A 115,343-nucleotide genomic window follows, 5' to 3' on the forward strand; every position below is an offset into this window, starting at 1 on the left:
GCTGACCAGGTTGCACCAGAATCTTACTGTTATGAGCATAGCGAGTCAAGCTACCATCAGGATGGCGGATATCTACAACGTTGCCATAACCACCGCTGTTCCAACCAGCTTTTTCCACAACACCCTGAGCTGAAGAAGCCACTGGTGTGCCTGTGGAGTTAGCAATATCAATTCCTTTGTGAGGTCTTCCCCAGCGCATACCAAAGCCAGAGGTAAGAGTCCCTTTCGTCGGCCATGCATAAGCTAAGGATGAGCTAGATGGAGGAGGTGTAAGTTGGTCAATCGTTCTGGGTAGATATTGATCCACTGCTGCCAAAGGTGGTACTGTTTGTGGAGAAATTGTGTTTCTGTGGATCTTTCCTAAGGAGTTGGAGGGATTTACTCTTCCAGAAGGCGTTGCAATCTTTGTGGCAGATGAGGTGCTAGAGGGAGTCCATTGACTAGCAGATCCTAGATTAGGCAAGAATTCTGGGTTTACTGCCTCGTTAGGGCTTACAGTAGCACGGAATTGGGACTTAATTGGTTGAGTACTATAGTTAGCTCTAATAGGTGTAGGAACTGCAATTGGTATCGCTACATTATTGGGTCGAACTACAGCACTGGGTACAGCGAAGTTATTGGGACTAGAAACAGGAGTGAGCATCGCAGCATTATTAGTTTCACTAGCTGCGACTGGTACAGCTAAGTTCCCAGACTGTTGAGCGCGATATTTCTGCTGTAATCTCTGTATTTCTGCTTGTAAGCCACGCAAACGGTCGTTATTGTTATTATTTACCTTTGCTAGTGTACTTGTTGGTGTTTTAGGCTCTTCCATTTGGCCAAAAGGTTGTGGCACTGGAATTTCACCACCGACCCCATAATATTTTGCAGTGGAAGGTGCTGTTTGCAAGTTGCTTGCACTATTTTTTGCTGGAATCTGAGCAGTTACTGGTGCAGGGACGGTAATGCTACTGTTGTCAGCAATAGTTGAGGATTGTGAATTAGGTAGATAAGAGTTAGCACTACCAATGCTTACAGGCGAAGTCGATACTTTTGGAGTATTGCCCGACTCTACAAAACTGGGGTTAGTGGGTACAGTTACCCCAACTTGAGCAGTAGGAATAATCAGTTTTTGACTGATTTGGAGTTGATTAGGATTATTGAGGTTATTTGCCTTAACTAATTCTGATACTGATGTTTTGTATCTGGTAGCGATCGCTGCTAATGTATCTCCCGGCTTAACTTCGTAAGCTGTTCGAGTCGAGGAGGCGATCAAGGTTGGTGTAGCTGGTACAACTTCACTTGCCTGTGTCTTCTGTTTTAACTTCGATATGAGATTGGCTTTGCTTGCATCGCCAGAAATCTCTGACTGAGCTAATACAGTTTTCTCAACTACAGTCGTTGGCTGCGCCAATTCACTACTACCAGTTTGTGATAAATCTTTGGTATCCCCAGACCGCAACTGTGCCAGACTTTTTCTTAAACGGTTAGATTTTTCTTGTAAGCGATTAAGTGCAAACTCTTGTTGCGCCTTAAGTTGTGCATTTATTTCGCTGCTGGCTGTCCCAGATGTTGCGACTGTTTGTGGTAGAACATTTTGTGATGCATTTGCACTACCGTAACCATTAGTACCAGAGTTAGATAGCTTGTTTACCGTCGGAAAAGTAGTCTCACCAGAGGTATTGTTCAATTCCTCTGCTACTTGGGGCTTCAAAGTTGGATTTTGATTAACTGGTGTTGCTTGGGAAAAGGTTTGTGATGCAGGAACTTGCAAAGACATTCCACTTGCCGCAACTTGCCATTTAGCTTCAAGCCCAGGCACTTGTGAAACTGCTGTTGGTTCCACGATAACAGGATTCTCAGGCACACTCGCTAATGAGACTGCTTGGGACTCCAGCTTGGTGGAGGCGAATTTCACCTCAGTGTCACGAACAGCAGGAATCGTTGAGGTTGCCTTTTGGCTGCCTACTGGCACCGCTGCTTGGGCTTGATCGCTTTGTCGAGTCACCAAAAGACTGGTTGCTCCCATAGAGATTGCCAAGCCAATCATTGCGGCTTTAGTCCGCACCCGGCGGTTCACTTTTGGGTTAATCAAATTTAGTTGTTCTACCGGGGCATCATCGCTGCTAGGGTTATTGTTCAACACAGCTTTTACTCTCTTTTTCAATGCTCGTTTCAAAGACGACCTCCTATGATCACTAGCGCTTAACTGATCTCGATCTTTTCAATTGCATACTAGTCAATGATTTAGATCGCAACGGACGATAGATCGAGATCGCATTCACCAGAGATGCTTACGCAAGATTAACCTGCTTCTCTGATTTAGACAAGTTCACATGTATTAGCAAAACTTTAAGCTTGCTCTGTTTACTTGTCCGAACCACTCCTTACACCAACCATTTAGGACGTTTTTTCTTTGCCGTTATCCGCGTCTGTCTTGCGTCAATCGCGGGGACTAGACAAACTATTTGTCAAGTCCGTCATCGCTGCGAAAATTAAATTGCTGCGACTACTGGAAAAGTTATGCCCCCTTTTGTAGATATATTCAAGATATTTCTACATCATCAGTCTTCCTCAACACGAGACTTTACGTTGATTATTCCCTAAAAAACAACCGTATGATCTATTTGCTAGTTTTGGGCTGCTTTCTGGAATTATTCGAGTAAAAATGGCTCAAATGTCTTTTATTAGTGACTTTCAGCCTTTTTCTAACTCAAGATGTGATGCTTCAAATTCATCAAAATCTATCATTCAAATTTGGCATTATCCCGAATTTTATATACAAATTTCTTATAACAATCTTCCCATAGTTGTAAGTATCTTCCACTACAATTGAGCAAAAAATAAAATTTACGGTGTATTTTTTTACATTTATTTTGCAGTAACAAGGAAAGTTTTCAGCCTCAAAAATCCTCCTTGTCAATTGATTGATCGAAATTACCTAAGTGTATATATTTAGGTAATTTAAGTAAACAGCTATTTTAAATAGCCTAATTGACGACGAGTTTCAAACAAGCCAATTGCCACACTAACTGACAGATTCAAGCTACGAACCCCAGGTTGGCTCATAGGAATATACAACGTAGCATCACAATCTGACAAAACTGTTGGTGGTAAGCCAGTAGTTTCACTACCAAACAGCAGCCAATCATCAGCTTGAAATTGAAAGCTGACATAATTAAAATTTCCACCTACGGTATAACCTAACCATCTGCCTCCACGGTCATGATGTACGATTTTAAAGGCTTCTAACGATTCGTGATAGTGGAGTTTGACGTAAGGCCAGTAATCTAAGCCAGCTCTTTTGAGGTAGCGATCGCTAATTTCAAATCCCAAAGGACCCACCAAATGTAACTCCGTACCCGTAGCTGCACAAGTACGGGCAATATTACCTGTGTTAGGAGGAATTTGGGGGTTAACTAAAACTACCTGAGGCATTATCCGTATAATTTACGTGTTGTATAAAACAATTTGTTGTCAATGTAAAATCTACCAAAAGGCAGAGGCTATTCATAGGTTTTGTTAATAATAATCAAGCATTCCCCATCGATTAGATTTTTAAAACGAAGCTTAAACCCTCTCCGAACAGTGCCTGAGAGGGTTTCTGGCTAAAATCAACAAATATTAAGTTTTATGTAGATTTATTTGGGAATGGGGCATTGGGTGGGATGAAATTCTCTCCCCATACTTCGGCTACTTTGGCTTTGCGGTAGTTGAGCGTAGTGGAAACTCTGTACAAGTCTCCCCATCTCCCCTAGGCCAGGAGAGAGGAACACAATTTGTTTTCGAGTTCGATTTCGCGTTCTTGGGTGGCGATGATCGCTTGGGTGATAACGCGCTGGCTGTCAACACCGACTGCGTGTAACTGTAACCATTGTTGAGCTTCATTGCCTTCGCGGAGGATTTTGTGCAAAGGTGAAAGGAAACAGCTAAAGCCTTGTTGCTTAGCGATCGCCCAAACATCTTGGTAAATCTCGTGAATCCAATCTCTGGCTGTGATGCTTCTGCCATCTTGCCAATGTCTCAGTTGAGCATCAAGACTAGAAGTCGCCGCCGCAGTTTCGTTGTCAGCAGTCAGCGTGACAAGTTCTTCAGGAGAAAAGGTACTTTGAGTTAATGGATCGATGCTGGGATTTTCGATTATTTGCAACAAGCGCGCTTCTAATAAGGCACTAATTGCTAGCAAGGCAATGGGATCTGTGACTAAATCGCAAATTCGCAGTTCTAGCCGATTGAGATCGTAGGGACGGCGATCGCCATTTGGTCGCACTGATGCCCATAAATGCCGCACATTTTGCATTGTTCCAGCAGCAAGCTGATCTTCCACCCATTGAATATGATGGGCGTGGCTGGTAAATAACGGCACATGGCTAGGGGTTTGCGGGAAGAGACCCCAACGGGTGGAGTGATAGCCAGTAGCTTTGCCATCCAAAAACGGAGATGAGGCGCTCAGAGCAAGGAATAAAGGCGCTTCTAAGCGAATTACCCGACACGCCCGCATTAATATTTCTGGGTCGCTAATGCCTACATTTATGTGTACGCTAGCGGTGACTACTTTTGTGCCGTAGGTTTGTTCAATGTAGTCATGATAGGGGTTAGCTGGATCGGAACGCAAAAAGCGATCGCTCCCACCTAAAGACATAGTACTCCCCGGTATTAGGGTGTAATTGCCCAAGCGATCGAGGTAGTTTCGCAACTTGCGCCGGGGACGTAGCAAGGCACATAATAAATTCTCGTAATTAGCGAGTGGCTCGGTGATGTATTCGACGTTGCGGCTATCTGGTTCTCGTACAAATCCATCCAAAGCGGCAACAATTTTGTCGGAGAGACCAATTATTTCACCTTGAGGCGTGCCGGTGTACATCTCAATCTCAAAGCCTTTTAATAAGACCACCTTCGTTCTCCTTGGCTCTCTCTGCTTATAAATTGTATCGAATTAGACGAATTCCTGGATCTATCTTTAAGTCAATCAAAGGTTAAGAATCATTGAATCGCCAGCTCATTCCAAATAGGGAGGACAGATTTCTCAGTTGTCGTTCATAAATTATTATTATTTCTATGTAACGATTGATTCATATTCAAGAGAATGGTAGATTCCGAACCGTCTCTGAACAGAAGAGCTTATAATGATGCTCAATTATGGCTTCTGAATCTTGTTTCAAAAATACAAAGCCCGTGACGAGGATTGAACTCGTGACCTCACCCTTACCAAGGGTGTGCTCTACCACTGAGCCACACGGGCAAAATTTTACTTTTTTTTAAGCTATAAAGATGGGGAGTTTTATTATCACCCAGCCATTATAACTTAATTAGTTCGTAAGAAGTGGGCCGGGCTGGATTTGAACCAGCGTAGGCGCTAGCCAACGGATTTACAGTCCGTCTCCATTAACCACTCGGACACCGACCCATTTGTCTCACGATTTTACATCCTACCATTAGCTTTTATACTTGGCAAGTAGTTAGCAAAAATAACTGCGGCTCCGTTACTGATGACTGTTAACTGTTAACCGTCAACCGTCAACCGTCAACCGTTAACGTGAAATCCCGTCCCCTTTTAGGGGTGGGATTAGCTTAACTCCAGCATTCGTTGCATTGGTCGGAGTGCAGCTAGGCGGATATCTTCTGACATAGTGATTTCGGGAGTGCGATTTTTCATTGCCCAGTAGAGCTTTTCTAGGGTGTTTAAACGCATAAATGGACATTCGTTACAAGCACAGTTATTTATCGGTGGGGCGGGAATAAAACGCTTGTCAGGAGCGAGTTTTTGCATTTGGTGAATGATTCCAGGCTCCGTTGCCACGATAAATTCTTTAGTAGGGCTGCTTTGACAATACTTGAGTAAAGCGGCTGTGGAGCCAATAAAGCTGGCGTGGCGCAATACACTAGCTTCACATTCTGGATGGGCGATCGCCTCTGCTTCTGGGTGGGCAATTTTTAACTCGACAATTTTCTTTTCGGAAAAGGTTTCATGAACAACACAGCTACCTTGCCACAGCAACAAATCTCGTCTGGTCTGTTCCATAACGTAGCGCCCCAAATTCCGATCTGGAGCAAAAATAATCGGTTGATCTGTTGGTATTTGCTGTACAATTTTGACAGCGTTAGAACTAGTGCAAATAATGTCGCTCATTGCTTTAATCTCAGCAGAGCAATTGATGTAAGACACCACCAAATGGTTTGGATGCGCTGCTTTAAAAGCTGCAAACGCCTCTGGTGGACAACTATCCGCTAAAGAACAACCAGCGTTCAAATCTGGTAAAAGTACTAATTTATCGGGATTAAGTATCTTTGCTGTTTCTGCCATGAAGTGAACACCAGCAAAGACGATCGCATCAGCATTAGTCTTTTCTGCCGCTTTCGCTAGTTGTAATGAATCGCCAATAAAATCTGCAATATCCTGAATATCTGGTTCTTGATAATAATGCGCCAGGATCACTGCGTTGAGTTCTTTTTTCAAACTTTCAATAGCGGCAAATAAATCTATTGGTAGTTCGCCCGGTTGGGTTTTGTCTCGTTGAGCTAGTGCAGTCGTAAACACAGTTAGGGGTTGCTCTAAGTTACAAATTGTTATCTCGTTGATTAATTATAGTAGTTTTTACCAAAAATAGTGGACGGTTGATCGCTTGAAATTATGTCCAAATCCGGCTGAGTTTCATATCCTGGAGATAGACGGCAAGGAAAGTGGCATGACCAGTCAGAAAACTCATTCGATAACCCTAAAAATTGCTGTAGTTGGAGATGTTCACGACCAATGGGAAGTAGAAGATGGCATTGCACTCAAGCATCTGGGTGTTGATTTAGTGCTGTTTGTTGGGGATTTTGGCAACGAGTCGGTGGAAGTGGTCAGAGCGATCGCCTCTCTCGATATTCCCAAAGCAGCCGTAATGGGCAACCACGACGCCTGGTACACCGCCACGGAGTGGGGACGTAAAAAGGCTCCCTACGACCGCTCCAAGGAAGATTGGGTACAGGAACAACTCGATTTATTAGGCGTGTCCCATGTCGGTTTCGGGAAATTGGATTTTCCGGCTTGGGAATTAACTGTTGTGGGGGGTCGTCCCTTTACTTGGGGTGGCCCGGAATGGAAATTTGCGGAAATCTGTAAAGAACGTTACGGTGTCACAGATTTGGAAGAATCAGCCGATCGCATCGTCAAAGCGGTGAAAAGCGCTGCTTACCAGACGATTATTTTTCTGGGTCATAACGGACCTAGTGGTTTAGGCGATCGCCCCGAAGATCCCTGCGGCAAAGACTGGCACCCAATTGGCGGCGACTTTGGCGATCCAGATTTTGGCGAGGCGATTTCTCAAGCCTTGACTGCTGGTAAAATCATTCCTCTGGTGACATTTGGTCATATGCACCGAACTCTCCGCCATACCAAGAAGGTGCTGCGAAAGCCCGTTTTTAGAAGTCCAGAGGGAACAATTTACTTGAATGCAGCCACCGTGCCGAGGATTGTGGAAAATGGCAGCGAAAAGTTGCGTAATTTTTCCATTGTCTCCCTAGAGGCAGGTGTGGTTTCGCAAGTTTCTCTAGTTTGGGTGGGGAATGATTTCCAGGTGGCAGAGGAGGAAATTTTGTATGAGCGATCGCGGATTGTGTCGTAGACATTCGCATCCGGTAGTGCAATCTGCGTAGATCATAGGATATAGTATTATCTGTCAGCTTTAGTGCTAACCAACAAAAGCGCCGAATAACGTCTGAAAGTAGGGTATGCATAAGTTTGACAGATTTACTGGAGAGGTGGCAGAGTGGTCGATTGCGTCCGACTTGAAATCGGATGAGGCTAAAACCTCCGGGAGTTCGAATCTCCCCCTCTCCGTTTTTAGGGTGAAAGTTTTATTTATATCATCCAATTTCGATTGAGGGTTTCCACACTCAAGAGCTATGACAGGTAATTTACCCTGTCTGGCAACATGCTCTTGGGCGTTATTTTATCCTGTTTTCCAAGGACTTCCGATACAGAATTGGCGATCGCTTTATTCAGCCCAGATATTTAATTAAATGAAAAGTGCTGAGTTTCGAATTCCTCGGCTTAGAATTAAAAGATCGCCCACGTTCGCGCAGCGTATGGCAGAGAGGGGTGAGGCTTTTACAATAGAGCGAAAGTACTGAGTATTCAACTTCAAAACTCAGCACGGGCTAAACCTTAGCTATCGGCTAACAGCACTGAGTATGGTAAATACTTGCGATCCTCATCTTGTTTCGGTTTACAGCGTGATGTTATCCCCTGAATGTTGACATTTTCAAACATAATAATCAGCTTGAATTGCTTAACTAAGTGATGAGCTATTTTGCATTGATAATCTTTATCTTTGATTATTACGAGTTAAACAAAAAGCGGTATTTTAACTATTAGTTAACCAGATGACAAGCACAACAGCTTAAGATAATCGAAATTACATACAATTCAGTCATAAGACTGATACCGAGTTCATTCCGTGTAGGATTAAGTCTTCATTTGCGGATATAAAGTCCGATAGTGTTCCTGACAAGGAAAAACCTTCATCTCGGTATGAGATTGTCTTGCACAGATCGGGCAAAAATTTTGGCTATTTTGCTATTTATGTCAAAAGGAAGAATTACTAATGACCAATTGTGTGCAGATGCCGTCACGGATCGTAAATGCAGCCCTATTCGGTATAGCAAAGGCGACTGACCACAACGATGGACTGGAAGATAGTCGAGACATGCAGCTAGAGTCCATTGAAGCTGGGTTGTTAAAATTCCGAACACGGAACTTGTGGATGAGTTCCTCTCCTGGAACCGTCGAATTGGTGGAGTTCCAATTTCTAAGAGGTTTCATCTATCAGATTTCGCTCAACATTGTAAGCGTTGTCCAGCAAAATAACCATTACTCGATATCGGCATCGTTCTTAAGTTCCGAGAGTGAACAGAAGTTCTGGAGTGTGTTTTTCACAAATATGCGACCGCTCGACAAACCCAAGGAAGTCAAAGAATGGCCAAGGCTGCCCGGTCGTGGACAATATACCGAGAGCGCCCGTCAGCGTCGTCTAAGCTTCATCGAAGAACATACTGGAGTCGAGATGAAGCATATTGGGAACACAGATATTCAACCCGAAACTCTTAAGCGCGTTACAGAGTCATTCATTGGCACTGTTGAGATTCCTGTTGGTGCTGCCGGTCCGCTGATGTTTTACGGTCAGCACGTGAAGGGACACATATTCGCTGCGATGGCGACAACAGAAGGGTCGTTAATTGCCTCGGCGACACGCGGTGCGACAGCAATTACATGCAGTGGTGGAGTCACCACTGCTGTTCTCGATCGACGGATCGCGCGCGTGCCGCTATTTCAGATGGCAGATTTGCATGATGCGTTGTTCCTGGCTCAGTGGGTAAAATCTCGCTTTCTGGATATCCGTAAGCAGACGCAGCTGATGTCGAAACACGCCGACTTGAAACGTATCGAGCCGCAGATCCTCGGTCGCGATCTACATATGCACTTTGTCTATGACTCTGGGGATGCAGCTGGTCAAAATATGACAACTGGCTGTACTTGGAAGGCATGTCACTGGATCATGGATCAAATTTCCGATACTTTCGGAATCAAGGTCAACCGCTTTATTATCGAGTCGAATTTATCCAATGATAAAAAAGTCACGTACAACAATTTCATGTTCGGTCGTGGTACAAGATCGGTAGCGGAGTGCAAGCTAACCGCCAAAGCTACCAAGCGGATCTTGAATGTGACGCCAGATCAACTTGTTAGTGGCTATCACTCTCTCACTGCGGGAGCAATAGCATCCGGAATGATCGGTGTAAACATCAACATCGCAAATATGGTAGCAGCGATTTTCACAGCCACTGGACAGGATATTGCAAGCGTACACGAGTCCAGCGTCGGACACTTGACGATGGATCTGGTGGACAACGGCGAGGCTGTTTACGCGAGCTTAGTACTGCCTAGTTTGCTAATTGGTACGGTAGGCGGGGGGACGCGTCTACCGCATCAAAACGAAGCTCTACGGATGATCGGCTGTGATGGCACTGGGAAGTCCCCTCGTCTTGCCGAAATTATCTGCGGGTTCGCCTTGGCGCTGGACATATCAACGTTGTCGGCACTTGTTGCCGATGAGTTCGCAGCAGCCCATCACCCGCTTGTCGCAAAGTGATTGGTTATAGGGTTCTTTTTTGACTATAAAAACGGAATCTTTTTCAAGGGTTTCGTTTTTTGTATTTTTTAGCAAGAGACGCAAGAGGCAAATAGCGCAGCGTTAGCGAGTCAATGCGGAGTATAGGGAAAATGATGAAAGTCTTACTACACAATACATCTCACACACTGCACTCGGTTTGTTTTTCCAGATGACATGAAAAGTCAGAAGAACCTACCAGCACAGTTGATAGCGATCGCTCTTGTCTGCCTATTAAAAATTTGGTGGCTCTTATTCAGAAGGGGTCTGAATCTCCTTCTGAATAAAACCTTCTGCCTTCTGCTTCCTTCAATTACACATACTGTTGACTTATATGCAAAAATAAAAACTTTCACTAAATCGTAATTCAATTCTCAAAAATGTCTTTTACTTATAATCGCACGGTTCGCTTTCAAGATACCGATGCTGCTAGAGTAGTTTATTTTGCTAATGTTTTGGGTATTTGTCATGAAGCTTATGAAGAATCTCTAGAAGCATCAAATATTAATCTCAAAGATTTTTTTATTAATCCATCTGTAGCTTTCCCCATTGTTCATGCTAGTGTGGATTTTTTGCGCCCTATATTTGTAGGAGATAAGTTGCTAATTAGCTTAATTTGCCAAAAAATAGGTGTTGAAAAGTTTGAAATTAATTATGAAATTACTGTCGGTGAAATCCTCGTTGCTAAGGCTATTACTAGACATGTTTGTATTGATGTAAGTAGTAGGATGAAACAGGAATTACCTGATAAGATAATTCAGTGGTTGGAAACGAACCGCTGAAAATTCACTGTATTGATACCATTTCAGGAAATTATTGATATAAATCACTATTCTTGCTCCCCCTGCAAGAATCTATATCAATACTGCTCGGGTAAAGCATTTTTAACTCGGAATTGGGTTTGGGGAAAAGGTTAAAGGGTAAAGGTTAAAGGTTTTTTCTTTCCCCTTTCCCTTTCCCCTTTTCCCCTTAACCGACAAGTATTGGAATCTATATCAATCTTAAAGTGAAACGATATGAGATAGTTCCCCTCTTGAAGCAACTGGCGCGGCTTAGAAAGAAGAAAGTCTAGAAAAATTATGTGATTGAATTTTGTAAGAATTCTGTAGCTATTTGCTGTAGCTGTTGGCGATTAATTTTACCTTGGGAGTTGCGGGGTAAGTTTGCTTGGGGAATCCAATATTTAGGGATTTTAAATTTGCTGAGTTTGTCTTTGAGTAGGGTTTGCATGTTTAAGACAGAGGTATCTGATTTTTTGGGAATATAGATTGCTGTTAAGACTTGTCCCCAGTGTTTATCAGGGATACCAATGATACAAATATCGGCAACCATTTGAGTTTCTAGGATAGCTGATTCAATCTCTACTGGGTAAATATTTTCGCCACCTGTAATAATTTTATCGCTATTACGTCCGATTATATTTAAGTAACCTTGCTCGTCTAAAAAACCTATATCATCTACTTGGAAATTATCTTGATTTTCTCTAGTTATCGGATAGTAACCAAGGGCTAAAGATTGAGTATAAATAGTGATATTTCCGATTTGATGGGGCTTTAAAATTTCGCCTTGTTGATTACGAATAGTTACCTTGGCATGGGGAAGAATTTGTCCACTACTAATTTTACCACTAAGAAAATCATCTGGTTTGAGGGTAGCAATTTGAGAAGCAGTTTCTGTCATGCCATAGGTTGGTGCTAAGCGGATGCGATGAAATCTGGCTTTTTCTAATAGTTCATTCCATGCTGGCGCACCTCCCAAAAGTACAGTATAAAATTGGGCTAACCATTCAGTTAATTCGGGATTTGGCAGGAGTCTTTGTAACTGTGTTGGAACTAAAGATATGAAAAATATTGATTGTTTAATATTTAAGATTTTACCAGATTCTACGTCTTTAAATGCTTGAATAGCTAATTTACCTCCAGTGGCAAAAGAACGCATAAATTGCATCAAGCCGCTGACATGATATAGCGGTAACATACAAAAGGAATTTACTTGTTTTAGTTGAAAATATTCTGTAAATCCTTGTACAGATGCTGTGAGTGTTTCCCAAGTGTGGATGGCAAATTTAATCTGCCCTGATGAACCACCTGTAGGAATCATAATCAGTGCTGTTAGCGGTAGCGGGGCGTTTAGCCTGTGCTGAGTGCTGTTAGCGGGGCGTTTAGCCCGTTCTGAGTGGTAGAGTGTGGGAGTGTGAGAGTGAGGGATTTCTCCCAAAATAATATCTGGTTTTACTAAATCAAAGACTTGTTGCCATTCTTGTGTTCCCCAATCGGGGTTACAAAGAAAAACTGGGCATTTAGCTGCACAAGCAGCAATAAAACTTGCTAGAAATCTTAATGGTTCGCGTTCAGCTAAGATGATTTTTGGTAGTGTTTTAGATGCTGATAAATTTGTTAATTCTAAATATAAATCTTGAGCTATTTGATGAAATTCATGGCTGTTATAACCGATAAGCCAATCATCGTTAGCTAGGTTATTAAGACACTCTAAAGGTTGTTCCATAACTTTTGAAACGAGGTTTCATGTTGTTCAAAAAAATGGTCGATGCCAAAACCAACTGCCCGATTATTTCGGGATAATTCTGCTGCTAGTTGGAGTCCTGCAAGTCTAGCGATCGCTGTTTCAAATACTGATGAAAATACCGCATCAATTTTATGCTGTTGGCAAAACTTTCTCAGACGAGATGGCGATCCGACTATCCCAGGCTTGATGACAAAAATTCCTCGCCAACCTTGTTGATAACAGGCGGCGAGTTGCCCAAGGGTGGCAACAGATTCATCTAAAGCGATCGCAGTTTCATAATTCATACTCAATTCCAACATCTGCTGAAATTGCTCAACACCTAGCGGTTGTTCGATAAATTCAATTTCTAGGGTTGATTCTCGATTTGCTTTGAGATTATCGCCAGTCCACAGCCATAAGTTTGCTTCTTCATAGCTGAGTCCACCGTTGGCATCTAATCGCAGTTTGGTAGAACTTGGTAAGGTGTGTATCAATGACTCAAAAATTTTTAATTCATGAGCGATCGCATACACCCCAATTTTCCATTTAAATGTGCGATATCCCTGCTCCCATAGGGTTTCCCATTGATTTAAAGCCGCTTCTCCGGCTGGTAGTAAGGCGCTGTATGTGAGGTAAGAGGATGCGGGGAATTGGTGAATTTCATTCTCCGCGTCTTCTTTGCCCATCTCTAGCGCTGACTCAAAACCAAATTGACAAGCAGGTAACTCATCTGGGATGGAGAGAATTATCTCGTCTGTGATTTTTTCTGGGAGTTGACAACAAAAATCTAAGGCTTGTTCTAGGGTTTCGGAACCAAACCAACTAATGGGGACGATTTCTCCCCAGCCGACTTTACCTGATTCATCGATGAGACGAACGATAATACCTTCACGAATATCCCAATTTCCGTGATTGGTAGTCAGCGATCGCACAAATCTTCGCCGATAAGGACGAAATTCAAATCTGTATGTCACTACGGGAAAGTCAAGCTTTATCAGAATTGTTATTAGTCATCAGTCATTTGTCCTTTCTCAAAAGTCATTAGTTATTTTGCGTCTGTTTCCAATGCCCTATGCCCAAACCCTTAAAGCACAAATCCCAAACCCAACAACAAGCAACTCCAAAAATGCACGGCTACGGCGATGAATTTACAATTACTAACTTTGTCAGGCCGATTGTGATTTTCTTGGACGTGGCGGCATAATTTGATGGCAAAGGGTAAACTCAACCAACTCAGTAGCGTCCAGGCTGGAAAAACTCCCGACAGTACAAACAACAAGGTAAGGGGATAAATGCTGCTAGTGAACCAGACTAAGAGTTGAGCAGCTTTTTCGGTTCCGAGACGGACGACAGGCGATCGCTTACCTGCGGCTATGTCATCCTTAACTTGGTGAAAGTGTGAGCAAAATAAAATTAAAGTTGTGGCAATCCCAACAATTACTGAGGCTGCTAAACTCGTCATCGACCAAGTTGAGGTTTGGCTGTAATAGGCTGCCTCCACTGCTAAGGGACCAAAGGCAAAAAAGCAAATAATTTCGCCTAAACCCTGATATCCTAAGCGAAAGGGAGGCCCTTGGTACATATAGCCCAAACCACAGCACAAGAGTATTATGCCGATTACAGTTAGGTCTTGTTGCCAAAAGGCGATCGCTGCTATCCCCAATAACCCCAAACCTAAACACAAATTTCCTAACCAAAATATTAATATCTTATTGCCAGTTAAATTAACTAGAGAATGGTGCTTATTTTGATCGATACCTGTTTCGGAATCAAAGACATCATTACTGATATTTTCCCAGGCGAGAATTAAAATTGCCGCTGCGACAAAAGTAGAAAATACTGCAACATTGAAAATTTTTGTTTCGGCAAATGCTACTGCTGTTCCTACCCAAATGGGGATAATGGCAACGCTGTACATCGGCGGTTTAATCGCTGCCATCCATAACTTCGTGTTGGGATATAAAATCTGCTTGGTAGTCATCAGTCGTAATTAATTAAATTCCCAGAATATTACTAAGACAAAAGACTTTTGTCGTGAGATTCGACTCAAGACTCTGATACTAAAGTTGTGGCCGAGGCCGAAACTGGCTTCTCAGGGTCTAATAACACCACCAACAAGGCAAACCTTACGCTGGTGAAATGGCAACTTAATATGTTACCTGTAGAAATACGACCACGATTAATTACACTTTAGGAAGTTAACTTAAAAAAAATTTACTATCGTTAGATCCATGACAGTTTCACCATGTCGTAGCAACTTGTTTGTACAGCACAAAGATTTATATCAATTTCTCTTAGCAGTGCAAAAAAAGTGCCTTAAAAATAATTGTAGTCAAATTGTCAGTATCTCCCAAGAGATAGATTTAGTTGACCCTTTACTTGTATTGGAACAACTTACACAAGCAAATGAAATAAATTTTTACTTTGAGAACAGAGGTAAAGGAGAGGCGATCGCGGCAATTGATGCTGTCACAAAATTACAAATTGATGGTATAGATCGTTTTATTAAAGCTGAGTATTTTATCAAATCTTGTCTAAAAAATATAATTAATTTTGGTAATGCAAACGAACCTTTTTCTGGTCCTCATTTTTTTTGTTATTTCAGCTTTTTTGATAAAAATATCCAAGTAGATTATCCATTTCCATCTGCTACTATTTTTCTGCCACGTTGGCAAATATCTGTGAAAAATGACCGTTGCATATTAGTTACAAATATAATTATTAATGCTGATGTCAAGATTGAAAATTTGTTACAAATAATACAAACAAAAATTGAATTTCTCCAATCTTTAGAATATTATTCTCCAGATATTGATGCTGCAACAAAATTTTACAAAAAATCTATTACAAACGCTGCTCAATTTAAATATTCAGTAGCTTCTGTATTGGAAAAAATCCGGTCTAGTCATTTAAGTAAGATTGTCCTAGCAGATATATTAGATGTGAAGTCAAGCAATGACTTTGACTTAGTTAAGTCATTACATAATCTCAGAGAAATACATCCTAATTGTTATATTTTTTCTACCAGTAATGGCAAAGGACAAAACTTTATCGGTGCTAGTCCAGAACGATTAATTAGTATTAATAATCAGCAGTTAATCACCGATGCTTTAGCGGGTTCTGCACCACGAGGTAAAACTCCTGCGGAAGATGCAGCTAATGCCAATCGCTTACTCAATAGTGAAAAAGAAAAGCACGAACATTCATTGGTGCTTAATTTCATCACTCAACGTCTATCCCAGCTAGGTTTATTACCCCAAATATTAGCACCCCGGTTGCGACAATTATCTAATATTCAGCATTTATGGACACCAATCAGCGCTGTAGTTCCTCCTAACATACACCCATTAAAGATTGTCGCTCAATTGCATCCGACGCCAGCCGTTGCTGGTGCAGCACGAGATGTCGCTTGTGCCGAAATTCGTCGTTATGAAAGCTTTGAAAGGGGTTTATATGCGGCGCCTCTGGGTTGGATAGATTCTCAGGGAAATTGTGAGTTTATTGTGGGAATTCGTTCAGCATTAATTGATGGCGATCGCGCGAGGTTGTATGCTGGTGCTGGTATCGTTGCTGGCTCCGATCCTGACAAGGAGTTTGCAGAGGTGCAGCTTAAACTTCAAGCGTTATTGAAAGCGTTAGTTTAAAGTTAATTACTAATCTTGTATGCCAGCTAAAGATATTTATCACAATCCTGTACTAAAATATTAAGTAATTATTACCTTAATAGTAAGTCAATACTGCTCGGTTAAGCATTTTTAACTCGGAATTGGGTTTGGGGAAAAGGTTAAAGGTTTTTTCTTTCCCCCTTTCCCTTTCCCCTTTTCCCCTTAACCGACAAGTATTGAATAGTAAGTAACTTTAACATTCATGTTAATTATAATTTAATTAACAGTAATAGTTGCAGCATTTCCAGGAGCAATATTTCTTTTTGTTACTATATGGCGTTTAGACTCAATTGAATATGGATTATTAACGTTCTTGCGGTCATTTATTGTTGCTTTACTTGGTGCTATTGCTGGTTTTTGTCTGTGGTGTTTATGGTATAAATGGAAACTTAAAAATCATCCAAGTTATTCAAATCCTGACCTGAGTGGCCTAAGTCTAGCAACGCTGTAAGCCTCATGAGGCAATCAATATAAGCTATTCTATTAGAAAAAAATAGGTCTTGTATTTGTTATTAGAAAACAATCGCGCGATCACTTGCTATACAAAAGCTCTAGACTTTAGAAAAGGCAAATAGTTTCGGATAGTGACAGAAGAGGGATATGTGAGAATACTTTACACTAAATCCTGATGAGTAAAAGCTTTAGCATTCGCCCCGGTGTAAGTAGCGACAATATGTCCATCGCCAGTCATTTGATATTTGTATGTCACTAATCCTTCTAAACCAACGGGGCCGCGGGGAGGCATTTGTTGCGTACTAATCCCTACTTCTGCACCGAAACCATAACGGAAACCATCAGCAAATCGGGTAGAACAATTATGGAATATATTAGCTGAATTTACCAGTCCAAAGAAAGTTTCAACAGACGCTGAATCTTCAGTAATAATCGCATCGGTATGACGAGAACCATATTCGTTAATATGAGCGATCGCATCTTCTATTGTGTCTACAATCTTAACCGATAAAATAAAATCGCTATATTCTGTTTCCCAGTCGATTTCTGTTGCCGTTTTGATGTTGGGTAAAATTTCTAAAGTGCGTTTATCGCCTCTTAACTCCACATGCCGTTCTTCTAAAGCTTCAGCAACTTTTGGTAAAAATTCTCTAGCAATTGATGAGTGAACTAGCAAAGTTTCAATAGCATTACAAACAGCAGGATATTGGGCTTTGGCATCGACTGTAATTGGAACTGCAACAGAAATATCAGCCGCTTTATCTATATACAAATGACAAATTCCATCGGCGTGACCTAGTACAGGAATACGTGTATTTTCCTGTACAAATCTGACAAAAGAATTAGAACCTCTGGGAATAATTAAATCTACATATTTATCTAATTTCAAAAGTTCGAGAGTTTCTTCTCTAGTTGTCAGCAATTGTACTGCATCAGGATTAACAGCAGTATGAGATAATCCTTGCTTGATTGCCTTAACGATCGCCTCGCAAGAACGCACCGCTTCCTTCCCACCTTTGAGGATTACACCGTTTCCAGATTTGATCGCTAAAGAGACAATTTGAATCGCCGCCTCTGGACGGGCTTCAAAAATAATCCCCAAAACGCCCAAAGGACAAGTAATTCGTTTAAGAATTAAACCAGTGTCGAGTTCGCGGTGAATCTGCACTTTACCGACTGGATCGGCTAGCTTACCAACATCTCGTACCCCAGCGATCGCATCTCTTAATTTATGTTCATCCAGCTGTAAGCGCTTATAAAGTGGTTTGGGAATTCCTTCGGAAGTAGCAGCTTCACAATCAGCAATATTTGCTTGTAAAATTTCATCTTTAGCTGATTCTAAAGCTTGAGCGATCGCCACAAGTGCTTGATTTTTGGCCTCCGTCGAGAGTATCGCCAGTTTACTTGCAGCTTGGCGGGTTTGTCCGGCGATCGCTATTAAGGGAGAACCAACTTGGAAAATAGTCATATTACAAAAAAACCTTCAACTTACTCATCCTATCAACAATGGGCGTTAGGAGTGCTGTTAGCGGATAGCTAAGGTTTAGCCCGTGCTGAGTTGTTTTCTTTGTCCCATTGTCCCCTTCCCTGCTTATCCCCCTAAACGTTAACCGCAGTTCCAGTGAGAATTTCGCGCACTTGGCTAGCAGTTAAGTTGCCATTGGCACTGAGCATTAAGGCTGCTACACCTGCTACATGAGGAGCAGCCATAGAAGTGCCATTATAAAAGCCGTAGGTTCCATTCGGTAGCGTAGAGTACACACTTACTCCTGGTGCAGTCACATAAGCGATGCTGGAATCAGTGCCAGCTCGATTAGAGAAATCAGCTAGATTATTATTGCTGTCAACGGCTCCAGTGGTTAAACCCCACTTAGTAGCATAGTTACCAGGGTATAGGGGAGTTGAACCTCCTGAGTTACCTGCTGCCATAACGACAATTACACCTTGACTGGTAGCGTATTGAATGGCTGTTTCTAACCCTGCGTCACCAACGGTTCCAGATATACTCATGTTGATGACTTTTGCCCCGTTTTTGACGGCGTAATAAACTCCTTGGGTAATCGCTGGGTAAGTGCCTTGATTATCATCACCCAAAACTTTCACAGGCATGATTTTGGCATTATAAGCAATGCCTGTAACTCCAAAATCATTCTTAACTCCTGCGATCGTACCGGCCACATGAGTGCCGTGGCCATAAACATCTAAAGTATTATTGTTGTTATTAATAAAGTTCCAGCCATAGACATCATCAATATATCCATTGGCATCATCATCAATACCGTTATCGGGGATTTCTCGGCTATTTGTCCAGATGTTTGCATTTAAATCTGAGTGGTTATGGTCAACGCCACTATCCAATACAGCAACAACCACTCCTTGACCTGTATAGCCTTGCGTCCACACTTCTGGAGCTTTGATCGAATCTGCCCCCCAGTTAGTGCCACCTAAATTGGGAATATCTAAAAAGGTGGGTTGACCAATAGCTTTAGCAACAGCAGCAGCAGCATTTACTAAACCATAGCCATTGATAGAGCTATAATTTCCCGCACTATTGGCAAAATGAACATCAATACTGGCTTGATTTGCATCATTGAAGACATTGGCTAAATCATCTTGCCCATCGCCATTGAAGTCACCAGCTAGCCATTTTTGGTCATTCCCAAATCCACCTTGTTGAGTTGCCCAGCGCTGATTGGTAAAGCTGCTACTGATGGAGAGATAAACATCAATACTGGCTTTACCTTGGTCATTGAAGACATTGGCTAAATCTGCTCGTTTATCGCCATTGAAGTCACCAACTAGCCATTTTTGCTCATTGCTAAATCCACCTTGTTGAGTTGCCCACCGTTTAATTGTAAAGTTGCTACCGTTGGAAAGATGGACATCAATACTAGCTCGATCTCCCTCATTGAAGACCTTAGTCAAATCATCTCGCCCGTCACCATTGAAGTCACCAACTAGCCATTTTTGCTGATTCCAAAATCCACCTTGTTGAGTTGCCCAGCGCTGATTGGTAAAGCTGCTACTGGTGGAGAGATAAACATCAATACTGGCTTTACCTTGGTCATTGAAGACATTGGCTAAATCTGCTCGTTTATCGCCATTGAAGTCACCAACTAGCCATTTTTGGTCATTGCTAAATCCACCTTGTTGAGTTGCCCACCGTTTAATTGTAAATTTGCTGCCGTTAGAGAGATGAACGTCAATACTGGCTTGATTTGCATCATTGAAAACCTTAGCTAAATCATCTCGCCCATCACCATTGAAGTCACCAACTACCCATTTTTGCTGATTCCAAAATCCACCTTGTTGAGTTGCCCAGCGCTGATTGGTAAAGCTACTACCGTTGGAGAGATGAACATCAATACTGGCTTGACCGCCATCGTTGAAGACATTGGCTAAATCTTCTTTTCCATCGCCATTGAAGTCACCAGCGAGCCATTTTTGCTCATTTCCAAATCCACCTTGTTGACTTGCCCATCGCCCATTTGTAAAGCTGGTGGCAGCAGAACCACTAATTTCTGAATAAATGGATGTAGAAACAGAATCTGTACTCAAACTACTAATACTTGAAGAGCTAACATAGTCTTCTGGAAGTCCAGTTAAGTAATCAATTCCTGCTATTCCTTGCTCTATTTTAACAGAGGAATCTTCAGACCTCAAAGCTGTTAGACCTTGGTTAATCGCATCGATATCAATCCCGTAATTTAGAGAAAGTTGAGGTTTTGCTGTTATCGAAGTAGATAACAAACTTAAATCTAAAGTTTCGCTGGTAATAAAAGTATGAGAATTGAGAAAAGGTTCCGTAGGCAACAGGCTTAAGGAGTTGGCATTGAATAAGGTAGGATCGGACATCTAGCGTATTCCCCCAACAAATTTTCTATTAAGTAAGTTTTTTTTGAGAATAGCAGATGTATGTTCTCGTTGATACAAAAAATATTCAAAATTTATAAAAGTATTTTGGGATTTTTTGTGTACCGTAATTACGAATTATTAATTATCAATTAGGAATTTTATAAGCTAATCGGCATTTAAGTTGCATAAAATCAGGGCTGAAGCCCTTAGTACAAGCGAATCATTCTGAAAAAATGAATGATGATTAGCTTATTATCTCTGGTGAAGTAATCTGCAAAGTCTCAGAAGCAGACGTCCCAGATGTAGAGAAAGCAGTACAAGCAGCCCATGCTGCCTTCACCTCTGGAGAATGGCGAAAAATATCTGCCACCCGTCGCGGCGAGTTACTTTACAAGCTAGCTGATTTAATTAAATTTTTTGCCCTTGAATTACGAATAGAGATTCGGGGGACAATCAATGTGATATTTGATATGGGGTGGGCATGATAAATAGACATTGCACACAATCCCAAGAAAATTCTGATGATAAATGCGATCGCTGTTAGATTTCGGCAAATTATAGCTTGTAGGAAAAGCACCATCACATATTTTGACAGACATTACCGCAAAAACCAAACCAGGCGTTCTTTAGCACTGTATACCTGCATAGGATTACTAGTCACAATTCTGGCACTATTATTAATAGCTTCCCCAGGACTAGCCCAAAAACCCCAAGCCCAACAACCTTTATTAGTAGCTACACGAGTCATACCGCCGTTTGTATTATCAGACAACGGTGAGCTATCGGGATTCAGTATCGACCTTTGGCGTAGCATCGCTAACCAAATAGGTCTAGAGTATAAATTTATTGAATATTCTACTGTGGCAGAACTGCTCTCCGGTATTCAGGACAAAAAAGCCGACTTGGGGATTGCAGCCATCTCAATTACAGCCGAACGCGAGCAGAATTTTGACTTCTCATTACCCATTTTTGCTGGGGGGCTGCAAATTATGGTGAGAAACGCAGACAGTAAGAACAGCGCCTTTCCAAATATTTTGCAATTGTTTTTCTCTGCCAGCCTCTTGCAGGTAATAGGCATTGCCCTGGTGCTAATTGTCGTAGCAGCTCACATTATTTGGTTATCTGAGCGGCATCACCAAGAAGGGCTGGTTCCTAAATCATACTTTCCTGGTATTTTTAAAGCTGGTTGGTGGGCAGCTGCCACATTAGCCACCCAAGCTGATGAAATGCCCAAGGGAGTACTAGGACGCCTAGTAGGTATTGTTTGGATGTTCATCGGAGTACTTTTCGTCGCCTACTTTACAGCCAGCGCTACCACTTCATTAACAGTGCAGCAACTTCAAGGTGATATCAAGGGTATAGACGATTTACCCGGTAAGGTAGTGGCCACAACTGCGGGTAGCACAGCAGCCAGATATCTAAAAGAACATCATATTTCAATTCTAGAAGTTCCTAAGATTGAGGAAGCTTACAATGCTCTGCAAACAAAAAAAGCTGACGCTGTGGTGTTTGATGCACCTGTACTCCTTTTCTATGCTGCCAATGAAGGCAAAGGTAAAGTACAGATTGTTGGCAGTATCTTGCGCGAAGAAAGTTATGGTATCGTTCTGCCTAATAACAGTTCCTACCGCAAATCAATTAATAAAGCCCTGCTGAGTATCAAAGAAAATGGCACTTATCAATCGCTATATGATAAGTGGTTTGATGCTGAAAAATTGTAAAAGTGAATTGGGAATTGGGGAATGGGGAGTAAGTACTAGGAAGTTTCAGGCTTTGAGCCTCGAAGTTGAGCCTTTGAACCTCGAAGTTGAGCCTTTGAACCTCGAAGTTGAGCCTTTGAGCCTCGAAGTTGAGCCTTTGAGCCTCGAAGTTGAGCCTTTGAGCCTCGAAGTTGAGCCTTTGAGCCTTGAAGTTGAGCCTTTGAGCCTCGAAGTTGAGCCTTTGAGCCTTGAAGTTGCGCCTTTGAGCCTCGAAGTTGAGCCTTTGAACTTGAAGCTTTAAGTTCTAACCCTACTTATTGCCCCAATATCCCATGTCCAATTCCCTATTCCCCACTTCCTTCTTGAGCAAGTTGAGCTTTTGCTTGTTGCCAAAGAGTTTCTAACTCATCCAAACTGTAATCACTAAGGGGACGGTCAACAACTGTTTCCATTTTTGCTAACCGTTGGATAAATCGCTGATTTGTGCCTTGCAAAGCAGCACTGGGGTCAAGGTTATGCCAACGGGCTAGCTGAATCACCGCAAATAGTAAATCGCCTAATTCTGCTTGTTGGCGTGCTGGAGTTTCTTCTGCCAAAGCCTGTTGAAACTCCGCCAATTCTTCATGAAATTTGTCCCAGACTCCCTCAATGTTTTCCCATTCAAACCCAACCGCAGCAGCTTTTTCAGATATCTTCATCGCCGCAGTTAATGGGGGAAGGGTGCGTCCGTAACGACTGAGTTTTGCACTGAGTTTTTGATTTTCTGGGGATGGTTCGCCTTTTTCCGCAGCTTTGATTTGTTCCCAGTTTTGCCGCACTTCATCCATACTTTGCACCGAGACATCACCAAACACATGGGGATGACGGCGAATTAACTTTTGGGAAATGCCTTGAGTTATTTCTTTGAGGGAAAATTGGCCAGATTCACTCGCAATTTGGGCTTGCAACACTACTTGTAATAATAAATCGCCCAACTCTTCAGCGATCGCACTTTTATCCCCACTTTTAATTGCATCCACCACCTCATAAGCTTCTTCGATGACATAGGGTGTCAAAGTTTCGGGAGTTTGTGCCAAATCCCAAGGACAACCACCATCAGGCGATCGCAATTTTGCTACTACTTCTATTAACTCCTGTAACGCAGTCAAAGTGTCAACTTTGTCATTTGTCATTTGTTATTTGTCCTTTGTCCTTTGCCGTTCTCCCGTTGCTCTTTCTGCTCACTGTTGCTCGACGACGAGGGCGAGTTGTAACTTTACGCTTCTTCATTTTGCCACTAGGAAGTAACCCACGAATCCCCTGTTTTTGAAAGCGCTTATATGCTGAACCCGTCCAATCGCTGAGAGAATGACTCATAGCACCGAGTTCTAAACCTAAGAACAAGGCAATATATTCAGTATGGTATTCCAACAGCGATCGCCCGATAGTTCCCCCTAAATCGTGCCAACTAAAACTAAAATTACAGAGCTTTTCGGCAATTACCAAAATAAAAATTGCCAAAATACCTAGCAAGCATCCCAGATAAATTACCCGCAGCATCGTACCAATAATCGGCCCGTGGGATAAAAAAGAACGATGACGCAGACTTTTTTGATAAGGTAACCAAATCCAACGCAAGAAACCCCAGCGTTGAAATTGGACAGAGTAAATATCTAAATCTGGGCCAAACATCAGCCCACCGAACAGAAACCCACATGCAACCAGCAAAGTCGCATTACTACTGCGAGTCTGCCAGAAAGTGACGCCCGCCACGAACGGCAGAGCATACATAGTAATGCGATCGTGCGTTCTACCAGAGGGCATTCTAAGTCTTGAGTAACTGAATACTGAGCCAGTATAAGAGAAAAAAAGATTTTCCCAAAACTACTAGCGCAACGCGAAATGTTTTGCTATATTAATAAAGAATTAGTCAATCGGGCGGTTAGCTCAGTTGGTAGAGCGCCTGCCTTACAAGCAGGATGTCATCAGTTCGAGTCTGGTACTGCCCATCAATGAAAATGCATATTCGCACATTAAATATGTGAATTTACCCATACTTTGCTGCAACGCCAAGCTTATGGTTCCAATAGTGGGCAGCAAAGTTATACTTCCAATTTTCCAGGTGTAGAAAAAGAAGCCAACTTACTCTGCCCTTTTAAGTTTAATAGCTTTACACTCCAATTTCACCTCGTGTTTAATTTAAAGCAGCACGAACCTGTTTGTAACGGAGATATCCAGGGTGAGTCATTATTTCAGACACACGAGCTTCTGAGGGGTATTCTCCTTGATTATGTAACTTAAGTAGAATCTGCTTAACTTCTTTGCAAGACTGCTGTATCTTTTCTGTGTGACATGCTTTACCATAACTAGGGTATTTCGCAGAAATGGCACGGCATAAATCTGGAAAGTCTATGCCGAACGACTCTAAAAATGACATCATTTTGGTTCAGTATCCCTTTTCAGATTTGTCCAGTTAAAAAGTTAGACCTGCTGTTGTTGTAGGTGCGCCACACGTTTCTCAAGACATTTTAATCACACTCTTGACGAGCAAAACTGGAGCATTGCTAGAAGGTGAGTTTATCTTGTCTGAATGATCAGCAGCAGGGCTAAACGCGGCTACAGCAGTCAAGAGAGGTTTATACACAGTGCATAAAAGCTTAGTTGTCAAAGTGATTGGCAAGTTAGCTGATGTTGATGCTGAACTTTTAGAGCAATCTTTGCGGTGTTGGTTGGGGTTGTGATATGAGCTTATGGCAGCATCGCAAGATTGAGAATTGAATGTTTATAAATAGAGCGATCGCTCACTCTTCCATAACAGGCGATCGCTATTTTTGTTAACTATTATTTCTTCAGGACAAAATTTCAAAGCTATCGCAGTGCTGAGGTCGATATAATCTAAAATCTCGCTGATCTAAAAAAAGTTAAACAGTGGTCCCCGCACCCCACTTACACCAGATACTTTCCCTGACTTAGTATTGGCTGCACAGCCTACGTAGTAGCCACCAGCAAAAGTTAAGCCTGTGTCAGTTTGCAAAAAGAAAGCACGATAGAGAACATCTAACTCTTCTTCTTGGATTGCCCCGGAATCATCAATAAAAGGTAATATTTGTTTTTGGTGTTCAATATGATTCTGCACTACCGCAAGGGTATGACTCGCACGAAGTTCGCGCACGAAGTTGATCCATTTTTGCGCTCTTTGATAAGACCCAACTTTAACACCTCTAGAACCATAAGACTGATCTGGTGTTAAAACTTTGAGAACAGACTTTTGACGTTCAGGAATTTCCTCGGTAATTTCAGACAGCAATTGGATTTCTGGAATAACTGTTCGGGCAATTTCCAGATTTAACCCAGCCTGTTCCCATATATTAGTTTGGCTAAAAATAGAGGCTAATCCTAACTTAGACATAAGAAGATCGGGATGAGGCTCTATCTCTATTTTACCTTCTACCCAAGACTGCAAAAGCAACTCTAGATTTGTTTTCAAAGGTGAATCGGATTCAGCTTCTATTTTCCAAGGGTCAAAGTAGCGGTGAAAATGAAGTTTCTCTTGCTGAAAAAATTCCGCCTTTAATTCACCCAATAGATGCACTTGGTCAGTTTTCCCAGACATTTCCTGCATAAAGAAGCAGGCATCGTAATAATCTAAATCTTTTTGAGTTAGCAGAAAATGAATATTGTCACAGATGTGAGTACGATATTGCTGAGCTAGGGTCGATTTACAACCCCATACTTTCTGAAAAAGAGTAATAATTCCCAAGCCACTAGGATTATGTTCGATTTCAAAGAGTTTGGGTATCCCTGCTACAGATGTGAAATCAACACGTACTAAACGGGGAATTTTTGCAGCACCTACCTGGTTTAACTGACTTTGAAGAGGCGTTTGATTAAAGGGCGGCCATATTTGCAGGCCTAATTCCCACGCTTTTGGCAGAGTATCAATCAAGTTTTGCAGAAAAGTTGTGATGGTGGCAATTTCACTATCAAGATACAAAGGTTTGATGCCAATGTTGAAGGAACAGTTACAATCTTCCTTGTATTTTTGAATAGGTTGGAATTTTTCGATAGTTTCCTGTTCAGATGTCAACACCGATCCTGTCTGCAATTCGAGTAACTCGAGAGGATTAATCGAAGTATATTTTTGTTCTGCTGTCATTTATACCTTGTTCTTAAATACACTGTTAAGCTGAGTCTAAATGGATTCAAGTATTTTTGTCTATCAGTTCTAAATCAAGCTATCAGAGCTACGGTGTACGCCAATACTGCGTAGGTTTTGGAATTTCTTGGTTGAGGCAAGCTGTTCTTGAGCAGTATTGCGGTGTACGCACAAATCTCTTGATCTGCACTTTTGCTGCATGGCCTGCAAAAATTAACTTATCTTACTTTACGCAGCAACTTTATAAATAATAAAATCCCCTCTAATCTGATTCTGCCCACTTAGGGGGAATCAAGTTAGAGGGGATAATTCAGGGTAATTGTTAGCTTTCGGAAGTTTCTTGAGAAAACTTCTTGTGGATAGTTTTAGTGGATTCCCCATCACTAGCTACTGTTATGAGATAGTCCATTGAACCGTCTGAAAAGGGAAGACGTAAGTGGAAAGTACCATCAGGTTTAATTTTGATGTTATTACCACCAATGGCTACGGTTGTATTTGGTTCAGTAGCTCCGTGAATAATCAACTCAGCATCAGCCACAAACCAGAAATCTCCGTGGGGACGACTGAAGACACGAATATTAGCTGAACGCGCTATGGTTAACCAACGATCGCCTTCGGCAACATAGCCAATTTCCGCCATGTAGTCTCGATCGCTCACCGGAATAGCTACAAAGCGATCGCTTGTTACTTCTTCACATTCATACTGTTGTACAAGCTGGGGATTTTGATAACTCAGGTCAATGCCAGTCACATCATACAGTCGCACTGCTAATTGAGAACCACCTTGTTCTCGCAGGGCTTGCTTGTTGGTTTCGGCAATGTACCATGAGACATAAGCCCATTTGGGAGTGCGGGGTGTCAGCACAATACTGCTTTCTGGTTCTGCATCTACTAAGCCATCAGCTGTTTCCCTCACCACAGGTAAATCTTCTACTGTGGGTTCTGGTGGAACAGGACTAAAAACACGCACAATTGCTGAACGAGCGATGAAAAACCAACGTTCGCCTTCAGCAAGATAGCCAATTTCTGCTATGTAGTCGCGATCGCTTAACGGAATATCGACAAAGCCCTTGCTTAGTATTTCTTCACTTTCGTACTGCTGTACAAGTTGGGGATTTTGATAACTCAGGTCTGTTTGTGTGACATCATACAGCCGCACTATCAATTGAAAGACGCCTTGTTGTCGCAGCGCTTGCTTCTGAGTTGGCGAAATTTCCCAGGAGACATCAGCTGATGTGTAACTCCGGGGTGTCAGTGTAATACTGCTTTGGTCTTCTGGATCTACTAAGCCATTAGCTGTTTCGCTCGCCACGGGTAAATCTTCCACGATGGGATCTGGCTTAACAGGACTAAAGAAACGCACAATTGCTGAACGAGCGATGAAAAACCAACTATCGCCTTCAGCAAGATAGCCAATTTCTGCTATGTAGTCGCGATCGCTTACTGGAATATCCACAAAGCCATCGTATGCTGTTTCCTCACATTCGTACTGCTGTACAAGCTGGGGATTTTGATAACTCAGGTCTATATGTGTGACATCATACAGCCGCACTATCAATTGCGAGTCGCCTTGTTGTCCTAGTGCTTGCTTGTGGGTTTCGGAAATCTCCCAAGAGAGATGAGCTGATGTAGAAGTGCGGGGTGTCAGGACAATACTGCTTTGCTCTTCTGCATCTCCCAAGCCAATAGGTGTTTCATCTGCGTTCCCTACATTGTTAAGGGTACTCGCCCAGGCTCCAATCCCTGCACCTGCTGCTAAAGCAGCAGCACCAGCATAGTTTGGCGATTCTTCCTCTCGCAAATTTTCAGTGGGTTCAGCTGCGTCTGCTACCACATTCAAGGCATCATCTTCTAGAAATTCTTCTGGGAGTGAAGTTGTTTCGATCGCAGGTAGTTCATCTAGATTCAAAGCATCATCTTCTAGAAATTCTTCTGGAAGTGAGACTGTTTCTACCGCAGGTAGTTCATCTGCTACCACCTCGCCGGACTCAGATAAGACTGTATCTTCAGTTGAGGTAATAGTCTCTAGCCACTCTAATTCTGCCTGAAGTTCCTCTTGGATTTCATCTTCGTTAACTTCGGTGTCCCAATACTCGAATTTAGATGTTGGTTTTGGCACATCTGGTAGTTCAGGTAGTGGGGTTGCTACATCAGATGAAAGCGGTTCTCTACCAGATGTTTCTTCTGAGAGATTAGCCAAGTGAGGATATGAAGTATTGACTACAGCCGCTGGGGCTTCTATATCCCATGCAGCTTCGCCGGACTCATGAGGATTTATCTCAGTATTACTACTTACTTCCGTTATGTCATCAGGAGCATCTGTTTCTGTTCCTTTGTTGGCAAACGCCGACCAAGTAGCCGCACCTATTCCTGTTGCGAGGGCAGCACCACCTGTTAAAGCTGAGGCTCCCAAGTTGTTTTCCGATCCATTAGCTACACTTGAGTTTGTGCTTTGAGAGTAGTTAGAAGTGCCATTGGTTGACTCTTGTAGGCTACCATTTTCTGGGAGATCGGATGATGTTTGATTATAAATGTGAAAAGGAGTGCGATCGGAGGTTTCCATTTCTGGGAATTCCGGTAGTAACTCCTCTTCAAGGGCAATACTAGAATTTGCTGTTTCTAGATTTCCTGTGTTGGGTGGATGGGGATTTACTTCTGGTAAGTTGTCTGTTTTTTCACTGAGTGATGGGCGTCTTCCCAGAAACCACCATAGTAAGCCTCCAGCTACACCAGCAACCAACAAAGGTAGGAGTAACCAAAATGGTGCTTCCCGCTTGACAATTGGGGGGTTTTCTGGAGCAGGAGCGACAAAGGGCTGTTGGCCAAATACAGAATTAGTTGCACTGGGGGAAGGGGTAGCAACTGGTGTTGTCTCTGCACTGGCAGAAGCCGTGGTAATAGGTTGTGATACGCTGGCGGCGATCGCCTCGGCTGAAGCAGTTATACCTTGTTCTACAGCTTGCTGTCCTGCTGGTGCAAGGGTAAAACCGAGAAAAGCTGCTGTACCTAAGCTGGGATTTTTTTTGTAGACGTAAACTAATGGTTGGGAAAAGGGATATTTGGCGTCGTCTGGCAAGGTTTGATGTAATTGCAGAATTCGCACACCTTGTAACTTAGATACCTCATTAGCTAAGACATAGCCGATCCCGTCTTTGCCCAGTTGTTTGATAACTTCGGCGGTATTATCGTCAGTGAGTTGAGTTGCATTAGAGCCTGTAGCAAACTTACCAGCTTTGAAGGCTGGATAATCCCGAAAAGTATTGCGAGTATCGCTCGTTTGGGGGCGATCGATGAACCGAATTTTACCGTTCACACCGCCCAGTTGTGACCAATTTGTAATTTGTCCCCGAAAAATCCGGGCAAATTGCCTACTAGTCAAACTTTGTTTGAAAGGATTATCCGCACCAACCACGATCGCAATTTTTTCCCGGTGCAAGCGGACTTGTTCTAGTCCTAAGGCTTTTTCTGCTGGCTTTAAACCCCGACCGATTGCTGCTATGTCGATTTTCCCATCTAGTAATTCTCTCAGTGCATTCTCAGTACCATTAGCAGCAATTTCCACTTTTGTGCCCGAAAACTGTTTTTCAAAATTTGCTTTCAGGCTTTGGTTGATTCCAGTTAAGCTGCTTGAACCATTAATCTTTACTGTGGTTCCCTTTTCCACTGTTTGCGGCAGTGGAAAAGAAGGAGTTTCAGGTGCAGATTGTGCCACTATCGGTACTGATGCCACCAAAGTTGCAGCCATTGGAGTTGTAGCCAAGGCAACCCATAATACCAGCTTGACTATTGAAGTATCTTTTTTCTCTTGTTGCCACATATGCCCCTTATTAAAGTAAAAATAGAAAGCTTGCCATTCCCAACTCGCTATCCTTTTCAGGATTATGGAGGAGACGCGCTAATTATACATCTGAGTTATCTTTAGTTCTAATTCCTTTAATGTACCTGTATCGATATATACTTTGATAGAGCTTGTGTTGCATGATAATTTATACTTTAGTTGTCAGAGTCTGTTTACTATAAATTTTTCTAATTTATATTGCAACTTATACCAACTTGGTAGCTTATCGTGACAATTATGAATTATTGAATTACTAAAATTGGTAAAGTGTAGCAAATTCAATATTATTTAACAATTATGACTTAAGTAAGTCAGCGCAATTCAAGCTAACTGCTAAAGGCTATCATTTTTTATTGGTAAGGGTTTTCAGCCTGTTGATGTTTTGTAACATAATTTTGTTTAGGGACTTCCAGAAATTAAATTATTCAATTTTGGCAGCCAAGACCATCGCCTGTGTCCCCTGTTAGCCAAAGCGATGGGATATTTTTTAGAGTTAGAAGTTTCTTATTTTTGATAAATTACTTAGTTGTATCTTTGAGATAACAATGACAATCAGGTTTATCAATTAGTGACTCCACCAAAGCATTTAGGGTAGTTGCAGCTAAAGCGCCACCGCCCAAAGTTCCTTCAACTGTAATAAAAGGTATGCCTTGTTGCATTAGTTGTCGTTTAGCAGCAGGAGCATGGCTAAAGCCAATGGGCATTCCAATGACTAATGCAGGGTGAATTTTTTGGTTGGCCATCGCAATTAATGCTTCTAGAAGCACTGAGGGAGCATAACCAATTACTAGCACGCAACCCTGAGTTACTTGTTGTAATTTTTCGCGCCATTCTTGCTGCTGCCAAAACGCGATTTCTGCCTCTGTGGCAGTGGTAATATGGGGATTATCAATTAAAGTTTCAATGCGGCATCCTAAGTGAAATAATCGAGTTCCATCCAAAGCAGCAGCAATCGTTTGGGTATCGACAACAATTTGACACTTTGAAGATAAGGCTTTTCGACTAGCTGCGATCGCATCTCGACTCAATTTAATAAAGGATACTAAACTCACATCGCCACAAGCCAAAACCAACTGAGAAATTAAGTGTTGTTCAATTTCCGAACGATCGGACAAATCAGGTAGTAAGCGTTGTAGCGATTCGGTAAAAGCTTCTGAATGGGTATGAATTTCAGTATCTAACCCACTCCAGAGATTTTCCAATCCCCCCAATCCGGCTTGAGTTTCGACATCAAGTAACTTCAGTTGCGCCAAAACTTCCGCTTGGATAATTTGACAATGGCGATCGCGCCCCAATAATCCTTCTAATGCTGATGCTGTTTGTCGCAATTGAGAAATTTGTTGCATCACCGCGCGATATTGCTGCTGGAGTTGTCCCATGAGGTTAACCGTTGTATCGGCTTCTGGTTCCACCTCCAAAATATTGCGGATGTGGTTTAGCTGAAATCCTTGCTGCTTCAGTGCGACAATCCGTTGCAACCGGAGAATATCTTTTTGGGTATAGAGACGGTAATTGCTGCGCGATCGCACTGGTTGCGGCAGCAGTCCCAATTGATGGTAATGTCGCACCATTCGCGGAGTTAAACCACCGCCTACTGCATCAGTGAGTTCTTTAATAGTTAAGCAACCAGCATTCATGATTTACTCCAACAAGGGCAAAATTCTTTGTAACTCTTCACACGCAGCCTGAAGAGATGGCGGCGCATTTTCATCTAAACTCCCTTGAGAACACTGGTTTGCTAATTGTTCAACACCAGGTTTACAAATTGCCTCATTTTTAGGGAATTTTGGATATTTGGATTTTTCTGCTTCTTCTTCAACAACTTCTCCTGTTCGTAAATAATGTATCCAAGTTTCGATATTTCTTTTTGGCACGAAGATTGCTATTTTCTCATCAGGCTGACGAAGTTCCTGTGAATTTTCTATCAGTGCATTATCTAATTCTTTCAGTGTTGCCTTTACTGTTTCGGTATCTGCATCAATCAACACTACTAGCATTCCTGAACGATAGTTTTTTCGTCGGTATTCTTTAACCTCTGCTGCATAATGCTTTCTAACAAACTGCTCTCCTGCACCTTTACCTGTTGGAGAAGTCCTAATTGTGACGTTTTTTGGAGCTATATTAAAGCCTCGCTTTTTCAAAAAATGATATGCAAAAACTTGCTGTTGTAGATCCTCACACAAAATTACTATCTGTACTCTATTCTGGGTCATAGAGCCAGCCCCGTGCAATCAGTTCTGAAATTGGTAATCCTGAATTTTCAGCTTCTTGATTACTAATTGGTTTTACTCGTACAGGTGAATTACTTTGACGTTCAAACCAATAACCTATAGGTGAAGCTAGAAGATAATTAATTAATACAGGATGATGGGAAATTAGTAAAGCTTGTATTTTTCCGTCAATACAAAAATCATAAAGTTGAATTAGCCAAGGTTGAATTTCTGGCAGAGCTAAAAAACTTTCCGGCTCATCAATACACAACGTGTAATCTTCAGACTGAGTGCAATATATTAATGTATACAGAGCAATTAATACTTTTTGTCCATCAGAGAGTTCATTAAAGTAATAATCAATAATATTTGCCCGATTTTCAATAGATGCAAATCGTAATTTTAAAGTTGTATAGCCTACGCCGAACTGGTCAAATTTAAAACTAATAAAACCGTCTAAAATATTTTTTAAAACATTTATTAGTTCAGCTACCTTACCCTGGTCATGGGAAATATAACGATACCAAGAAATAAAATTTTCCAACTTAGGACTCAATTGTACTTCTTCTCTTTCACTCCCATTAATTATCATACTAGGAATAATTTGTACAATAATAAATCGCTCCATTCTCTGTTTGAACCAGGTCAGCTTTGTGATATCATTATTTGCCAGAAATAGAGGTAGTATGGACTGAGACCAATTAAAAGGATATTTCGGCCCGACTGAATAATTGTCATAAAAAATTTGAACTTCGCCTCTCTCAAACTTCAATAAAGGTTGGTTATCAAACCACAAACGTTCATATTGTACATGGCGATCTTCTATATTGTGTTCAATAGCAAGTTCATATTTATAATTGCCATCATTTCCGTCAATTTCTATTTCAAAACGCTGAATTGGTAAAGTTTGCCAGCGAGTGCAATCAAAAATTGGGAAAAGTCCTTCTACCTTAGCTGCGCCATTTACAAAAAGTTGAATTCTCCGCAAGACTTCAAAAACAGTTGATTTACCTGCTCCATTACCACCAAGAAACAGGTTAATCGAGTCAAAGTTCATCTCGAAATTTACCAAGCCGCGAAAGTTATCAATATAAATTCGCTTTAGCATAGATTTTTTCCTACTAGTGCAATTTTAAACGTAACAGTTAAATAGTCTCATTTACCCACATCCAGCTTTTGAAAAACGCTCCCAGAACCCAGATAAAAATTTAACTCTGCGTACCTACCCTGCGGGAAGGCGAAGCGCCCCTCTGCGTTTCAAAATCATTATAAACCTTGACATTAACATTAATGTCAAGGTTTAGCCTGAGAGAGTCCTTGTTAATTCACCTCTCATGCTCTACCCCCAACGTTTGAGCCAATTCACCAGAGAACACGCAGATACCGTAGCAGCCGTTTTATGTGGCTTATTGTTATTTCTTGGATGGTTCGCCTTGCATCTCGGTTGGTTGGGATTGGCGTTCCTGCTGCTACCCGCCGCTTATGTAATTGGCGGTTATGAAAGTGCGCGGGAAGGATTGACTACCCTTTTCAAAGAAAAAGAACTTGATGTAGATTTGCTGATGATTGTGGCAGCAATTGGTGCTGCTAGCCTCGGCTTATGGCGAAGAGAATATCAGCTAATTATTGATGGGGCAATTTTGATTTTGATCTTTGCCATCAGTGGCGCATTAGAAGGCTATGCAATGGCGCGAACTGAGCGGAGTATCCGCAGTTTGATGAGCCTGACACCAGATACAGCAAGGGTTTTACTTCAAGGAAGAGAAGAGGAAATTCCTATCAGTCAGCTAAAACTGGGTGATGAGATTGTTGTCAAACCTGGAGAGCTAATTCCTACTGATGGGATAATTTTATCTGGTTACAGCACCCTCAATCAAGCTGCAATTACAGGTGAGTCTTTACCTGTAGAGAAAACAGTGGGCGCAGAAGTATTTGCCGGTACACTCAACGGCTATGGTGCATTGCAGATTAAGGTACACAAACCAGCTCAAAGCAGTTTGATTCAGCGTGTGATTCGCTTAGTAGAACAAGCGCAGACAGAAGCACCTCCTTCCCAAGAGTTTATCGATCGCTTTGAGAAAGGATATGCAAAAATCATTGTAGTAGCCGGAATATTGCTGGCAACTTTACCGCCATTTCTTTGGGCTTGGGACTGGGAAACTACCATTTATCGCGCTCTTACTTTCCTTGTGGTGGCTTCTCCCTGTGCGCTGATGGCGGCAATTATGCCCACCCTGCTTTCAGGAATCGCCAATGGTGCAAGACAGGGGATTTTGTTTAAAAATGGGGCGCAGTTGGAGAAAATTGGCAAAGTCCGAGCGATCGCATTTGATAAAACTGGTACTCTCACAACAGGACAGTTGCAGGTATTGCAGGTAATTTACGCTAGTAAATACACTAGATATGATGTATTAAAAACTGCTGCTAGTGTAGAATCTTCTTCCGAACATCCAATTGGTAAGGCAATTGTACAGGCGGCTAGTGATTTAAATTGGGTTGCTGCAATCCAAGTACAAGCCATACCGGGACAGGGAATTGTCGGAATTACCCAAGAACAAAAAATAATTGTCGGGAATGCCGTTTTTGTACAACAGTATGTGACAAATTTACCTGAAGACATGCGAGAAATAGTTCAATCTTGGGAGCAAGAGGGTAAAACTGTGGTTTGGGTAGCACGGGGTGCAGAGGTGATGGGTATAATTGCGATCGCAGATGAAGTCAGAGCGCAAGCAGCCGTAACCATCAGCCGATTAAAGAAGCTGGGAATTGAACAAATTGTCATGTTAACCGGGGATAATGAAGAAACTGCTCGTAGTGTCGCCAAAGCAATCGGAATCGATCGGGTATATGCCCAACTTCTACCAGAAGATAAGCTACATGTTATTCGTCGTTTACAGCAAAAGTATCAGACAGTAGCAATGGTGGGTGATGGAATCAATGATGCGCCAGCTTTAGCACAAGCATCTGTGGGCATAGCGATGGGAGTGTCTGGTAGCGATGTAGCATTAGAAACCGCAGATATCGTACTCATGGCAGATAGGTTAGAAAAAATCGCCGTGGCGATACATTTGGGGAGGCGATCGCAATTCATAGTCAAACAAAATATAGTTGTAGCATTGGGTTTTATTATGTTGCTTTTGGTGGGCAACTTTTTAGGAAATATTAACTTACCCATTGGCGTAATTGGCCATGAAGGTTCCACAGTATTAGTTACCCTCAGTGGTCTAAGATTGCTCAAATAAACCACTCTTCTCTCTGTGTTCTCTGCACCTCTGCGGTTCGTTACAGCAATTTACTTAGCACAACTAGTTTTCTGTGATAAGTACTGAATAACCATAAGTATTTGGCAATTTGGCAATTTATTTTTATAGTATTTTGATATATTCCAGGAATTACCAAGATGTTTTTACTTATTATACAAAGGACGGGCTAACGCTCGTCTTTTTTATTACTATTTGGCATTTACGTATTAAATCTCAATCTATAGCAAGATAGGACACCTATTTAATTTTTGAAAAAACTCGCTACGGAGATATTCCCTATATTCTGCTATTGCCTCTATACTATGGGAGAAAAATTTTCTATTTCAAGTATTCAGGGATACTAGAGCAGTGTTGTATCAGGTTTCAGGATATTTGCACACTTCCTATAGGAAGATGACCTATGAATATAATAATGAGTAAATTAATTCGGGATGTTGTTATGCACTGGATTTATATATAGGTTTGGCTCCGCGCCAAACCTTTTTTATATCTCTTAAAAATAGGCATTGTCAAAATTGAGGCATTCTTCTGTGAAACTAAAACTAAAAAGTAAAAGTACTCCGCAGAATGCCAATGGTAACAGAGTCATTATTTGGTGTGTTACCAGGCTCGAATATCTGAATAATTCCTGGTGTAATGCTGATGTTATCTGATAGCTGAAAACGATAAAATGCTTCAATTTGTGTAGTTGTACCTGGTTGTCCCCCTGCACGTCCTAAACCAGTATTGATAAAATCAGGGACATTATTCCCTACAGGTAGATTGCTACTAGTGATTTTAGGAGGTTGTCCAATATAAATTCCACCTAAATTTCCCTTGGCAAATAAATCAGGGAAATTTAAAAACACCATATAATTTGTTGTCTCGACATTTCCCGATTGTCCAGGAATATAAGATTTAGTATAACCACCCCATGCACCTGCGTTAATGCGGGGTGAAATTTGCCAAGTTACAGTCGCACCCACAGCGTTAGTTTGCAGTGGTGCTGATTTTCCAGTAGTTGCGTTAACCGCAGTTAAGCATTCATCGCCAATAAAAGTTAGTAAACAACCATCCGAAGAGTAATTATTAACGTAATACAAACTCAAATCAAGAGTATCAGTTGGTGTTACCAATAATTGCACACCTGTAGTGGTATTTCCATCAAATAAACCGCTACCTTTACTGGGATTTCCTGGTTTATAACTAGTATAAATTGCTTGCAAACTAGCGCGTTTAGCAAATTGCCAATCAATAGCTATACCTCCATGACCGTATCCTATATCTAAAATTGGGTTTCTTTGGGTAAAGTAAGACAGCGGACCTGTTGCAGCACTTTCTACCCGGTTAGGGCCTCGGAAAGCAGTTGTCATACTTACACCTTCTGTTCCCACCATCACTGCTAATTTATCAGTGACCAGCCAATGAAAATTTAGGTCACTGACAATCAAGTTATCTGTAGGAAATTCGTAGCCAAGTAAAACATCATTCCGAGAAACGCTATTAGTAAATCTCGGCGTACTTTTTCCATTACCATCTAAAAGCCCAGTAAATAAGTAACTACGGGGAGTAATTTGACTAGTTAAATACAGTTGTGCCAAAGACATAACATTAATGTTTGTCCCTGCATCATCTGTATCTCTTTGTCCATCTCTAGGATTAACATCACCACGATTTTTAGTCCGTCCTTGAATGCCAACTATCAGTAATCCGCTAAGTTTAGTTGTTGTTGAAAATTGGTTAGCTTCGATTTCGGCAGTTCTAGGTTCTAAACTATCAACACGACCCTTTAAAGTTGCTAATTCAGCAGGAAATTCTGACTGTAACTTTTGTAATACTGCTAAATCTTCACGGGTAACTAAATCACTCGTGCCTGTAATGATTAACTCGTTAATTCTATCTAAACAGGCATTCACACCAGCAGCAAATTCATACCGAGTTAAGGCGCGATTACCGCGATAGTTGCTATCTGGATAACCTGCGATACAACCATAGCGTTCCACCAAAGACTGTAATGCACCAAATGCCCAATCTGTAGGTTGTACGTCTTTGAGTTGAGAAACCGATGTGACTTGCGCCATCGGGTCTGCTGGGAGGAGTGATGAGGGTGATGGGGGTATAGTATCGCTCTTAACTTCTGTTAGCGCAGTAGGGCGTAGGCCATTTTGACTACTGAATTCTGACTCCTGAGTACTTTTTATATCCGTGGGAATAGCGATCGCTTTTTGTACAAATCCATTGACTCCCGCAACTAGTAACCATGCGAGCATCCAGATTTTGCGATGGCTGCGGCTAATAAGTCTACCTTTCAACTTTTTACACTCTGCTCACATACTTAAGCGAAGAGTGTATTCGCTATTCTCTGATGTTCACATGCGTAAATTTACGGTTTTTGTAGAAAATTAGACATAATCCTTCTGGGCAAGTTGATAAAGGGCGAGTATAACTATTAGGGAATGGGGTATGGGGAATGGGGCATGGTGAAGATGAAGGGACAAAGAAATAAACAAAACTCCTCACTTTTAACTCAGCATGGGCTAAACGCCCTGCTATCCATGTACAGCACTCTTTTGCCCAATGCCCCATACTCAATATGATTAAAAAAATAATATGGCAAATCGCTCACGGAAGTTGAGGCCAAAAACTTCTAAACTAAATCAACCTCATACAGGGGTGACGCAACGCGTTGCTAAAGAAGACCAGAAAAAACCAAAATGGGGAAGTTGGCTGTCGTCAACGCTAGCGATCGCAATTCTCTTGAGTAGTGCTAGTTTAATTATGGTTTTTGCCTGGATTAGTATTCTCTTCATTTTCAATCCAGATCAAGTAAGCTGGCTCAATAAAATTTTACCTGCATGGGCACAAATTCCCTTGGGTAAATACGAACGCCCGCAAACCCTTAAACAAATCAAACTCAATTTAAGTCAAAAAAAGCAGATAGTCGGCAAAATTCTGCCTTTGTATCAAGATACTGAAAACTCGTTTTTACTGCCAGTTTTTCAGGAACGTGCTAATTGTGAATCTAATTGTCAAAAACTTGTTGAACTTAGGGTTTATCAGCGGTCAAAAGAGTTAGAGTTTAAATCTGAGTCGGAAAAATACTACTATTTAGAAGCTGAATTACCCATAACTGGACCAGAAGAATCTTTTGTCACTTCTCCCTTGGTTGATGCAACATTAGAATCCCAAGATATCAGTATTCCTCTACCTTTAAATAAAGTAGAACGTTTTGATGGCCAAACGCCATCATCAGGGGTTTGGTTTGATTTGCGGGGTCAACGGGAACAAGGAACTGGTGCCATCGCTTACGGCCATATCGTATATTACAATCCAGAACGCACCAATTTACAACAGATGTTGTCTTGGACTAGTCCCAGTGGTCAATTGCCCAAATGGCAGCAGGTGACTGGTGATGCGACAAAAGAGTTAATAGTCGATAAAACAATAGGCTTAGAACCCCACTTCGATATTTACCAAGTCAAGCCTCTGAAGTTATTCCTCAAACCAATTCAATTGGAGGCGATTGACCTCAAATTACCAGTTTTCAATGATTCTGGATATCAAAATGCCTTGTCAATTGCCCGTAGTGGACTGTGGACACCTGCTTTTGAATGGTTAAAGTTCATCAAAAAACAGCACAAAGGCGTTTTACCAGAGGTGGCGCAAGCGCAAATGGATGCAATTCGCTTGCACTCCCAAATTACTAAATCCCAAGCCCAGAAAATTTGGGCTAGTCCTAGTCAACAAGTCCTGGCAGATTTAATTGATGGCCGCTGGGGAAAAGCTTTAGAGGTGTTTGAAGCATCGCCTCATAATGTCCAAGAAATTACTACTTTACTGAAAGCGGATGAAAAACGCTTGTGGAATCGCACAGCAGCGGCGTTACGGGTGAACCCAAATAGACAAGAGGTGCAAGCTTGGTTTGCTTTGATTTTAGCAGTTCAACGGGGAAAAGAAGCTGCTAATTCTTGGTTGAACGCACAACCAAAAATTACAAAGGATCGTCTTGCTTATATTCAAGGTCTGATAGCAAAACTCAATAGCGAGGCTACAAAGTCCCAAATATCATCTAATCACCCTAGTCAGATTGTTGGTACAGTAGAACCAATTACTCAAGTTACTAGCAGCGACTGGGTACAACCAGATACCACAGCAGAACTGAAACTTACTGATAATCAAGTTTGGTATCAGGTGGAAGTGACTGCATTTCATGATGGAAAACGTTGGCTAAATTTTCCTTTTGACAATTTGAATCCACCCAAAACTTCAAGAGGGAAATTTTTTTGGGAAACCTTGGGAATTAGTTCTGACCCGGAAATGCAAATAGTGGTCTGGCTGCCAAACGGAGAACAGAAAACTACTACAGCCACTATCAAAGCAGTGCAACTACAAGATAAAGTTTTGCGCTTGTTAATTACTGGATCAAAAATTCCGAATAATCAAAACGATGTTCTCCAACCCAAACCTTTAGCGCTGACAAATGCAGCACTGGAGTGGGTGCAACCATTTCCCATCACTCTACAAGAACTGTACGAACAAAATCCATCAGGGGTCAAAGTAATGCTATCGAGTCTGTGGGAATCTTTACAAAAATCCGGCGAGGTTACGCCTGGTGGTATTCCTAGTTTTGACAAGATGCAGGAAAAGTTAGGTAATTGGCCTGTTCAAGTGATTGATTTAACAAATAATGGTAAGCCAGAAATAGTACTCACTATTTCAGCAACAACAATCGCATCCTTGAAACAGCCTACAGGGGGAATTGGGCAGGAAAACACAAACCAATCACCCGACCGCACCATAATTTTGTCTGATAGCGATGAAGTAATTTATACAGATTTTCAAGAAAACTCCCACCAAAAATTATCTGCGATCGCCAGGCTTTCAGGGGTGCAATCCTTAGCTTTACTGGTAGAAAATGCTGATAAATATAGTCTGAAGCGCTGGTCAGACAAAAATCAGCGGTTTGAATAGGATGCACCTTAGCAAAATTTAGCTTGAACTATGTGCTGGCGTAGGCATAACCCGTCGTAGACATCGCCGATCCCGAAAACAGACTTATTGTTCTTGGTTCCTAGCAGCTATACGTTGGTGCTTCAGGTTTTCCAACTGCTGCAACAGGGAGTCTACCTCAGCTTGTAAATGCATAAATTTAGCTTGCTGGTCGTCTTGATAATAAGACTTGGTTAGCTTCTTAGCCCAACTAGTTTGGGACTCGCGATCGGAAACATTGTATAAACAAGTAGCCATCGTTAATTAAATCCGAATGTTAAACTCACACCATAGACATATTATAATAAGCTTATTTTAAGCTTTATTAAAATATTGTGTATTTTGAATTACTTAGTCTAATGTGTTTTAGGTTCGGTCATAAGAGACGATCATAGTAATGACTCTGTTCCAGAAAAAACATTAGATTGGGCATTGGGTGTGATGCATTGGGCACAAAAGAAAGACTGACTGTAAATTCGCCTCATCTCTACTACTCCCGATTCCCTGTTTTATTAAGACAGATCGTCGTAGTGGTTATGATAGACTGACATTCTAAATAAAATAAAAATAGCAAGTTAAGACGGTTGCACCACAAAAAATAATATTCTGAATAATATTCTCTTAGAATTCAGGGACTGGAAACTGGGAGTTGGCAGAGATAATTTACTTTCCTCTTTTTGCCCATTCTGCATTTTCTAATCCCGCTCTGATTAAATATCCGATCCCTAATTAAGAAATTTTAAATCCCGTGACTTTGAGCCTGTCTGCTGCTAAATCTCATCGCCAACCTTGGCCCGGACTGATAGAAGCCTATCGTCAATACTTGCCTGTGAGCGAAACAACGCCGGTTGTTACTCTTTTGGAGGGAAACACACCCCTAATACCAGTGCCGGCGATCGCAGAACGCATTGGCAGACAAGTACGTGTATTTGTCAAATACGACGGTCTTAATCCCACCGGCAGTTTCAAAGATCGGGGGATGACTATGGCAATTTCCAAGGCTAAGGAAGCAGGGGCAAAAGCAGTAATCTGTGCCAGCACTGGCAATACTTCAGCCGCCGCCGCCGCTTATGCCAGGCGTGGAGGGATGAATGCTTTTGTGCTAATTCCCGACGGCTATGTGGCATTAGGTAAGCTAGCTCAAGCATTAGTCTACGGGGCAGAAGTATTGGCAATTCAAGGTAATTTTGACCAAGCCCTAGAAATTGTTCGGGAGATGGCCGAAACGTATCCTGTAACTTTGGTGAATTCGGTCAATCCCTACCGTCTCGAAGGACAGAAAACAGCAGCTTTTGAAATCGTCGATGTCCTGGGTGATGCCCCAGACTGGCTATGTATCCCTGTGGGTAATGCGGGAAATATAACAGCATATTGGATGGGATTTTGTCAATATCATCAAGCAAGAAAGTGCGATCGCTTACCTAAGATGATGGGATTCCAAGCCGCAGGTGCAGCCCCCTTAGTTCACGGTCAGCCAGTGGCGAATCCCGAAACCATAGCCACAGCAATTCGCATTGGTAACCCTGCTAGCTGGGAATTGGCGATCGCTGCTCAATCTGCCAGTCAAGGGAAATTCCACGCCGTTACCGACGCGGAGATTCTAGAAGCTTATCGACTTTTGGCAGCATCAGAAGGCATCTTCTGCGAACCTGCAAGCGCCGCTTCTGTCGCTGGGTTATTGCAGGTAAAAGACCAAATTCCTTCAGGAGCCACAGTAGTTTGCGTCCTCACAGGTAATGGCTTAAAAGACCCAGATACAGCCATCAAACACAATCACAGTCAATTTAAACAAGGCATCGCGGCAGAACTCGGAGCAGTAGCCAAGGCAATGGGATTTTAATTGGGTATTGGGCATGGGGCAAAAGAGTGCTGAGTTAGGAGTTAGTATTAATCTCTCCTTTGCCCCTCTGCCCCCCTGCTCGCTCCCGTGTCAGGCTATCAATAGCATCACCCAAGGCAGTAGTCAGACTTTTGCGGGTTTGGGCGTGATTGTCTTGCTCAGTTTTCAAGGCTTGCAAGAGGCGATCGCGTTCTTTGATCGCAGCAATGAGTTTGGCTTGTAAATCTTCTACAGACTTTAGTTGTTCTATTTCTTGTTCGATAGCTGGGACTGTCGTAGCAGCGAGCGTTTCTGCCTCAATACCTTGGAGTTGATGCAAATCTGCTTTGAGAGAAGCGATCGCTTGCTGGGATAATTGGACATCTGTACGTCGTTGTTCTGCCTCTGTGTTATAAAGCTTACGCCATTTTTGGGCACTCTCCCAAGCAGCATCGCGATCGTGTTGAAGTTCCACCATCTGCTCCTTGAGTGTCTGAATTTCTGTCAACCACTGTTGTGTTAAATCTTGATTCATAAACAAATAGTCAAGTGTCAATAGCTATTATTCTGCTCTGTTAAATTCCTTGATGTCTCTATTTACAGCAATTTTCAGGTAAGGGACTTCCAAATAAAAAAATATCCACCCTACAATATTGGATAATTTATTTCTTGGAGTTCCCTAGGGACTGGGGACTGGGCATTGGTGTCAACTTACAGTAGTTTTCGATTAATCGCAAATTGTGCCGACCTAGTTAAGCTATCGTTACCAATATCAGAATTTTCGTTAAAATACTCAATAAAATTAGGCTGGTTATGCTGGCGATCGCTTTACCTGCGTATGCCAATATCATTTGAGTTGTGAATTGCTGTAATTATGCTGAAGCCTCGTTTTATCCGCTTCTTTCGTCACCTCAATTGGCGCACGCTGAAAAAAACCTTCGCCAGGACAATCGAAAGACGACTTTTGGGACTTGCCTCAGAAATTGCTTTCAACGCCATGTTATCTTTGTTTCCAGCGATTCTGGCTCTAATCACAGCTATTGGTTTATTGGCAGAATCTTTACAAAATACTTTTAGACAACTAGCAGTACAACTAAGTCAAGTTTTACCTGATGAAGCTTTGGTTCTCATTCGTGATTTTGCCACTAAAGAAATTACCAATTCTAAAAACACTGGTTTATTTTCTTTGAGCTTTATATTAGCAATTTGGACTGCTTCTGGCGCGGTGAGTACTGCAATGACAGCCCTCGACCAAATCCATCAAATCCCTCCAGAAAAGATCCGCCCTTTTTGGAAAGCCAAGCTTGTTTCTCTGGGATTAACAGTCGGTACTATGTTGCTTTTGGTATTAGCTTCCTTCTCAGTTTTTACCAGCGATTGGCTGTTAGTAATGGTAGTAAGTGAAAATGCCTCTTTAGTCTTCTTGTTTGATATTTGGCATCTGTTACGCTGGCCTTTAGTTTTAAGTATTGTAGCTTTCGCATTTGGGTTTGTCTATCGCTACGGTCCGAGTGCATGGAACCCAGGTACGCCAATGATGCCTGGAGCAATTTTAGCAGCAGTTTTCTGGGCTATATTATCTTCTCTATTTCGGCTTTATGTGGCAAACTTTGGGAATTATAATAAAGTCTATGGTGCAGTGGGAGCTGTGATAGTTTTAATGCTTTGGTTGTCCATGAGCGCTGCTGTTCTATTAATCGGCGACCAGTTGAATGTAATTGTTGGCGAGGATATGCGCTCAAAAGCACAGTCACAATCTGCGGAAAAATATTAAAAAATATTAATTAGTAAATCCCTGAAAAAAAACTTTGGCAAAGGGTCTATAGGGGAGTAAAATGTCTAACGATTCAATACAAATAAGCGATCGCTTTCATGCCTGATTCATCTTTTCGGTCTTCGATGATTGAACCTGATACCAAAGCACCTACCTTAAAGCGCCTACGTCAAATGAGTCGGTTGCTGGATAATCTGATCACTATTCCCGGAACCAAAGTTGGTATTGGTCTAGATCCAATTATAGGACTTATACCAATTGGTGGTGATTTTTTGGGAATCATGTTTTCTAGCTACATCATCTTAGAAGCAGCGCGGCTCGGTGTATCTAGGGCGACTTTAGGTAGAATGGTTTTGAATGTCATAATTGATGGCTTGGTAGGCGCTGTCCCAATTTTGGGAGACTTTTTTGATGTTGCCTGGACAGCTAATAATTATAATATCAAGCTATTGGAAGAACACTTAAAATTTCCCAGCCAGCAAAAGAGTGCAGACAAGTGGTTTATCATTGCCGTTTTTGTTGGTTTATTGCTAATATCCATTGTCTTAGTAGCATTACCTGTGATACTAATTAGAATTCTGTGGAACGCCTTAACTGGCGGTTAAATTATTGATTGATAACGGAATGAAAGATTGGTGGCAAGCCACTTTTCCCAAAGGTCGGCAAAGTTTGGTGATTAGTGATGTTCATGGGTATCCTGTACGAATTGCTTATGGCGAAAAAGGTAGAGGTAAACCGCTGATTTTATTACATGGTATGGGTAGTTGGAGCTATAACTGGCGGCATAGCATAGCACCATTATCTAAACATTACCGAGTAATTTGTTTTGATGCCAAAGGATTTGGTTTTTCAGAAAAACCATTATCTCGTAGAGAAAATAATGGTCATCAAGTTATTGAATTTAAAAGAGTTATTCAGGCATTATGTGATGAACCTGCGGTGATTGTCGCAGAATCTTTGGGGGGATTAGTTGCTCTTGCCCTTGCTCAAGAAAATCCCCAATTAATTGGGCGGTTGATAGTAGTAAACGTACCGGTTTTTACCGAACATTTACCCCATTGGGCAATGTGGTTACTTGCCAAAACGCCTTTAGAAATAATGCAAACAATAGACTCGTTGCGTCTGGTATATCTGTTTGCACCTATATTTAAAGAAATTATGGCAATAGAAAGACGTAGAGTGCTATTTGATCCGTCAATTTTGACCCAGGAAGATGTTTATTGGATAACCTACCCATTTATTGAATCACCTGGTGCGATCGCCAAAGTCGCCGAAGAGTTACAAATAGCAGCAGGGGAAATTGAAAATTGGCAAGCAAATAAGCCAAATATGCTCACCAAAATTCAAAATAATCTGAGTAATATTAAGTGTCCTACACTAGTTTTGTGGGGCGAACAAGATAGTTGGTTTCCTGCAAGTCACGGTGAAAAATTGCATCAGCGTATATCTAACTCCAAATTCAAAATGTTGTCTAATTGCTATCACGATGCTTCAACCGGTGCTTTTGAAGTGCTGAATGCAGCAATTTTGGAATTTTTACGAGACACTGATTTTTGCTAACTAAATAAAAAAAGAGTGGGAGGAAGCATATCACTTAGCTTTCAGACTCCCACTCTATCATTTACTGCTGAAGCGAACAGGAATGCATACAGATGTTGCCTATGATTTAGGGGGCTAATACGTACTTCAACAACAACGCCCATATACATTTAATATTCCTGTTGCAGCAAATGTCAAACTTGATTATTGATATTTATCTGCGAAGAAAACTTTTATCGGAATAATTCTTTCTTTGAGATAACTAAGTCGGTGCAATTAAAGCTAACTCGCTAAGGCTGTCATTTGTCTTTTGTCATTATTAAGGGTTTTCAACGGTTAATGTTTAGTCACATAATTTAGTTTATTCCTACCGACTTACCTAGTTTTTTCTGTGAAAATCAAATAGTAACTAGTGCTATATTCAAAAGAATTTACTTGCTTGGTAGTCCCTGATAACAACACCCTTGAAGTCGTTTATCTTTTATAATTTAGCTTTGTTAATCATAATCTGGTTGCCATTTTGGCAGATTTTTAAGTTTCCTAATTTATCAAATTTAAGGTTCTTCAGCACTTGTTATGCTAAATTGTTAGCCAAAAAGCTTAATAAATAAAAATAATCGTATCAGCTATTGAGAAAAAACTTTGACCTAATTGACTTATAAAGCATATTTGTTGTTAGCTGTAATTACAAGAGAAATATTTTTTTGTGTATTTACAGTCATGAATAGGAAACAAAATATTAAAATCCTAACAGCGCTTCTTGATTTAAAAGATGTGAAAGTTATATCTCATCGGATTCATGAGGGGATAGGAATGATTTTACAAACTGAATCAACAAAATCATACAGTAATTGTCCTCGCTGTGGTACAAAAAGCCATAGATTACATCAAAATCATCGATACGTTGTTAAAGACTTACCTTTTGGAGAAAAGCCAGTATTTTTAGAAATAAATAGGAGACAATTCAAATGTGAAAAATGTGAAAAACCGTTTAGTGAAAAGCTAGATTTTGTAAGTAAGAAAAGAACTTATACAAAACGGCTAGCAGACAAGATAATACAAGATGTTGTAGAAAATGATATTCATAGTGTAGCAAATAAAGGGATAGTGACAACAGAAGAAATAGAAAGAATGTTAAAAGATGCCTCAGAAAAATTATCTGATAACAAACCTGATTTTATAAAAAGGCTTGGAATTGATGAAATAGCTCTAGTTAAAGGCAAGGGTAATTACTGTGCAGTATTAATAGATTTAGATACATCTAAATTAATAACTTTGTTAAGTGGGCGCACACAAGAGGTAGTAAAGAAAACCCTTATAGAGTGGGGAACTGAGGTTTTAGCACGAATTGAGGAAGTGAGTATAGATTTGTGGGTAGGTTACAAAAATGTAGTAACAGAATTAATGCCCAATGCTCAAGTAGTAGCAGATAGATTTCATGTGATGACACAAATCAATAAAGAACTAGATACACAAAGAAAACAAGAGAAGCGGAATCTAGAAGAATTAGTTAAAAAAGCGCAATCATTATCAAAAAAATCTAAGTACGAAAAAGTATTGTCGGGACTAAAAAATAGTAAATACGTTTTATTGAAAAATGAGTCAGACTTAAATGAAGAGCAGATAAACAAACTTTATCAAGTGAAAAATTTATCTCCTATTCTCAAAGAAATGCATGAATTAAAAGAAAAAATTAGAAAGATTTTCAATAAGACAGATAACTGGTATCCGGGAGTTTTTAAACTCGGGATGTGGTTAGCAAAAGCTAAAAAATATTTTCCCAAGAGTAACAATACTATTATCCGTTGGTTTGATGAGATTATTGCTTACTTTGATAATGGGACAACTAGTGGTGTTGTGGAAGGCATTAATAACAAACTTAAGCTAATTAAACGTTCCGGCTATGGATTTAGAAACTTTGATAATTTCCGAGTTAGATGCTTGTTAAATTGGCATTTAAACTATTAGTTAAGCATATTATGTACTGAAGAACCAAATTTAATAACTTAACGCGCTTACATATTGTAGGATTGGACGTGAAAATCGTTATTAGTCATTAATCCTTTGTAAAGACAAATGATAGCCTTTACAACAAATTCATCTATTGCCTTTAGAAAAGTGCCATATGGCAAACCTAAATAATAAGATTCCTGACTTCTTCAAGAAATCAGGAATCTTAATCACCCTAATTAAAAAAGTATTAATTTAACAGTTTTTTACCTTACAGTACTCTTAATAATGGCGTAAAACAGCAGATAATGAACTATCTTTACGAAGATCCATCAAATCTGCTAAAGATTCTGTGCCCTTATCTAGATGGTGCTTGTGTTCTGCTGGTAGAACTGTTACCAAATGTTTTGTTTTAGATGGTATTTGCATTAAAGGCGTCAGTTGTCGCTGTGGCACAAAAATTGGTTGGTTTTTGGGAAGGAGTGGTTCCAATTTTGTGTAGCGGGCTTCTGCCAAGCGTACCTGATGGCGGTTGATCTGTTTTGGTACTTTTTTCGGTTGCTTTGGACGGTTGAGCATTCGGAACACAATCCAGCAACCACTACCACAACTGAGGGCGATCGCAGCTACCATCCATAAAGGTGTAGGATTACTATTCTCAGAGGGCGGATTGATTGGTTCTTCAACGATAACCGGGGTTTGTTCTGGTTCTTCTTGTGCTACCTGCCCAGGGTTACCTAAGCTATACAAGGCGAAAGCACCACCTCCCAGAAACATGGCTAAAAACCCAGTTAACAATAGCAAAGGATGATGTGCAACCAAATATATCAGACCATTTGAGCTTTTTCTTAATCTCGATTTTCTGTTTGTCAGCTCGGGAGTGGCCCCTATTAGTTGGGTTGGCTCGTGCTGTACACTCTGACTTTTTTCCATGATTACTTTCAGATTTGTACCCCTCTAGTCCATAAATTGTACTGGAGGAGTCAAGCATCAGGTATCCGTAACAAAATTTCCGATTTAAGTAACTTTTTTGTAAAACAGAGGCTACTAAATCTGATTAAATTTTGCCGAAATTCTGTATTTATAGCTACTTTTTACCCTAATAATCAGGAAATAAATTCGCTTATTTTCTCTCTCAATTTGGAGAATGTCTTTCAATAGCAAGTTGAATTAATCGATCGACTAATTCGGGAAAAGGAACTCCACTATACTCCCAAAGTTGAGGATACATACTAGTTGCAGTGAATCCTGGTAAGGTGTTGATTTCGTTAATCAAAACTTCTTCTGTGGCTTCTACATAGAAAAAATCTACCCTAGCTAACCCTGCGGCATCAACAGCTGCAAAAGCTTGCAAAGCCATGTCCTGAATTTTACGGGCGATCGCATCTGGAATCCGTGCTGGTATCAGTAAATCTGCTCGACCTTCAGTATATTTAGTTTCATAATCATAAAAATCACTATCATATGTAATCTCTCCAATGACAGAGGCCTGAGGTTGGTCGTTACCTAAAACGGCACACTCAACTTCCCTGGCGACAACACCAGCTTCTACAATTAGCCTTCGGTCATAACTGGCAGCATTATCTAAAGCAACTTCTAATTCTTGGCGCGATCGCACTTTCGCAATACCCACTGATGAACCCAAATTAGCAGGTTTCACAAAAGCAGGATAACCTAACGTTGCCTCAATTTCATCACACAATTTCGGAAACACACAAGGATTAGACCAAACTTGCGCTCTCGTTATCGCCTTGTATTTCACCTGTGGTAGTCCCGCTTGTTCAAAGGCAATTTTCATGGCGATTTTATCCATCCCCATCGCCGAACCTAACACCCCAGAACCGACAAAAGGTACTTGCATCAAGGTGAGTAAGCCTTGAATTGTCCCGTCTTCACCGTTGGGGCCGTGGAGAATGGGAAACCAAACATCTACTTCCGCAACTTGAGAGGGAGATTGCCATTTACTAAGGGTTTGGGTTGGAAGATTGGATGTCAAATGTCCTTCAGAAGTCGATTCTTGGGATTCCAGTAGGGGGATACCGGTTCCTAAAACCTTTTGGGGTGCTTCCCCTGCTAGCCAACGTCCATCTTTTTGGATGTAAAAAGGCAATATTTCGTACTTACTAGCATTTTGCTCTGCACTTAGGGCTTTAGCGATTGCCCCTGCTGACTTGATGGAAACTTCATGCTCTCCCGAACGACCGCCAAACAACAACCCCACCCGCAGCTTAGTCATTTTCAGTACCTCCACACTCCTCAAGCAGATAGCGTATCACAACCTACAAAAATTGCCATATTTTTCCATACTATTGTGTCTTCCAACTCTTGGAGATTTTTTGATCGCGGTTAACCTGCTGCTTTTAATAAGCAACTGTCACTTTCTGAGAAACTTAAAAAGACGGACTGTTTTGCAACCACACATAAGGATTGTTTCACCTTTAGCAATCCTGTTAGAATGCATCGATGTCAAAAAAGCAACATCTCTTAAACAAAAAACCTGGTTGGTCTTTGGATGAGCGAGATCCAAAGTTCATCGAATCTCTAATGCCCTTGTTTGACTTTTTGTATCACTACTATTTCCGAGTTCAAACTAGTGGCTGGGAGCATATTCCACCCCAGGAAAAAGTCTTATTTGTCGGTTCGCACAATGGGGGACTCGCGGCTCCCGATATGACGATGATGATGTACGACTGGTTCCGACGCTTTGGTGTAGAGAGACCAGTTTATGGTTTGATGCATCCCAAAGCTTGGCAGGTTAGCCCACCATTAGCGGAAATCGTGGCTAAGGCTGGAGCAATTATCGCCCATCCGAAAATGGCTTACACTGCCTTGCGTTCTGGAGCCAGTGTACTAGTTTACCCAGGCGGCGCTGAAGATGTCTTTCGACCCCATCATTTGCGTGACAAAATTTATTTGGTGGGACGGCAAGGATTTATCAAATTAGCCTTGCGGGAAAATGTGCCAATTGTGCCTGTGATTTCTTGGGGTGCCCACGATACGCTGATTGTGCTTGCTGACTGCTACAAAATTGTGCAGCAACTCCACGACTGGGGGATACCTTGGCTGTTTGGGATTGACCCAGAAGTTTTTCCGATTTATCTCGGATTACCTTGGGGATTAGCAATTGGTCCCTTGCCAAATATTCCCTTACCTGTGAGAATCTACACGCGGATTTGCCCTGCCATTGTATTTGAACGGTATGGTCGGCAAGCAGCTAGCGATCGCCATTATGTCAATGAATGTTATAAATTAGTTGTTAACCAGATGCAGCAAGAGTTAGACCAATTGGTTAAACTTAGTACAGAGTCATAAGGAACTTCAAAATTTTTTTGGAGTATCAATTCAAAACTAAAATCCCGTCAACATATCTTGTTTCCTGCCTTGACACAAAGACACAGGCTTAGGGGAGACACAGGATATTTATTTGTGAGGCTCCCAATTTTCAACAATTGGGAGCCTCACAAATAAGGGACTTCCAACTAAAAAAATTATCCCATCGTTTCGGTGAGCAGGAGAAGCAGGGGAAGTTGGCGTTGCAGAGGAGGAAGGATCTAACGATCGTCTTCTCTCCCAAAATTGAATAATTTAATTTCTGGAAGTCCCTAAACACAAATTGTTGCAAGTCTAAAATAGGTAAGTCTTAACTAGATGACATGAATTTATCTCAACTTCATTTTACTTGTCACTGTACAAAGTTCCTCGGTCGTGGCTTTTTTTGCATTCACCTTAAACCATTTATTGACCCTTCATTTTGTCCCGCTTTACACTCCTACCTCAGTTTGGAAAAGGCAGTATTAACAACTTCGTAGTCTTCACCAATGAAAAATAAAAGATCGCGCTCTTTATCAATTTTTATCATCTGAGTTAAACTTCCGGAAGGTTTGTCCTTAAAATATCTTGGATTATCAAGTTGGTCGTAGTAATCAATAATATCTTGGTCGCCGGGTAGCCAATCTATCAAATCTTTTGCGATCTTTTCATACTCACTCTTCAGGAAATAAATCCTTGTCTTCGACATTATCCATTTACCGTTCCATTGTAAATAAGCATCAACAGTAAGGGAAGGAAATAAGCGTAAGAGGTGTTTTTTCAAGTCTTCATGAGCGCGATCGTCGTTCGAGGCGTTATAGATAAGAATGTTGCTATTTTCTGGAAGTGAAATAGGCCGGGTTGATGTTATTGGAGTAATAGTAGATGGGGTTGATGTTATTGGAGTAATAGTAGATGGGGTTGATGTTATTGGAGTAATAGTAGATGGGGTTGATGGCCTTGTAGAAGCAAAATTGAGTAACAGACCTATAGTTAAAAGGAATAAACCAATAGGAAGTGTCCATTGCCTTTGACTGGGATCAATCTCTATGAATCCTCCAATTTTATTGGCAAATCTCAAAAGTATAAAAAATATTCCCGCAAGAATCAATATAAGAGGTATTGGTGTAGTTTGAACTATTTTCAACAAATCTAACATAGTATTTTCCTTGATGTCTTAAGCAGGACTTTATCCATTTTTTCAACAAAGGCTTCATTCTGGAGTTGGGACTAAGCAACAAAAAACGACCCAGCAACGCTGAGTTGAAAAGAAACAGACTTCAGGCATGAAAATCTACAATACTAAGCAGATTCTGGTTTTTATTTGCTAGGTTTAGTTGTAGTTTTTTTGACTGTGGGATAGCAAGTTCTCCGTTGTCGTGGTTGTCCAGTCTTCCAGCCTAGAGACTTTCTACGAAGTTTAGACGGACAATTAGGAGTACCAATCACCGCGAAAATGCTGCCATCAGTTACCACACTCAAAAACAAGCGTCATTATTTAAATTACTACAAAAGGGGAATGAAAGAGCTGCCGACGGCAGCCCCTTGATTCCCCTTCAAAATGATTATCATTATTGTTAATGGAATAGTTTATCTTCTGGAAGTCCCTTACAGCATGGATAAAAAATTTGCTGATTTTCCTACACCACATTTAAATAAGCATTATTTAACCATTGCTGTATTAAACAATCATGAGTAATTAGGTTGTTAACTCATAATCACCCGCTACTAAATTTTTTAACTCCCCAGGCCGGATTCGAACCAGCGACCAATCGATTAACAGTCGATCGCTCTACCACTGAGCTACTGAGGATCACCCACGATTTATAATGTTAAGGCTAATTCATTGATTTGGCAAGTACTTTTGCCAAGATTTTTTTTTAAAGACGATTAATTATAAAATTTTTCCAGCCAAAACCCATTCTGGAACTTAAGTCCAGACTTTTGGATACCAAATATCTACTGTAATCCCATTCGTAGTTCAGCCAGCCGCTGCCGCGCTTTGGCATCGATCGCATTGGCTAAAAATCTACTTTTAGATTGTTTCCGTGTATGATACTTTTGTCGCATCCGACAAACAGTGGTTTCCACCTCACCACAGAGTTGTTGCGCCGACAACCATTCAGCCCCATATCCCTGCACCATCAATTGCTGCGCTCGATCTGATGTGGCAACAATCACACGAGAAATTAAACATTGAGCTATTTGCTGGCGAAAAGATGCACAAGACTTTTCAATATAAGTATCTGCTGTTTGCCCAAAATCAGTGTAGTAAACAGATAAAAGCTCTGTAATTACTTCTTTATTACTAGAAGAATTTTGATATTGGGCATCAAAAACTATTTGAGTTTCATAACCTTGAAATGCACTGTAACCAGTCATTGCTTCCACAAGTTCGCCGCGTGCAGCCTCTAGTCCAGCGCTATCACGGGTTTTTTTCAGGCAAGGCCAAGCACCTATTATATTGTAGCCGTCCACTAACAAAACGGCTTGGAGTAAGGAACGGGGCATGGTTTTTAATCACAATTTTCTAGAGTTAACAAAATTCATTCATAAGTTTTATAATAATTGATGCATTGTCTGTAACACTATGTTACACAAAACAAAAAATGCGGTAGCTTCACAAAACTCACCTTAGGACAGAGGCATTAATACTAATTCAAAATTAAGAAAACCTGATTTAATCTGCGTTTCCAGTTTTGTATCTGTCACATTCTTTTTTGTAAAATTGGTATAAATGAAAACGCACCTTTTCTAAAAAGGTGCGTTTTATATAGTGCTGAGTTAAGAGTTACTCAGCACTCAATCAGAAGCTTCGGTGTGTACTTGCATCAGACGTTGTTTTAGGCGTTCGGGTTCACCCCTATCCACAACAGAACCTTTTTCTAGTAAAAAAGCGCCGTCACAGTAATTTAACTCGTCTAATCGATGAGTCACCCACAGAGCTGTAATACCTCGACTTTTGACGAGGCGACGGACACCTGCAACTAAATCCAGCTGGCTATCTGGATCTAATAAGGCAGTGGGTTCATCTAATAGTAAGACTTCACAGCGACGGGCGATCGCACCAGCGATCGCTACTCGTTGTTTCTGTCCTCCGGAGAGCGCATAGATAGGACGCCGTTGTAGGGTAAGCAAATTCACTGCCCCTAGCGCCTCCTCAACCCTTGCGATGACAGCAGCAGGTAGCAATTTTTCTTCCACCAATCCGAAAGCCACATCAGCGCCAACAGTCGGCATTACTAGTTGATGATCTGGATTTTGGAAGACAAAGCCAACAGGATGCAAAACTCCAATTTCGCCAGACTCAGGAGCTAATAGCCCCGCCAGCAGCCTCAGTAACGTTGATTTACCACTGCCATTTGTACCCAAGAGCATCCAAAACTCACCCTTGGGAACTTCTAAAGAGCAAGATTTGATAACTTTCTCTCCATTAGGCCAGCTGAAGTTTAAATTTTTGACTTCGATGCCCACTTGAGACATTTGTCAACCTTGGTTACTCAGCAGCTACAGCGAAAAAGCCAGGTGGTCTGGCACCACCTGGGGTTGTACCATCTTTTTGAACAATCTGCACCCCAGAAATTTCACTAGCACGGACAGCGATTTTTTTCTCTGTCTTGCCCTCGCACTTGAGTTCCACAATGTCAGGGTTACCAGAACGTATTGCTGCCAAAATTAGCTGATAGACAGCCTCAGCATCCTCTGCTGACTTACGTTGTACAGAGATTGGGAAAGCAGTGTTTCTGATGCTTAAATCGATGGTAAACATTTAGCAATAATCAAATTTAACTGTAGGACTCATTTTAGCGTCAGCTGAATGATTCTAGGGAAATGGACATTGGGCAAAAGAGTCCTGAGTTATGAGTTAGGAGTTAGTTTTATCTCCTCTACCCCTCATCTCCCTCATCCCCCTCACTCCCCACTGCCCACCTTATCTATATCTAAAATTAATTTTTATGACAAATCCCCTAGAAAAATTAGAGATTTTCACTTAATATGATTAAAGGTTCGTAAAAAATTGTAAACTTGGTTAACAACCCGGTAAACTTTCTGCATATAGAGAAGCTCCTAAAGAGCTATCTATAATACAGATAGAATCTGTACTTATAAACATTTGGAGATTTGCTCTAATGACCATCGCAGTTGGACGCGCGCCCAGTAGAGGGTGGTTTGACGTTCTAGACGACTGGCTCAAGCGCGATCGCTTCGTATTCGTAGGTTGGTCGGGGATACTACTATTTCCCTGCGCCTTCCTAGCACTAGGCGGTTGGCTGACCGGGACAACCTTCGTCACCTCCTGGTACACCCACGGATTAGCCTCCTCGTACCTAGAAGGGTGTAACTTCTTAACAGTGGCAGTATCCACCCCCGCAGACAGTTTAGGACACTCGCTATTGCTGTTGTGGGGACCAGAAGCTCAAGGCGACCTCACCCGTTGGTTCCAATTAGGAGGATTGTGGCCATTTGTCGCCCTCCACGGAGCCTTCGGTTTGATCGGGTTCATGTTGCGGCAATTTGAAATTGCCCGGCTAGTAGGGATTCGTCCTTACAACGCCTTAGCATTTTCAGCCCCGATCGCGGTATTCGTCAGTGTATTCCTGATGTACCCCTTAGGACAATCATCTTGGTTCTTTGCACCCAGCTTTGGTGTAGCGGGAATCTTCCGGTTTATTCTGTTTGTGCAAGGGTTCCATAACTTCACCCTCAACCCCTTCCACATGATGGGTGTAGCAGGAGTGTTGGGTGGTGCGCTGCTGTGTGCGATTCACGGAGCCACCGTGGAAAACACCTTGTTTGAAGACGGTGACGGTGCTAACACCTTCCGAGCATTCAATCCCACCCAATCAGAAGAAACCTATTCAATGGTGACTGCAAACCGTTTCTGGTCACAGATTTTCGGCATTGCCTTCTCAAACAAGCGCTGGTTGCACTTCTTCATGTTGTTTGTGCCAGTTACAGGTTTATGGATGGCAGCAGTCGGTATTGTCGGCTTGGCACTCAACCTGCGGGCTTATGATTTCGTCTCCCAAGAATTGCGGGCGGCGGAAGACCCAGAGTTTGAAACTTTCTATACCAAAAACATTTTGCTTAACGAGGGTATCCGCGCTTGGATGGCTCCTCAAGATCAAATCCACGAACAATTTGTATTCCCTGAGGAAGTTCTACCTCGCGGTAATGCTCTCTAATAACAAAAGCCGACCTACCAGAACCTAAATAACAATTGTGGTTCGTGGTAATTGACAACACCAAAATTAAATAATCTCCTTGGCATCAGCCAAGAAGGTGTTAATATTCACCATTCTCCAGTCATCTCCCACCAAAAAGCGGGAGATTTTTTTTGTATTTATGGTTAATATCTCGGAATTTATATGTTATGTTAGATGAAGGTTATAAACCCAGAGCAAAGCGCTCTGCCCTTTTGAGATTAAGACCGCTTAGGCAACAAGGAGGTGATGCCCATGATAGAAAGTAGTAAAAGCATGGGTCATCAGGTTGCAGTTAGCCGGCTGTGCGTCGGAGCTGTTCTCTAAAAGTTAGCCTTAGTCATCTTGAGAGACTAAGTTAGCTCAAGTAGCTAGGCAAGCTCGGAGTTCCTTCCGGCAGTCTGGTTGCAACCTGAAGACCCGCTAGACCGCTCTGACTTAGATCTCCCGATCTAAATCAGAGCGGATAGTTTTTTATGGGTGATTTTTGTTTGCTTAATAACTGCTTTTGAAAGTTTAGATGGCCATGTCTGGGTTACGCAAACTCAACGCGTTAGAGTCTCTTCAAAGCTTAAATTAATAAAGTATCAACCTGACATCCTTCTATGTGGGGAATCAAAGAAGTTTGGTTTAATGATATTGAAGATCTAACCAAACGTAATAATGAGGAATTTTGCAATATGGCACAACTACTAAGTGAAGCGGAAATTCGAGAACAGGCCAAGGTTCTTTCCGGTTGGACAGTTGAAGGATCAAAGTTGCAGACCACTCGAAAATTAAAGGATTTTATCGAAGCAATTGAGTTTGTCAATAAGTTGGTGGAACCTGCGGAGTCATCAGGACATCATCCAGATATAGAGATCTCTTACAACAAAGTCACGATTACAGTGACAACACATGATGCTGGTGGGCTGACGCAGAATGATTTTGATCTGGCTGGGGTGATTTCCGAAATTCAGTAAGAATTTCTCCTGATATCTTTTACTAGTGGACTTTAGCGCAAGTTTGTCTACCTTTGACAAGAGGCTTAAGGGACTTGTCTATATGGGTAATTAAGATGGTAGTTGGATTTGTGGGGTCTTGCGTTTGTTCTAACAACACTAGGTAAACTTCGTTTATATTACAAATTCTCTGTAATTTCTCATTCTCAGAGCTAGATGTAACATTTGATTTCTGCTGACGATCTACTAAGTATCTAAAGCTTTCAAAAATTTACCTAAGTAGAGATTAGGGAATGCCTCAAACCCTACTCCTTACTTAGATATATAAATGGCTTATGTGTGACAGTTACTAAGGCGTCGCTCGAATCTTGCGATCTGAATTAGATGTTTTATAATATTTTGATATAAAGATGTGTTTTTGCATAAGTTAATCACATCAATTTTTAACTGTAAGTTAATCGTTTATTAGCTTTGCAAAAACTAAAATTGTAGTAGAGGCAATTATGCCTCATCCACAGGTTTCATTGAGATGTCGCATTTTTGAAAATTAGGTGCAACAGACCCAATTATCTATACATGGTGTGAGGAGTAAGAAAAGATGTCTAATCTCTTGTGGAAATCCTTAGTGGTTAGCCCAGCAGTTTTGGGAGCAACATTGTTAGTTTCGACAACAGCAATTGCGGCTCCAAACACAACCACTGAAGTATCACCAGCCAAACAACCAGGCGTAGCCGAAGTTGTCCAACAGCCAGAAATATTGGCTCAAACAACGATTGATCAGGTTAATCGTTATAGTAACGAAGGCAACCAAAATAACTCTCAGTCCCAAGTAACATCAGTTTCACAATTTTCTGATGTACAACCCACCGACTGGGCATTCCAAGCACTACAGTCCTTGGTTGAGCGCTATGGTTGTATTGCAGGTTACCCAAATGCTACTTATCGCGGTAACCGTGCTTTGACCCGTTATGAATTTGCCGCTGGTTTAAACGCCTGCTTAGATCGGGTTAACGAATTGATCGCCACAGCAACAGCTGACTTGGTGACTAAGCAAGATTTAGCTACTTTGCAGCGGTTGCAAGAAGAATTTTCCGCAGAGTTGGCAACCCTACGCGGTCGTGTAGATTCCTTAGAAGCACGCACTGCTGAATTAGAAGCCAATCAGTTTTCTACTACTACAAAACTGGCTGGTGAAGCCATTTTTGCCGCTAGTGATGTTTTTGGCGGTAATAATGGTGACAACAACAACACTGTCTTCCAAGATAGGGTACGTTTAGACTTGCAAACCAGCTTTACTGGTAGAGACGTTTTACATACCCGTCTTGCTGCTGGCAATGCACGAAACTTCGCACTAGATGGTAATAATGTTGGTGGCGAAGGCACACAAACATTTCAAGTTGGTGGTGGCGATGGTAACAACAGTGTCAAGATAGATCGTTTGACCTACGAAGTTCCCATTGGACCAGCTCAAGTTTACCTCGCAGCTAGTGGCGGACGGCATAGTCATTATGCATCTGTCAACAACCCTTACTTTTTCGACAAAACTGACGGTGGTAACGGTGCTTTGTCTACCTTTGCTTCTGAAAGTCCCATCTATCGGATTGGTGGCGGTGCAGGTATAGCGCTTAACATACCCCTTGGTAAAGGCGGCGGTATTCTAGGAAATAGCTCTATCACTGCGGGTTACTTGGCATCGCAAGCTAACGATCCTGGTATTAGTGCAGGTCTGACCAACGGCAGCTATGCTGCTTTAGGACAGTTGAACTTTAGTCTTGGCGATCGCGTGGCTTTAGCCGCAACCTATGTCCACGGATATAATGCAGGCGGCGGTTCTTTATTCAACTCTGGTTCTACGTCAAACCAAGATCTTGTTGCAGTAGGTACTGGACAAGCTAACACTCTACTAAATGCAGGTTCCAGCAACTCCTACGGTGTGGAAGCAGCGTTTAGACCCAGCGAAAAACTGTCAATTAGTGGCTTCGTTTCTTACCACGATGTTACTGGTTTTGGCGCAAACGACGATTATACAGCTTGGAGCTATGGTCTTGGGGTAGCGTTACCTGACTTCGGTAAAAAGGGTAACGTCTTAGGTATTTTTGCTGGTGCAGAGCCTTATTCTCGTGGCCGAGCAGCTTTTGCTGGTAGTGGTAGTGATATACCCTATCACTTTGAAGGCTTCTACAAGTATCGTGTCTCAGATAACATCTCAATCACGCCTGGGGTAATTTGGTTGACTTCTCCTGGTCAAAGCAGCAATAACGATGATGCAATCATCGGTACGTTGAGAACAACTTTCACTTTCTAGAGCGTTGAGAATTAATCTGTCGATAATTTAACTTTATTGCTCCCCGCCATTAGGCGGGGCTTTTTGTTGTTCAGTAGTAGGAAAAAAATAAACCCCACTGATTAACCGGAGTATACTAGAAAAGTTAGGGGTAGTGAGTTAAGAATTAAAAACTTCTAACTCTACTAATTTTAGATTTTGGGTCGCATCTAAGTTGCGGTGAGAGCGCAACTTAGAGTTTGGATTGAATCCAAAATCTAAAATCCAAAATTGAATGACTCCTAACTCTTAACTTCTAATTCTTAACTTATTATTGCTTGTGGAACTATCGTGTAAATCTGAATACGCAATTCTGGCGTTACTAGAGATAGCCGCCCATTACGAAAGCGGTGAACCTATGCAAATTCGACAAATTGCAGCAGAACAAAACATACCCGATCGCTATTTGGAACAGCTACTAGCAACCTTGAGACGTGGGGGTATAGTCAAGAGTCAGCGCGGGTCAAAAGGTGGCTATCTATTAACGAGAGAACCTCGAAAAATTATCCTTTTTGAGATTTTAGAATGTTTAGAAGGGTTGGAGATGACGGCGTGTGAAGAAGAGATTAATCCCCAGAAGTTAGACAGTTCGGTTATAGAAGAAATTTGGCAAGAAGCAAGTCGCGCTGCAAACTCAGTGTTACAAAAATATACGCTCCAGGATCTTTGTGAAAAACGAGATTCCCGGCGGCAGCTGGATATGTACTACATTTAGTCAATAGTCATTTGTCATTCCTCATTTGTTGCTTTTAACTAAGCTGTTACGTATACAACTTGCATTATCTGGGCGTTCATGTTGTCCACAACACAATCATATTAAAAAATATTAGTGCAAATTCAAGGCGCAATAGCTTATTAACTAATGACTAATGATTAATAACCCTAATAATTAAGGACTAAATTATGCAAATTGCTCGTAACATTACAGAACTAGTTGGCCGCACCCCCTTAGTACAGTTAAACCGTATTCCCCAAAGTGAAGGATGTGTTGCGGAAATTGTCGTGAAATTAGAAAGTATGAACCCATCGGCATCAGTTAAAGACCGAATTGGGGTAAGTATGATTAATGCCGCAGAGGAGGAGGGGCTGATTACTCCTGGGAAGACAGTATTAGTAGAACCTACGTCTGGAAACACCGGAATTGCCTTAGCAATGGCAGCAGCCGCTAAGGGTTATCGGTTAATTTTAACAATGCCAGAGACCATGAGTGGGGAGCGACGGGCAATGTTGCGAGCTTATGGAGCCGAACTTGAACTAACGCCAGGAATGGAAGGCATGAGTGGGGCAATTGGGCGGGCACAGCAGATAGTTAATAGCACACCACATACCTATATGTTGCAGCAGTTCCGCAATCCAGCCAATGCAAAAGTGCATCGAGAAACTACTGCCGTTGAAATCTGGGAAGATACTGATGGACAAGTAGATATCATTGTCGCAGGAGTGGGTACAGGTGGTACGATCACTGGTGTGGCAGAAGTGATTAAAGCACGCAAACCCAGTGCTAAGGCGATCGCTGTTGAACCAGCCAATAGCCCAGTTTTATCTGGGGGACGGCCAGGGGCACATAAAATCCAGGGAATTGGTGCTGGGTTTATTCCGCAAGTCCTAAAGATAAAATTGATTGATGAAGTAATTACCGTCACCGATGAAGATGCGATCGCTTATAGTCGGCGTTTGGCAAAAGAAGAAGGGCTGCTATCTGGGATTTCCAGTGGAGCAGCTTTATGTGCAGCAATTCGCGTTGCTCAACGTCCAGAAAATCAAGGACGTTTAATTGTGATGATTCAGCCCAGTTTTGGTGAGAGGTATTTAAGTACACCGTTGTTCCAAGATTTAGAGACAAGGTTAGCCGCTAGCATCAGCTAACGATAAATTGAATTAATGGTCAATTCCAAACACGTTTCTAACCATTACGAAACTCTCAAAGTTAGTCAAAATGCAAGCCAAGCGGAGATTAAGCAAGCTTATCGTCGCTTGGTTAAGTTGTTTCATCCCGACAGTAATCAAGAAACAGCTAATCACGAGCAGATTATCCGCATCAATGCAGCTTATGAGGTTTTAGGCGACAACCAAAATCGCCACAATTATGACCAACAACTGCAAGATAACTCTCGAAAATTAGATAGCGATCGCCAACAGCGTACTGCATCAGCGCAAAAGCATTACCAGGCAAGACGAAAAACAGGACGCGATGTTGATGAGCAAGTTGAGGAATGGCTACGCCAAGTATACCAACCAGTAAATCACTTGCTTTGTAATATTCTCTACTCGTTAGAAGAACAAATGGAGCAATTAGCTGCCGATCCCTTTGATGATGAGTTGTTAGATGAATTTCAGGAATATTTACAAGCCTGTCGAGAAGACTTGAAACAAGCACAAATTACTTTTCGCTCCCTGCCAAATCCCCCTAGTTTAGCAAGAACAGCAGCTCATCTCTATTACAGCCTGGAACAAATAGCAGATGGACTCGATGAGTTAGGTTACTTTCCTTTGAACTACGATGAGCGTTATTTGCACACAGGTCAAGAACTATTCCGCATAGCTACGGGATTACACTGTGAGGCACAAGCATCTGTAAGTTAATGGGGATTGGGCATGGGCTAAACAGGTCATTAGTCATTAATTATTCACAAAGGACTAATGACAGAGAAATTAGTTTATGCTGGGAATTGTGAAAGATTAAGAAATTTGAAGTTTTATTTCTACTGTAATCATGGAATGTATTATTAATCGCCGCGCTCAGTTTTCGGCAACTCATCGCTATTGGTTATCAGAACTGAGTGAAGCTGAGAATATTGAAAAATTTGGTCCTAGATCGAAATTTCCCGGACAAGGGCATAACTATGTCTTATTCATCTCCCTTGGCGGAGAATTGGATGAATATGGCATGGTGTTGAATTTGTCGGACGTGAAACATGTAATCAAGCGGGAAGTTACAAGCCAACTGGATTTTTCTTATCTCAATGATGTTTGGCCAGATTTTCAAGAAACTCTACCTACCACTGAGAATATTGCACGGATAATCTGGCAACGGCTAGCACCCCACTTACCTCTAGTCCGCGTCCAATTATTGGAACATTCGCAACTTTGGGCAGATTACACGGGAGAGGGAATGGAAGCCTATCTCACGATAAGTACTCACTTTAGCGCCGCCCACCGCCTAGCTCCTAACATCAGTCCTGAGATATACGGTAAATGCACCCGTACCCACGGACATAACTACCATCTAGAAATCACTGTCAAAGGGAAAATTGACCCACGCACTGGCATGATTGTAGATGTAGATGACCTCAAGCAAGTAGTAGAAGATTATGCAGTGGAGCCATTGGATCACTCCTGTTTAAACAAAGATATTCCTTACTTCGCCGATATTGTTCCGACTACTGAAAATATTTCACTTTACATTAATAATTTACTGTTTTCACCAATTCAGAAATTGGGAGTCGAACTTCACAACGTTAAGTTGTTTGAAAGTCATGAACTTTGGGCAGATTATGTCAAAAACGGAACGGAAACCTATTTCACCGTTAGTAGTTACTTTAGCGCGGCTCATCGCCTTGCTGACCCTGACCTCAGTCATGAAAAAAACACTGAGATTTACGGTAAATGTGCGCGTCCTCATGGGCATGGACACAACTACCACTTAGAAGTCACTGTTAAAGGAGACATTGACCCAACTACCGGTATGATGGTCGATTTAGGTGGTTTAAATCAGATAATAGACAATTATGTGATACAACCTTTCGATCACAGCTTTTTAAACGAAGACATTCCTTACTTTGCCCAAGTTGTACCGACTGCCGAGAATATCGCACTTTACATTAGTAATTTACTGCGATCGCCTATTCAGGAATTGGGATCTAAACTTTACAAAGTAAAACTGATTGAAAGTCCCAATAACTCCTGCGAAATCTACTGCACGGAGTCTGAATCTGATTCAGTCAGTGCGGCGGTGAGTCAGCCAGTATTAGCACCAGTTTAGGTAATTGAAAATTTAGGCATAGGATATAGGGCATTTATATTATCTCCATGCCCCATGCCCAACTAAAAAAATTTACTTACTAAACAGTTGAAACCAGGTAGTAAAGGACTTGTCAATTCATCTTGACTAAATAAAGTAACTGCTAGTTTTAATGCAGCCTGTTGACGACGATAAACTTCAACTTTTTTCTGTATAGAATCGCAAATCCAATATTCTTGAATTCCTTGCACCGAGTAAAGCTTCAGCTTTGTTTCCCTGTCGCGTTTCTCGTTTTTTTCGCCGGGTGACAGAACCTCAACAACTAACTCCGGTGCGCCTGTGAGATGTCCAGCTTCATCTAGCAAGTGTTTTAAGCGTTCATGACTTGCCCACACCACATCAGGGATAACATTGTCAGAATCGGAGAAAATAATTCCAGGGGCGATCGCCGCCTGACCCAAACCAGTTTCATCTGACCAAATCTTAAGAATTGTAGCAATGTTAACGCAGCTCGTTTGATGATCCCAACTAGCTGATTTGGTCACAAATAGTTCTCCATCAATAATCTCATAGCGATTTCGGCGATCGCCAGCAAATAGCTCTAGGTCAGCAGTTGTCCAACGCACTGGAGTTGTTTGCATAGAAAACCCCCTAGCATTTTCTTAAATCATATTTTAAAAATACCGAGGAGGGGCAGAATGTCGCAAATACCTATAAATGCCCCAGGCTAAAACTCCAAAAAAGAGATTTAGCGAAAAGCGAGTCAGTATAAACCACAATATATCACTGTCAAAAAGCTTCGATGGATTTAAGGGACTAAGAACCCTCGCTAAGAGAAACAGCCCAAAAATAGCGTTTCCACCCAGCACGAGGGCAAACAACACTAAACTGCTCTGCCAGTAACGCCGCTGGGGTGTATTGCCTGAAATTAGGGTAATGCTACGTTTGCCTTGGACTTTTCGCAGTAATTGTTCCAGTCGCCAAAACATCCACAGCAGGAAGGGGAATAAACCATAACTTAGGAAACGTAGGGGTAATGAGTAACGCCAAGCACTAGATAGAACATTAACTAGGGCATGACAAATTATAGAATTTAGCCAAGCCCTAACAATAAACTTCTTATCTCGATTTAACCGAGTGTTGGACGAAATATAGATTCCCAAGGCATATCCCCAAGGTGCAGAGAACATGGCGTGGACTGGCGTACCAATAGTACGGTCAATAATTGATGCTGTACCGTAGAAAAGGTAGACCCAGTTCTCCTCGGCAGTGAATCCAAAAGCGATCGCTATAGTGAAGAGGAAAACGCTAGATGGAAGTAATTGATACCTGCGTTGCAGATAGTAGGTTGGCACAACAACCGCAGCCAACTTGCAACTTTCTTCAATTGAACCTACTTCTAAAATCTGCCGCAAGGCTATACCAGGAAGCCAACCTCTGATCTGCTGCCAGTCTACAAACCAATTGGCTACAATTTCAAAAATCCATTCTAGACTAAGGGCTAAAATACCAGATAATGCCCCGATGAGAAAGAACATCAGCAACCTTAACGGAGGTGGGGCAAATGGTATCCGACAAGAGTAGTAGCCTAGCAGCAGCAACGGTGGTATCACTGCCCACAACACTAGAGATAAATCAAATAAATCAACCACTCACCTGAGCAATAATTGTGCGGTGACGGTGGGTATTGTTAGTGATAGATGGAGTTTGGAAACCCGCCTCAACAATCGCTTGCTCAATGTCCAAAGCGAAATATTCATCTAAATACGGTTCAGTACTTTTGAGCAAAGTCAAGATATAGGCTGGCATTTTCTTGTAAACTTCAGATTTGGGATTCATATCCATGATTGCCAAGTAGCCACCCGGACGCAGAATCCGCCGCATTTCAGTTAAAATCTGTCGGGTTGCCGATTGGGGTAATTCGTGGCACATCAGGAAAACGGAAACTAAATCAAAAGAGGCATCAGGTAGCCCGCTAGATTCCGCTTGAGCATGAAGCCAGTTAATTTTAGCTTGACGTTGTTGGGCGCGGTAATTGGCAACAGCTAAAAAGTAGGGAGATAAGTCCAAGCCTGTAATTTTTGCATGGGGATAAATTTCTTGCATGGCAAAGGTACTCAAACCCACACCACAGGCCAAATCTAGAATGTCTTGGGGTTGATTGGAGAGTTCCGTTTTGAGGACATTATGGAAACTTTGGCGGAGTTTAGCATCTCCTTGAGCTCCAGCATCCTGCCAAATTCCGGCATGGACAGTACAAGCAGCAACTTCTAACTCCCAAGCGGCTTTCCAACTGAGATCTCCACCTTCATAGGCATGGAATGGTCGCAAATAGTATTCTGGGTAAGAAAGCTGAGGGTTTTCTACTTGGGCTAGATCGGATTTCCAATCACGTGCTTTTAGTGTTTCAACTTCTTGCGTCCAAGGCACACCAATTCTCTCGGCGCGTTTAATCATCATTTGTCTAGCTTGATACTTGGCTAAGTCGGCTAAAGGCTTGATTGCTAGTATGCCATTCACCAAGCGGGAAGCTAAGCCAAGATTAGTGTTTACAGCAGTAGTCATAAATCAGTTTGCGTTTAACAGCTTTTTCTACTTATGACATACTTGCTGGACGGCAGTCTAGGGGGGAGTGGGGGAGATGAGGAGGATGGGCAAAGGAGATAATACTAACTGCTAACTCAGCACGGGCTAAACGCCCCGCTATTCATGTACAGCACCTAATACCCTACTTTGCAGTGGGCTTGAGAGCTAACAGCATCTCTAATTCACTGGTAGATTTATCGGGGCTAGTGGCGGTAATACCAAAACCACGAATGGAACTGAGAATGGTATTAGTATTGGGGTCAGATGAGAGCAAACTATTGACTACGGGCAAAGTTTTAGTTTTGTCCATATCTAGGTAGAAATAGCCGCCGTTGGGCTTTTGCAAAGAACCAGTCACGGCTTTGAAAGCGTCGCTCTTGTCAAGAGATTCACTCTTGCTATCGGCGATCGCCTCAGCAACCGGACCACCAACGGCAAGAAATACTGTGTCTTGATCCAGCCAACCATGTGCTAGTAAAGCTCCTTGTTGGGGGATTTGCCATTCAGTTACGTCTTTACCACCAATCTTTCTGTTGCTGATGTTGATTTGTTGGGTTTTGGCGAGGGTATCTAATTTCGTCAAGGTAGCTTCAGCGGTTTTGCGATCGCTTGTGTCAAATACTAAGGCACCTCCAAAACCAACACTCGCTAATACCCCTTGATTTGATGGAATAGCACCTAAGGCGAATTCCCCATTCATCCAGCCAAAAATATCCTTATCTAGGTCAAGATTGACAAATTTAAGTTGACTACGCACTTGTTCTAGAGCTTGCTTCAATTCTGGAGTCTCTTTAGATTGTTCTACTACAGTTTCCCAACCACGACTGATGCCATTTCCGCTAACTAAAGCAAAGGTATTGGTGGGAAATTGACGGATTATATTCCCTGGAGTTGATTGATACTGATATTTGATTAGTTGTGGATCTAAATTGGCGATCGCTTTTACTCGCACTCCCGCATCATCAACACCAATACCAGCCACCACAGATTTGACCTGCTTCAGTTGTGCCAAGGTTTGTGGCGGTAACTGGGTTGCCTGGGGACTTGTGGCTGCTAATTGCTGTATCATGGCCGCATAGTCTGGCACATAAATTTGGGCAAGGCTGTTTTTGACCTCAACTCCTTTGAGAATGCTGCTTGCACCTTCTTTACTGGCAAAGGAAGATTGTCCTTTAAAGGTGTCAATTGCTTTTTCTACGGCTTGCTTTTCGGGAGCTAATACTAACTGACTATTATTTAAAACTACGCTATATGTGGGTTTGCCATTTTCTGTAGTTTCGATAATTTTTTCACCCTGGTAGTCAGATTCCTGGAATTTGACGCCTTTTTGTGACTTTAATTTGTTAGCAAAATTTAAGGCACTGATTTTGTCCTTGATTCCCACTACGATCAGGATATTCGGTTCTTGCTGTACATTTGCGGGTGCATTAGGTGCGCCAGAAGGCGATTTTAAATCTGCGACGGGTTTGACACCATTTGGTGGTAGCAGAGCGATCATTACACCACCAGCCCAAGGCTTTATATCTTTTTCATAGGAAACGTTACTGTCACTGAACATTTCCTTATTGAAATTTTCCAGACCTTTTGCGACTAACTTTTGTGCTTCTGGGGTGCCAAATTGTTGTAGCTTTGCCCAGGCTTGAGAGTCAGTAGTAATATAAGTTGCCATCAATGCTGTTGAAGGTACTACTTTCGCACTACCTAAAGCATCTGAACTACCGCCTGATGACCCTTTTAAATACGTATAAGCTGCTATACTTCCTGCTAGAACTACAGCGACACCAACGGCAGGAATCAAAAACTTTGATTTACTTTCAGGCATTATTGTTATCCTCTTTTGGTCAGATTGTCACCGAGATTTATACAAGTGTCATTGTAGAGTTTTCGGATTTATTAATAATTTCCGCTAATCCATCGGTATTTACTGATAAAATTAGTAGTCCTACAAGTTAGCGGTCTAAAATTACTCTAAAAAATACTTCAACCAGATGAGGAGCGAATCCGCAAATGATATGCTGTTCATCTCAAACAAAATAGCCCGATCAACAGCGGCAAGCTATTCTAAGTTATAAGAATAATTAGAAGTATTTGTACTTAATGATAATTTATCGAGGTGCAAGATACTCTTGACTTGATAACTAAAAAGTGCAAAACATCAAGAAAAGTGAATGCGGAAGGGATATAGAGAAAAGTCCAAGGATTCGGTAGCCGACCTTCGGAAATTTGGGTGAGACTAATTTCACCCCAATCCCAAAAAGGAGTTCTCATCCCTAATAGTGCCCTGTTGATTTGGGAAAAACATCAGAGACCACTATTCTGCTTAACAACATCCAGCCAAGCCAGAGTTTTCAGGATTACAAGGTCAGTAAGCATCAATGTCGCAGTCTTATTTTGATACAGATAATAATGGACACAAACCTTTTGAGTTACCGGGAGCAAGACCGCACTATAGCCCCGATCGCCCAGGGCAAGTAGAGCATATTTTTCTAGATCTGGGCTTAGATATCCCTAAGCAAAGCTATCAGGGCAGTTGTAGCATTCGCCTCTTGCCAATCCGTAATGGTATTGACCGTTTGACTTTAGATGCTGTCAACCTGAATATCGAGTCTGTGCAGGTAGATGAGGTATCACAAAATTTTGACTACGATGGCGAAAAGCTTTCCATTCAACTTTCTGAGGCGACCCAGGTTGGTAAACGCTTGCTGATTGCGATCGCCTACTCGGTGACCAAACCACAACGCGGTATTTACTTTATTCAACCAGACAAACACTACCCAAACAAGCCCACCCAAGTTTGGACTCAGGGAGAAGACGAAGACTCTCGTTTTTGGTTTCCCTGCTTTGACTATCCAGGACAACTCTCTACTTCAGAAATTCGCGTTCGTGTCCCCAACCCTCTAGTAGCCATTTCCAATGGTGAATTGATTAACACCACAGAAGATGGTGATTACAAAATCTACCATTGGTCACAGGAACAAGTTCATCCTACTTACTTGATGACTCTGGCAGTAGGTGATTTTGCTGAAATTCGGGATGATTGGAACGGTAAACCAGTTACCTACTACGTAGAAAAGGGAAGGGAGGAAGATGCTAAACGCAGTATGGGCAAAACTCCCCGAATGATCGAATTTTTGAGCCAAAAGTACGGCTATCCCTATGCTTTCCCAAAATACGCCCAAGTTTGCGTCGATGATTTCATCTTTGGGGGAATGGAAAACACTTCCACAACTCTGTTAACAGATAGATGTTTGCTGGATGAACGTGCCGCCTTAGATAACCGCAACACCGAAAGTTTAGTTGTCCACGAACTCGCACATCAGTGGTTTGGCGATTTGGTGGTGATTAAGCATTGGTCTCATGCTTGGATTAAAGAAGGGATGGCTTCCTACTCTGAGGTGATGTGGACAGAACAGGAATATAGTCTTCAAGAAGCAGCTTACTATCGTTTATTGGAGGCTCGTCGTTACTTCAGTGAAGATAGCAGCCGTTATCGCCGCCCAATGGTAACACATGTTTACCGAGAAGCTATTGAACTTTACGATCGCCACATCTACGAAAAAGGATCTTGTGTTTATCACATGATTCGCGCCCAATTGGGAGATGAATTATTTTGGCAGGCCATCCAAACATTTATCCAAGATAATGCCCACAAAACTGTGGAAACAGTAGACTTACTCAGGGCGATTGAAAAAGCAACTGGACGGAATCTTTTATTCCTCTTCGACCAATACGTTTATCGTGGTGGTCATCCCGATTTTAAAGTAGCTTACTCTTGGGATGGCGATGCTAATTTGGCAAAAGTTACAGTGACTCAAACCCAAGCAGGTGAAGGTCAAAATGGCAGTAGGGATTTATTTGATTTAAAAATACCTATTGGTTTTGGCTATACCCAAGAAGAAGTGAAAAGTGAGGAGTCAGGAGTTAGGAATAATGGAAAACTCAGCAATCAGCACTCAGCACTCAAAACTTTTGTGGTGCGGGTGAATGAACGCGAACAAAGTTTCTATTTTCCATTAGAAAATAAGCCCAAATATATCAGTTTTGATGTTGGAAATAATTACCTAAAAACAGTATCTTTGGAGTATCCACTACCAGAGTTAAAAGCACAGTTAGAATTTGATCCCGATCCCATTTCCCGCATCTATGCAGCGGAAGCTTTGGCTAAAAGAGGTGGGTTAGAAGCAATCAAAGCACTGTCTGTGTCCCTAAAAAATGACCCATTGTGGGGTGTACGCGTGCAAGTGGCGAAACAACTAGCCCAAATAAATTTAGATCAAGCCTTTGATGGCTTAGTTCCTGGATTAAAAGATAAAAATGCTTACGTCCGACGTGCTGTAGTGGAAGCACTTGGTGAAATCAAAACCAATGAAAGCTATAAAGTTGTGAGAGGGATTTTGCAGAAGGGCGATCCTAGCTACTATGTGGAAGCCTCAGCTTCTCGTGTGATTGGGGCGATCGCCTCGGCAAACTTGGAAGACAAACCCAAGGAAGACAAGGTATTAAAGCTGTTGAAATCCGTTTTAGAAGAAAAGGCGGGTTGGAATGAAGTCGTGCGGAGTGGGGCAGTTGCTGGTTTAGCTGAATTCAAAACCTCAGAAGCAGCTTTAAATCTGCTGATGGAATACACAAAACTCGGTGTCCCACAACGCCTGCGTTTAGCTACAATTCGGGCTTTAGGACAGATTTCTGTCGGTCAAAGTCCGGCTAATTTGGAACGTATTTTAGAAAAATTAACAGAATTAGCCAAAGAAACCTTCTTTTTAACGCAAGTGTCTGTAGCCGCAGCTTTGGGACAAATGGAAACACCCAAAGCAGTGGGGATTTTGCGATCGCTAGCCGAACAAACAGCTGATGGGCGTGTACGCCGCTCTGCTGAAGAAGAAATTTCTAAGGTGCAAAAGAATATTGGTGCAGAAAAAAACCTGCGTCAACTGCGTGAAGATTTCGACCAACTTAAACAACAAAATCAGGAGTTGAGAAGCCGTTTAGAAAACTTGGAGGCTAAATCTAAGTAGTACTAAACAAGCGTTACAAAGGTGTAATTAAAAGTAGCTATTGGGTAACTTGTAAAGATTTTATAAGTCATCAAATAGTTACTTTTTGCTGTATTTTATGAATTTAAAAATGATGAAATCTTAGACTGTAATACTACTGCTGCTATATGTAGCTGATAGTAAATATAGTCACTGAGTTGTTATCTTATTTTATCTTATTTGTATATATAGGTAATTGTTTATATTTATATAAAGAATAGTTAAGAAAAGATAAAATCATCTAAAAGATGGATAAGTAGTTGTAGTTTTATAAAGTATAATTAAGAAAAAGATAAACAAATCTAAACAGTAACATAGGCTAAATTCGCCTCGGACAATATCCGAAAAGGGTAAAGTTCTAATTGTTTTAGATAAAATACTACCGCTATCCTGTACATGCAATTTACTTGCTGGTCAGGAGACAAGCAATCGTTCTTAAGTTTTCAGTTGAAGAGGCAAATAAAGGCGTGGGTCAGTATCAACCTACTCAGCAAAAGCTCTACAATCCAGATGCGATCGCTCGCTACTATGGTTACCGTCCCTGGCTAGCCTGGGGTCGACTGCTGAGAATTATCTGGTCTTTTGCAGGATTTATATTCAGTCTCAAGTGGGACGAATGGCAAGATAAAGTTGAGCAGAACAGGTGTAAACGAGCTATCGAGTTGCGAGAACTGCTCACCCGCCTCGGCCCGACTTTTATTAAAGTTGGTCAAGCCCTCTCCACCAGGCCTGACCTGATACGCAAAGATTTTTTAGAAGAACTGGTGAAGTTACAAGACCAGTTACCACCATTCGATAATGCGATCGCTTACCAAATTATCGAAACTGAACTAGACCGCTCCATTCAGGAATGTTTTAGCGAACTCTCACCTAACCCAGTAGCAGCTGCTAGCTTGGGACAAGTATATCGAGGTCGTTTGGTGAGCGGTGAAGAAGTCGCAGTTAAAGTCCAACGTCCCAACTTACGCCCAGTTCTAACACGAGACTTATATTTAATGCGCTGGGCGGCCAGTTGGCTAGCTCCTTGGTTACCCCTCAATCTTGGTCATGACCTAACTTTAATTGTGGACGAGTTTGGCATCAAGTTATTTGAAGAAATTGACTATATTAATGAAGGCCGCAACGCCGAAAAATTTGCTAGCAATTTCCACAACGACCCCCAAGTAAAAGTTCCGGGTATTTACTGGCGTTATACTAATACCCACGTTTTAACCCTGGAATGGATTAACGGCTTCAAGCTGACAGACACTCAACGCATCCGCGAAGCAGGTTTAGACCCAGAAGCCATCATTCAAATTGGTGTGACCTCAGGATTGCAACAACTGTTAGAACATGGCTTCTTTCATGCAGATCCCCATCCTGGTAACTTATTTGCCATGCCCGATGGTCGTATGGCTTACATTGACTTTGGGATGATGGATCAGTTGGAAGAAACCACCAAAGAAACTCTAGTAGATGCATTAGTGTATTTGGTGAATAAAGACTACACCGACTTAGCCAAAAATTTTGTGAAATTGGGATTTCTGACTCCAGACACCAATATTTGCCCGATTGTACCGGCATTAGAAGCAGTGTTGGGAAATGCCATTGGTAAAAACGTCGGGGATTTTAACTTCAAAACTATCACCGATGAATTCTCCGAACTGATGTATGAATATCCTTTTCGAGTTCCGGCTAAGTTTGCTTTGATTATTCGTTCCTTGGTGACTCAAGAAGGTATTGCCCTGAGCCTCAACCCGGATTTTAAAATTGTTGAGGTGGGTTATCCATATATAGCAAGGCGATTGCTAACAGGGGAATCGGCTGAATTGCGACGACGATTATTGAATGTGTTATTCAAAGATGGTAAATTTCAGTGGCAGCGATTAGAAAATTTAATTGCCATCGCTCGGACTGATGGCAACTTTGATGTAGTCCCTACAGCTCAAATGGGGTTCCAATATTTAGTGTCTGAAGAAGGTAAATTTCTCCGGCGACAGCTGGTACTTGCTCTCACCGAAGATGACCGCCTCCACACCGAAGAAGTCCAACGCCTATGGAATCTAGTTAAAGATGACTTAAAACCGGATCGTTTATTAAATGTAGCGATCGGCATCTTAACAGAATTATCCAGAGAAGGCGCAGCTGCCATCTTACCAAAAGCTACATTTCTTGGGTCTTTTATTGAAAACCAGCCAGTAAGTAAAAACTAAAAAATCTTTAATATCAACGAGGAGTTTTCATGTACTATTTTCCCTTGCAACCGCCTTATTTCTTGTTACTTGTTGGCTTTCTAGCAGCATTAACATCCGGTTTAGCATTATCTGGAACGTTGAAAGTAATTGTGCAGGAATGGCCAAACGAGCGTAGTGAAAATACTAAACCCCGTTCATCATTGAAACAATTGTTTGTACCATTTCTTGGCATAACTGCTGGTACTTGTCTATTTATGTCTTCAGGCCTAGAAATATTTGGCTTGCCTTCCTTGCTAGCATTAGGAGTTGGTTTACCAGTTAGTTTGTTGACTTGTTTGTTAGTGTGGTTGCAGTTGGGAAGTATGATGACCTTTATCGAACGCGAAGGAATGCAATCTCTAGATTTAGATTCTTTTTCTTAGATCTAAGACACTCCACCAATATCCAAATCAACGTCAGCAGATCCTGCTGGCGCTGAATACTGCTTTTTAGTCAAATTTTACTAATTTCAATATCTAATTGCATTACAGTTACGTACTATTTCTGTAGTATCCCTCCTCAAACTATAATCAGGAACACTCAGTTTTTTAGGCCTTTTTCGGATAAATTAAGATTTCTTTGAAAAAGAATTCACAAGTCACAATGGACTACGCCCCGCTGTGCTAAAACACCCAGTCACTTTTACTTGGTAATTCTATCTTTTAAATTGCGATAGTTTAGCTTAAAATTGTTGATTCTTTGCTGAATAAAACTGCTAGTAGACTTTTGTAGAAGTGTTAGCTGATTTGGACGGGTAAAGCTTTGAGGGCGTTTTTCCGGCGATTTTAAATAACGATAATGTAAGAAAACATCGCGGTATGGTATCTTAACATCTTCACCACCACACAGCTTCACAAAAGCTGAAGAAGATATACTCATATAGTGTAAGTATGTCAACCGCCGCCCTTGGTCATATAAGATATTATCTACCACATCAAATTGAGAACTCCAATGATTACCAGTTGCCTGTTCGCAGTCATAACAAGCAAAGTTATAGTATGGAATGCCGCTTCTCAATACCATGTAGTTAAATAAAGATTGATCGGGTGCTAAAAAAGCCATAACATCAGCTTCACCTGATTTTAATTTGTCGAGTAATTCGGCTCTGATAGCTGGGGAAAAAATGTTTTTCTTCGTGGCAAACCAACCGGCACAAAATATTTTAGACTGGATATTGTCTGTATTAAAAACTTGCTGTATCTGCTCTGGAGAGCCATCAAAAATAAATTTTAATTCAGATTTATACTGAAAATCGTTGACTACCCAATCACAAGTATCTAGTTTTTCAAATACATAATCTACAGACCCCATTAATAAGGTATCTGCATCAAAATAAATAAATCTATCAAAGGGACCATCAATAGCACAAAATTTGCGATGCATGGGTAGCTCATAAAGTTCTGGAAAGCCCCACTCTCGCCAAGTTTTTTGCGCTCTGGGATAATTTTTCCATATCTCGATGGCAAAATTATCCCAATAAGCGATGGCATCAGAATCTTCAAATAAGATGATATTCTCTCTAGATGCAATCTCCGCTCTTACCTTGTCTAGGCGATCGTTATATGGAAGTATACAAATAGGAATTTTCCTACCAGCATTAGCTTCTATACTATTGAGCAATGCAATTAGTTGATCGTAAACAACATCATTTGCCAGAATATAAATACCATCAATCATTGGGATACTCCTAATATTAAGTACGGGCAACGACAAAGGGAAATAAACGCCGAGTCAGTTTAGGAATAAAGGCAAATTTACCTTCATGGAGATAGCGATAGTGTTCCCACAATTCCCAGTAGGGACTACCAGTTTTCATCCGTGTACCAGCCCAGTGGAGATATTTGAGTCTTTGTCCGCGGTCATAGAGGGCATAGTCTTGCTGTTGAAAATTTCTTGAACCTGCCCAACTACCAGGTCCTCCCCCAGGAATTTTGACGAGATTACCACGTTTGGAAATCAGCTTGAGAACTAAATAATTGAGAATTGGTTGGTCTGTCACTCCTTCAGAAAAATCAAAATATTCTCGATGTGCAGCACATTCGCGCAAAGCTTCATCCATTTGGTGTTCGGTAATAATTCCTTTTTTTGAAGCCCAGAAACCGCTGTTAAAAACATCTTGAAGTTGGGCATCTGAAAAAATTTCCTGCTCTTTTACAAGTGGGGAAAAGACATTTCGCAGCTTGTCATTGGCATGATGATAATCACAACAAAAGAAATCGACTTCTGAAAGTTTGTTTAAATTGTCAGCGATTTTTTCAAAAACGACAATATCAGTATCAATATAAATAAACTCATCCAAAGGTCCAAACCACGCCACTAGTTTACGCATTTTATTCGGTAAAGCGAGGAAATCTCGATCAAAAATTTCTCTGATGCGTTTGGTGAATTGATCGATAAGTTCTAAATCTGGGAAAACTTGGACGTTGTGTAACGTAGCCAGCTTTTCTGCGACATTGTGATAATTTTCATTAAAAGGTATGAGATAAATAATTACTTCTGGGTCATAGTAACGAATACTATTGAGTAAGGCGATCGCATTATCGATAACCCGATCATTGGCAACAATATAAATTCCCCTGTTCATAAATTATCCTTGTTGAATTAACTTCAATTTTCGCAAAGCTCTTGTCAGGAAACTTGGTGTTGGAGACTCGTTATAATTCTTAGGAGGATTTTTAAAGACTGGACGCTTTTCTGGTTCGTGCAAATAACGATAGTGGAGAAATAAATCTCTATAGGGAAACTCAATATTTTCTCCAGCACAGACAGCTTGATTGATATTAGGAGGAATCCCAATATAATGAAGATAAGTTAGTCGAGTACCTTTGTCATATAAAATATGTTCTCGTTGTTCAAAATGTTTTGATGTGGCAGAACACCCTGTTTTTTGATTATCTGGTAGTTGCTGAGCAAAGTTATAAATAGCCAGATTAGACCTCATGACCATATAATTGATCAGCGGTTGTTCGCCAGCACCTTCATATAAAATTTCTGCTTCCCCATTTTGTAAATTGGATATCAACCAATTCTTCTGCTCTAAGTTAAATATTCCTTTTTTTGAGCCATAAAATCCCGAACAAAATATTTCTGAATCAATCCGTTTTTGCTCAAAAACTTCTAATAATTTTGTTGAATTAACATCGTATATTTTACTAACATCTTTAAATTGAAAATCGTAGACAACAAAATCATAAGTATCTAGCTTTTCAAACACCGCTGCGAGTGAATTCATCACCAAAGTGTCTGCATCTAAATAAATAAACTTATCGAAAGGACCATCAAAAGCACAAAAGCGACGGTGAGCGCCATAGAGACGGGATTTACTCCGATTCAATCGTTCTGGTGCTGCTGAAAGCATAAATTGATCCCAACGGTCGATTGATTCTTGATTCTTGTAAAGAAATACATTAGGACGCTTAGCTATTTCATCAGCAATCCGTTGTGTTCGATCGTCAAAAGGATAAATGCAAACAGGAGTTTCTTTACCCAATATCACATCAATACTGTTGAGCAAAGCCACCAGTTGATCGAAAACATAATCGTTGCCAAGGGTACAAATACCATTCATAATTTATGAGTGTTGAACAACAAAGTTTGACAACCAGTTAAGCAGATTTAATTTGTGTAAAATGATTTGACGTGCTTCCGCGATCGCCTCTTTCGCTTCATACCAAGCATCAGATGTGGCTGTCACTTCTTTGATATAAGCAATACCTTTTTCATCTAAACTAGGCAATCTTAAAAAACTACCCGGTGGCAATAATTTATCAGCAGCCGGACCGCCATAATAAATTGGCAAACACCAAGCAAGTAAACTATCCCAAAGTTTCTCACTTACATACCAATTATTATCAGCGTAGTTTTCAATTGCTAAATTATAATAGTATGGTGCCATGCCATACCACTTGTTACCCAATTCTCCTGATTTTTGTGCCCATTCTGGTAAGTTTCGGCCATACAAATCAAACTTAATCCCACTAGATTGTAGAGACTGCAAAAAGTCTAAACGCTGGCGATGATTGACTGTGCGGTTAATTCCTGAAGTAATCCAACTACATGGGGAAACTTTTTTAGGAGGTGGCATTTCATTCAAATCTTGAAATGTATTTGAATGATACCAAATTGCAGGCATATAGTTGGGAGTGGGAGCAAAATCATCAGGGCCAGAAATGTATCCGCAATACTTTTGCGCTTCTTGGTAATTATGGTTCGTTATTTCCACAACTTCATCTAAAGGTGGTTCTCTTAATAAATAAATAATCCTTTCTTTATTGACCCCACGCAATAGAGAATCAACATTTACTATTGGTTTTTGCTGGTGTTTGAGTAAGCTATCTAACCAAGATTGTTGCGGTGCTGCTTTGGGAAAATCAAATTGATACATTAGCAGAAAATCTGGTTTAGCTGCTAGTGCTTGCATTTGCATATTGTCCCAAATTCCAAATTGATGCGGGGTCTGTTGCCAAAGCCAATCGGCTCTAGTTTCTAAACCTCGATAACTGCTAATCATCCCTACTGTTTTCATGGTCATTTTAGTTATTTGTCATTAGTTATTTAGCCGTTACATAAATCCTGGATAATTTTATAGATTTTCCTTTGCGTCTTTGCGTGAAATAAATTTTTATACTGATATTCGGTAACATCATTATTTTTTACCCCAACTTCTTTATGCAATAAGTGGCGGACGTAGAGACTCATCAACGTAACTGAGAATTGTTGCGGCTCGATTTTCCCAAGAGAATTGCTTGACAAATTCGATGCTATCTGAATAACCTTCTAGTTTTCGGGGATGAGTTTCTAAGACTCGCTTCAAACTTTCGGCAAATTTGTTGGGGTTATCTGGTTCACACCAAGCAGCGATCGCTTGGGTATTCTGAAATTCCATTAATGATGGAATTTCTGTCGCAACAATGGGGGTTCCAGAGGCGAAGTAGTCAAATAGCTTTAAGGGAGATGTGAAAGTTGCGGCTTTTCCTGAACAATGCGGATGAGCTAAAACATCTGCGGCTTGTAGCAAAGATGCTAATTCATTATGCAAGACATAACCCAAAAATTTAATGTTGTCAACCTGCTTTTCTTTGACTAATTGTTGATAGTATTCGACTTCTGCGGGTTTACCACCTGCACAAGCAAATTGCACATTTGGCATTTCTTTAGCTACATCAATTAGTACATCAATACCTTTAAATTGTTGTATAGCTCCGGCATAAACTATCAATTTTTGACTTTCATCTCGCAATAGTTTTTGACGCCATTCTGCCGCTTTTTCTGGTTGTCTTTCCATAAATAAGTGATTAAAACCATTGTGTAGCTTAATCACTTTTTCTGGTGGCATACCATTTTTAATCATGCTTTCGCGGATAGTTTCTACAACTGTGACAGCAATTTGTAACAGCGGATTTTTAACAATTTCTGGTTCAAATGGTTTGTCTTCGTGGTGGTGATGTTCGTAAATTGCGGGAATCCCATTTTTAACGGCAGCTTTGACAAAATTCCAGTTGCGACTATGAACAAGTTTGCTAGTTGGAAGTATGTGAAATGGTAAATAATATTTACAGGCGATAGTATTAGAATCTGTAAATTTACTAGAAAAATAGTCAATTGGCCAAGGCATTGGTAAGGGGGCAACTTTTAATTTGTGATGCAAATTGTAATATTTAATAAGTTCTGTTGGTGTTTTTTTCGGTTGAAAAGGGCGGACTAGATTAACTAAGTTACTAGATTTTGCTTTTTTGTCAGGGTATACCAAAACTGTAGAGTATCCCAAGTTGGCGACGGCATTAGCAGCATTTGTAGACTGGACTAAATGAGCCTCTGGCTGGGGTAGCTCTTCACCAATGAAATAAATATAGTGTTTTTTGTAAGGAATATTTTTCATATTTTAGGTTTTAATACTATTCTCAAATTTTTCTAAGTTATCGAGCAAATATATCGAAGATTCATAACTTTCAGAAATTAATTGATTTTGTTCCTCATAGGTATTTATCAAATTATCAGCTAGAGAACGGAGGGAACTAAGTATGAGATTAATAGAACTCCTGAATTCACCAGAGATATGATTAAAAGTTTGATAATGGTTACTGAGAACATTTTGATTTTCGTCAGAAATTGAGAGGATTTGTCCACTAATTTGTAAGTCAATAACATCCTGAAAAACATCAATAGTGTTGAGAATTCTCCAAGCAGATTTGTAAGAGTCTTCAATTAATTGTTGTCGTTCTTGGGAATCGTCTACCAAATCATCAAGTAATAAGCGCAAAAATCCAATCATCGGGTTTAATTGCGTGCGAATTTCGTGAGAGATGCGGAGCAAGCTTTGATTGTGTTTGGTAGCAGTTTGAGGGCGTTCAGCAAATTGCATTGAGTAAAGGCGTGAGTAGTAACCACCTTTTTGTAAAAGTTGTTCATGGGTTCCCACTTCTACTACTTTTCCTTGATCTAGTACGGCAATTTGATCGGCTTTTTGGACTGTGGAAAGGCGGTGAGCAATTACTAGGGTGGTACGATCGCGGCTGAGTTCATCCAGCGCACCTTGTACTAAGCGTTCGGAAACGGTATCTAAAGCGCTGGTGGCTTCATCTAAAATCAGGATTTCGGGATTTTGAACTAAAGCGCGGGCGATCGCTAATCTTTGCCTTTGTCCACCAGACAACATAACGCCGCGATCGCCAATTAGGGTTTCAAATCCCTGAGGCAATTTGCTAATAAATTCATAGGCATTTGCTCGCTTAGCCGCTGTAATAATTTCATCCTCAGTGGCCTCTAGCCGCCCATAGGCGATGTTATTCTTTACTGAATCATTAAAAAGAAAAGTATCTTGACTAACAATTCCCATACGCTTACGCAGGGATACCACATCAAATTCCCGCAAATCAGTGTCATCAATGGTAATACTGCCAGCGATTGGATCGTAGAATCTTGGCAAAAGGTCTGCTAAAGTCGATTTTCCCGCACCAGAACCACCAACTAATGCCAAGGTTGTGCCACGTGGTAAGTATAAATTTACATCTTTGAGTACTAACTTTTCATGACCAGGGTAGGCAAAGCACAAAGAATTAAAAGATACTCCCTCTTGTAATTTCGTGTAGGGAAGTTTACCGTTGCCCATGAATGGCTTATCATGCAGACTTAAAAAGTCATTAGTCACATCCACACTGGCAGCTGTACTAGCAAAGTTACTGCGAATAGTATTTAGCTGAGAAAGTAACGGCAACACTCGCAGCAGCACTAATAAATATGTCAGGAGTACGGTAGAAAGGGAAGAAACTTGATTTGCAAAGAAGGTTTTACTCAAAAGTACAATCAGCAGTAAAGCTGTAATACCCATCACTTCACCGATGGGTGTGATTGCTTCCGAATTGACCTGAGATTGGAAGTCTGCTAATTCGCGATCGCGTATTAATTTTGTAATCCGTTGATATTCTTTTTCTTCATTTCCTGTTGCCTTGACTAACCGAATCCCGTTCAAAGTCTCCAACACAGAAACAGAATATGCTTTGGACATCTCACTCAGCATCTTCCCAAAGATTTTAGAACGGGAAATAGTATACTGATTAACTAATGTCACTAACGACAACAAAAGCGTAGCCGCAATCGTCAATTGCCAAGAAATTGATAACAATAAACCAACAAAAACAAAAATAGTGATTCCCAATATTACTATTTTGACTGTACTACCTACAGCACTAGCAGCACGTCCAATTTCTCCACCCAGTCGGTTGATTAAATCACCAACTTTGGTTTTTGCATAATAATCAATATCAATTTCTAATAATAGCTTTAATCCCGTTTCTCGCATGTCTGATGTGAGCTTACGAGTAAGAGAACTCGATGCTAAAGCACTGGCATAAGTAGCTAAGTTCTTTAAAAGAATTGTGAATATAATTGCCCCAGCCATTACTCCTATACGGTAACTCTCTGGAGTATTATCAAACGGAGATATCATCCTTTTGAGGATGGGAGGCGCACTGGTTAAATCTACTTCTTGTCCGACAATTTTTAAAACCACTGGCACAATTAAAGCTGTGCTAATCCCATTAAATAAAGCTCCAGAAAATCCTAACAATATTGTTAGTAAAATCAAACCTGGATATGGTTTTGCAAATCTTAATAGTAGTTTTCTCGTAGACATTGGGTATTTTTATAACAATTATTAATATTAGTTACAACTGGGCAATTACTGACTTAAGTGTAGAAGCCATAGCTTGTATGCTATAGTGTTCCACACATCTTTGTCTTGCCTTCAGACCTTGCTCGTTTGCTAACTCTAAATTCTGAAAAATAAGTTGAATTTGTTCAGCAAGTTGTTCGGGACAACCAGGATCAACTAAGTAACCAGTATCACCTAAAATTTGGGGAATATCTCCAACACGTGTTGATAATACAGGTTTAGCCATTGCCATGCCATCTGTCAACTTCAGAGGAAATTGAGCGCGAGTTTCTGGGGTATCTCGCTGGGGAACAACTACAATGTGAGCAGCTGCTACTAAATCAGGCATAACATCAGCTGGATACTTTGGTAGTTTGATAATCCAATGTCCCCATTGTTCTTGGAGTTGCCTGTCGTAATCATCATAAGGACTACCACCCACAATCACTAATTTCAAGTCTGGTTGATTAATTTTGTCGAGGGCGATGAGAATATCTTCTAATCCTTTATAAGGTCTTGGCGCACCAGGAAACATTAAAATTCGATATTCAGATAAACCATAACGGTTTCTACTTGACTCAGCATCATATTCAGTAGGATCAAATAAAGAAGTATCTTTGCCATTAGGAACACATGTACCGCCAAAACGCTGCTGCAAAAATTTAGTATGCACTGTCACAGCATCAGCATGACTGATAAAACCCTCCATCCATTTTACATACAAAGGATGATGAGGATTCCTGAGTGCGCCATCTGTTTTCAACAAGTCTCTAGCTAATTGTTTGGGTGCAGGTTGATAATGCCAATTATCACCACCATGCCAACTCAGTTCCCAATCATCTATATCTAATATTAATGGCTTTTTCTGGAATATTTTCTTGATTATGCCAACTCCAAAACTCCCTATTTGAGGTTTAATAGCATAAATTATATCTCCATCAATCTTCGGTAGTAATTTGCGAATTTCTCCAAAAAAATCGGGAAAATTTTTACCTGGTAAATTATAAATTTTTAACTCTGGGGGTAAATTTCGATATAAGTTATTTCCAAATAAAAACCCCATAATTTCAACATCATATCCTAAATTTATTAGGGCTGTTGCTATCAAGTATGCACGCAAAATGGCTGCACTTGATAAATCTGAAACTAATAGGGATATCTTGGAAAATTTTTTCACTATTTTGATTTTTATTTAGTGCGCCAGGGATTTGTAACTTGATTTGGTAAAAATACTTTAGCAAATCTATCAAAAATCCTTGTGTATAAGGAACGAGTAATATTTTTAGCATACTGAGGTCGATAAGGATAGGTACAGTGAAGTACTTTTATTTGTTCCTCAACATTATACGCATCCTGCCATTTACTGAGATAATTATAGGTAGGTGGTAGGATTTTCATATGAGGTCGTACAGATGCGATCGCCGAAGCAAAAGCTCCTTGGTCTTTTAAAAGTAATTTATCTTGGTTGTTTTTGACAATTTCAAAATACCGTTGGAATTCATCAAAAAATATCTGGTTTTTTTCTGCTTTCCGAAAAGCTATAAAACCGCCATTATATTGGACGCTATCTGCTTGCAAAGGTAATCCTATAGATTGGAGAGTTGGTAATACATCTTGGAAAAGCTCTTCTTGTTTACCACGCAACAAATTTGTAGCTTTAACAATATAAGGTTGTACATCTTCAGTTAATAGCAGATCATATTCATCCATATACTCAAATACATCATTAATATCCGAAAGCAAGCAAATATCTGAATCTAGATAAATAGTTTTATCAAATTCAGAGGATGCATATAGAGCCAGTTTTGCTTGCCGCGATGCTAAAACAGTATTTTCATTTGCAGGTGCAGGCTTTAAAATGATATTTTTGAAAGCCTTTAGTAAAGGATATAAAATTGGTGGAACTTGGTTAATTAAAATAATTATTGGTTCTTGATGAAATTTTCTAATTGCAGCTAAGAAATGAATACAATCTTGAAAAGAGTAAAGTCCAGTTAGAATCGTAATAAATCCTCTAGTTTCTATTGACATAGTTTAAGTGAATATTTTTACTTTACTTGAAGCTCTGTATTTACTCTGAGAAAATTTTCCTCTAAATTTAGTGAGAGCCAATATGTGATAGAATACAAATCGTCAAAATAAAAAATTGAAAGTTTATTCGTTTTAAGAATCCAAAAATAATCAATTAAATGTAACTTTACAGTTGTACCTTTTCCCAGAGAAATTTCACTGATAAATTCATCGGAAGTTGACTTAATTTAAGTATATTTACCGTAAATGCACCGTTGTATAATATCATAGTTAATATTGGACTAAACCTGTAATGAATAAAGTATAAATACTTGATAGAGGTTGTCCAGATAGCACTATTACTTACTTAAATGTAAGATTGCTACTCAACAGTAAACATCTATGTTGTAAGGGAGACAGAGGTAATGCAGGTAATCCGTCTGGAAGCGCTCTCAGACAACTACATATTTTTATTACACGACTACAAGCAAAATATCGCTGCTGTTGTCGATCCAGCGGAGGCTAAACCAGTATTAGAGAAACTGAAAGAGCTAAAAGCTGAGTTAGTAGCGATTTTCAATACCCACCACCATAACGATCACGTGGGTGGTAACAAGCAGTTAATGGAAAAATTTCCCCAACTGGTCGTTTATGGGGGAGCCGAAGATCGTGGTAGAATTCCGGGACAGCAGGTGTTTTTGCAACAAGGCGATCGCGTCCAGTTTGCAGACCGTATGGCTGAAGTTATCTTCGTTCCTGGACATACCCGCGCTCACATCGTTTATTACTTTCCCCCCGAAAAACCTGGTGAGAGAGGCGAATTATTTTGTGGCGATACCTTATTTTCTGGAGGTTGCGGTCGCTTATTTGAAGGAACACCAACACAAATGGTAGATTCTTTAAGCAAAATTCGCTCTTTACCCGATGATACACGTGTCTGGTGCGCCCACGAATACACACTCAGAAATTTGAAATTTGCCTTAAGTCTGGATAGTTACAACACCGACTTACAAAAATACTTTGATGAAGTCAATGCTTATCGGAATCGAGGAGAAGCCACCATACCCTCACTACTGGGAGTGGAGAAGCGCATCAATCCCTTTTTACGTTGGGATCAGCCATCGTTACAACTAGCTGTGAAGACAAACGATGCAGTGCAAACATTTGCACGTATTCGGGAATTGAGAGATAACTTTTAGTTATTGGCGATTAGGGATTGCTAATAATTACTCTCTGCGTCTTTGTGTCGCTTCAAATTTTTAGGGCGAATAGTTGCGATCGCCCCCTGCCTTTCGCTAGGATCTGTAAGCTCTAGGATATAGGCGAACACGCTTGGAATACAGCACCGACATTGTGAGCTGTTCTGCCCAAATCTAAATTAATCATATCTTACAGGAAAAACCAAAAACGATGGCGAAGCGCGTGCAGTTAGTTTTAAATAAGGATATCAGCAAGCTGGGAAAATCTGGCGATTTAGTGGAAGTAGCTCCCGGCTACGCTCGTAATTATCTGATTCCTCAAAAATTGGCAACACATGCCACTCCTGGTATTCTCAAGCAAGTAGAGCGCCGTCGAGAGCAAGAGCGTCAACGGCAATTAGAACTTAGACAACAAGCTCTTGAGCAAAAAGAATCTCTAGAAAAAGTTGGCAGCTTGACAATTGCTAAGCAAGTTGGTGAAAACGAAGCAATTTTTGGTACAATTACAACCCAAGATGTTGCAGATGCAATTAAAGCAGCTACCGGTCAAGAAGTAGATCGGCGTGGTATCACTATCCCCGATATTAACCACCTTGGTACTTATCAAGCTGAAATCAAGCTCTTTTTAGAAGTAACAGCGCAAATCGATATTCAAGTTGTTGCTAGTTAGCTCAGCAGAGGGATGAGGGAGTAAAGGAAGTAAAAGTGAATAATAACTCCTAACTCCTGTAAAGACGCGATTAATCGCGTCTCCTGACTAGCAAGATCTTAAAACTAAAATCGTTCGTTATATGGCTGAAGAACTGAGTTTTAAAAGCGATGGTAGCGATCGCCTACCACCCCAAAATATTGAGGCGGAAGAAGCGATTTTGGGGGGGATTTTGCTAGATCCAGAGGCGATTAGTCGAGTTAGCGATCGCCTTCTTCCCGAGGCATTTTATATTAGCGCTCACAAAGAGATTTATCAAGCAGCTGTCAGGCTCCACGCACAAGGCAAACCCACAGATTTGCTGTCAGTCACAAGTTGGCTGACCGATCATGAGTTATTGGCTCGAATTGGTGGCAGAAATAAATTAGCAACTCTGGTAGATCGCACAGTGTCAGCTGTGAACATCGACGGTTTAGCCGGTTTAGTAATGGAAAAATACCTGCGGCGACAATTAATTAAAGCCGGTAATGAAATTGTACATCTTGGTTACGAGACAGAAACCGAGTTACCACAGGTTTTAGATCGAGCAGAACAGAAAGTTTTCGGCGTTACTCAAGAGCGTCCCCAATCGGGTTTAGTTCACATTTCTGATACTCTAATTAATAATTTCCAGGATATTGAAGATAGAAATCAAGGCATCGCCTTACCTGGAATTCCTTGTGGATTTTATGATTTAGATGCCATGACTAGTGGCTTTCAGCGTTCTGATCTAATTATTGTCGCTGGTAGACCATCAATGGGGAAAACAGCATTTTGTTTGAACCTTGCTCATAATATTGCTGCTTCTTATAAATTACCAGTTGCTGTTTTCAGCTTGGAAATGTCAAAGGAACAACTGACGCAACGTTTATTAGCTAGCGAAGCGCAAATTGAAAGTAGTTATTTGCGGACTGGACGCCTAAGCCAAACACAGTGGGAACCTTTAAGCCGTGCTATTGGTATCCTTTCCGAGATGCCAATTTATATTGATGACACACCAAATATTACAGTTACACAAATGCGTAGTCAGGCTAGAAGATTGCAAGCTGAAGTTGGAACTGAATTAGGATTAATTGTCATAGATTACTTGCAATTGATGGAAGGAGCAGGTGATAATCGCGTACAAGAATTATCAAAAATCACGCGTCAACTCAAAGGTTTAGCGCGGGAATTATCTGTACCAGTTATTGCTTTATCTCAGTTGAGTCGAGGGGTGGAAGCACGTACTAACAAACGCCCAATGTTGTCAGATTTGAGAGAGTCAGGTTCGATTGAGCAGGACGCAGATTTAGTAATCATGTTATATCGGGATGAATATTACTCTCCTGATACACCCGATCGCGGGATTGCAGAAGTAATTATAGCTAAACACCGCAACGGCCCTACAGGTACTGCAAAACTTTTATTCAATCCACAGTTTACCAAGTTTCAAAACTTAAAAATTTGAATGGGGCATTAGGAGTGCTGTTAGCGGTAGCGGGGCGTTTAGCCCGTTAGGAGTTAGGATTATCTCCTCTGCCCCTCCGCCCCCCATCTCCCCATACCCAATTTTTACTTAACTTCTAGCAATTCCACTTCAAAAACTAGAGTTGCATTGGGAGGAATCACACCACCAGCACCACGAGCGCCATAGCCTAACTCCGAGGGAATGATTAACTTACGAAGACCGCCTACTTTCATAGTGCTAAGTCCTTCATCCCAGCCTTTGATTACCTGTCCAGCACCTATTTTAAAGCTGAAGGGTTGACCGCGATCGCGTGAACTATCAAACTGAGTACCATCTTCTAGAGTGCCGACATAGTGAACCACAACTGTTTGTCCAGGTTGAGGAGTCGCCCCAGTCCCCTCTTTTAACTCAACGTACTTCAATCCAGAGGGAGTGGTTACGGCATTAGCATCAGACATAGTATCACTCGCAATTAAGATATTGTTTTCAGTTAGAATTGCGGACGCTGCTGGCGTTTGGGTTAACTGGTCAGCAATGGCGGTATTCTGTTTACTGCCTACTTGCCCCACAACCAAAAGCACAACACAAACCAGCATCAACGCCACGCTGAGGAAAATTGGTTTCAAAATCAGTTCTCCTTACTTAGGTATCCTGGCAAAAACATTACCAACAGGACACATTTAGTTTAAATCAGAAAGGACATCCTAACGCCAAAGCTTATTTTCTAAATCGCGCACTTGACGCTCTAAGCGGTCAATTCTACCCCGAAGTTCGTCAACTTCCGACTGGCGAGCCACACCCAAATCCTGCATCATATTTCGCATTTGCCTTTGCATTTGGACATCCCAGTTTCCCTGTTCTGACTTTAACTGCTGGGCAATATCATCTATAACCGCCTTGGCTTGCTCAGGATTGAGCTTACCGTCTTTCACTAAATCATCGCTGACTTGCCGCAGTTTTTCTGCTACTAAAGACGTTGTGCCAAGACCCACCATCATTAGTTGTTGCAACCAGTTGCTGTTGTCCATACTCCCTTCCTCTTACTTGTTTCAAACCAGCCACCCTTGCTCCTGAGTGTAGGCAGTCAAGCTATGCTAAAAGCGTAGTTATTCTAGCCTACAGCTCTATTTTGGCAAATTTGCGAACATAGCCGCATCAAAGGGCATGTATATAGAACTCCTCAAGAGTATGAAGTGGGGAAATTTTCTCATAGTTGACCTTAATATAATGTCCACCTAATTCTAATTGCGGATAAAAACTCTTTGCGTCACGGGGTCTTCTGAAATTTCGAGATGAGAAAGCCTTGACTTCGACTTTTCTTTGCCTCAGTCCTATTCAACCGGATGCTTGCCGTAATACATTCCTTAACAACTTGTAGTCATAGGCACTAATTATAGCTAGGATGAAAAAGATGTATAAATTTTTCATGTTCGAGCTAGAGTATTGCTAATTCACCTACAGGTAAGACTACTGGCATGGATACTAATGAATTAAAGTTTCTCTTAAAGTTATTGGCATTTACCGATTATCGAGCAGGCCTTAGCCTTAGTGGCTTTGATGTTTTTAAAACTGAGAAAAATAGAATTTGTAAAGTATTGGGCGATCGCGAACTGGTAGACTATACCCGCGAGATTACCACAGTTAAAATTTTACCCCCTGGTCAAGCCCTACTCAAAGATCCAGGCCAAGTGCCCATCACAGACAAAGAACTCAAGGTTTTAGAGAAAATCAGTAAAGCTTCTGGCAAAATCGCTCCCAGCAAAATCACTTCACCAAAAGCTGCGGAACGAGATGAGATATTAGAAATTTTAAGCCAAAGGGGTTTGATTGAAGCTGAAAAGAGCATTAAAAGGGCAAAAGCTGAAGTTTGGCTGACTGAACGAGGAATCGAGTATTTGCGCGATGATTACAGCCCGAATAAAGGCTCTAACCCTGCCATCAGCTTGGAGTTGCTAGGTAATTACCTCCGCTTTTTACGAAAAACTCTGCGGGTGAAGCCAGAGGAAGTTTCTACTCCACTACGTAGCGTTAACATCGTTGATAAAGAAATCAGTGATGAAGAAATTTTACAAATTATTGAGAAATTAGACCGAGAATTGGGTACTGAGAACTATTTGCCCATTTTCCATCTACGGGAAAAGCTACAACCGCCATTGTCACGGGATGAATTAGATAAGGCTTTATATCGTTTGCAAGCGAGCGATCGGATTGATTTAAGTTCTCTATTAGATCCGACTCCATACACTCCAGAAAAAATTGATGCTGGAATTTCACAAAATGTCGGTGGTTCGCTGTTCTTTATCACTGTGAATTAAACAATACACACACTTTTTTCGTCAAAATTTGCTCAATCACCCGAATTAGTATGGCATCTATCAACGATATTATTAAACGCGAGGTTAACCCCTTTGACCTGGTAAATTTGAAGACAGGTAATTTTTGGGGTCAAAATCAAGACTTAGAGTCTATGGTTGAGTCAATTCATCAAGATGCGATAACGCAAATTGAAGGATTACTCAATTTAGTCACTACAGATAATTGTAGTCGTACAGTTTTACTTGTAGGTGATGCTGGTTCTGGCAAAAGCTATCTTCTAGGTAGACTAAAACGCACATTTAACTCAAAAGCTTTTTTTGCTTATATAGGACCTTGGGTTGATAACGATTATATGTGGCGTCATGTGCTACGTAATACAGTTGATAGTTTGATTCAAGTACCAGATGGGCAGCAGGAGTCTCAGTTAATACTGTGGCTTAAAAATTTATCCGTTTTCACAAAAAGCAATCTGAAAAAACAGCTTTTTAATGAGAGTTTTTGGCAATTATTATTAAATGATCGTCAAAAATTTATTAACCATCTTAAAAAGAACTATCAAAAAACAGGTATCTATAATCCTGACATTTTTTTTGGAGTGTTACACGATCTCACAGATCCAGAACTTTACCCTCTAGCGTGTGAATGGTTAAGAGGTGATGATTTAAGCGAAGAATCGATGCAAGCTTTGAGAATTAGACACTGCATTGATTCAGAAGACGCAGCAAAGAATATTGTAGCTAATTTTGGTAGAATTTCTACTGCAACTCAACCAATTGTTTTATGTTTTGACCAAGTTGAAACTTTGCCAAATTGGGTTTCTAATCCTCAACCTTTATTTAATATAAATACTACTATTCATAATGAAAGTCTCAAAAATTTCCTAATTATTATCAGTATAGTTACCAATGCTTGGAAGCGGAGTTTTGATTACCTTCAACAGTCAGATAAAGCCAGAATTGAGAGATTAGTATCGCTAAAATCTATTAATTTGAATCAAGCAGAAGCACTTTGGGCTGACCGATTACAATCTCTACATCAAGAAGCTAATCCTAAGCCTGATTTACCTATTTTTCCCTTGAATAGACAACTATTAGATAAAAATTTTCCTGGTGGTAGAACTATGCCAAGAAATGCTTTTATTCTTGGTAGGTTAGAGTATCAAGAATATAAATTTTCTCTGTTGAATAATAAAGAAAATAATGAGCATAAAATTATAGTAATTAAGCCACAGCCAGATCCCCATACTCAAGAAAGAGATGATGGGAACAAAATAGAGATTAAAATTAAAAAACCTAATTCTTCTAAGAATACTTATAAAATCGACGAGCAGGAAAGAGAACAGGCTGAGTTTCAATTAATCTGGCAGCAAGAATATAAAAAAGTTCAGGCTAAGATAGCAAAGATATCTCTTTTAGCAGCACCTGACCTCATACAGATGATGCAAGAAGCTTTAGAGGCATTACAAGCACAGGCAATTAAGCCTAAACTCATCAGTGGCACTTATGCAAGCTATTCCTTAAGTTATCAACTGCCATCTAAACGAGACACTATAGGAATAGTCTGGACGGAAGATGCTAATATGAATAGTTTTTATAACGTAATGAATGCTTGCCAAAAAGCAATTCAGAAAAATCTTTGTCAAACTCTATATTTAATTAGAATTGGAAATGTAGGAAATGCAAAACTTGCGGGATATAAAATCTATAGTCAGATTTTCACAGGTACTAAGCATATTCATATTAAACCAAATCTTCCCTCAGTTCACTACTTAGCGACATACCATAGCTTAGTTAATTCTGCTCTTGCTCAGGAATTAGTTGTTGCTGGGAAAGTTATTAATTTACAAGCACTACAATCTTTAGTCTATGAGTCTAAAATTTTGGAACAATGTACTTTATTACAGGATTTAGGAATTGTTTCTAAGCAAAAACCTGACGAAGAGAATGGAACTAAAACCAAAGATTTACGACCTGTCAAAGATTTTTTATTGAATTTAGTAAAAACCCAAGGTTATATGGGAGTGCCTACTTTAATTTTCCAGGCAACTAGTCAGTTTTCTGATGTGAAAGAAACTGAAACTCAACATTTAATTGACTTATTATGCCAGGAAAAGAAAGTGAAAATTATTAACCCTAAATCTAAGTTACCAGATCAGTTAATCTGTTTAGTCACTAAATAGATAAGTTTTAGCCAATGCACTACCTGACAAAAACTGCTGAAATCCAGACACACATTGCAAAATTCGCCTTGGCTAAAGTGCTGTGGCTAGATACAGAAGTCGCTGATTGGAATACTTATTCTCCCAGATTATCATTAATTCAGATATTAGCAGAACCCACAGATGTTACAGGAGAGTTGGCTTATATTTTCGATGTGTTGGATAAACCTGATTTGATTGCACTCTTTATTAACCAAATTATGGTTAATTCTCAAATCGAGAAAGTATTTCACAATGCAAGTTTTGATTTAAAGTACTTGGGGGACAAATCTGCACAAAATATTACCTGTACTCTCAAGCTAGCAAGAAAGATTACTCTCAAAACATTAGAGACATCTAATTTAAAACTAAAAACTTTAGCAACAGAACTTTGTCAATTTTCTCATGTAGATACAGAAGAAGGGAGAAGTGACTGGGGAAAGCGTCCTCTTAGTGAAAAGCAATTAAAATATGCTGCTCTAGATACAGTCTATTTGGCTGCTGTTCATCGCCGTTTATTAGAAATTTATAACCCTAATATTGTAAATAATATTTTTAATATTATGCCTCATGATTCAAAAAATATATCTTTAACAGCTACTAAAGTCAGAGTCGCTTTTGAATGCCCTCGATTATTTTATTTACATCAGCGATTTGGCGGAAATACTTTATTTGTACCATCAGATAAACAAGTTGGTATTGGTAATAGTTTTCATCAATTAGCTGATAGTTTTATAAATTTAGCTGTGAGTGATTCAAGATTTCAAGAAATATTTAAAATAAGTGCATCTCAATTAAATATCGATGAAGTTGCCTCTGGTATGCAACAGCTTTTTTATGAAATTAAATTTTCTACTTATCTAGAAAAAGCTATTGAAAAAGATGCTAGTGCAGCACAACCACTTTACAAAGTTTGGCAAGGATTGCAAGGATTAATTCGACGTTTTGCAGAAATCCTGATAGTAAATCGAGGTTATTGTAGTGCAGAAGCAGTTATTTCTAATACTTTTAGTTCTGAAGAACGTAAGCTTGAGCATTATTTTCAGCTACCTGATGGCACACAACAAAGGGTAGGAGGTGAATTTGATTGCTTGGTCTATAATTTTGAGCTTAAGCGGTTGTGTGTAGTTGAATTTAAAACTTATCAGCCTGTAGATCCATCAGCACAATTGGCTCAAGTTGCTCTTTATAGTTACATGCTTTGGCAAAAGAAAAAAGTACCCGTTGACTCGGCGGTTTACTGTGTTTTACCTGAGTTTAAAGAGTATCAGTATTCTTGGGAACAGTTAGAAAATACAGTGCATCAGTTGATTCCTTACAAGTTGCAGCAGATGCAGGAATGGTTAAGTTGGGAATCTCCTCATCCCAATTCGCCACCGCCAACAACTCAGCCTTATCTATGCGAAATTTGTCCTCAAAAGCTAAAGTGTCAGACTTTTTTTCCTTCGCTTGTTGTTGATGATAAATCTATTTTGCTATCAGAAGATGAGAATAATGGCGCTCATGTTGCCCACCACACAATAAATCAAGAGGAATCTATTAATGCTGATGCTATTGGTGAAGAGTTGGTTTCTACTTTGCAATCGTTTGCTATTAGTGTAGATTATCACGGTGCTGCTGTTGGACCGGCTTTTATTCGGGTCAAACTTAAACCTCATCTAGGTGTGAAAATTAATGCGCTTTTGAAATTGTCAGCAGATTTGCAAGTGCAGATGGGGTTAGCAAATCCGCCGCTAATTGCGCCGCAAGCTGGTTATGTCAGTGTTGATTTACCCCGTCCCGATCGCCAAACTGCCAGTTTTGAGAACTATATTCAGCCGCAATTCTTACCCCCAACAGTACCTGTAAAAATTGCCATCGGCGTGAGTATCGAAGGAGAGTTGGTAGAAGCTGATTTATCCGATCCGAATACTTGTCATTTTTTGGTTGGTGGTACAACTGGTAGTGGGAAGAGTGAATTTTTACGATCGCTCCTTCTCAGTCTCCTCAATCGCCATTCTCCCCAACATCTGAAAATCGCCCTGGTTGACCCCAAGCGAGTGACGTTTCCAGAGTTTGAGAAAATGCCTTGGTTGTATGCACCAGTGGTTAAAGATAGCGATCGCGCGATCGAACTTATGGAACAATTAGTTGCAGAGATGGAATCCCGTTACCAAAAGTTTGAAAAAGCTGGGTGTGCCGATTTAAGTGGTTACAATCAACGCTCTGCTCAGATTTTACCTCGCATTGTCTGCATTTTTGATGAATATGCCGACTTTATGGCAGAAAAAGAAATCCGCACATCCCTAGAACAAAGTATTAAACGACTCGGAGCAATGGCACGAGCCGCCGGAATTCATCTAATTATTGCCACTCAACGCCCAGAAGCGAAAGTTGTTACACCGATAATCCGCTCAAATCTCCCAGGAAGAGTTGCTCTACGTACAGCCAGTGAGGCAGACTCAGCGATCGTCCTGGGAGGGAAACAAACAGCAGCAGCTTATTTATTAGGAAAAGGCGATTTACTCTACCAAATCAGCGCTCAAATGCACCGCTTACAAAGCTTATTTGTCAAAAATATTCAGTTACCATCAGCATAAAGAATATTTCAAAAGTCATATTGAATACTCGAATCTTCATTTTGCGGGAAGGAAGCAGACGGGAAATTGCAGTAATTCTTCTCCCCACTGCTTGTTATTGGAACTTTAGGATTTTATATCCAAAATCTAAAATTCTCTGATGATAAAATCAAACAATTGATGTGCCATTTCTAATTTAGAACAAGGTGCGATCGTCAACTGCCGTCCTTGTATATCTAAAAATATCGCTTGATTGCGATCGCTCCCAAAACCACTATTAGCTCGATCGATGGGATTGGCAACAATTACATCTAATTTTTTATTATGTAATTTTTCTAACGCTGGTTTGACAATATTTCCAGTTTGTGCTGCAAAACCAATTAATGTCTGATGTGGCTGTTTTAGTTGTGCTAATTGGGCGACTATATCGGGTACTGGTTCCAAAGGTAAAGCTTGGGGGAGCGATCGCTTGGGCAATTTTTCTCGACTATAATCTTTGGGCTTCACATCTGCCACGGCTGCTGACATCACAATAATATCAGCATTGGGTAAAGATTCCACCATGATGTGCTGCATTTGCTCTGCACTAATCACAGGAATTGCTTGCACTCCCAATGGGACTTCCCAATTAGCTGGGGCATATACTAAAGTAACTTTTGCTCCTCGGTGAAGTGCAGCTTGGGCTAGTGCTAATCCCATTTTACCTGTTGCCGGATTGCCAATAAATCTAACTGGATCGAGATACTCTCGCGTTCCCCCAGCACTAATTAACACTCGTTTACCAATTAAATCTCGTTTGCCTTGAGTGTGTAACAGTGATTCGATATGAGCCAATATTTCTGCGGGTTCTGCCATCCTACCAGCACCAACGCGATCGCACGCTAATAAACCTGATGCTGTATTCATCCCATGATATCGGCTATCTATCAATAGCTGCTGCCAATTTCGCTGCACTGATAGCTGTTCCCACATATCTGTATTCATCGCTGGAGCTAATAGCACTGGACAAGTAGAAGCCAACACGGTATTTGTAAGTAAATTATCTGCCATACCGTAGGCTAACTTTGCTAATGTATTAGCCGTTAAAGGAGCAATTACGATGATATCTGCCCATTCACCCAAGTCAATATGCAACGGCCGAGAATGATTTGCTTGCCAAAAATCATTATCTGTATATGCTTGATGACGAGATAGGGTTGCTACAGTCAAAGGCGTAATAAATTGTTGCGCCGAATGGGTGAGAACGACTCGCACTTCCACCCCAGTTTTAAACAGCGTCGAAATTAATTCACAGATTTTGTAGGCGGCGATACCGCCACCTACAGCAATTAGAACCCTATTCAATTTTGGATTTTGGATTTTGGATTTTGGATTTAAGGGAGATTGCATTGGTACTTTCAAAATTAAGCGACTAATACATTAATCCCGATCGTCTTTGGTTTTAGCCAGTGAACCCCAATCCATAATGTTAAATCTCCAATCCAAAATTGCTACGCTTCATCGTAGGGTTCCAAGTCTAAGAGGTAAATGTAGGGTTCAACTAACTCTGGACGCTGAAAAGCGATCGCTCGCAGTAGATGCCAATCATTTAAACCCTCAAAAGCATTACTGTAGTTATCTAATTCCAGACGTGTAGCCAGTTCTTCTACTTCTGCCGCAGTCATGCCAGCAATTTCTTTTTTGGAAATGCTTAGAGTTGTCATAATGTTTGCCCCTCCCTTATGCAGCATTCGCTTTCAGCATGGGTGAAGTTGCGCTATTTTGCAGCCACCCAATATATATTACTCATTAGATGTCATTGATTTCGTGAAAATTTACCACATTTATACCAGAATTTATAAAAAATTCGTAATCCTGACTAACGACTTGTGTTCACAATGAAATTTCGTAGCACTTCTAAGGTTTGTGGATCTATTTCATGCCCCATATCAAATTCGTGATATTCCACTGCCACACCCAGAGACTCTAAAGCTTCTCGTGCCTTCCAGGCGGCTTGGAGTGGCACAACTTCATCAACTCTACCGTGAGTAATTAAAGTCGGCGAAATCGTACCTTTAGCTGCCGTGACTGCCTCAGGATGCAAATACCCACTCATGACAACTAAACCTCCTAAAGGCAGTTTTGATCCGACATCTAAAGTCATTGCCCCGCCTTGAGAAAATCCACTCAAAATAGTCCGTGATAAAGGCACGCCAGTACTGCTTTCTAAAGATTGCAAAAAGTCTGTTAGTAGTTGCCGACTCTCTGCCAAACCTTCATACATATTTTCTGCCCTCAAGTCGTACCATGCCCTCCCTATAGGGGAATAGGGATAAGGATAAGGTGCATTGGGTAATACAAACTGGTAATCAGGTAGGTTGATATACGGTAACAAAGATGCTACATCTTCAGCATTAGCACCCCAACCATGCAAAGTAACAATTAAACCTGCTGGGGGTTGAGAACTGGCTGTGGGAACGTTAATAAATTGTAAAGACAGAGGTCTACTCCTAAAATTCTACTCCTTTAGTAGATCCTAAGCTGATATGCGTCTAAATTAGATAAATAGTCTTTCTAATCGTTGACTTTGACAGTTATCGGTCATCAGGTAAATGTACAAGTTAAATTCGTAACAATTCAGGACTGAAAGTCAGATAAAAAGAATTTATACTCCAGGCGACGCTCTCTACGAGACGCTGCGCGTAGCTTCTCCGTTGGCGCAGCGTCCCGTCAGGAGAGAGTACGCGGATTCGCTACCGCTGCGCTATTCTGTCTCAAAATCCCTATTTTTGTACTTCATCCAAAATAAAACTGCTGTATGTAAGCGTTTTTTTCAAGACTAATTTAGATTTGCTTACACTTCTATTTATTTGGTTCTTTTTTCTCCTTTTTATCTTTGGGATCTTTTTTAGGTTTTTTAGCTTCTTTATTACTTTTTCTTTCCTTCGACATCAGCGTTTTCCAACTAGGTTAATCAGTCTAAACTTTCAGATTATGCCTTTAAGAAATGAGGATGTGACTTAACTCTTTTCCTTTTAAGGCAGACAAGAAAATATCAGACACAAATGCTACTAACTACTATGATAGGGTGTTGTTTGATTTTCTTAGGAAAAAGCGACAATTATTTGCTTCGGCGCTTTACTCAAAGATTGGATCTGAATCTAGTTCCCACTGATGCTTTAGCAATTCCTGGTAGGTTGTTTCCCGAATCATCATCTGTTTATATAGCATCAGCAAAAATTCTTGAGCTTGTTCCCGAGACATCTGCTGCACTTGGTCGGCAAAGGTTCTCAGGCTAAATTCTTGTTCTAAAGATAATGTAATAGGCTGATTCATCACAGGCTCCTGTGCAAAACTGGGTGAAAACTAAAATGACAATTCTGGCTATGTTGATAAGAAGGTAAATACCTAGCTATGGTCGGTAAGTCATACACTCATTCAGCAGTACGGCATTTTTCTTTAGGATTAGTGTGCCTGAGTGTAAACTTATATTAATTAGTATAACAAAATATTTACAAACTGGAGGCGATCGCAACTCAATGCCTAAAAGCGAATGGATATGGTCTTGAAGTGAACCAAGGCTTATGTAAAACTTGACATTCTTCTGTTCTGGCTTACTTTTCAGGAATTGAGCAATGGCGTGTCTAGCGCTGCTGAGTGTATATAACAAAACTGCTTTAATTGACCTAGCCCGTAGCTTGGTTGAACAATTTGACTTTGTGCTAAGTAATTGATGCTGTTGGCGAAGTCAAAAAACGCTCGTGTTTGGGTAAGTCAATTGAGTGATGAAACGATTGAGAGCTTTTTGAACAGCTTTGTATCCAGGGGCTTGCTTACCTAATTTCAAGTCAAGCAAAATGCGATCGCGTAGTCGATTTTATTCTCTCTTTTAGACTAGTGATATTGACTCGATGCTGAAATTAGGCGAGATCGCAAGCCCAAAGTTTTGAAACTGGTTTTGGGGTCGAGCCGAGATAGCTGTAAGTGCGATTTACGGCTAAACCCCAAATTTGCATTCAAATACTGCTAGATAAACCTCGTCCATCTTGAAACCTGTAGTTCTTCTCTGATGGAAAAGATTTGCCCTCATCCCCCAACCCCTTCTCCCAGATATTGGGAGAAGGGGAGCTAGAATTTCAAAGTCCCTCTCCCAATATCTGGGAGAGGGATTTAGGGTGAGGGCGAAAACTACGGTTCTCAACTTAGATGAGGTTTATCATTCACTTGAGTTAATATCTATCATTACGCAAATCATCGACCACATCTCTGCTAACAGCAATCTCTACACGACGCTTGGCTTGATTAATATTAGCTTCTGCTCTGTTACGTAAACCGACAGCAGAACCGTTATCTTCTTCTCTGGATATATCTTTCTCCGCACTCCGCAACAGTTTATAAATAGCACGTAACCTATCTAGATGTGCTATTGAATTATCAACTGGCGGATTATCATCTATATCTTTACGATCATAAACTGCTGCTTTGTCAATCTCTCTAATAGCGTTATGAACGTTTTGATATGCTATTTTTGTTTCCTGGACAACATTGGATTCATCAGAATGTTGGAGCAGTATTTCAGCTTTACGGAGGTCACTGCGTGCATGGAGATAATAGGGGTGCTTGCCAGATATATCTGCAAAAGCAATGCCATGACTCAGAGAAACTGTTACCAATCCGGTTAAGATGCCAATCGAACTGATTTTACGTGTCATCATAGTTGGGAGTTAAGTAGAAAGTCTAAACCTATTTAAAAATTAGACTCCTTCATTGCTCAAAAAGTTTTGTCTTATACATATCAATGTTGTGTCAAGATATGTCAAAATTTCGATATACAGGCACACCCTAGATTAGCGCAGTAGATTATTCACGGACGGATTTCTCAGCCACTGCGATCGCCTACGACGGGCAGTTACGCCATCGCACTCTGTTTGGAATTTGCCTTTTCCACAGTGACTTGGGGACGTTGCAGGGTTATCTGGAGGTCACGCCAGAGCAGAAGCGGAAAGCTGTTTCTGTGATTGGATTCTAGCGAGTGTTTTAATAGTCACAGAAGGATAAAAGCTAGAGTCAAGATTGAAATTTTAAGTCAGTGAGGAATTATGAACTCTTACAATATCAAACCAATTTTTACACAGAACTAGAGACAGAATGATGGATTTAATTAAAATATTAGAGGGAAAACCCAAAAGATTCTCCATATTACTAAGTACTTACTTGATTGGGATTATAGGCTTAATTGATTACTACATTCCCGCAGAAATTGACATATCAATTTTCTACTTGATTCCTATTGGTATTGTTACCTGGATGATTGGAAAAAATTCTGGTTTTTTAGCATCATTTATAAGTTCTTGCACATGTTTTATAGTCAATCAAGAACCAGGAAGAAATTTTTTACATCCTTTAGTTCCCTACTGGAATACTCTGGTGAATTTCTGTTTTTTTCTTTTGTTTGTTTATTTATTATCCCAAATTAAAGTTCAGTTAATAACTCTCAAAAAACTAACTCAAACCGATGCTTTAACTGGACTAAAAAATCGAATTTTTTTCCAAAATATCGCCAATAATGAAATTAATAGGGCTAGGAGGTTTCAAGAACCTTTGACATTAGCTTACCTAGATATTGATGACTTTAAAACAGTTAACGATCAATTTGGACATATTGTTGGTGATAATCTACTATGTATAGTGGGTAATACTGCTATTAACAACCTCAGAAAATTTGACGTATTTGCGAGACTTGGGGGTGATGAATTTGCAATTTTGCTCCCAAAAACAGGCTATGAAGCAGCACAAGCAGTTCTGCAAAGGTTGCAAACAATGCTTCTAGCATCTATGAGAACAGAGGGGTGGTCTGTTACTTTTAGTATTGGTGCTATTACTTTTATAAACCCACCAAATTCAGTTAATGAAATGTTGGACAAAGTAGATAATGTTATGTATGGGGCTAAAAGAAATGGGAAGAATTTGTTACTACATGAATTATCAATAGGGTAACGTTGCTACTGCCAAACTCCTCTTTGCCGATATTAACTTTATGAGGATTTTTGAACTCTTCTAAGGGACTGGAGCCTCAAAATTTATTTTTTTAGAAACTTTGAACACCATAGTATAGTATAGTATAGTATTCTACATATGTTTAATATAATATTAATAAATGCTGAAATTCAATTTCTCAATTGTTTTTAATTAGCAATACTTTAGATTATTCTGATTCCTAATTAAATTTTAGCTATTGAATCCAGCCTGTTGAAAGATTGCATGAGGAGTAATTTCCAATTCTGGTAGCAAATCATCAGTAATTACTTGATGAGATCGATAAGTAATCGGTAAGGAAGATGGCGCAAATACAGTTACAGTTCTAGCTTTTGTATCAACCACCCAAACACGAGAAACACCAGCTTTCAGATAATCAGTTGCTTTTTCGGCAATTTCACCAAAAGTTTGACCAGCCGAAATGATTTCGATGACTAATTCCGGTGCAACAGGACAAGCTTCATCTAATAACCAATCAGCAGGAAGACGGTTATGAGAAATATAGGTCAGATCGGCTATAGGCATCCAATCTTGTTGATTTCGTGTTAGTTTAATTGCCCATTCAATCACAACCCGACCCTTTGCTTGTGCCCATGCAGACAATAATATAAATAAAGCACCAGTAGTCGAACTATGAAAAAATTTTGGTGACATTTGATTATCTTTATACTTGGGTACAGCTTCACCGTTAACAAACTCGTATGTAATATCTCCTTCGGGAAGTGCGAGAAATTCTTCTAGGGTTAGGCGTTGATTAGAAGACTGAACCATAGGTGTTATGTGGGTAAAATGATGCTTACTTTTAGTTTAGGCGAACCTCTCCTTCCCAGCCTCCCTCTCCGAAACGGAAAGGGAGGAGCAAGGAAAAATTAAGCTTTTTGCTCCCCTCTCCGCGTCGGAGAGGGGCTGGGGGAGAGGTCAAATAAAACTTGTCAAACTCACGTTAAATTACACGAGTCAATATTATTTCTCATGGTCTTGAAGTGAAGCAAGGCTTATGCAAAACTTGAGATCCTTCGCTTCTAGCCTAATTTTAAGGAATTGATCAATGGCGCGTCTAGCCCTGCTGAGTGTATCTAATAAAACTGGTATAATTGACCTAGCCCGTAGCTTGGTTGAAGAATTTGACTTTGATTTAATCAGCAGTGGGGGAACAGCCCAAGCCCTCAAGGATGCGGGACTCCCTGTTACTAAGGTTGCAGATTACACAGGTTCACCAGAAATTTTAGGTGGTCGAGTCAAAACCCTACATCCCCGAATTCATGGCGGAATTTTGGCCCGGCGAGATGTTCCCCAAGATATTACAGATTTAGAAAATAACCAAATTCGCCCGATTGATTTAGTGGTGGTGAATTTATATCCTTTTGAGGAAACGATCGCTAAACCAGAGGTAACATTATTAGAGGCAGTTGAGCAAATTGATATCGGTGGCCCAGCCATGCTAAGAGCATCATCGAAAAACTTCGCTCATCTTGCTGTATTATGCGATCCAGGGCAGTATGACGAGTATTTGGAAGAATTGCGCCAAAATAACGGCGTAGCATCCCTAGAATTTCGCCAAAGGGCAGCATTAAAAGGATTTTCCCACACTGCTAGTTACGATCAAGCGATCGCATCTTACCTCGCAGAAGCACAGCAATATACCCTTAGCGGTACACAATTGCAATCTCTGCGTTACGGCGAGAATCCCCATCAACCCGCCACCTGGTATCAAACTGGTGCTACCCCAACGGGATGGACAGCCGCTACGAAACTCCAAGGCAAAGAACTTAGTTACAATAACTTAGTTGATTTAGAAGCCGCACGCCGAATTATTGCTGAGTTCACTCATACCCCAGCAGCAACGATTATCAAACATACAAATCCCTGTGGTACGGCGCTGGGAAGCAGTATTTCTGAAGCGTACCAAAAAGCTTTTAATGCTGATTCTACTTCTGCCTTTGGTGGGATTGTCGCACTCAACCGCCCGATAGATGCGGCGACAGCTAGCGAGTTAACTAAAACATTTTTAGAATGTGTGGTTGCACCCAGTTGTGATGCGGAAGCTCAAGAAATCCTGGCCAAGAAATCTAACGTGCGGGTTTTGACTCTAGCTGATTTGAGCAGTGGCCCTAAGGATACAGTGAAAGCGATCGCAGGTGGTTTCCTTGTCCAAACTAGCGATGACATTATTGCTGACGCCAGTCAATGGCAAGTTGTCACTGAACGCCAACCCAGTGACAGCGAATTAGCCGAATTGCTATTTGCTTGGAAAGTTTGCAAACATGTGAAATCTAATGCCATTGTTGTAACTAGCGATCGCACTACACTAGGAATAGGTGCTGGTCAAATGAACCGCGTTGGCTCAGTTAAAATTGCCCTAGAACAAGCTGGAGAAAAAGCTAAAGGTGCAACTCTCGCCAGCGATGGATTCTTCCCCTTTGATGATTCAGTCAAAACAGCCGCAGCCGCAGGAATTACAGCCATTGTCCAGCCAGGGGGAAGTTTGCGTGATAAAGATTCAATCAAAGCTGCTAACGAACTCGGTTTGCTGATGGTCTTAACTGGTGTGCGTCACTTTTTACACTAAATTATTGACCATAAGGTGTGCAGTTTTGAAACTGTCCCTCAATATACTTGTCTTTTGATGGAAGCGGTGATATTATTTAATCGTGTGTGAGGAGCAAGTTAAGAATAAAAAGCGTTTGGGGTGGAAACACGGCAACACTCCCAAACGCTTTTTAGTTTGTCAGAAATTGGCTTGTTTGTGCAATTTTCAAAATATTACTCAATAGACTTGCCATTTCATAGAACTAGTGATATTGTTTAATCGTGTGTGAGGAGCAAGTTAAGAATAAAAAGCGTTTGGGGTGGAAACACGGCAACACTCCCAGGCGCTTTTTAATTTGCATGTAGAAATGAGATTATCGGTACAGTTTTGAAAGTGTCACTCAATATACCCACCTTTTGATTACACCAGTGATAGTATCTAGTTGTGTGAGGAGCAAGTTAAAAATAAAAAGCGCCTGGGGTGGAAACACGGCAACACTCCCAGGCGATTTTTAATTCTAGGGTATTTGAAAGAGACTCCTGCTTGTAAAGATTCAGAGTTGATGCGCCAAAATTACTTCCCACTCAAACGGCGAGAGTGGTTTTACCTCTATTTGCATATCAAAACAATCACTAGCTGCGGTAACTAAAGCTGCAATAATCTTTTCAATAGTCAGGTTTTGAGGCAATTGTACATTCGTAAAAGATTCTGCACCAAATATCTGAGCATACAATTGAACGTCTGGTTGCAAACGAATGGAACCATGTTGCAAAATAGCGCCGCTACGTCGCAGTTGGGCGCTTCCAATGAGTTTGACACCATCTGGCAAAACTAAATCTGCACTAGTTGCTGTGCCAAAACAGTTAGGGTTATGAATGTAACCTCGCCCTTCTGTACCGTAATGTAATTCTACGCCAAGCGATCGCCATCCTTGAATTAAAAACTGACAAATTTTTTCGTACATCTGGAGGCGACTACCCGTCAGTCCAGATGTGACTACAGCGTAAGTTAAATCACCTTGATGTAGTACCGCCCGTCCACCGCTAGGACGCCGGACTAAATCCAGTTTCTCACCTTGCCAAATCAGATCTTGCCAATATTCAGGGTATTGGCGTTGATGATAGCCCAGAGAAATGGCAGGTGGCGACCAAGTATAAAAGCGCAGAGTTGGCGGATGGTTTCTTTGCTGGTGCTGTTCTAGCAACCAGCGGTCAATGGCCATCTGCACCTTTCCAGGCGCTTCTAGCAAAGGAATTAGTCGCCAAACCGGCTTGTTATGCATCTGATGCAGCAGAACTCCAATCTAAAATCCCAAATCTCAAATTCCCTAAGCTGCGCCAAATTCAGATTGTAAAGCTTCATCGTTATTATCAGCGATCGTTGCCACAATGGTAATCAACCGAGAGACTTCCCCAGGGGACAACTCCGCTAAGGTGCGTGTTGATATCACAACCACCCGATTTTCAATAATACCGAAACGTGCTTCAAAAGTGCTAGAGCAGTTTAACTCCAAAAGATGCCGCATCAGCTTTGGTTCATTTTTAGCAGGTAAATCTAGCACCGCAGACCAAACCGTTATGGTGTCTTCATCAGTTGTCCCGTTGAGTTGAACAAATACTTCCACACTCCCGTACTTAAACTTCCAAAGATAACCACCCTTTGGAGTGTGGCTAACCATTGCACTGTCATCTTGTTCTAAGCTGTCGATGACATTTTCAATTACCTCCAGATGGTTAATACCTGTAGTCTCGGCGATTAACTCATTGATGGATTCGTCATTAGTTAGGGTTTCTTGGTAGCTTGCCATACAGATTTTTTTCTCAACATACTTGCTGTTTTATCTACACATACTTTATAGCTTGTTGCCACGGTTAGTTTGAGCTTCCTTAGGTGATAGTCTTATGAGTCATACCAGATCGGGTATTTCTAAATAAATGCAGTAAAAAATATTACTTTAATTTCATGTTTGTGACTACACCTCTATTGCAGAAAGTGTATAGCACATTTAAATTCTAACGCCAAAAAGGATGTGGAAACCTATAATTTGTGTCTCGGAAAGCCTGCAAAATCCTTATGTTCGTCAATTAGCAAGATGATGAATTGAATCGGGCATTAGTGAGTGTGTAAAGGTTGATGAAGAGTCAAATTGAAAGATTAAGATGAGGTTTTGAACCGCAAAATGACAAATGATGAGCAGGAGGGCGTGAAACTCACCCCTGGCGGACTGAAAAAACTTGGCAATCTTGTTAATGTTAAGGATCGCATCATTGCTAATGCTATTCGTGAACGTGGCGGAGGACAAGCACAGGTTAATCAGTTACGTAGCGATTATCAAAATATTAAAGTTGGTGAGTTAGCTAATTTAGCTGCTGCGGGAGACACAGACGCAGAAACTGCTATTAAAATTCTCAAGCAAGCAAGGAAAAGAGTGACAAGTATGGCAATCAATGAATTTCCTATGGGGCAACTTCTAATAGGTGTATCAACAATTAACGACGTAGAATTTGATGGAGATGAACTTTGTCTAGATGAAGTTAATCTTTATTTTGAAGATACGAAAAATCAAATTACAGTAGTAACTCTTTTACCTATTGCTGATACTGATGAGATAAAAGTAATAATAGAAGAAGCTATCAAAGAGGATAATAAAGTTTATGCTAAGTCGGATAATTTATTGTCTTCACTAGCACTAAATGTAAAATTAATGTCGGTTTGGGTGTGTGAAAATGTTCAAGGTTATCAAGATCAGGTAATTTTTGCTTTTGAAACTTTACATCCCAGCATTACGTTTCTCGCTGAGGGTTCAGTTATTAAAGTATTTATGCATGAGCAACTATACAAGAAAGAAGACGAAATAGCAAAATTATATCAAGAAGGGTGGAAAGAATTGGAAATGGAAATGAAAAATGCATCGCTAAATTTAACCCAGGTTGCTGAAAATTCTCCGAATCAATCAAAAATAGTTGAGTAGCGATGCTTGCGGCGAGCTTCTCTACGAGAGATCAGCACCATCACAGTCTTAGAGATTGTCAAAGGCTGGCATAAGAACCAACGCCAAGATAAAATTCAGCAGTTTTTTGTTGAAATTATAGAGGCACAAGTGTTAACACTGCAACTCAATGATGCGGAGTTGGCAGGGCGTATTTATGCAGATTTAGAGCGCATAGGACAACCGATAGGACTTGCTGATGCTATCATTGCGGCGATCGCAATCCAACAAAACTTAACCTTAGTCAGTGGCAATTTATCCCATTATCAGCGCATTCAATCATTGGGTTATGGGCTAGATCTGGATAATTGGCGAATGTAAACCCTCTTTTTACCTCTGGAACAGGGCAAAATAAAGATAACTAAGAGCGATTCTAAGCGCCACCTTCCATGAGTTATTGCCTTAATCCCCGTTGTTCAAAGCCTGAAAATTCTGGTGATGTCAAGTTTTGCTTGACTTGCGGTTCCAAGTTACTTCTCAAAGAACGATACCGTGCTATCAAACCAATAGGCCAAGGTGGTTTTGGCAGAACTTTCTTAGCTGTGGATGAGGATAAACCATCAAAACCACGCTGCGTAATTAAGCAATTTTATCCCCAAGCCCAAGGCACTAATACTGTGCAGAAAGCCGTGGAGTTATTTAACCAAGAAGCAGTGCAGTTAGATGAGTTGGGTAAGCATCCGCAAATTCCAGAACTATTAGCATATTTTACCCAAGACGATCGCCAGTATCTTGTACAAGAATTTATTGATGGGCAAAATTTAGCTCAGGAACTAGCACATAGAGGTGCTTTTAGTGAAGCGGAAATCTGGCAATTGCTCAATGATTTATTACCAGTATTGCAATTTTGTCACGAGAGAGAAGTTATTCACCGGGATATTAAGCCGGAAAATATTATTTTACGTAGTAGCGACCGCAAGTTAGTTGTAGTAGATTTTGGTGCTTCTAAATCTGTTACTGGTACTGCCTTAAATAGAACCGGTACTAGTATTGGTAGTCCCGAATATGTCGCCCCAGAACAAATGCGAGGTAGGGCAGTTTTTGCCAGCGATATTTACAGTTTGGGTGTTACTTGCATTAATTTGTTAACCAGGCGATCGCCTTTTGATTCCTATGATACCAATAACGATACTTGGATTTGGCAGAAATACTTGCAAACTCCCGTTAGTAATCCATTGAGTCGCATTCTCAACAAGATGCTAGAAAGTATTCCAATGCGGCGTTATCAAACAGTAGATGCTGTTTTAAAAGACTTAAATCAATATTCGCAAGCGGCTGTTAAACCAGCGATTCCAGCAAAACCTGTTCCTCAACCCCCACCTAATTCTACACCTCCTTTTATTACACAATCTCCTAGTGAAATCGATCGCGAATTGGAGGAAATGAAAACACAATTTCTCGGCGGTAATAAAGCACAACAAAATAAAATCCAATCACCCAACTCCACATCTCAATCTTCTAGTAAAAGTCAAATAGATCGAGAATTAGAAGAACTAAAAGCTAAATATCTTGGTAATAATAATCCATAAAATGGACTGGGTATTGATTGGGTTGAATTTGAAAAATTACTAAATTGGTTTTCTCGGTTTGCGGATTGCACCTTGCCACCTAATAGTTTGCTTGGCAGAACGTCCTCCTAAAGAACGAGTTGCTATCACTTCAATTTCAACGTTGACACCAGGACGTAAAGCTTCGTTATCAATTTTGAGTTTGCCCAAAGCTAAAGTAAAACGGTTGTAGTCACGAGTCACAAGTTCGTTGGGAATATCTCCTTCGTATTCAGTTTTATAACCAGAAAAACCGTACAAGCTATCTTGTGCGCGGAATTTGACGCGAAACTGTGTATTAATGGCATCAGATTTTGCTGCCAAATCGACTATTTTTAAGTTCAGGTTTTGTCCGGCATCAGCAAATTCTGCCACAGCTAATCGAGTAACATCTTTTTTTGGAATAGCATAGTTAACAGTGAATGTTGTTAGGTTCGCTTCACTTTTGCTACTACCTTCAACCCATAAGTCCTCAGGAAAAGTCACTTCTATTTCTTTGCTGTCAGTTAAATTTAGTGTTACCGCTTGATTGGCAAAGTCGGTAATGGGTTGTCTTTCTTGCCAAACTATTTGAAAAGCTTCTTCTAAACGCTGTTCAAACTCTCGATAATCATCAGCGATCGCCGAACCAGGTGCAAGTAGAGAAATTGCTCCTCGGCGAAGATTCCACTTGTTTTTTGAGAGGTTAAATTGTTTATTTGTTAGTTCTGAAATTGCTAATTTTACAGTGGGATTATCATCAGCCAAAGGTTCCTTGCTGTTGACAATACTCAAAGTTCCTAAGCGTCCTTTCCTACCATTGCTACCATCACTACCATCTCGTCCATCACTACCGTCGCTACATCGATAAACCTTATTCTTACATTTGTAATTAGGGTTACCTGGAGTTCCTTCACAAGTCTGCACTTCCCAACTGCGTCTCCGACACTTACAACCCACCGTACCATTTCCACCTCTACCGCCGCGTCCACCTTCGCCGCCAGTTGCCCGAACAAAAATATTTCGTAAGTCTGCCAAATTAGTGTAATAAACTGTTATTGAACCACCATTACCTCCATCTCCTCCTTTGCCACCGTTACCACCACTACCGCCATCTGGTGCATTTATGTCGTGGTTGACTTTATCAGATTGGTTCCTACAGTTAGGCCGATCGCCACGTTCTCCATCTTCGCCATCTTCACCATCTTTCCCCGATAGGTCAAGATTAACAGGTGAACCATTGAGAAAAATATTCTGGTTCTTACCACTAGAACCATCTCTACCCGATCGCCCATTGCTTCCTGTGCGTCCATCTGTGCCATAATCACTCGCTAGTTTATAGTATTTTTCAGAGGCGAAGGCTGGACATAAAACTGAACCAGAGGCAGGCAAAAAGTTAGTAAATAAGCAGAATGTCAGCAGTAGGGGCAGCTTACTTTTAAAACCTTTGTGCATCTGGTTAGACCTAAACTTTCACTTCAATTAACTGTATCTTGTTTTGATTGCCTTAATAACAACGTTCTTCAGTCAAAGTCTTTAGTTCTCGAACCTCATACTTTTCGACTTATTGGTGTAGATAATTGGTCTAGAGAAGACGCAATAAATCGCGTCTCTACATCAGGGTTTTGGGCTGAGCTGAACTGTATTCAATACTTGTCGGTTAAGGGGAAGGGGAAAGGGGAAAGAAAAAACCTTTACCCTTTACCCTTTACCCTTTACCCTTTACCCTTTACCCTTTACCCTTTACCCTTTACCCTTTACCCTTTACCCTTTAACCTTTTCCCCAAACCCAATGCCGAGTTAAAAATGCTTTACCCGAGCAGTATTGGAACTGTATTGATTTATATATGGCAAAAACAAAATCCACCTTGATATTAAATTACCAGGTGGATGGGTTAGTTATTTTTTAGTGGATCCGAGCAGAGTCGAACTGCTGTCCAAATTGGGTATTGACCCCCCGCTCATTCACAGGTTTAGCCTTTCTAACCCTCAAGGCGGGAATCGTTCATTATCCCGAACGTAGGATGCTCTGATTTAATCTTAGCCAGCAAGCCAACCAGAGAACGCTTGCTAGAGCATCCGTTGGGGGTTGGTCTTCAGTCCTTAACGGAGTCAAACTAAAGACGCTCGAACCTGTAAGAGGTGTTTAGGCAGCTACTAGAGCGTCCTTACGAGCAAATTTAACGATGTTATTCGCATTTACTTTTGTTTTGAGCCTTTGATTTCCGAGAGGAGACTCACTCTCGACCTGAATCACAGAGCAGCGTTCGCCAACCTGTCGAAACCGTGACGGACCCTTGTAATACATATATTATAGTTTGCTGTTAGGGAAATGTGTCACAGAATGACAAAGAAATATTAAACTCTCATTACCCAGGCTTAACTGTTATGAGTCAGACTACAAACAGAGTTCGGTGGACAATTCAAGATGTTACATCATTAGCCGATCGCGAATGGATTTGTGATGAGATTCTCGATGGAGAATTGTTTATGGTAGGCGATCGCCTACCATAAACATCAGTACGTGATTGGATGTATCTTGATGTCTATTGATTTTGCAGTTGCTTGCGATCGCTGAATATATTTTTGAATCGCTATACTTGTACAATAAACAGTACAAGAATGAAGCAAATGAAAGTTGTGTCTTTTAGCGAAGCGAGAAATAACCTCAAGGCTGTTTTAGACCGAGTGGTGGAAGATGCCGACTATACCATCATCACCAGACGCGATGCGGAGGATGCCGTAGTGATGTCGCTAGAGTTATTTGATAGTTTGCTGGAGACTGTTCATTTACTCAAGTCTCCGGCTAATGCCAGCCATTTGCAGCGTTCTATTGCTCAGTTCAAACAGGGGAAAGTGGCGGAGCGAAATTTGTTGGATGACTAGAAAGCTAGCATGGACAGATGAGGCTTGGAACGATTATTTATATTGGCAAGGGCAAGACAAGAAAACATTAAAACGAATTAACAAGCTCATTGAGGCAACAATCCGGCTACCGTTTGAGGGAATTGGCAAGCCAGAAGCCCTGAGGGAAAACCTAGCTGGCTTTTGGTCGCGGCGAATTGATGATACGAATCGGTTAGTTTATGCGGTAAATAATGAGTATTTAACGATTATTGCTTGTCGATACCACTATTCTGATTGACAACCTTCCGAATTTTAACCAAGACTAAAAATTAAAAATAGCTAATCGCTAGCTTTTAAATCTACCAGCAATTAGCTATTTGTGATGGCTAGCAAGTGGCTATTTCCTAAGTTAAGGCTTCAGCACCACCCACAACCTCAAGGAGTTCTTGGGTAATTGCTGCTTGTCGGGCTTTGTTGTAAGAAAGAGTCAGCGTGTTAATGAGTTCACCAGCGTTTTCACTGGCATTACTCATGGCTGTCATCCGCGCTGCTAGTTCACTAGCCGCTGATTCTTGGAGCGCTCGCAATAACTGGTTACTCAGATAGAGGGGCAACAATGAATCGAGAATTTGCACTGGATCTTGCTCGAAAATCATGTCAGGAGCTAACGAGCGCACTTCCTTAGTGACTTTTTCCCGTTCGACTTCAAATTTACCGCCACGGGTTGTCAAGCGGAAGATTTCGTCATCTCCTGCTTCTAGACCTTGGGGATCTAGAGGTAGCAAGGTTTGGATCACGGGACGGGAGCTAACCAAAGAAAGAAATCTGGTATATATTAATTCAATGCGGTCAACTTCTTCCGAAAGGAACAAAGAAAGTAGTTGGTCGGCAATTTGATTGGCTTCGGCGGCGGTGGGAATTTGCTCTAAACCGCTGTAGGTAGCATCAATGGGCTGATCGCGGCGTTGAAAGTACTGTGTAGCTTTGCGCCCAACGAGGACAAATTGATAGTCTAAACCTTCTGCCTTAATTTCCTTGGCGCGGTTTTCTGCACGACGGATAACGTTATTATTGTAGCCGCCGCAAAGACCGCGATCGCCAGAAATAACCAATAGCCCGACTGACTTAACTTGGCGTTTTTTCAGCAGTGGGAGGTTTGCTTCTTCAAAGCGCAGACGGCTTTGCAAACCATACAATACTTGTGCCAAGCGATCGGCAAAAGGACGAGTCGCTAGTACTTGTTCTTGCGCCCGACGGACTCTCGCCGCCGCTACTAGGCGCATAGCTTCGGTAATTTTTTTGGTGTTTTTGACCGACTGAATGCGATCGCGTATTGATTTTAGATTGGCCATAGCTTTAAGTTCTGAGTCCTGAGTTCTGAGTCCTGAGTGGCAGAAAGTGCTGAATGCCAAGCTTCATAGGAATTGGAAATGTGAAAACTCGTAAGCATCATACTTATGGATCTTCACTCTTGACTCCTCTTCTCACTCAGCACCCAGCACTCAGCACCTAGCACTCTATTACGCTGCTGCTTTGAAGGTCTTTTTGTATTCGGTGAGTGCTTCCTTCAAGGCAGCTTCTTCTGCGTCACCTAGTGCTTTGGAGGATCTTACTCCTTCGGTATACTGGGGTTTACCAGTCTTTAAGTACTCACGTAATCCTTGAGTAAAGACGGTAATTTTATCTACAGGCACATCGTCTAAATAACCATTGATACCAGCGTAAAGAATTGCTACTTGCTCATATACTGAGAGTGGCGAATTTTGTGGCTGCTTGAGAAGTTCGCGCAAGCGTTGACCTCGTGCCAATTGGTCTTGAGTGGCTTTATCTAAGTCGGAAGCAAATTGAGCGAAGGCTTGCAGGTCGTCAAATTGGGCTAGTTCCAATTTAATCTTACCGGCAACTTTTTTCATTGCCTTGGTTTGAGCGGCAGAACCCACGCGGGATACAGAAATACCGGGGTTTACAGCGGGACGGATACCAGCGTTAAACAAGTCAGAAGATAGGAATATCTGACCGTCGGTAATCGAAATTACGTTGGTGGGGATGTATGCTGAAACGTCACCAGCTTGGGTTTCGATGATTGGTAGGGCGGTCATACTGCCTTTACCTAATTCATCACTCAGCTTAGCGGCTCTTTCTAATAAGCGGGAGTGAATGTAGAATACATCTCCAGGATATGCTTCGCGTCCGGGTGGACGACGCAGCAACAGGGACATTTGACGATAAGCTTGGGCTTGCTTGGAAAGGTCATCGTAAATTACCAGGGTAGCTTTGCCTTTGTACATAAAGTACTCAGCAATGGTTGCGCCTGTGTAGGGAGCTAGGTATTGCAGGGTGGCTGGTTCACTGGCACTAGCGGCAACGACGACGGTGTAATCCATCGCGCCTTTTTCTTGTAATGTCTGCACCACGTTAGCAACAGTGGAAGCTTTTTGACCGATCGCTACGTAGACACAAACGACATCTTCTTCTTTTTGGTTGATGATGGTGTCAATGGCGATCGCCGTTTTGCCGGTTTGACGGTCACCAATAATCAATTCCCGCTGACCACGACCGATGGGAATCATGGAATCAATAGCTGTGATACCCGTTTGCATGGGTTCGTGTACAGACCGACGCGCAATGATACCTGGTGCTGGAGATTCAATCAAACGGCTTTCTGTGGTCTTGATATCTCCCTTGCCATCAATGGCAACACCCAAGGCATTTACAACTCGTCCAATTAAGGCTTCTCCTACGGGTACTTGGGCAATTCTCCCAGTGGCTGTTACAGAACTACCTTCTTGTATTTCCAGACCTTCACCCATCAGCACCGCGCCCACATTGTCTTCTTCTAAGTTTTGGGCGATGCCAATTGTGCCATCTTCAAATTCTAAGAGTTCCCCAGCCATAGCCTTTTCCAGACCATAGATCCGGGCAATGCCGTCACCAACTTGCAGAACTGTACCAACGTTAGCAACTTTGACTTCTTGGTCGTATTGCTCGATTTGTTGTTGGATAATGCTGCTGATTTCGTCAGGTCTAATTGATATGCTCATGTGTCTATTTTTTTGCTTTCGAGACGGAATTCAGTGCTGAGTGCTGAGTGCTGAGTGCTGAGTGCTGAGTTAAAAAACTCTTAACTCCTAACTCCTAACTGGTCACTTTTTAGCTACTAGTTAGGCGCAATGAAAGTCGGCGTAACTGACCCCGGATACTAGCGTCAATTACCTGAGAACCTACTTTAATGATGACGCCACCAATTAAGTCGCTATCTACCTTGGTTTCAAATTCTACCTGGCGAGCATTAGTGATGGCGATCACCTTTTCTCTGATTGCTTGCTGTTGAGCTTCTGTGAGGGGAACGGCTGAAGTTATTTCCGCTAATACGGTTTGATTCAGCTGGCGCAACAGTGCCAGATATTGTTGAAAAATCGATTCCAAGAAGGCAATGCGACGTTTATCTACTAGTATGAGCAAAAAATTGCGTAAGTAGGGGTTAGCGCCTTCACCAAGTATTTGTTTAATCAGAGCTTTTTTGTTTTCAGGCTGAATAAACGGGTTGCTGAAGAAGTTGTATAACTGTTTGTCTGCTCTTAGCAGTCCTAGGAAAGTACGCGCATCTTCCCCGAACTCTTCTGTCAAATTTTTCGATTGCGCTATTGACAAAAGTGCCTGTGCATAAGGTTGGGCTACTTCCGCTGTTGCTACTTTGCTTGTCATATATTGCCTCCGAGTTGTGCGATGCTGCGGTCAATTAAACTTTGTTGAGCATCGTCGGCAATCCCGCCTTTGAGTTGCGATTCGACTTTTTGCAATGCTAGAGTAGCCACCCGCTGACGCAGTTGGGCGATCGCTCGCTCTGTTTCGGTGTTTAAATCCGCTGCTGCGTTTTGTTTCAAGCGTTCTACGTCTTGCGCTGCCTTCGCTAACAAGGCTTCTTTGGCCTTGATGGCGTTTTCTTCAGCAGATTTGCGGATGCGTTGTGCTTCTGCTTGAGATTGGGTCAACTGCTCTTGCGCCTTGGAGAGCGCCTTCTTTGCCTCTTTGGCGCGCCCTTCTGCTTCCTGAATTGCGGTGGCAATATTGGATTGTCGCTCGTTCAGGATATTGCTTAAAACTTTACGTCCGAAGTAGAATAATATGCCAACCAGAATCGCTAGATTGATGAGATTGGTTTCAAAAATGTCTAGGTTTAGACCGAAACCGCCTTCTGCTGCGCCTTCTGCCAATTCAGAGTGAACAGCGTTCGCTTCTGCGGCAAGTAATAAGAATGTGCCCATGATACCCATCTACAAGTGCGCTGCTCGCTTGCTAATACGTTGTATTTTCCCAAAGGGAAATTAAAGTATCTTCTTCCGGAGGGAAATTTAAGTATCTTTTCCCTAAGGGAAAAAGTGTCTTTTTTGGAAGAATTCAGGAGTCAGAATTCAGGAGTCAGAAGAGTTAAGGAATTACAGAATATTTTGATCAATAAATATATCAATCATCATTAGATTCCTGATAAATTCTGACTTCTGATTCCTGGGTGCTGAATTCTTACCCTTTTTGACACTTAAATTTTGCGCTCTGGACTAAAGACCAATCGCGCCTATGCTTTTACAGAACCAAACCTTGTTAGGTTATCTAACTGGAGTTGGCCCCAATAGTTTTTCTAGAATCTGCCTGCTTAGAGCATCAACTTGTTGCTCTAAAGTACGCATTGCTTCTTGCTTTTGTTGTTCTATTTCAACAGCAGCTTGTTCGCGTTGAGACTGAGCTTCTTTCTGAGCCTCGGCGATTTTTTCGGCGGTAATTTTCTTAGCTTCAACTTGAGCTGCTTCAACAGTTGCTTGCGATTGTCTGCGAGCGTCTGCTAGCTGCTGCTCATATTCGGCGGCTAAACGCTCAGCTTTCGCTAAGCCTTCTTTGGCCTCAAGGGTATTCGTTCGGATGTAACTGTCGCGATCGTCAAGTACCTTGGTGAGTGGCTTGTAGAAAATTACATTCAACAAAGCTGCTAATAGAAGGAACTGCAATGCCATGAAGGGCAACGTAGCATCGAAATCAAACATTTCTCTCCTCTTTGGCTGGAGTAGCAGTTTTCATGGCTAGCAACATCATCCAACCTTTAATATTTTAGAGACCCATAGCCAAGAAGGGTCAAGGGATTTGGAATTTTAGATTTGCTTTCTTCGTAGCGCTAGCGACGTAGGAGCGTCTTTTAGATTGGTTCGGCAGACAAGCTCAGGGGCGTGTACGCAAAACCCTTGATAATCCAAAATCCAAAATCTAAAATTGGTAGTCAACCACATGAGAACGACTAAATTCTCAAAAGATTCTGATTGTAGAGGCGTGATGGTTCACGACTCCACACTCACAAAAACTTTCAGGTATTAGCCGAAGGGGTTAGCAAACAGCAATACCAGGGCAATTACTAGACCATAAATAGTCAAAGATTCCATGAATGCCAAGGTTAATAGCAGAGTACCGCGAATTTTTCCTTCTGCTTCAGGTTGACGAGCAATACCTTCTAC

The 115,343-nt window shown here is 41.1% G+C and carries 93 protein-coding genes, 5 tRNA genes, 1 other RNA gene and 2 pseudogenes (2 of these 101 running past the window's edge); 42 read left to right on the forward strand and 59 right to left on the reverse strand.

The genetic code is table 11. The features are described from left to right. The 6 genes from ACFG4S_RS27235 to nadA form a co-directional block, all read right to left on the reverse strand. On the reverse strand, positions 1 to 2,125 hold the 5' portion of the coding sequence (locus ACFG4S_RS27235; RefSeq protein WP_392532050.1) for a peptidoglycan DD-metalloendopeptidase family protein. 134 nt of this gene lie to the left of the window's left edge; only the first 2,125 of its 2,259 coding nucleotides appear in the window; its start codon is at positions 2,123 to 2,125; its stop codon lies beyond the left edge, outside the window. Between the two features lie 830 nt (positions 2,126 to 2,955). Continuing rightward, on the reverse strand, positions 2,956 to 3,417 hold the full coding sequence (locus ACFG4S_RS27240) for a tRNA (cytidine(34)-2'-O)-methyltransferase (RefSeq protein ID WP_392532051.1): 462 nt from the start codon (positions 3,415 to 3,417) through the stop codon (positions 2,956 to 2,958). A gap of 316 nt (positions 3,418 to 3,733) precedes the next feature. Beyond that, positions 3,734 to 4,873, reverse strand: a complete 1,140-nt coding sequence (gene gshA / locus ACFG4S_RS27245) for a glutamate--cysteine ligase (protein WP_392532052.1) — start codon at positions 4,871 to 4,873, stop codon at positions 3,734 to 3,736. Positions 4,874 to 5,149: 276 nt separating this feature from the next. After that, positions 5,150 to 5,221, reverse strand: a tRNA-Thr gene (locus ACFG4S_RS27250). 82 nt (positions 5,222 to 5,303) lie between these two features. Continuing rightward, positions 5,304 to 5,386 (reverse strand) — tRNA-Tyr (locus tag ACFG4S_RS27255). A 159-nt stretch (positions 5,387 to 5,545) separates the two neighbouring features. Then, positions 5,546 to 6,517, reverse strand: coding sequence for a quinolinate synthase NadA (gene nadA / locus ACFG4S_RS27260; RefSeq protein WP_392532053.1), 972 nt, complete (start codon positions 6,515 to 6,517; stop codon positions 5,546 to 5,548). A 148-nt stretch (positions 6,518 to 6,665) separates the two neighbouring features. On the opposite strand from nadA, the gene ACFG4S_RS27265 reads away from it, so the two are divergent. From ACFG4S_RS27265 to ACFG4S_RS27280, 4 genes are all read left to right on the forward strand, one after another. Continuing rightward, positions 6,666 to 7,586: a TIGR04168 family protein gene (locus ACFG4S_RS27265; protein WP_392532054.1), complete on the forward strand. Its 921-nt coding sequence runs from the start codon at positions 6,666 to 6,668 to the stop codon at positions 7,584 to 7,586. Between the two features lie 130 nt (positions 7,587 to 7,716). Next, positions 7,717 to 7,801, forward strand: a tRNA-Ser gene (locus tag ACFG4S_RS27270). A 766-nt stretch (positions 7,802 to 8,567) separates the two neighbouring features. Further along, positions 8,568 to 10,112: a hydroxymethylglutaryl-CoA reductase gene (locus ACFG4S_RS27275; protein WP_392532055.1), complete on the forward strand. Its 1,545-nt coding sequence runs from the start codon at positions 8,568 to 8,570 to the stop codon at positions 10,110 to 10,112. A 398-nt stretch (positions 10,113 to 10,510) separates the two neighbouring features. Continuing rightward, a complete protein-coding gene (locus ACFG4S_RS27280; RefSeq protein WP_392532056.1) occupies positions 10,511 to 10,912 on the forward strand; it encodes an acyl-CoA thioesterase in 402 nt (133 codons plus the stop codon). 295 nt (positions 10,913 to 11,207) lie between these two features. On the opposite strand, the gene ACFG4S_RS27285 is transcribed toward ACFG4S_RS27280, so the two are convergent. The 3 genes from ACFG4S_RS27285 to menA form a co-directional block, all read right to left on the reverse strand. Beyond that, positions 11,208 to 12,635 (reverse strand): 2-succinylbenzoate--CoA ligase, encoded by a 1,428-nt coding sequence (locus ACFG4S_RS27285; RefSeq protein ID WP_392532057.1) that lies wholly within the window; start codon positions 12,633 to 12,635, stop codon positions 11,208 to 11,210. Continuing rightward, positions 12,620 to 13,609, reverse strand: coding sequence for an o-succinylbenzoate synthase (locus ACFG4S_RS27290; protein ID WP_392532058.1), 990 nt, complete (start codon positions 13,607 to 13,609; stop codon positions 12,620 to 12,622). Before ACFG4S_RS27290 ends, ACFG4S_RS27285 begins: the two co-directional genes overlap by 16 nt. A 110-nt stretch (positions 13,610 to 13,719) precedes the next feature. Next, positions 13,720 to 14,616, reverse strand: coding sequence for a 2-carboxy-1,4-naphthoquinone phytyltransferase (menA, locus tag ACFG4S_RS27295; protein WP_392532059.1), 897 nt, complete (start codon positions 14,614 to 14,616; stop codon positions 13,720 to 13,722). Between the two features lie 250 nt (positions 14,617 to 14,866). Between menA and ACFG4S_RS27300 the strand changes: the two genes are divergently transcribed. Then, positions 14,867 to 16,279 (forward strand): isochorismate synthase MenF, encoded by a 1,413-nt coding sequence (locus tag ACFG4S_RS27300; protein WP_392532060.1) that lies wholly within the window; start codon positions 14,867 to 14,869, stop codon positions 16,277 to 16,279. Between the two features lie 634 nt (positions 16,280 to 16,913). On the opposite strand, the gene ACFG4S_RS27305 is transcribed toward ACFG4S_RS27300, so the two are convergent. Beyond that, positions 16,914 to 18,221: a glutamate-5-semialdehyde dehydrogenase gene (locus ACFG4S_RS27305; RefSeq protein WP_392532061.1), complete on the reverse strand. Its 1,308-nt coding sequence runs from the start codon at positions 18,219 to 18,221 to the stop codon at positions 16,914 to 16,916. Between the two features lie 131 nt (positions 18,222 to 18,352). Further along, on the reverse strand, positions 18,353 to 20,608 hold the full coding sequence (locus tag ACFG4S_RS27310; protein ID WP_392532062.1) for a S8 family serine peptidase: 2,256 nt from the start codon (positions 20,606 to 20,608) through the stop codon (positions 18,353 to 18,355). Between the two features lie 269 nt (positions 20,609 to 20,877). Between ACFG4S_RS27310 and ACFG4S_RS27315 the strand changes: the two genes are divergently transcribed. From ACFG4S_RS27315 to ACFG4S_RS27325, 3 genes are read left to right on the forward strand one after another with little or no spacing between them, the layout of a single operon-like run. Further along, entirely contained in the window at positions 20,878 to 21,093 is a 216-nt protein-coding gene (locus ACFG4S_RS27315) for an aldehyde dehydrogenase family protein (protein ID WP_392536092.1), read from the forward strand. A 36-nt stretch (positions 21,094 to 21,129) separates the two neighbouring features. Then, on the forward strand, positions 21,130 to 22,329 hold the full coding sequence (locus ACFG4S_RS27320) for a transporter substrate-binding domain-containing protein (protein WP_392532063.1): 1,200 nt from the start codon (positions 21,130 to 21,132) through the stop codon (positions 22,327 to 22,329). Beyond that, positions 22,313 to 22,609: a hypothetical protein gene (locus tag ACFG4S_RS27325; RefSeq protein WP_392532064.1), complete on the forward strand. Its 297-nt coding sequence runs from the start codon at positions 22,313 to 22,315 to the stop codon at positions 22,607 to 22,609. Before ACFG4S_RS27320 ends, ACFG4S_RS27325 begins: the two co-directional genes overlap by 17 nt. A 43-nt stretch (positions 22,610 to 22,652) precedes the next feature. Here the strand turns inward: ACFG4S_RS27325 and mazG are convergent, their stop codons facing one another. Both mazG and ACFG4S_RS27335 read right to left on the reverse strand, forming a co-directional pair. Next, positions 22,653 to 23,480 (reverse strand): nucleoside triphosphate pyrophosphohydrolase, encoded by an 828-nt coding sequence (gene mazG, locus ACFG4S_RS27330; protein ID WP_392532065.1) that lies wholly within the window; start codon positions 23,478 to 23,480, stop codon positions 22,653 to 22,655. Next, on the reverse strand, positions 23,470 to 24,111 hold the full coding sequence (locus ACFG4S_RS27335; RefSeq protein WP_392532066.1) for a metal-binding protein: 642 nt from the start codon (positions 24,109 to 24,111) through the stop codon (positions 23,470 to 23,472). Before ACFG4S_RS27335 ends, mazG begins: the two co-directional genes overlap by 11 nt. A gap of 112 nt (positions 24,112 to 24,223) precedes the next feature. Between ACFG4S_RS27335 and ACFG4S_RS27340 the strand changes: the two genes are divergently transcribed. After that, positions 24,224 to 24,296: transfer RNA gene (locus ACFG4S_RS27340), tRNA-Val, on the forward strand. A gap of 185 nt (positions 24,297 to 24,481) precedes the next feature. On the opposite strand, the gene ACFG4S_RS27345 is transcribed toward ACFG4S_RS27340, so the two are convergent. The 6 genes from ACFG4S_RS27345 to ACFG4S_RS27370 all read right to left on the reverse strand — a co-directional run bounded on the left by ACFG4S_RS27345 (position 24,482) and on the right by ACFG4S_RS27370 (position 33,599). After that, a complete protein-coding gene (locus ACFG4S_RS27345) occupies positions 24,482 to 24,727 on the reverse strand; it encodes a hypothetical protein (RefSeq protein ID WP_392532067.1) in 246 nt (81 codons plus the stop codon). Between the two features lie 471 nt (positions 24,728 to 25,198). Continuing rightward, positions 25,199 to 26,443, reverse strand: a complete 1,245-nt coding sequence (locus ACFG4S_RS27350) for a hypothetical protein (protein WP_392532068.1) — start codon at positions 26,441 to 26,443, stop codon at positions 25,199 to 25,201. A 322-nt stretch (positions 26,444 to 26,765) separates the two neighbouring features. Next, a complete protein-coding gene (locus tag ACFG4S_RS27355; RefSeq protein WP_392532069.1) occupies positions 26,766 to 30,260 on the reverse strand; it encodes a DUF4912 domain-containing protein in 3,495 nt (1,164 codons plus the stop codon). Between the two features lie 539 nt (positions 30,261 to 30,799). After that, positions 30,800 to 31,918 (reverse strand): precorrin-8X methylmutase, encoded by a 1,119-nt coding sequence (locus ACFG4S_RS27360; RefSeq protein ID WP_392532070.1) that lies wholly within the window; start codon positions 31,916 to 31,918, stop codon positions 30,800 to 30,802. A gap of 3 nt (positions 31,919 to 31,921) precedes the next feature. Beyond that, a complete protein-coding gene (locus ACFG4S_RS27365; RefSeq protein WP_392532071.1) occupies positions 31,922 to 32,494 on the reverse strand; it encodes a hypothetical protein in 573 nt (190 codons plus the stop codon). Then, a complete protein-coding gene (locus ACFG4S_RS27370) occupies positions 32,481 to 33,599 on the reverse strand; it encodes an AAA family ATPase (protein WP_392532072.1) in 1,119 nt (372 codons plus the stop codon). Before ACFG4S_RS27370 ends, ACFG4S_RS27365 begins: the two co-directional genes overlap by 14 nt. Before the next feature lie 226 nt (positions 33,600 to 33,825). Between ACFG4S_RS27370 and ACFG4S_RS27375 the strand changes: the two genes are divergently transcribed. Next, complete coding sequence (locus ACFG4S_RS27375; protein WP_392532073.1) at positions 33,826 to 35,733, forward strand: heavy metal translocating P-type ATPase; 1,908 nt, start codon at positions 33,826 to 33,828, stop codon at positions 35,731 to 35,733. A 563-nt stretch (positions 35,734 to 36,296) separates the two neighbouring features. On the opposite strand, the gene ACFG4S_RS27380 is transcribed toward ACFG4S_RS27375, so the two are convergent. After that, on the reverse strand, positions 36,297 to 38,003 hold the full coding sequence (locus ACFG4S_RS27380; RefSeq protein ID WP_392532074.1) for an iron uptake porin: 1,707 nt from the start codon (positions 38,001 to 38,003) through the stop codon (positions 36,297 to 36,299). Between the two features lie 340 nt (positions 38,004 to 38,343). On the opposite strand from ACFG4S_RS27380, the gene ACFG4S_RS27385 reads away from it, so the two are divergent. Continuing rightward, a complete protein-coding gene (locus ACFG4S_RS27385) occupies positions 38,344 to 40,704 on the forward strand; it encodes a hypothetical protein (RefSeq protein ID WP_392532075.1) in 2,361 nt (786 codons plus the stop codon). An 84-nt stretch (positions 40,705 to 40,788) separates the two neighbouring features. On the opposite strand, the gene ACFG4S_RS27390 is transcribed toward ACFG4S_RS27385, so the two are convergent. Further along, complete coding sequence (locus ACFG4S_RS27390; protein ID WP_392532076.1) at positions 40,789 to 40,980, reverse strand: hypothetical protein; 192 nt, start codon at positions 40,978 to 40,980, stop codon at positions 40,789 to 40,791. A 490-nt stretch (positions 40,981 to 41,470) separates the two neighbouring features. Between ACFG4S_RS27390 and thrC the strand changes: the two genes are divergently transcribed. Further along, positions 41,471 to 42,562: a threonine synthase gene (gene thrC / locus ACFG4S_RS27395; protein WP_392532077.1), complete on the forward strand. Its 1,092-nt coding sequence runs from the start codon at positions 41,471 to 41,473 to the stop codon at positions 42,560 to 42,562. Positions 42,563 to 42,596: 34 nt separating this feature from the next. Here the strand turns inward: thrC and ACFG4S_RS27400 are convergent, their stop codons facing one another. Continuing rightward, positions 42,597 to 43,076, reverse strand: coding sequence for a hypothetical protein (locus ACFG4S_RS27400; RefSeq protein WP_392532078.1), 480 nt, complete (start codon positions 43,074 to 43,076; stop codon positions 42,597 to 42,599). A gap of 339 nt (positions 43,077 to 43,415) precedes the next feature. Between ACFG4S_RS27400 and ACFG4S_RS27405 the strand changes: the two genes are divergently transcribed. The 4 genes from ACFG4S_RS27405 to ACFG4S_RS27420 all read left to right on the forward strand — a co-directional run bounded on the left by ACFG4S_RS27405 (position 43,416) and on the right by ACFG4S_RS27420 (position 47,822). Next, positions 43,416 to 44,315, forward strand: coding sequence for a YihY/virulence factor BrkB family protein (locus ACFG4S_RS27405; protein WP_392532079.1), 900 nt, complete (start codon positions 43,416 to 43,418; stop codon positions 44,313 to 44,315). A gap of 98 nt (positions 44,316 to 44,413) precedes the next feature. Beyond that, positions 44,414 to 44,920, forward strand: a complete 507-nt coding sequence (locus tag ACFG4S_RS27410; RefSeq protein ID WP_392532080.1) for a DUF4112 domain-containing protein — start codon at positions 44,414 to 44,416, stop codon at positions 44,918 to 44,920. Positions 44,921 to 44,939: 19 nt separating this feature from the next. After that, positions 44,940 to 45,875 carry an alpha/beta fold hydrolase gene (locus ACFG4S_RS27415; protein ID WP_392536093.1) on the forward strand — a complete coding sequence of 312 codons (936 nt, stop codon included), beginning with the start codon at positions 44,940 to 44,942 and terminating at the stop codon, positions 45,873 to 45,875. 699 nt (positions 45,876 to 46,574) lie between these two features. After that, positions 46,575 to 47,822, forward strand: a complete 1,248-nt coding sequence (locus ACFG4S_RS27420; protein WP_392530245.1) for an ISL3 family transposase — start codon at positions 46,575 to 46,577, stop codon at positions 47,820 to 47,822. Positions 47,823 to 48,086: 264 nt separating this feature from the next. On the opposite strand, the gene ACFG4S_RS27425 is transcribed toward ACFG4S_RS27420, so the two are convergent. Together ACFG4S_RS27425 and ACFG4S_RS27430 are read right to left on the reverse strand one after the other, a co-directional pair. After that, positions 48,087 to 48,626, reverse strand: coding sequence for a hypothetical protein (locus ACFG4S_RS27425; protein ID WP_392532081.1), 540 nt, complete (start codon positions 48,624 to 48,626; stop codon positions 48,087 to 48,089). 313 nt (positions 48,627 to 48,939) lie between these two features. Next, entirely contained in the window at positions 48,940 to 50,040 is a 1,101-nt protein-coding gene (locus tag ACFG4S_RS27430) for a D-alanine--D-alanine ligase family protein (protein ID WP_392532082.1), read from the reverse strand. A 227-nt stretch (positions 50,041 to 50,267) separates the two neighbouring features. Here ACFG4S_RS27430 and ACFG4S_RS27435 point away from each other — a divergent pair, with 227 nt between their 5' ends. Beyond that, positions 50,268 to 51,116 (forward strand): lysophospholipid acyltransferase family protein, encoded by an 849-nt coding sequence (locus ACFG4S_RS27435; protein ID WP_392532083.1) that lies wholly within the window; start codon positions 50,268 to 50,270, stop codon positions 51,114 to 51,116. 457 nt (positions 51,117 to 51,573) lie between these two features. On the opposite strand, the gene ACFG4S_RS27440 is transcribed toward ACFG4S_RS27435, so the two are convergent. From ACFG4S_RS27440 to ACFG4S_RS27460, 5 genes are all read right to left on the reverse strand, one after another. Next, positions 51,574 to 52,272: a hypothetical protein gene (locus ACFG4S_RS27440; protein WP_392532084.1), complete on the reverse strand. Its 699-nt coding sequence runs from the start codon at positions 52,270 to 52,272 to the stop codon at positions 51,574 to 51,576. A gap of 582 nt (positions 52,273 to 52,854) precedes the next feature. After that, a tRNA-Asn gene (locus tag ACFG4S_RS27445) sits at positions 52,855 to 52,926 on the reverse strand. 146 nt (positions 52,927 to 53,072) lie between these two features. Continuing rightward, a complete protein-coding gene (locus ACFG4S_RS27450; RefSeq protein WP_392532085.1) occupies positions 53,073 to 53,624 on the reverse strand; it encodes an NYN domain-containing protein in 552 nt (183 codons plus the stop codon). 291 nt (positions 53,625 to 53,915) lie between these two features. Beyond that, a complete protein-coding gene (locus ACFG4S_RS27455) occupies positions 53,916 to 54,596 on the reverse strand; it encodes an ABC transporter ATP-binding protein (RefSeq protein WP_392532086.1) in 681 nt (226 codons plus the stop codon). 13 nt (positions 54,597 to 54,609) lie between these two features. Further along, positions 54,610 to 54,882 (reverse strand): hypothetical protein, encoded by a 273-nt coding sequence (locus ACFG4S_RS27460; protein WP_292720068.1) that lies wholly within the window; start codon positions 54,880 to 54,882, stop codon positions 54,610 to 54,612. Between the two features lie 361 nt (positions 54,883 to 55,243). On the opposite strand from ACFG4S_RS27460, the gene psbD reads away from it, so the two are divergent. The 8 genes and pseudogenes from psbD to ACFG4S_RS27500 form a co-directional block, all read left to right on the forward strand. Continuing rightward, positions 55,244 to 56,299, forward strand: a complete 1,056-nt coding sequence (psbD, locus tag ACFG4S_RS27465; RefSeq protein ID WP_392532087.1) for a photosystem II D2 protein (photosystem q(a) protein) — start codon at positions 55,244 to 55,246, stop codon at positions 56,297 to 56,299. Between the two features lie 698 nt (positions 56,300 to 56,997). Then, positions 56,998 to 57,279 (forward strand): 4a-hydroxytetrahydrobiopterin dehydratase, encoded by a 282-nt coding sequence (locus ACFG4S_RS27470; RefSeq protein WP_392536094.1) that lies wholly within the window; start codon positions 56,998 to 57,000, stop codon positions 57,277 to 57,279. A 577-nt stretch (positions 57,280 to 57,856) separates the two neighbouring features. After that, positions 57,857 to 59,563, forward strand: coding sequence for an iron uptake porin (locus tag ACFG4S_RS27475; protein ID WP_392532088.1), 1,707 nt, complete (start codon positions 57,857 to 57,859; stop codon positions 59,561 to 59,563). 298 nt (positions 59,564 to 59,861) lie between these two features. Further along, positions 59,862 to 60,296, forward strand: a complete 435-nt coding sequence (locus ACFG4S_RS27480; protein WP_392532089.1) for an RrF2 family transcriptional regulator — start codon at positions 59,862 to 59,864, stop codon at positions 60,294 to 60,296. Between the two features lie 188 nt (positions 60,297 to 60,484). Further along, positions 60,485 to 61,447 carry a cysteine synthase A gene (gene cysK, locus ACFG4S_RS27485; RefSeq protein ID WP_392532090.1) on the forward strand — a complete coding sequence of 321 codons (963 nt, stop codon included), beginning with the start codon at positions 60,485 to 60,487 and terminating at the stop codon, positions 61,445 to 61,447. 15 nt (positions 61,448 to 61,462) lie between these two features. Beyond that, positions 61,463 to 62,164, forward strand: coding sequence for a DnaJ domain-containing protein (locus ACFG4S_RS27490; protein ID WP_392532091.1), 702 nt, complete (start codon positions 61,463 to 61,465; stop codon positions 62,162 to 62,164). Between the two features lie 130 nt (positions 62,165 to 62,294). Continuing rightward, positions 62,295 to 63,056 (forward strand): annotated as a pseudogene (locus ACFG4S_RS27495) (6-carboxytetrahydropterin synthase); the annotation flags it as partial. Between the two features lie 108 nt (positions 63,057 to 63,164). Beyond that, positions 63,165 to 63,563, forward strand: a pseudogene (locus ACFG4S_RS27500) (6-pyruvoyl tetrahydropterin synthase family protein); the annotation flags it as partial. A gap of 62 nt (positions 63,564 to 63,625) precedes the next feature. On the opposite strand, the gene ACFG4S_RS27505 reads toward ACFG4S_RS27500, so the two are convergent. The 4 genes from ACFG4S_RS27505 to ACFG4S_RS27520 form a co-directional block, all read right to left on the reverse strand. Continuing rightward, positions 63,626 to 64,183, reverse strand: a complete 558-nt coding sequence (locus ACFG4S_RS27505; protein WP_392532092.1) for a Uma2 family endonuclease — start codon at positions 64,181 to 64,183, stop codon at positions 63,626 to 63,628. Between the two features lie 33 nt (positions 64,184 to 64,216). Next, positions 64,217 to 65,194 carry a PrsW family intramembrane metalloprotease gene (locus ACFG4S_RS27510; RefSeq protein WP_392532093.1) on the reverse strand — a complete coding sequence of 326 codons (978 nt, stop codon included), beginning with the start codon at positions 65,192 to 65,194 and terminating at the stop codon, positions 64,217 to 64,219. Then, entirely contained in the window at positions 65,187 to 66,107 is a 921-nt protein-coding gene (locus ACFG4S_RS27515; protein WP_392532094.1) for a methyltransferase domain-containing protein, read from the reverse strand. The genes ACFG4S_RS27510 and ACFG4S_RS27515 overlap by 8 nt, the downstream gene beginning before the upstream one ends. A gap of 163 nt (positions 66,108 to 66,270) precedes the next feature. After that, positions 66,271 to 67,950 carry a DUF3352 domain-containing protein gene (locus ACFG4S_RS27520; protein WP_392532095.1) on the reverse strand — a complete coding sequence of 560 codons (1,680 nt, stop codon included), beginning with the start codon at positions 67,948 to 67,950 and terminating at the stop codon, positions 66,271 to 66,273. Positions 67,951 to 68,503: 553 nt separating this feature from the next. Here ACFG4S_RS27520 and ACFG4S_RS27525 point away from each other — a divergent pair. The 3 genes from ACFG4S_RS27525 (at position 68,504) to ACFG4S_RS27535 (ending at position 73,757) form a co-directional block, all read left to right on the forward strand. Continuing rightward, positions 68,504 to 71,143, forward strand: a complete 2,640-nt coding sequence (locus ACFG4S_RS27525; RefSeq protein WP_392532096.1) for a M1 family aminopeptidase — start codon at positions 68,504 to 68,506, stop codon at positions 71,141 to 71,143. A 485-nt stretch (positions 71,144 to 71,628) separates the two neighbouring features. After that, positions 71,629 to 73,353, forward strand: a complete 1,725-nt coding sequence (locus ACFG4S_RS27530) for an ABC1 kinase family protein (RefSeq protein ID WP_392532097.1) — start codon at positions 71,629 to 71,631, stop codon at positions 73,351 to 73,353. 29 nt (positions 73,354 to 73,382) lie between these two features. Further along, a complete protein-coding gene (locus ACFG4S_RS27535; protein WP_392532098.1) occupies positions 73,383 to 73,757 on the forward strand; it encodes a hypothetical protein in 375 nt (124 codons plus the stop codon). A gap of 259 nt (positions 73,758 to 74,016) precedes the next feature. On the opposite strand, the gene ACFG4S_RS27540 is transcribed toward ACFG4S_RS27535, so the two are convergent. The 8 genes from ACFG4S_RS27540 to ACFG4S_RS27575 all read right to left on the reverse strand — a co-directional run bounded on the left by ACFG4S_RS27540 (position 74,017) and on the right by ACFG4S_RS27575 (position 83,554). Further along, the gene (locus tag ACFG4S_RS27540; protein ID WP_392532099.1) at positions 74,017 to 75,051 is read right to left on the reverse strand and encodes an Npun_R2821/Npun_R2822 family protein; all 1,035 of its coding nucleotides are present in this window, start codon (positions 75,049 to 75,051) and stop codon (positions 74,017 to 74,019) included. 16 nt (positions 75,052 to 75,067) lie between these two features. Then, complete coding sequence (locus ACFG4S_RS27545; protein WP_392532100.1) at positions 75,068 to 75,958, reverse strand: Npun_R2821/Npun_R2822 family protein; 891 nt, start codon at positions 75,956 to 75,958, stop codon at positions 75,068 to 75,070. Positions 75,959 to 75,961: 3 nt separating this feature from the next. Beyond that, positions 75,962 to 76,942, reverse strand: coding sequence for an Npun_R2821/Npun_R2822 family protein (locus ACFG4S_RS27550; protein ID WP_392532101.1), 981 nt, complete (start codon positions 76,940 to 76,942; stop codon positions 75,962 to 75,964). A gap of 3 nt (positions 76,943 to 76,945) precedes the next feature. Continuing rightward, positions 76,946 to 77,905 (reverse strand): glycosyltransferase family 10 domain-containing protein, encoded by a 960-nt coding sequence (locus tag ACFG4S_RS27555; protein ID WP_392532102.1) that lies wholly within the window; start codon positions 77,903 to 77,905, stop codon positions 76,946 to 76,948. Between the two features lie 135 nt (positions 77,906 to 78,040). Beyond that, complete coding sequence (locus ACFG4S_RS27560) at positions 78,041 to 79,252, reverse strand: glycosyltransferase family 4 protein (protein WP_392532103.1); 1,212 nt, start codon at positions 79,250 to 79,252, stop codon at positions 78,041 to 78,043. Between the two features lie 3 nt (positions 79,253 to 79,255). Continuing rightward, positions 79,256 to 81,505 carry an ATP-binding cassette domain-containing protein gene (locus ACFG4S_RS27565; RefSeq protein ID WP_392532104.1) on the reverse strand — a complete coding sequence of 750 codons (2,250 nt, stop codon included), beginning with the start codon at positions 81,503 to 81,505 and terminating at the stop codon, positions 79,256 to 79,258. Between the two features lie 31 nt (positions 81,506 to 81,536). Further along, positions 81,537 to 82,700 carry a glycosyltransferase family 4 protein gene (locus ACFG4S_RS27570; protein WP_392532105.1) on the reverse strand — a complete coding sequence of 388 codons (1,164 nt, stop codon included), beginning with the start codon at positions 82,698 to 82,700 and terminating at the stop codon, positions 81,537 to 81,539. An 11-nt stretch (positions 82,701 to 82,711) separates the two neighbouring features. Then, a complete protein-coding gene (locus ACFG4S_RS27575) occupies positions 82,712 to 83,554 on the reverse strand; it encodes a hypothetical protein (RefSeq protein ID WP_392532106.1) in 843 nt (280 codons plus the stop codon). A gap of 404 nt (positions 83,555 to 83,958) precedes the next feature. Here ACFG4S_RS27575 and gloB point away from each other — a divergent pair, with 404 nt between their 5' ends. The 3 genes from gloB (at position 83,959) to dnaB (ending at position 86,867) form a co-directional block, all read left to right on the forward strand. Then, entirely contained in the window at positions 83,959 to 84,732 is a 774-nt protein-coding gene (gloB, locus tag ACFG4S_RS27580) for a hydroxyacylglutathione hydrolase (protein ID WP_392532107.1), read from the forward strand. A gap of 211 nt (positions 84,733 to 84,943) precedes the next feature. Continuing rightward, the gene (gene rplI, locus ACFG4S_RS27585) at positions 84,944 to 85,402 is read left to right on the forward strand and encodes a 50S ribosomal protein L9 (protein WP_392532108.1); all 459 of its coding nucleotides are present in this window, start codon (positions 84,944 to 84,946) and stop codon (positions 85,400 to 85,402) included. A 121-nt stretch (positions 85,403 to 85,523) separates the two neighbouring features. Then, positions 85,524 to 86,867, forward strand: a complete 1,344-nt coding sequence (dnaB, locus tag ACFG4S_RS27590) for a replicative DNA helicase (RefSeq protein WP_392532109.1) — start codon at positions 85,524 to 85,526, stop codon at positions 86,865 to 86,867. A gap of 104 nt (positions 86,868 to 86,971) precedes the next feature. Here the strand turns inward: dnaB and ACFG4S_RS27595 are convergent, their stop codons facing one another. Continuing rightward, positions 86,972 to 87,493, reverse strand: coding sequence for an FKBP-type peptidyl-prolyl cis-trans isomerase (locus ACFG4S_RS27595; RefSeq protein WP_392532110.1), 522 nt, complete (start codon positions 87,491 to 87,493; stop codon positions 86,972 to 86,974). A gap of 78 nt (positions 87,494 to 87,571) precedes the next feature. Further along, positions 87,572 to 87,895 (reverse strand): phasin family protein, encoded by a 324-nt coding sequence (locus tag ACFG4S_RS27600; RefSeq protein ID WP_392532111.1) that lies wholly within the window; start codon positions 87,893 to 87,895, stop codon positions 87,572 to 87,574. A gap of 447 nt (positions 87,896 to 88,342) precedes the next feature. On the opposite strand from ACFG4S_RS27600, the gene ACFG4S_RS27605 reads away from it, so the two are divergent. The 3 genes from ACFG4S_RS27605 to ACFG4S_RS27615 are packed head-to-tail and all read left to right on the forward strand — an operon-like array spanning position 88,343 to position 93,959. After that, positions 88,343 to 89,182: a transcription factor RcaD gene (locus tag ACFG4S_RS27605; protein WP_392532112.1), complete on the forward strand. Its 840-nt coding sequence runs from the start codon at positions 88,343 to 88,345 to the stop codon at positions 89,180 to 89,182. A 50-nt stretch (positions 89,183 to 89,232) separates the two neighbouring features. Further along, positions 89,233 to 91,362 (forward strand): ATP-binding protein, encoded by a 2,130-nt coding sequence (locus ACFG4S_RS27610; RefSeq protein ID WP_392532113.1) that lies wholly within the window; start codon positions 89,233 to 89,235, stop codon positions 91,360 to 91,362. 14 nt (positions 91,363 to 91,376) lie between these two features. Then, complete coding sequence (locus tag ACFG4S_RS27615) at positions 91,377 to 93,959, forward strand: DNA translocase FtsK (RefSeq protein WP_392532114.1); 2,583 nt, start codon at positions 91,377 to 91,379, stop codon at positions 93,957 to 93,959. A 126-nt stretch (positions 93,960 to 94,085) separates the two neighbouring features. Here the strand turns inward: ACFG4S_RS27615 and coaBC are convergent, their stop codons facing one another. The 5 genes from coaBC to ACFG4S_RS27640 all read right to left on the reverse strand — a co-directional run bounded on the left by coaBC (position 94,086) and on the right by ACFG4S_RS27640 (position 98,632). Further along, positions 94,086 to 95,327, reverse strand: coding sequence for a bifunctional phosphopantothenoylcysteine decarboxylase/phosphopantothenate--cysteine ligase CoaBC (gene coaBC, locus ACFG4S_RS27620; RefSeq protein ID WP_392532115.1), 1,242 nt, complete (start codon positions 95,325 to 95,327; stop codon positions 94,086 to 94,088). 101 nt (positions 95,328 to 95,428) lie between these two features. Beyond that, positions 95,429 to 95,641 carry a DUF2555 domain-containing protein gene (locus tag ACFG4S_RS27625; RefSeq protein WP_334863601.1) on the reverse strand — a complete coding sequence of 71 codons (213 nt, stop codon included), beginning with the start codon at positions 95,639 to 95,641 and terminating at the stop codon, positions 95,429 to 95,431. Between the two features lie 155 nt (positions 95,642 to 95,796). Continuing rightward, a complete protein-coding gene (locus ACFG4S_RS27630; RefSeq protein ID WP_392536095.1) occupies positions 95,797 to 96,417 on the reverse strand; it encodes an alpha/beta hydrolase in 621 nt (206 codons plus the stop codon). A gap of 638 nt (positions 96,418 to 97,055) precedes the next feature. Further along, entirely contained in the window at positions 97,056 to 97,253 is a 198-nt protein-coding gene (locus ACFG4S_RS27635; protein ID WP_392532116.1) for an NblA/ycf18 family protein, read from the reverse strand. A gap of 893 nt (positions 97,254 to 98,146) precedes the next feature. Continuing rightward, positions 98,147 to 98,632 carry a hypothetical protein gene (locus ACFG4S_RS27640; protein WP_392532117.1) on the reverse strand — a complete coding sequence of 162 codons (486 nt, stop codon included), beginning with the start codon at positions 98,630 to 98,632 and terminating at the stop codon, positions 98,147 to 98,149. A 433-nt stretch (positions 98,633 to 99,065) separates the two neighbouring features. Between ACFG4S_RS27640 and ACFG4S_RS27645 the strand changes: the two genes are divergently transcribed. Beyond that, complete coding sequence (locus ACFG4S_RS27645; RefSeq protein WP_392532118.1) at positions 99,066 to 99,914, forward strand: GGDEF domain-containing protein; 849 nt, start codon at positions 99,066 to 99,068, stop codon at positions 99,912 to 99,914. A gap of 231 nt (positions 99,915 to 100,145) precedes the next feature. Here the strand turns inward: ACFG4S_RS27645 and ACFG4S_RS27650 are convergent, their stop codons facing one another. After that, positions 100,146 to 100,724, reverse strand: coding sequence for a Uma2 family endonuclease (locus ACFG4S_RS27650; protein WP_392532119.1), 579 nt, complete (start codon positions 100,722 to 100,724; stop codon positions 100,146 to 100,148). A gap of 277 nt (positions 100,725 to 101,001) precedes the next feature. Here ACFG4S_RS27650 and purH point away from each other — a divergent pair, with 277 nt between their 5' ends. Beyond that, entirely contained in the window at positions 101,002 to 102,522 is a 1,521-nt protein-coding gene (gene purH, locus ACFG4S_RS27655) for a bifunctional phosphoribosylaminoimidazolecarboxamide formyltransferase/IMP cyclohydrolase (protein WP_392532120.1), read from the forward strand. A 514-nt stretch (positions 102,523 to 103,036) separates the two neighbouring features. Here the strand turns inward: purH and ACFG4S_RS27660 are convergent. Further along, positions 103,037 to 103,765, reverse strand: coding sequence for a biotin/lipoate A/B protein ligase family protein (locus ACFG4S_RS27660; RefSeq protein ID WP_392532121.1), 729 nt, complete (start codon positions 103,763 to 103,765; stop codon positions 103,037 to 103,039). A gap of 45 nt (positions 103,766 to 103,810) precedes the next feature. Continuing rightward, positions 103,811 to 104,290, reverse strand: coding sequence for a YbjN domain-containing protein (locus tag ACFG4S_RS27665; protein ID WP_392532122.1), 480 nt, complete (start codon positions 104,288 to 104,290; stop codon positions 103,811 to 103,813). Between the two features lie 372 nt (positions 104,291 to 104,662). Between ACFG4S_RS27665 and ACFG4S_RS27670 the strand changes: the two genes are divergently transcribed. The 3 genes from ACFG4S_RS27670 (at position 104,663) to ACFG4S_RS27680 (ending at position 107,001) form a co-directional block, all read left to right on the forward strand. After that, positions 104,663 to 105,454, forward strand: coding sequence for a DUF6334 family protein (locus tag ACFG4S_RS27670; protein WP_392532123.1), 792 nt, complete (start codon positions 104,663 to 104,665; stop codon positions 105,452 to 105,454). 6 nt (positions 105,455 to 105,460) lie between these two features. Next, positions 105,461 to 105,793, forward strand: coding sequence for a PIN domain-containing protein (locus tag ACFG4S_RS27675; RefSeq protein WP_392532124.1), 333 nt, complete (start codon positions 105,461 to 105,463; stop codon positions 105,791 to 105,793). A gap of 68 nt (positions 105,794 to 105,861) precedes the next feature. Further along, positions 105,862 to 107,001: a protein kinase gene (locus tag ACFG4S_RS27680; protein ID WP_392532125.1), complete on the forward strand. Its 1,140-nt coding sequence runs from the start codon at positions 105,862 to 105,864 to the stop codon at positions 106,999 to 107,001. A gap of 39 nt (positions 107,002 to 107,040) precedes the next feature. On the opposite strand, the gene ACFG4S_RS27685 is transcribed toward ACFG4S_RS27680, so the two are convergent. Beyond that, positions 107,041 to 108,453, reverse strand: coding sequence for a collagen-like protein (locus ACFG4S_RS27685; RefSeq protein WP_392532126.1), 1,413 nt, complete (start codon positions 108,451 to 108,453; stop codon positions 107,041 to 107,043). A 452-nt stretch (positions 108,454 to 108,905) separates the two neighbouring features. Beyond that, positions 108,906 to 109,295, reverse strand: a transfer-messenger RNA (tmRNA) gene (gene ssrA, locus ACFG4S_RS27690). A gap of 91 nt (positions 109,296 to 109,386) precedes the next feature. Here ssrA and ACFG4S_RS27695 point away from each other — a divergent pair. From ACFG4S_RS27695 to ACFG4S_RS27705, 3 genes are all read left to right on the forward strand, one after another. Next, positions 109,387 to 109,512, forward strand: a complete 126-nt coding sequence (locus ACFG4S_RS27695) for a hypothetical protein (RefSeq protein ID WP_392532127.1) — start codon at positions 109,387 to 109,389, stop codon at positions 109,510 to 109,512. 117 nt (positions 109,513 to 109,629) lie between these two features. Further along, entirely contained in the window at positions 109,630 to 109,884 is a 255-nt protein-coding gene (locus ACFG4S_RS27700) for a type II toxin-antitoxin system Phd/YefM family antitoxin (protein WP_392532128.1), read from the forward strand. Further along, a complete protein-coding gene (locus tag ACFG4S_RS27705; RefSeq protein ID WP_392532129.1) occupies positions 109,877 to 110,143 on the forward strand; it encodes a Txe/YoeB family addiction module toxin in 267 nt (88 codons plus the stop codon). Before ACFG4S_RS27700 ends, ACFG4S_RS27705 begins: the two co-directional genes overlap by 8 nt. A 106-nt stretch (positions 110,144 to 110,249) precedes the next feature. Here the strand turns inward: ACFG4S_RS27705 and ACFG4S_RS27710 are convergent, their stop codons facing one another. The 6 genes from ACFG4S_RS27710 to atpE form a co-directional block, all read right to left on the reverse strand. After that, positions 110,250 to 111,197 carry a F0F1 ATP synthase subunit gamma gene (locus tag ACFG4S_RS27710; RefSeq protein ID WP_392532130.1) on the reverse strand — a complete coding sequence of 316 codons (948 nt, stop codon included), beginning with the start codon at positions 111,195 to 111,197 and terminating at the stop codon, positions 110,250 to 110,252. Between the two features lie 168 nt (positions 111,198 to 111,365). Next, on the reverse strand, positions 111,366 to 112,886 hold the full coding sequence (gene atpA / locus ACFG4S_RS27715) for a F0F1 ATP synthase subunit alpha (protein WP_392532131.1): 1,521 nt from the start codon (positions 112,884 to 112,886) through the stop codon (positions 111,366 to 111,368). A gap of 109 nt (positions 112,887 to 112,995) precedes the next feature. Further along, the gene (gene atpH / locus ACFG4S_RS27720) at positions 112,996 to 113,550 is read right to left on the reverse strand and encodes an ATP synthase F1 subunit delta (RefSeq protein ID WP_392532132.1); all 555 of its coding nucleotides are present in this window, start codon (positions 113,548 to 113,550) and stop codon (positions 112,996 to 112,998) included. Next, a complete protein-coding gene (locus ACFG4S_RS27725) occupies positions 113,547 to 114,119 on the reverse strand; it encodes a F0F1 ATP synthase subunit B (RefSeq protein WP_392532133.1) in 573 nt (190 codons plus the stop codon). The genes atpH and ACFG4S_RS27725 overlap by 4 nt, the downstream gene beginning before the upstream one ends. A 330-nt stretch (positions 114,120 to 114,449) precedes the next feature. Continuing rightward, entirely contained in the window at positions 114,450 to 114,881 is a 432-nt protein-coding gene (locus ACFG4S_RS27730) for a F0F1 ATP synthase subunit B' (RefSeq protein ID WP_392532134.1), read from the reverse strand. 321 nt (positions 114,882 to 115,202) lie between these two features. Beyond that, positions 115,203 to 115,343 carry the 3' portion of an ATP synthase F0 subunit C gene (atpE, locus tag ACFG4S_RS27735; protein ID WP_012411162.1) on the reverse strand. It continues 105 nt past the right edge of the window, so 141 of the gene's 246 nt are visible here — the last part of the coding sequence; its start codon lies beyond the right edge, outside the window — the gene reads right to left on this strand; the stop codon is at positions 115,203 to 115,205.

It is taken from the genome of Nostoc sp. C117 (genome assembly GCF_043099735.1).
In the GTDB taxonomy this organism is placed as follows: domain Bacteria; phylum Cyanobacteriota; class Cyanobacteriia; order Cyanobacteriales; family Nostocaceae; genus Nostoc.

Coding starts and splice junctions, on each gene's coding strand:
- ACFG4S_RS27240 (WP_392532051.1), bottom strand. CDS start 3,417: ATGCCTCAGGTAGTTTTAGTTAACCCCCAAATTCCTCCTAACACAGGT.
- ACFG4S_RS27265 (WP_392532054.1), top strand. CDS start 6,666: ATGACCAGTCAGAAAACTCATTCGATAACCCTAAAAATTGCTGTAGTT.
- ACFG4S_RS27275 (WP_392532055.1), top strand. CDS start 8,568: ATGACCAATTGTGTGCAGATGCCGTCACGGATCGTAAATGCAGCCCTA.
- ACFG4S_RS27280 (WP_392532056.1), top strand. CDS start 10,511: ATGTCTTTTACTTATAATCGCACGGTTCGCTTTCAAGATACCGATGCT.
- ACFG4S_RS27285 (WP_392532057.1), bottom strand. CDS start 12,635: ATGGAACAACCTTTAGAGTGTCTTAATAACCTAGCTAACGATGATTGG.
- menA (WP_392532059.1), bottom strand. CDS start 14,616: ATGACTACCAAGCAGATTTTATATCCCAACACGAAGTTATGGATGGCA.
- ACFG4S_RS27300 (WP_392532060.1), top strand. CDS start 14,867: ATGACAGTTTCACCATGTCGTAGCAACTTGTTTGTACAGCACAAAGAT.
- ACFG4S_RS27305 (WP_392532061.1), bottom strand. CDS start 18,221: ATGACTATTTTCCAAGTTGGTTCTCCCTTAATAGCGATCGCCGGACAA.
- ACFG4S_RS27310 (WP_392532062.1), bottom strand. CDS start 20,608: ATGTCCGATCCTACCTTATTCAATGCCAACTCCTTAAGCCTGTTGCCT.
- ACFG4S_RS27320 (WP_392532063.1), top strand. CDS start 21,130: ATGATAAATGCGATCGCTGTTAGATTTCGGCAAATTATAGCTTGTAGG.
- ACFG4S_RS27325 (WP_392532064.1), top strand. CDS start 22,313: ATGCTGAAAAATTGTAAAAGTGAATTGGGAATTGGGGAATGGGGAGTA.
- mazG (WP_392532065.1), bottom strand. CDS start 23,480: ATGACAAATGACAAAGTTGACACTTTGACTGCGTTACAGGAGTTAATA.
- ACFG4S_RS27335 (WP_392532066.1), bottom strand. CDS start 24,111: ATGCCCTCTGGTAGAACGCACGATCGCATTACTATGTATGCTCTGCCG.
- ACFG4S_RS27345 (WP_392532067.1), bottom strand. CDS start 24,727: ATGATGTCATTTTTAGAGTCGTTCGGCATAGACTTTCCAGATTTATGC.
- ACFG4S_RS27350 (WP_392532068.1), bottom strand. CDS start 26,443: ATGACAGCAGAACAAAAATATACTTCGATTAATCCTCTCGAGTTACTC.
- ACFG4S_RS27355 (WP_392532069.1), bottom strand. CDS start 30,260: ATGTGGCAACAAGAGAAAAAAGATACTTCAATAGTCAAGCTGGTATTA.
- ACFG4S_RS27360 (WP_392532070.1), bottom strand. CDS start 31,918: ATGAATGCTGGTTGCTTAACTATTAAAGAACTCACTGATGCAGTAGGC.
- ACFG4S_RS27365 (WP_392532071.1), bottom strand. CDS start 32,494: ATGACCCAGAATAGAGTACAGATAGTAATTTTGTGTGAGGATCTACAA.
- ACFG4S_RS27370 (WP_392532072.1), bottom strand. CDS start 33,599: ATGCTAAAGCGAATTTATATTGATAACTTTCGCGGCTTGGTAAATTTC.
- ACFG4S_RS27375 (WP_392532073.1), top strand. CDS start 33,826: ATGCTCTACCCCCAACGTTTGAGCCAATTCACCAGAGAACACGCAGAT.
- ACFG4S_RS27380 (WP_392532074.1), bottom strand. CDS start 38,003: ATGCTCGCATGGTTACTAGTTGCGGGAGTCAATGGATTTGTACAAAAA.
- ACFG4S_RS27385 (WP_392532075.1), top strand. CDS start 38,344: ATGGCAAATCGCTCACGGAAGTTGAGGCCAAAAACTTCTAAACTAAAT.
- ACFG4S_RS27390 (WP_392532076.1), bottom strand. CDS start 40,980: ATGGCTACTTGTTTATACAATGTTTCCGATCGCGAGTCCCAAACTAGT.
- ACFG4S_RS27400 (WP_392532078.1), bottom strand. CDS start 43,076: ATGAATCAAGATTTAACACAACAGTGGTTGACAGAAATTCAGACACTC.
- ACFG4S_RS27405 (WP_392532079.1), top strand. CDS start 43,416: ATGCTGAAGCCTCGTTTTATCCGCTTCTTTCGTCACCTCAATTGGCGC.
- ACFG4S_RS27410 (WP_392532080.1), top strand. CDS start 44,414: ATGCCTGATTCATCTTTTCGGTCTTCGATGATTGAACCTGATACCAAA.
- ACFG4S_RS27415 (WP_392536093.1), top strand. CDS start 44,940: ATGAAAGATTGGTGGCAAGCCACTTTTCCCAAAGGTCGGCAAAGTTTG.
- ACFG4S_RS27420 (WP_392530245.1), top strand. CDS start 46,575: ATGAATAGGAAACAAAATATTAAAATCCTAACAGCGCTTCTTGATTTA.
- ACFG4S_RS27430 (WP_392532082.1), bottom strand. CDS start 50,040: ATGACTAAGCTGCGGGTGGGGTTGTTGTTTGGCGGTCGTTCGGGAGAG.
- ACFG4S_RS27435 (WP_392532083.1), top strand. CDS start 50,268: ATGTCAAAAAAGCAACATCTCTTAAACAAAAAACCTGGTTGGTCTTTG.
- ACFG4S_RS27440 (WP_392532084.1), bottom strand. CDS start 52,272: ATGTTAGATTTGTTGAAAATAGTTCAAACTACACCAATACCTCTTATA.
- ACFG4S_RS27450 (WP_392532085.1), bottom strand. CDS start 53,624: ATGCCCCGTTCCTTACTCCAAGCCGTTTTGTTAGTGGACGGCTACAAT.
- ACFG4S_RS27455 (WP_392532086.1), bottom strand. CDS start 54,596: ATGTCTCAAGTGGGCATCGAAGTCAAAAATTTAAACTTCAGCTGGCCT.
- ACFG4S_RS27460 (WP_292720068.1), bottom strand. CDS start 54,882: ATGTTTACCATCGATTTAAGCATCAGAAACACTGCTTTCCCAATCTCT.
- psbD (WP_392532087.1), top strand. CDS start 55,244: ATGACCATCGCAGTTGGACGCGCGCCCAGTAGAGGGTGGTTTGACGTT.
- ACFG4S_RS27470 (WP_392536094.1), top strand. CDS start 56,998: ATGGCACAACTACTAAGTGAAGCGGAAATTCGAGAACAGGCCAAGGTT.
- ACFG4S_RS27475 (WP_392532088.1), top strand. CDS start 57,857: ATGTCTAATCTCTTGTGGAAATCCTTAGTGGTTAGCCCAGCAGTTTTG.
- cysK (WP_392532090.1), top strand. CDS start 60,485: ATGCAAATTGCTCGTAACATTACAGAACTAGTTGGCCGCACCCCCTTA.
- ACFG4S_RS27490 (WP_392532091.1), top strand. CDS start 61,463: ATGGTCAATTCCAAACACGTTTCTAACCATTACGAAACTCTCAAAGTT.
- ACFG4S_RS27505 (WP_392532092.1), bottom strand. CDS start 64,183: ATGCAAACAACTCCAGTGCGTTGGACAACTGCTGACCTAGAGCTATTT.
- ACFG4S_RS27515 (WP_392532094.1), bottom strand. CDS start 66,107: ATGACTACTGCTGTAAACACTAATCTTGGCTTAGCTTCCCGCTTGGTG.
- ACFG4S_RS27520 (WP_392532095.1), bottom strand. CDS start 67,950: ATGCCTGAAAGTAAATCAAAGTTTTTGATTCCTGCCGTTGGTGTCGCT.
- ACFG4S_RS27525 (WP_392532096.1), top strand. CDS start 68,504: ATGTCGCAGTCTTATTTTGATACAGATAATAATGGACACAAACCTTTT.
- ACFG4S_RS27535 (WP_392532098.1), top strand. CDS start 73,383: ATGTACTATTTTCCCTTGCAACCGCCTTATTTCTTGTTACTTGTTGGC.
- ACFG4S_RS27540 (WP_392532099.1), bottom strand. CDS start 75,051: ATGATTGATGGTATTTATATTCTGGCAAATGATGTTGTTTACGATCAA.
- ACFG4S_RS27545 (WP_392532100.1), bottom strand. CDS start 75,958: ATGAACAGGGGAATTTATATTGTTGCCAATGATCGGGTTATCGATAAT.
- ACFG4S_RS27550 (WP_392532101.1), bottom strand. CDS start 76,942: ATGAATGGTATTTGTACCCTTGGCAACGATTATGTTTTCGATCAACTG.
- ACFG4S_RS27555 (WP_392532102.1), bottom strand. CDS start 77,905: ATGACCATGAAAACAGTAGGGATGATTAGCAGTTATCGAGGTTTAGAA.
- ACFG4S_RS27560 (WP_392532103.1), bottom strand. CDS start 79,252: ATGAAAAATATTCCTTACAAAAAACACTATATTTATTTCATTGGTGAA.
- ACFG4S_RS27565 (WP_392532104.1), bottom strand. CDS start 81,505: ATGTCTACGAGAAAACTACTATTAAGATTTGCAAAACCATATCCAGGT.
- ACFG4S_RS27575 (WP_392532106.1), bottom strand. CDS start 83,554: ATGTCAATAGAAACTAGAGGATTTATTACGATTCTAACTGGACTTTAC.
- gloB (WP_392532107.1), top strand. CDS start 83,959: ATGCAGGTAATCCGTCTGGAAGCGCTCTCAGACAACTACATATTTTTA.
- rplI (WP_392532108.1), top strand. CDS start 84,944: ATGGCGAAGCGCGTGCAGTTAGTTTTAAATAAGGATATCAGCAAGCTG.
- dnaB (WP_392532109.1), top strand. CDS start 85,524: ATGGCTGAAGAACTGAGTTTTAAAAGCGATGGTAGCGATCGCCTACCA.
- ACFG4S_RS27600 (WP_392532111.1), bottom strand. CDS start 87,895: ATGGACAACAGCAACTGGTTGCAACAACTAATGATGGTGGGTCTTGGC.
- ACFG4S_RS27605 (WP_392532112.1), top strand. CDS start 88,343: ATGGATACTAATGAATTAAAGTTTCTCTTAAAGTTATTGGCATTTACC.
- ACFG4S_RS27610 (WP_392532113.1), top strand. CDS start 89,233: ATGGCATCTATCAACGATATTATTAAACGCGAGGTTAACCCCTTTGAC.
- ACFG4S_RS27615 (WP_392532114.1), top strand. CDS start 91,377: ATGCACTACCTGACAAAAACTGCTGAAATCCAGACACACATTGCAAAA.
- coaBC (WP_392532115.1), bottom strand. CDS start 95,327: ATGCAATCTCCCTTAAATCCAAAATCCAAAATCCAAAATCCAAAATTG.
- ACFG4S_RS27625 (WP_334863601.1), bottom strand. CDS start 95,641: ATGACAACTCTAAGCATTTCCAAAAAAGAAATTGCTGGCATGACTGCG.
- ACFG4S_RS27635 (WP_392532116.1), bottom strand. CDS start 97,253: ATGAATCAGCCTATTACATTATCTTTAGAACAAGAATTTAGCCTGAGA.
- ACFG4S_RS27640 (WP_392532117.1), bottom strand. CDS start 98,632: ATGATGACACGTAAAATCAGTTCGATTGGCATCTTAACCGGATTGGTA.
- ACFG4S_RS27645 (WP_392532118.1), top strand. CDS start 99,066: ATGATGGATTTAATTAAAATATTAGAGGGAAAACCCAAAAGATTCTCC.
- ACFG4S_RS27650 (WP_392532119.1), bottom strand. CDS start 100,724: ATGGTTCAGTCTTCTAATCAACGCCTAACCCTAGAAGAATTTCTCGCA.
- purH (WP_392532120.1), top strand. CDS start 101,002: ATGGCGCGTCTAGCCCTGCTGAGTGTATCTAATAAAACTGGTATAATT.
- ACFG4S_RS27660 (WP_392532121.1), bottom strand. CDS start 103,765: ATGCATAACAAGCCGGTTTGGCGACTAATTCCTTTGCTAGAAGCGCCT.
- ACFG4S_RS27665 (WP_392532122.1), bottom strand. CDS start 104,290: ATGGCAAGCTACCAAGAAACCCTAACTAATGACGAATCCATCAATGAG.
- ACFG4S_RS27670 (WP_392532123.1), top strand. CDS start 104,663: ATGACAAATGATGAGCAGGAGGGCGTGAAACTCACCCCTGGCGGACTG.
- ACFG4S_RS27680 (WP_392532125.1), top strand. CDS start 105,862: ATGAGTTATTGCCTTAATCCCCGTTGTTCAAAGCCTGAAAATTCTGGT.
- ACFG4S_RS27685 (WP_392532126.1), bottom strand. CDS start 108,453: ATGCACAAAGGTTTTAAAAGTAAGCTGCCCCTACTGCTGACATTCTGC.
- ACFG4S_RS27695 (WP_392532127.1), top strand. CDS start 109,387: ATGAGTCAGACTACAAACAGAGTTCGGTGGACAATTCAAGATGTTACA.
- ACFG4S_RS27700 (WP_392532128.1), top strand. CDS start 109,630: ATGAAAGTTGTGTCTTTTAGCGAAGCGAGAAATAACCTCAAGGCTGTT.
- ACFG4S_RS27705 (WP_392532129.1), top strand. CDS start 109,877: ATGACTAGAAAGCTAGCATGGACAGATGAGGCTTGGAACGATTATTTA.
- ACFG4S_RS27710 (WP_392532130.1), bottom strand. CDS start 111,197: ATGGCCAATCTAAAATCAATACGCGATCGCATTCAGTCGGTCAAAAAC.
- atpA (WP_392532131.1), bottom strand. CDS start 112,886: ATGAGCATATCAATTAGACCTGACGAAATCAGCAGCATTATCCAACAA.
- atpH (WP_392532132.1), bottom strand. CDS start 113,550: ATGACAAGCAAAGTAGCAACAGCGGAAGTAGCCCAACCTTATGCACAG.
- ACFG4S_RS27725 (WP_392532133.1), bottom strand. CDS start 114,119: ATGGGTATCATGGGCACATTCTTATTACTTGCCGCAGAAGCGAACGCT.
- ACFG4S_RS27730 (WP_392532134.1), bottom strand. CDS start 114,881: ATGTTTGATTTCGATGCTACGTTGCCCTTCATGGCATTGCAGTTCCTT.